General features: G+C 33.8%; 97 protein-coding genes, 3 tRNA genes and 2 riboswitches (1 of these 102 only partly in view). Of the genes, 49 read left to right on the plus strand and 51 right to left on the minus strand.

What is annotated here, in order from left to right:
* The first annotated feature begins 1 nt into the window (after nucleotide 1).
* Nucleotides 2–565: an aminoacyl-tRNA hydrolase gene (gene pth / locus EG348_RS08320; RefSeq protein WP_072407177.1), complete on the plus strand. Its 564-nt coding sequence runs from the start codon at nucleotides 2–4 to the stop codon at nucleotides 563–565.
* A gap of 107 nt (nucleotides 566–672) precedes the next feature.
* Here the strand turns inward: pth and EG348_RS08325 are convergent, their stop codons facing one another.
* From EG348_RS08325 to EG348_RS08370, 10 genes are all read right to left on the minus strand, one after another.
* The gene (locus EG348_RS08325) at nucleotides 673–1,308 is read right to left on the minus strand and encodes a carbonic anhydrase (RefSeq protein ID WP_123982395.1); all 636 of its coding nucleotides are present in this window, start codon (nucleotides 1,306–1,308) and stop codon (nucleotides 673–675) included.
* A 62-nt stretch (nucleotides 1,309–1,370) separates the two neighbouring features.
* Nucleotides 1,371–2,963, minus strand: coding sequence for a SulP family inorganic anion transporter (locus EG348_RS08330; protein ID WP_123982397.1), 1,593 nt, complete (start codon nucleotides 2,961–2,963; stop codon nucleotides 1,371–1,373).
* 140 nt (nucleotides 2,964–3,103) lie between these two features.
* On the minus strand, nucleotides 3,104–3,403 hold the full coding sequence (locus EG348_RS08335) for a hypothetical protein (RefSeq protein WP_123982399.1): 300 nt from the start codon (nucleotides 3,401–3,403) through the stop codon (nucleotides 3,104–3,106).
* A gap of 23 nt (nucleotides 3,404–3,426) precedes the next feature.
* A complete protein-coding gene (locus EG348_RS08340; protein ID WP_123982401.1) occupies nucleotides 3,427–4,095 on the minus strand; it encodes a carbonic anhydrase in 669 nt (222 codons plus the stop codon).
* 354 nt (nucleotides 4,096–4,449) lie between these two features.
* Nucleotides 4,450–9,048 (minus strand): T9SS type A sorting domain-containing protein, encoded by a 4,599-nt coding sequence (locus EG348_RS08345; RefSeq protein ID WP_123982403.1) that lies wholly within the window; start codon nucleotides 9,046–9,048, stop codon nucleotides 4,450–4,452.
* Nucleotides 9,049–9,500: 452 nt separating this feature from the next.
* Nucleotides 9,501–10,055 (minus strand): serine acetyltransferase, encoded by a 555-nt coding sequence (locus EG348_RS08350; protein ID WP_123982405.1) that lies wholly within the window; start codon nucleotides 10,053–10,055, stop codon nucleotides 9,501–9,503.
* Between the two features lie 10 nt (nucleotides 10,056–10,065).
* A complete protein-coding gene (locus tag EG348_RS08355; RefSeq protein WP_123982407.1) occupies nucleotides 10,066–11,217 on the minus strand; it encodes a glycosyltransferase in 1,152 nt (383 codons plus the stop codon).
* Nucleotides 11,218–11,781 carry a DapH/DapD/GlmU-related protein gene (locus tag EG348_RS08360; RefSeq protein WP_123982409.1) on the minus strand — a complete coding sequence of 188 codons (564 nt, stop codon included), beginning with the start codon at nucleotides 11,779–11,781 and terminating at the stop codon, nucleotides 11,218–11,220.
* Nucleotides 11,778–12,935: a glycosyltransferase gene (locus tag EG348_RS08365; protein ID WP_123982411.1), complete on the minus strand. Its 1,158-nt coding sequence runs from the start codon at nucleotides 12,933–12,935 to the stop codon at nucleotides 11,778–11,780. Before EG348_RS08365 ends, EG348_RS08360 begins: the two co-directional genes overlap by 4 nt.
* Nucleotides 12,936–13,775, minus strand: coding sequence for a glycosyltransferase family 2 protein (locus tag EG348_RS08370; protein WP_123982412.1), 840 nt, complete (start codon nucleotides 13,773–13,775; stop codon nucleotides 12,936–12,938).
* 98 nt (nucleotides 13,776–13,873) lie between these two features.
* Between EG348_RS08370 and EG348_RS08375 the strand changes: the two genes are divergently transcribed.
* From EG348_RS08375 to EG348_RS08415, 9 genes are all read left to right on the plus strand, one after another.
* Nucleotides 13,874–14,644: an O-methyltransferase gene (locus EG348_RS08375; protein WP_123982414.1), complete on the plus strand. Its 771-nt coding sequence runs from the start codon at nucleotides 13,874–13,876 to the stop codon at nucleotides 14,642–14,644.
* A gap of 26 nt (nucleotides 14,645–14,670) precedes the next feature.
* A complete protein-coding gene (locus EG348_RS08380) occupies nucleotides 14,671–16,104 on the plus strand; it encodes an MBOAT family O-acyltransferase (RefSeq protein WP_123982416.1) in 1,434 nt (477 codons plus the stop codon).
* A 1-nt stretch (nucleotide 16,105) separates the two neighbouring features.
* Nucleotides 16,106–17,074: a hypothetical protein gene (locus EG348_RS08385; RefSeq protein ID WP_123982418.1), complete on the plus strand. Its 969-nt coding sequence runs from the start codon at nucleotides 16,106–16,108 to the stop codon at nucleotides 17,072–17,074.
* A gap of 81 nt (nucleotides 17,075–17,155) precedes the next feature.
* Nucleotides 17,156–18,880, plus strand: coding sequence for an HAD-IIIC family phosphatase (locus EG348_RS08390; protein ID WP_228414850.1), 1,725 nt, complete (start codon nucleotides 17,156–17,158; stop codon nucleotides 18,878–18,880).
* A 5-nt stretch (nucleotides 18,881–18,885) separates the two neighbouring features.
* On the plus strand, nucleotides 18,886–19,122 hold the full coding sequence (locus EG348_RS08395; RefSeq protein ID WP_123982420.1) for an acyl carrier protein: 237 nt from the start codon (nucleotides 18,886–18,888) through the stop codon (nucleotides 19,120–19,122).
* Nucleotides 19,122–19,520: a MaoC/PaaZ C-terminal domain-containing protein gene (locus EG348_RS08400; RefSeq protein ID WP_123982422.1), complete on the plus strand. Its 399-nt coding sequence runs from the start codon at nucleotides 19,122–19,124 to the stop codon at nucleotides 19,518–19,520. The genes EG348_RS08395 and EG348_RS08400 overlap by 1 nt, the downstream gene beginning before the upstream one ends.
* The gene (locus EG348_RS08405) at nucleotides 19,517–20,230 is read left to right on the plus strand and encodes an SDR family NAD(P)-dependent oxidoreductase (RefSeq protein ID WP_164463265.1); all 714 of its coding nucleotides are present in this window, start codon (nucleotides 19,517–19,519) and stop codon (nucleotides 20,228–20,230) included. Before EG348_RS08400 ends, EG348_RS08405 begins: the two co-directional genes overlap by 4 nt.
* 29 nt (nucleotides 20,231–20,259) lie before the next feature.
* Complete coding sequence (locus EG348_RS08410) at nucleotides 20,260–21,678, plus strand: MBOAT family O-acyltransferase (RefSeq protein ID WP_123982426.1); 1,419 nt, start codon at nucleotides 20,260–20,262, stop codon at nucleotides 21,676–21,678.
* 1 nt (nucleotide 21,679) lies between these two features.
* The gene (locus EG348_RS08415; RefSeq protein ID WP_228414851.1) at nucleotides 21,680–22,609 is read left to right on the plus strand and encodes a hypothetical protein; all 930 of its coding nucleotides are present in this window, start codon (nucleotides 21,680–21,682) and stop codon (nucleotides 22,607–22,609) included.
* On the opposite strand, the gene EG348_RS08420 is transcribed toward EG348_RS08415, so the two are convergent.
* The 22 genes from EG348_RS08420 to EG348_RS08525 all read right to left on the minus strand — a co-directional run bounded on the left by EG348_RS08420 (nucleotide 22,606) and on the right by EG348_RS08525 (nucleotide 44,234).
* Entirely contained in the window at nucleotides 22,606–23,544 is a 939-nt protein-coding gene (locus EG348_RS08420; protein ID WP_123982430.1) for a glycosyltransferase family 2 protein, read from the minus strand. The two genes, EG348_RS08415 and EG348_RS08420, sit on opposite strands and share 4 nt — an antisense overlap.
* A gap of 3 nt (nucleotides 23,545–23,547) precedes the next feature.
* Nucleotides 23,548–24,483 carry a glycosyltransferase family 2 protein gene (locus tag EG348_RS08425; RefSeq protein ID WP_228414852.1) on the minus strand — a complete coding sequence of 312 codons (936 nt, stop codon included), beginning with the start codon at nucleotides 24,481–24,483 and terminating at the stop codon, nucleotides 23,548–23,550.
* Complete coding sequence (gene asnB, locus EG348_RS08430) at nucleotides 24,483–26,279, minus strand: asparagine synthase (glutamine-hydrolyzing) (protein WP_123982434.1); 1,797 nt, start codon at nucleotides 26,277–26,279, stop codon at nucleotides 24,483–24,485. The genes EG348_RS08425 and asnB overlap by 1 nt, the downstream gene beginning before the upstream one ends.
* Nucleotides 26,280–26,284: 5 nt before the next feature.
* Complete coding sequence (locus tag EG348_RS08435; RefSeq protein WP_123982435.1) at nucleotides 26,285–27,862, minus strand: hypothetical protein; 1,578 nt, start codon at nucleotides 27,860–27,862, stop codon at nucleotides 26,285–26,287.
* Between the two features lie 4 nt (nucleotides 27,863–27,866).
* Nucleotides 27,867–28,652 carry a class I SAM-dependent methyltransferase gene (locus tag EG348_RS08440; protein WP_123982437.1) on the minus strand — a complete coding sequence of 262 codons (786 nt, stop codon included), beginning with the start codon at nucleotides 28,650–28,652 and terminating at the stop codon, nucleotides 27,867–27,869.
* Nucleotides 28,653–28,663: 11 nt separating this feature from the next.
* The gene (rffA, locus tag EG348_RS08445; protein ID WP_123982440.1) at nucleotides 28,664–29,788 is read right to left on the minus strand and encodes a dTDP-4-amino-4,6-dideoxygalactose transaminase; all 1,125 of its coding nucleotides are present in this window, start codon (nucleotides 29,786–29,788) and stop codon (nucleotides 28,664–28,666) included.
* Complete coding sequence (locus EG348_RS08450; RefSeq protein ID WP_164463266.1) at nucleotides 29,785–30,471, minus strand: GNAT family N-acetyltransferase; 687 nt, start codon at nucleotides 30,469–30,471, stop codon at nucleotides 29,785–29,787. Before EG348_RS08450 ends, rffA begins: the two co-directional genes overlap by 4 nt.
* On the minus strand, nucleotides 30,461–31,378 hold the full coding sequence (locus EG348_RS08455; RefSeq protein WP_123982452.1) for a glycosyltransferase family 2 protein: 918 nt from the start codon (nucleotides 31,376–31,378) through the stop codon (nucleotides 30,461–30,463). The genes EG348_RS08450 and EG348_RS08455 overlap by 11 nt, the downstream gene beginning before the upstream one ends.
* 79 nt (nucleotides 31,379–31,457) lie before the next feature.
* Entirely contained in the window at nucleotides 31,458–32,381 is a 924-nt protein-coding gene (locus EG348_RS08460) for a glycosyltransferase family 2 protein (RefSeq protein WP_123982454.1), read from the minus strand.
* Between the two features lie 19 nt (nucleotides 32,382–32,400).
* Nucleotides 32,401–33,069, minus strand: coding sequence for an NAD-dependent epimerase/dehydratase family protein (locus EG348_RS08465; protein ID WP_123982456.1), 669 nt, complete (start codon nucleotides 33,067–33,069; stop codon nucleotides 32,401–32,403).
* Between the two features lie 5 nt (nucleotides 33,070–33,074).
* Entirely contained in the window at nucleotides 33,075–33,950 is an 876-nt protein-coding gene (locus EG348_RS08470) for a glycosyltransferase (protein WP_123982458.1), read from the minus strand.
* A gap of 1 nt (nucleotide 33,951) precedes the next feature.
* Nucleotides 33,952–34,773, minus strand: coding sequence for a glycosyltransferase family 2 protein (locus tag EG348_RS08475; protein ID WP_123982460.1), 822 nt, complete (start codon nucleotides 34,771–34,773; stop codon nucleotides 33,952–33,954).
* A 2-nt stretch (nucleotides 34,774–34,775) separates the two neighbouring features.
* On the minus strand, nucleotides 34,776–35,672 hold the full coding sequence (locus EG348_RS08480; RefSeq protein ID WP_164463267.1) for a glycosyltransferase family 2 protein: 897 nt from the start codon (nucleotides 35,670–35,672) through the stop codon (nucleotides 34,776–34,778).
* A gap of 18 nt (nucleotides 35,673–35,690) precedes the next feature.
* Nucleotides 35,691–36,791, minus strand: a complete 1,101-nt coding sequence (locus tag EG348_RS08485) for a DegT/DnrJ/EryC1/StrS family aminotransferase (protein WP_123982464.1) — start codon at nucleotides 36,789–36,791, stop codon at nucleotides 35,691–35,693.
* Complete coding sequence (locus tag EG348_RS08490) at nucleotides 36,784–37,245, minus strand: acyltransferase (RefSeq protein ID WP_123982466.1); 462 nt, start codon at nucleotides 37,243–37,245, stop codon at nucleotides 36,784–36,786. Before EG348_RS08490 ends, EG348_RS08485 begins: the two co-directional genes overlap by 8 nt.
* The gene (locus tag EG348_RS08495; protein ID WP_123982468.1) at nucleotides 37,242–37,640 is read right to left on the minus strand and encodes a sugar 3,4-ketoisomerase; all 399 of its coding nucleotides are present in this window, start codon (nucleotides 37,638–37,640) and stop codon (nucleotides 37,242–37,244) included. Before EG348_RS08495 ends, EG348_RS08490 begins: the two co-directional genes overlap by 4 nt.
* An 18-nt stretch (nucleotides 37,641–37,658) precedes the next feature.
* Nucleotides 37,659–38,639 carry a hypothetical protein gene (locus EG348_RS08500; protein ID WP_123982470.1) on the minus strand — a complete coding sequence of 327 codons (981 nt, stop codon included), beginning with the start codon at nucleotides 38,637–38,639 and terminating at the stop codon, nucleotides 37,659–37,661.
* Between the two features lie 32 nt (nucleotides 38,640–38,671).
* Nucleotides 38,672–39,922 (minus strand): polysaccharide ABC transporter ATP-binding protein, encoded by a 1,251-nt coding sequence (locus EG348_RS08505; protein WP_123982473.1) that lies wholly within the window; start codon nucleotides 39,920–39,922, stop codon nucleotides 38,672–38,674.
* A 19-nt stretch (nucleotides 39,923–39,941) separates the two neighbouring features.
* On the minus strand, nucleotides 39,942–40,790 hold the full coding sequence (locus tag EG348_RS08510) for an ABC transporter permease (RefSeq protein ID WP_123982476.1): 849 nt from the start codon (nucleotides 40,788–40,790) through the stop codon (nucleotides 39,942–39,944).
* A gap of 175 nt (nucleotides 40,791–40,965) precedes the next feature.
* Nucleotides 40,966–41,826, minus strand: coding sequence for a glucose-1-phosphate thymidylyltransferase RfbA (gene rfbA / locus EG348_RS08515; RefSeq protein ID WP_123982478.1), 861 nt, complete (start codon nucleotides 41,824–41,826; stop codon nucleotides 40,966–40,968).
* Between the two features lie 10 nt (nucleotides 41,827–41,836).
* Complete coding sequence (gene rfbB / locus EG348_RS08520) at nucleotides 41,837–42,916, minus strand: dTDP-glucose 4,6-dehydratase (protein ID WP_123982480.1); 1,080 nt, start codon at nucleotides 42,914–42,916, stop codon at nucleotides 41,837–41,839.
* A 4-nt stretch (nucleotides 42,917–42,920) separates the two neighbouring features.
* Nucleotides 42,921–44,234 carry a UDP-glucose dehydrogenase family protein gene (locus tag EG348_RS08525; protein ID WP_123982483.1) on the minus strand — a complete coding sequence of 438 codons (1,314 nt, stop codon included), beginning with the start codon at nucleotides 44,232–44,234 and terminating at the stop codon, nucleotides 42,921–42,923.
* A 217-nt stretch (nucleotides 44,235–44,451) separates the two neighbouring features.
* Here EG348_RS08525 and rimP point away from each other — a divergent pair, with 217 nt between their 5' ends.
* The 11 genes from rimP (at nucleotide 44,452) to pckA (ending at nucleotide 63,865) form a co-directional block, all read left to right on the plus strand.
* Nucleotides 44,452–44,919, plus strand: a complete 468-nt coding sequence (gene rimP, locus EG348_RS08530) for a ribosome assembly cofactor RimP (RefSeq protein ID WP_123982485.1) — start codon at nucleotides 44,452–44,454, stop codon at nucleotides 44,917–44,919.
* Nucleotides 44,920–44,935: 16 nt separating this feature from the next.
* The gene (nusA, locus tag EG348_RS08535; RefSeq protein WP_072407266.1) at nucleotides 44,936–46,171 is read left to right on the plus strand and encodes a transcription termination factor NusA; all 1,236 of its coding nucleotides are present in this window, start codon (nucleotides 44,936–44,938) and stop codon (nucleotides 46,169–46,171) included.
* Nucleotides 46,172–46,250: 79 nt separating this feature from the next.
* A complete protein-coding gene (infB, locus tag EG348_RS08540; RefSeq protein ID WP_123982487.1) occupies nucleotides 46,251–49,253 on the plus strand; it encodes a translation initiation factor IF-2 in 3,003 nt (1,000 codons plus the stop codon).
* A gap of 1,074 nt (nucleotides 49,254–50,327) precedes the next feature.
* On the plus strand, nucleotides 50,328–53,126 hold the full coding sequence (locus EG348_RS08545) for a SusC/RagA family TonB-linked outer membrane protein (RefSeq protein WP_123982489.1): 2,799 nt from the start codon (nucleotides 50,328–50,330) through the stop codon (nucleotides 53,124–53,126).
* Between the two features lie 12 nt (nucleotides 53,127–53,138).
* Nucleotides 53,139–54,578 (plus strand): RagB/SusD family nutrient uptake outer membrane protein, encoded by a 1,440-nt coding sequence (locus EG348_RS08550; RefSeq protein WP_123982491.1) that lies wholly within the window; start codon nucleotides 53,139–53,141, stop codon nucleotides 54,576–54,578.
* A gap of 137 nt (nucleotides 54,579–54,715) precedes the next feature.
* Complete coding sequence (locus tag EG348_RS08555) at nucleotides 54,716–56,653, plus strand: putative porin (protein ID WP_123982493.1); 1,938 nt, start codon at nucleotides 54,716–54,718, stop codon at nucleotides 56,651–56,653.
* A 15-nt stretch (nucleotides 56,654–56,668) separates the two neighbouring features.
* Complete coding sequence (gene bshC, locus EG348_RS08560) at nucleotides 56,669–58,255, plus strand: bacillithiol biosynthesis cysteine-adding enzyme BshC (protein WP_123982495.1); 1,587 nt, start codon at nucleotides 56,669–56,671, stop codon at nucleotides 58,253–58,255.
* A gap of 38 nt (nucleotides 58,256–58,293) precedes the next feature.
* Nucleotides 58,294–60,252, plus strand: a complete 1,959-nt coding sequence (locus EG348_RS08565; protein WP_123982497.1) for a LysM peptidoglycan-binding domain-containing protein — start codon at nucleotides 58,294–58,296, stop codon at nucleotides 60,250–60,252.
* Nucleotides 60,253–60,322: 70 nt separating this feature from the next.
* The gene (gene fabD, locus EG348_RS08570; RefSeq protein WP_123982499.1) at nucleotides 60,323–61,198 is read left to right on the plus strand and encodes an ACP S-malonyltransferase; all 876 of its coding nucleotides are present in this window, start codon (nucleotides 60,323–60,325) and stop codon (nucleotides 61,196–61,198) included.
* A 14-nt stretch (nucleotides 61,199–61,212) separates the two neighbouring features.
* Nucleotides 61,213–62,118 (plus strand): GYDIA family GHMP kinase, encoded by a 906-nt coding sequence (locus EG348_RS08575; protein WP_123982501.1) that lies wholly within the window; start codon nucleotides 61,213–61,215, stop codon nucleotides 62,116–62,118.
* A gap of 127 nt (nucleotides 62,119–62,245) precedes the next feature.
* Nucleotides 62,246–63,865, plus strand: a complete 1,620-nt coding sequence (gene pckA / locus EG348_RS08580) for a phosphoenolpyruvate carboxykinase (ATP) (protein ID WP_123982503.1) — start codon at nucleotides 62,246–62,248, stop codon at nucleotides 63,863–63,865.
* 170 nt (nucleotides 63,866–64,035) lie between these two features.
* Here pckA and EG348_RS08585 read toward each other — a convergent pair whose 3' ends face one another.
* Nucleotides 64,036–64,443, minus strand: coding sequence for a type II 3-dehydroquinate dehydratase (locus tag EG348_RS08585; RefSeq protein ID WP_123982505.1), 408 nt, complete (start codon nucleotides 64,441–64,443; stop codon nucleotides 64,036–64,038).
* 242 nt (nucleotides 64,444–64,685) lie between these two features.
* A riboswitch (SAM riboswitch) is annotated at nucleotides 64,686–64,782 on the plus strand.
* A gap of 83 nt (nucleotides 64,783–64,865) precedes the next feature.
* On the opposite strand from EG348_RS08585, the gene EG348_RS08590 reads away from it, so the two are divergent.
* Together EG348_RS08590 and EG348_RS08595 are read left to right on the plus strand one after the other, a co-directional pair.
* A complete protein-coding gene (locus EG348_RS08590; protein ID WP_123982507.1) occupies nucleotides 64,866–67,775 on the plus strand; it encodes a SusC/RagA family TonB-linked outer membrane protein in 2,910 nt (969 codons plus the stop codon).
* A gap of 18 nt (nucleotides 67,776–67,793) precedes the next feature.
* Nucleotides 67,794–69,287, plus strand: a complete 1,494-nt coding sequence (locus tag EG348_RS08595; RefSeq protein ID WP_123982509.1) for a RagB/SusD family nutrient uptake outer membrane protein — start codon at nucleotides 67,794–67,796, stop codon at nucleotides 69,285–69,287.
* A gap of 52 nt (nucleotides 69,288–69,339) precedes the next feature.
* Here EG348_RS08595 and EG348_RS08600 read toward each other — a convergent pair whose 3' ends face one another.
* Nucleotides 69,340–70,698 (minus strand): glycosyltransferase family 39 protein, encoded by a 1,359-nt coding sequence (locus tag EG348_RS08600; protein WP_164463268.1) that lies wholly within the window; start codon nucleotides 70,696–70,698, stop codon nucleotides 69,340–69,342.
* Between the two features lie 70 nt (nucleotides 70,699–70,768).
* On the opposite strand from EG348_RS08600, the gene EG348_RS08605 reads away from it, so the two are divergent.
* The 17 genes from EG348_RS08605 (at nucleotide 70,769) to EG348_RS08685 (ending at nucleotide 92,646) form a co-directional block, all read left to right on the plus strand.
* The gene (locus EG348_RS08605) at nucleotides 70,769–71,092 is read left to right on the plus strand and encodes a DUF6660 family protein (RefSeq protein WP_123982513.1); all 324 of its coding nucleotides are present in this window, start codon (nucleotides 70,769–70,771) and stop codon (nucleotides 71,090–71,092) included.
* A 244-nt stretch (nucleotides 71,093–71,336) separates the two neighbouring features.
* Nucleotides 71,337–75,701 carry a CusA/CzcA family heavy metal efflux RND transporter gene (locus tag EG348_RS08610; RefSeq protein ID WP_123982515.1) on the plus strand — a complete coding sequence of 1,455 codons (4,365 nt, stop codon included), beginning with the start codon at nucleotides 71,337–71,339 and terminating at the stop codon, nucleotides 75,699–75,701.
* 1 nt (nucleotide 75,702) lies between these two features.
* Nucleotides 75,703–76,926: an efflux RND transporter periplasmic adaptor subunit gene (locus EG348_RS08615; protein ID WP_123982516.1), complete on the plus strand. Its 1,224-nt coding sequence runs from the start codon at nucleotides 75,703–75,705 to the stop codon at nucleotides 76,924–76,926.
* 11 nt (nucleotides 76,927–76,937) lie between these two features.
* On the plus strand, nucleotides 76,938–77,357 hold the full coding sequence (locus EG348_RS08620) for a Fur family transcriptional regulator (RefSeq protein WP_123982518.1): 420 nt from the start codon (nucleotides 76,938–76,940) through the stop codon (nucleotides 77,355–77,357).
* A gap of 45 nt (nucleotides 77,358–77,402) precedes the next feature.
* Nucleotides 77,403–79,355, plus strand: coding sequence for a heavy metal translocating P-type ATPase (locus tag EG348_RS08625; RefSeq protein WP_123982520.1), 1,953 nt, complete (start codon nucleotides 77,403–77,405; stop codon nucleotides 79,353–79,355).
* A 364-nt stretch (nucleotides 79,356–79,719) separates the two neighbouring features.
* Complete coding sequence (locus EG348_RS08630) at nucleotides 79,720–80,082, plus strand: hypothetical protein (protein ID WP_164463269.1); 363 nt, start codon at nucleotides 79,720–79,722, stop codon at nucleotides 80,080–80,082.
* Between the two features lie 211 nt (nucleotides 80,083–80,293).
* Nucleotides 80,294–80,569 carry a YHS domain-containing protein gene (locus EG348_RS08635; RefSeq protein ID WP_123982522.1) on the plus strand — a complete coding sequence of 92 codons (276 nt, stop codon included), beginning with the start codon at nucleotides 80,294–80,296 and terminating at the stop codon, nucleotides 80,567–80,569.
* Nucleotides 80,556–81,239, plus strand: a complete 684-nt coding sequence (locus tag EG348_RS08640) for an SCO family protein (protein ID WP_123982524.1) — start codon at nucleotides 80,556–80,558, stop codon at nucleotides 81,237–81,239. Before EG348_RS08635 ends, EG348_RS08640 begins: the two co-directional genes overlap by 14 nt.
* A 109-nt stretch (nucleotides 81,240–81,348) precedes the next feature.
* Nucleotides 81,349–82,023 (plus strand): superoxide dismutase, encoded by a 675-nt coding sequence (locus EG348_RS08645; RefSeq protein WP_072407306.1) that lies wholly within the window; start codon nucleotides 81,349–81,351, stop codon nucleotides 82,021–82,023.
* Nucleotides 82,024–82,026: 3 nt separating this feature from the next.
* A complete protein-coding gene (locus EG348_RS08650) occupies nucleotides 82,027–82,401 on the plus strand; it encodes a hypothetical protein (RefSeq protein ID WP_123982526.1) in 375 nt (124 codons plus the stop codon).
* A 173-nt stretch (nucleotides 82,402–82,574) separates the two neighbouring features.
* On the plus strand, nucleotides 82,575–83,402 hold the full coding sequence (locus tag EG348_RS08655; RefSeq protein WP_123982528.1) for an MbnP family protein: 828 nt from the start codon (nucleotides 82,575–82,577) through the stop codon (nucleotides 83,400–83,402).
* A complete protein-coding gene (locus tag EG348_RS08660; RefSeq protein ID WP_123982530.1) occupies nucleotides 83,395–84,438 on the plus strand; it encodes a cytochrome-c peroxidase in 1,044 nt (347 codons plus the stop codon). The genes EG348_RS08655 and EG348_RS08660 overlap by 8 nt, the downstream gene beginning before the upstream one ends.
* A gap of 2 nt (nucleotides 84,439–84,440) precedes the next feature.
* Entirely contained in the window at nucleotides 84,441–85,382 is a 942-nt protein-coding gene (locus EG348_RS08665) for a transporter (protein WP_123982532.1), read from the plus strand.
* 278 nt (nucleotides 85,383–85,660) lie between these two features.
* A riboswitch (cobalamin riboswitch) is annotated at nucleotides 85,661–85,848 on the plus strand.
* A 110-nt stretch (nucleotides 85,849–85,958) separates the two neighbouring features.
* Nucleotides 85,959–87,980 carry a TonB-dependent receptor plug domain-containing protein gene (locus EG348_RS08670; RefSeq protein WP_123982535.1) on the plus strand — a complete coding sequence of 674 codons (2,022 nt, stop codon included), beginning with the start codon at nucleotides 85,959–85,961 and terminating at the stop codon, nucleotides 87,978–87,980.
* Nucleotides 87,977–89,110 carry a YncE family protein gene (locus EG348_RS08675; protein ID WP_123982537.1) on the plus strand — a complete coding sequence of 378 codons (1,134 nt, stop codon included), beginning with the start codon at nucleotides 87,977–87,979 and terminating at the stop codon, nucleotides 89,108–89,110. The genes EG348_RS08670 and EG348_RS08675 overlap by 4 nt, the downstream gene beginning before the upstream one ends.
* A 12-nt stretch (nucleotides 89,111–89,122) precedes the next feature.
* Complete coding sequence (locus EG348_RS08680; protein ID WP_123982539.1) at nucleotides 89,123–90,331, plus strand: cell surface protein; 1,209 nt, start codon at nucleotides 89,123–89,125, stop codon at nucleotides 90,329–90,331.
* Nucleotides 90,332–90,366: 35 nt separating this feature from the next.
* A complete protein-coding gene (locus EG348_RS08685; protein ID WP_123982541.1) occupies nucleotides 90,367–92,646 on the plus strand; it encodes a DUF5074 domain-containing protein in 2,280 nt (759 codons plus the stop codon).
* A gap of 248 nt (nucleotides 92,647–92,894) precedes the next feature.
* On the opposite strand, the gene EG348_RS08690 is transcribed toward EG348_RS08685, so the two are convergent.
* From EG348_RS08690 to EG348_RS08725, 8 genes are all read right to left on the minus strand, one after another.
* On the minus strand, nucleotides 92,895–94,106 hold the full coding sequence (locus EG348_RS08690; RefSeq protein WP_123982543.1) for an MFS transporter: 1,212 nt from the start codon (nucleotides 94,104–94,106) through the stop codon (nucleotides 92,895–92,897).
* A gap of 69 nt (nucleotides 94,107–94,175) precedes the next feature.
* Nucleotides 94,176–94,832, minus strand: a complete 657-nt coding sequence (locus EG348_RS08695) for a FadR/GntR family transcriptional regulator (RefSeq protein ID WP_123982545.1) — start codon at nucleotides 94,830–94,832, stop codon at nucleotides 94,176–94,178.
* Nucleotides 94,833–94,959: 127 nt separating this feature from the next.
* Nucleotides 94,960–95,031, minus strand: a tRNA-Glu gene (locus EG348_RS08700).
* 96 nt (nucleotides 95,032–95,127) lie between these two features.
* Nucleotides 95,128–95,199, minus strand: a tRNA-Glu gene (locus EG348_RS08705).
* Between the two features lie 11 nt (nucleotides 95,200–95,210).
* On the minus strand, nucleotides 95,211–95,465 hold the full coding sequence (gene rpsT / locus EG348_RS08710) for a 30S ribosomal protein S20 (protein WP_073297050.1): 255 nt from the start codon (nucleotides 95,463–95,465) through the stop codon (nucleotides 95,211–95,213).
* Between the two features lie 76 nt (nucleotides 95,466–95,541).
* The gene (locus EG348_RS08715) at nucleotides 95,542–95,862 is read right to left on the minus strand and encodes a hypothetical protein (RefSeq protein ID WP_123982547.1); all 321 of its coding nucleotides are present in this window, start codon (nucleotides 95,860–95,862) and stop codon (nucleotides 95,542–95,544) included.
* A gap of 217 nt (nucleotides 95,863–96,079) precedes the next feature.
* A tRNA-Glu gene (locus EG348_RS08720) sits at nucleotides 96,080–96,151 on the minus strand.
* Nucleotides 96,152–96,207: 56 nt separating this feature from the next.
* Nucleotides 96,208–97,500: an N-acetylmuramoyl-L-alanine amidase gene (locus EG348_RS08725; RefSeq protein ID WP_123982549.1), complete on the minus strand. Its 1,293-nt coding sequence runs from the start codon at nucleotides 97,498–97,500 to the stop codon at nucleotides 96,208–96,210.
* Between the two features lie 66 nt (nucleotides 97,501–97,566).
* Between EG348_RS08725 and EG348_RS08730 the strand changes: the two genes are divergently transcribed.
* The 3 genes from EG348_RS08730 to EG348_RS08740 all read left to right on the plus strand — a co-directional run bounded on the left by EG348_RS08730 (nucleotide 97,567) and on the right by EG348_RS08740 (nucleotide 101,137).
* The gene (locus tag EG348_RS08730; protein WP_123982550.1) at nucleotides 97,567–100,158 is read left to right on the plus strand and encodes a putative LPS assembly protein LptD; all 2,592 of its coding nucleotides are present in this window, start codon (nucleotides 97,567–97,569) and stop codon (nucleotides 100,156–100,158) included.
* Nucleotides 100,159–100,301: 143 nt separating this feature from the next.
* Nucleotides 100,302–100,682: a RidA family protein gene (locus tag EG348_RS08735; RefSeq protein WP_054512082.1), complete on the plus strand. Its 381-nt coding sequence runs from the start codon at nucleotides 100,302–100,304 to the stop codon at nucleotides 100,680–100,682.
* The gene (locus EG348_RS08740; RefSeq protein ID WP_123982551.1) at nucleotides 100,682–101,137 is read left to right on the plus strand and encodes a hypothetical protein; all 456 of its coding nucleotides are present in this window, start codon (nucleotides 100,682–100,684) and stop codon (nucleotides 101,135–101,137) included. The genes EG348_RS08735 and EG348_RS08740 overlap by 1 nt, the downstream gene beginning before the upstream one ends.
* 68 nt (nucleotides 101,138–101,205) lie before the next feature.
* On the opposite strand, the gene EG348_RS08745 is transcribed toward EG348_RS08740, so the two are convergent.
* A complete protein-coding gene (locus EG348_RS08745; protein ID WP_123982552.1) occupies nucleotides 101,206–102,750 on the minus strand; it encodes a trypsin-like peptidase domain-containing protein in 1,545 nt (514 codons plus the stop codon).
* A 364-nt stretch (nucleotides 102,751–103,114) separates the two neighbouring features.
* On the opposite strand from EG348_RS08745, the gene EG348_RS08750 reads away from it, so the two are divergent.
* Both EG348_RS08750 and EG348_RS08755 read left to right on the plus strand, forming a co-directional pair.
* Nucleotides 103,115–104,494 carry a rhodanese-related sulfurtransferase gene (locus EG348_RS08750; RefSeq protein ID WP_123982553.1) on the plus strand — a complete coding sequence of 460 codons (1,380 nt, stop codon included), beginning with the start codon at nucleotides 103,115–103,117 and terminating at the stop codon, nucleotides 104,492–104,494.
* Nucleotides 104,495–104,499: 5 nt separating this feature from the next.
* Entirely contained in the window at nucleotides 104,500–105,075 is a 576-nt protein-coding gene (locus tag EG348_RS08755; RefSeq protein WP_123982554.1) for a 5-formyltetrahydrofolate cyclo-ligase, read from the plus strand.
* Here EG348_RS08755 and EG348_RS08760 read toward each other — a convergent pair.
* Both EG348_RS08760 and EG348_RS08765 read right to left on the minus strand, forming a co-directional pair.
* Nucleotides 105,024–105,611: a hypothetical protein gene (locus tag EG348_RS08760; RefSeq protein WP_123982555.1), complete on the minus strand. Its 588-nt coding sequence runs from the start codon at nucleotides 105,609–105,611 to the stop codon at nucleotides 105,024–105,026. The genes EG348_RS08755 and EG348_RS08760 overlap by 52 nt on opposite strands.
* Nucleotides 105,595–106,758 carry a hypothetical protein gene (locus EG348_RS08765; RefSeq protein ID WP_123982556.1) on the minus strand — a complete coding sequence of 388 codons (1,164 nt, stop codon included), beginning with the start codon at nucleotides 106,756–106,758 and terminating at the stop codon, nucleotides 105,595–105,597. Before EG348_RS08765 ends, EG348_RS08760 begins: the two co-directional genes overlap by 17 nt.
* 182 nt (nucleotides 106,759–106,940) lie before the next feature.
* Here EG348_RS08765 and EG348_RS08770 point away from each other — a divergent pair, with 182 nt between their 5' ends.
* A complete protein-coding gene (locus EG348_RS08770; RefSeq protein WP_066752945.1) occupies nucleotides 106,941–107,279 on the plus strand; it encodes a hypothetical protein in 339 nt (112 codons plus the stop codon).
* Nucleotides 107,280–107,423: 144 nt separating this feature from the next.
* On the opposite strand, the gene EG348_RS08775 is transcribed toward EG348_RS08770, so the two are convergent.
* From EG348_RS08775 to EG348_RS08785, 3 genes are all read right to left on the minus strand, one after another.
* Complete coding sequence (locus tag EG348_RS08775) at nucleotides 107,424–108,188, minus strand: TrmH family RNA methyltransferase (protein WP_123982557.1); 765 nt, start codon at nucleotides 108,186–108,188, stop codon at nucleotides 107,424–107,426.
* Between the two features lie 2 nt (nucleotides 108,189–108,190).
* A complete protein-coding gene (gene rmuC / locus EG348_RS08780; RefSeq protein ID WP_410494139.1) occupies nucleotides 108,191–109,690 on the minus strand; it encodes a DNA recombination protein RmuC in 1,500 nt (499 codons plus the stop codon).
* Between the two features lie 62 nt (nucleotides 109,691–109,752).
* A complete protein-coding gene (locus tag EG348_RS08785) occupies nucleotides 109,753–110,508 on the minus strand; it encodes a DUF5995 family protein (protein ID WP_123982558.1) in 756 nt (251 codons plus the stop codon).
* A 163-nt stretch (nucleotides 110,509–110,671) separates the two neighbouring features.
* On the opposite strand from EG348_RS08785, the gene EG348_RS21650 reads away from it, so the two are divergent.
* Nucleotides 110,672–110,839 (plus strand): bacteriocin-like protein, encoded by a 168-nt coding sequence (locus EG348_RS21650; protein WP_164463270.1) that lies wholly within the window; start codon nucleotides 110,672–110,674, stop codon nucleotides 110,837–110,839.
* A 68-nt stretch (nucleotides 110,840–110,907) separates the two neighbouring features.
* Here the strand turns inward: EG348_RS21650 and EG348_RS08790 are convergent, their stop codons facing one another.
* The 3 genes from EG348_RS08790 to EG348_RS08800 form a co-directional block, all read right to left on the minus strand.
* Complete coding sequence (locus EG348_RS08790) at nucleotides 110,908–111,249, minus strand: YciI family protein (protein ID WP_228414853.1); 342 nt, start codon at nucleotides 111,247–111,249, stop codon at nucleotides 110,908–110,910.
* 133 nt (nucleotides 111,250–111,382) lie between these two features.
* The gene (gene pncB / locus EG348_RS08795) at nucleotides 111,383–112,561 is read right to left on the minus strand and encodes a nicotinate phosphoribosyltransferase (RefSeq protein WP_123982559.1); all 1,179 of its coding nucleotides are present in this window, start codon (nucleotides 112,559–112,561) and stop codon (nucleotides 111,383–111,385) included.
* A 93-nt stretch (nucleotides 112,562–112,654) separates the two neighbouring features.
* The gene (locus EG348_RS08800) at nucleotides 112,655–113,131 is read right to left on the minus strand and encodes a Dps family protein (protein WP_123982560.1); all 477 of its coding nucleotides are present in this window, start codon (nucleotides 113,129–113,131) and stop codon (nucleotides 112,655–112,657) included.
* Between the two features lie 142 nt (nucleotides 113,132–113,273).
* Here EG348_RS08800 and EG348_RS08805 point away from each other — a divergent pair, with 142 nt between their 5' ends.
* A complete protein-coding gene (locus EG348_RS08805; protein ID WP_123982561.1) occupies nucleotides 113,274–114,638 on the plus strand; it encodes a hypothetical protein in 1,365 nt (454 codons plus the stop codon).
* 28 nt (nucleotides 114,639–114,666) lie between these two features.
* Nucleotides 114,667–115,343, plus strand: partial view of a hypothetical protein gene (locus EG348_RS08810; protein WP_123982563.1) — the beginning only. 907 nt of this gene lie beyond the right edge of the window; the window shows 677 of its 1,584 coding nt (coding positions 1–677); its start codon is at nucleotides 114,667–114,669; its stop codon lies beyond the right edge, outside the window.

Here is a 115,343-nt window from a genome sequence, read left to right on the forward strand (position 1 = left end):
AATGAAATATTTAATCGTAGGTCTTGGAAATAAAGGCCCTGAATATGAAAATACACGTCACAATATAGGATTTAAAGTAGCCGAAAAAATAGCCGAAACATTGGAGGCTTCATTCAAAACTACCAACTTCGGATGGCTGGCTGAAGGTAAATATAAAGGCAGAAAAGTATTGGTTTTAAAGCCGGATACTTATATGAACCTTTCCGGAAACGCCGTAAAATTTTGGATGCAGAAAGAAAATATTCCTTTAGAAAATGTAATGATCGTCACAGATGATCTTGTGCTGCCTTTCGGGACATTAAGAATGAAGATGAAAGGCTCAGACGCAGGTCATAACGGGCTTAAAAACATCAACGAAGTTCTGCAGACACAAAATTACGCAAGACTTCGTTTTGGAATCTCTGCTGAGTTTTCAGAAGGGAGACAGGTAGATTACGTTCTCGGAACATGGAATGAAGAAGAAGCCGAAAAACTTCCCGAAAGAATAGAAAAATTCTCTAAAGCCTGTCTGTCATTTGTTTTCGCAGGAATTAATAATACAATGTCTGCTTTTAACGGAAAATGATTTTCTAATTAAAGCCTGAAAATAATAAAAGACCACCGAAATATCGGCGGTCTTTTTCAAAATATAATCTAAAAATTAACTAACTATATAATAGTGAATTAAGTCTCCTATAACCAAGTTACAACTCCGGTTTCAACATCATAGTTGGCCCCAACTATTTTGATTTTACCTTCTTCCTCAAGTCTTGCAAGGGTTGAACTTTGCTTACGGATATCTTCAATCGCGCTTTTTACATTTTGCTGATTCAATCTTTCCAAAAGTGCGCTGTTTTTTGATGAACGATCTTCACCTTCTTCGATGATTTCATTGATGATTGGATCAAAATGATTGATTAAATGATTTAAGTTATCCATTCCTAATCCTTCAATTTGTGCTGCATCAAGACCGCCTTTTAAAGCGCCACATTTTGTGTGTCCTAAAACTACAACAAGCTTAGAACCTGCTACGTTACAGCCAAATTCCATTGAACCTAAAATGTCCTGATTCACAAAATTACCCGCAATTCTAATACTGAAAACATCTCCCAGTCCCTGATCGAAGATAAGTTCCGCAGAAGTACGGCTGTCGATACAGCTTAAAACAACTGCAAAAGGCCATTGCCCTTCACGCGTAGCATTTACCTGCTCCAAAAGATCTCTGTTGGCCTTCAGATTGTTTACAAATCTTTGGTTTCCTTCTTTTAGAAAATTTAATGCTTTTTCAGGAGTAATGGTTGACTGAGTTTCGGATGTATGTGCTTTCATATGATATGTTTATTTGAATTTTATTTTAAAGTTAAAAAAAATATATTTGTTGATAAATGAGCTTACATTGCTCTTCTATGTGTAATTAAGATGTGAGAATCTTCATTGGTCTCATAATCTTTGTAAGAAGTTTTAAAGCCTAAAAGTTCTACATTAATGTCTTCTTCTTTCGCCCTGATATTCGCGAAATCTTGAATCATTTCCAGTACATCTGTCGCAATATATGAAGTTCCTCGGGCATCGATGATCACTGTAGAATTAGGTTTAATATTTCTTAAAGTCTTTTTAATAGCTGCTTTATTTAAAAATGAAACTTCCTCAGCCAATTTGATGTTAATTCCGTCTGCATCGTTCAGTTTTTCTCTGCTCAGATAGTAAGCTCTCTTCATATTTCCTTGTAAAATATAGAAAACTGAGATTGCTAAACCAATTCCGACACCTTTTAATAGATCGGTCGCAACAACAGCCACAACAGTCGCCACAAAAGGGATAAACTGGAACTTTCCTAAATGCCAGAAATGCTTAAATGTTGCCGGTTTTGCAAGTTTATAACCAACTAAAAGTAATACCGCAGCCAATGTAGCCAATGGAATTAAATTTAAAATCATCGGAATCGAAAGTACACAAATTAATAACAGAACTCCATGAATGATCGCTGAAAGTTTTGATGTTGCACCCGCATTTGCATTCGCAGAACTTCTTACTACAACCGAAGTCATCGGAAGCCCGCCAATGAATGAACTTATCAGGTTTCCGATTCCCTGAGCTTTCAATTCAAGGTTGGTATCTGTAATTCTTCTTTGTTGGTCTAATCTGTCGGATGCTTCAATACAAAGTAACGTTTCAATAGAAGCTACAATAGCAATCGTTGCTCCTACGATCCATACTTTTGGATTGGTAAATCCCTTAAGGTCAGGCGTTACAATCAAATTTTTAAAATCATCAAGAGACTGAGGAATTGGTAAAACAACTAAATGTTGAGGAGCAATCGCCAATGAACTTCCTGTCATTTTGAAAAATTCGTTCAGTAAAATACCTGCAACTACGGCAACCAAAGCTCCCGGAAGCATTTTCATTCTTTTCAACGCTGGAATTTTATCCCAGGCCAAAAGAATTCCTATAGAAACTAATGTTACAACAATAGCTCCCAGATGAATAGCTCCGAAAAGTTCTGTAAAGTAGCCGAAGTTGAGTCCGTTATCAAAAATAGATTCATGACCTTCATAGTCTTTATCAAATCCCAATGCATGCGGAATTTGTTTTAAAATAATGATGATCCCGATTGCGGCAAGCATTCCTTCAATAACGTTATTGGGAAAGTAATTTGAAATACTTCCTGCTCTTACGAATCCTAAAATTAACTGAATAATTCCCGCGATCATTCCTGCGCAAAGGAAAAGTTCAAATGCACCCAGATCCGTAATGGCCGTTAATACAATGGCTGTAAGACCTGCAGCAGGACCGGAGACCGAAATATTCGAGTTACTTATCGTTCCTACTACTAAACCACCCACGATACCAGCGATAATACCGGATAAGGGCGGAGCTCCTGATGCTAATGCAATTCCTAAACATAGCGGAAGTGCAACTAAAAATACAACGAGTCCTGAAGGGAAATTCTCCTTAATTCCTCCTATTAATGATGTGTTTTTCATGATATGAAAATGCTGTGATATAACTGCTCGGCTGTGAATGACCAGTTATAAAGATTGGAAATTTAATTTTTAAAGCACGTGTTTATTCTATACCAAAAATTGATATGAATACTATTAAAAAATCTAGCTATACTTAAAAATTAAGCTTCCGGAGGCGGAGAAAATATGGTGAGTAAGGGCGACATGTGAAAGTCGTCATCTATCAGTACAAAAGATCTGCCTGAAAGATCAGGCTCAAAAAACTTTACATAATCGAATACATTTAAAGTCTTTGGAAGTGTTTTTTCGTAAACAGTAAAAGAGGTGGGATGAGAATGGGGCTCTTCTTCATTGATGATAATATTGGTTCTCTGTAATTCCCAACCGAATACTGCAGCAATGCTTGGCAGCGCTGTAAAGTTCAGGAAAAACGTTAAAACAATAATACTCCAGAATTTCATCCCTAAAATTTTAAAAAGTTTATTTAACTTTTCTTTTTACTCATTACCCAATCAGAACTTGTAAGGTTGTAGATTTTTTGGATGTCCTTTAATGTTTTTTCAAAGTCGATCTCCAAATCAATGATCTTACCTGTTCTAAGGTCGAAAACCCAGCCGTGAACCACAGGATACTCTTCTAAGATGTATCTTTCCTGTACACAGGCCATTTTGATCACGTTGATGCACTGCTCCTGAACATTAAGTTCTACAAGTCTGTCATAACGTTTACCTTCATCTGTGATAGAATCTAGCTCAGCTTGATGCAATCTGTAAACATCACGAATATTTCTTAGCCAAGGATTCAATAATCCTAAATCCTGAGGAGTCATCGCTGCTTTTACACCACCACAGTTGTAATGTCCGCAAACGATAATGTGTTTTACTTTCAAATGTTCTACAGCGTATTGAATTACTGCTGTTGAGCTCATGTCTAAAGTATTAACTACATTGGCAATGTTTCTTGTTACGAAAACTTCGCCCGGCTGCGTTCCCATTAATTCTTCTGCTGTTACTCTGCTGTCTGAACATCCAATATACAGGAAGTCCGGATTTTGAGTTTTTGCTAATTCTTCGAAGAACGTTGGGTCATTGGCAACTTTTGATTCTACCCATTTTTTATTGTTTTCGAAAATAACTTCGTACGATTGTGACATAAATTAAAATTTTATAAAAGGTTTAATTATTTATTTCGTTTAAATTATTTTCAAATTCAATAGATTAAATCAATAACTATGCAAAAATATAATTTTTGTCTAAATAGCAATCACTTTTAACAAAGTTTAATATTAAAATATGCTTAAAATCATGTGGAATACCTGTAATAGATGGGTTTTCCTTTGTTTTAGAGCAATATTTTATGTTTTTAATAATTCAAACTATCAAAAAACTGAAGATAAAAATACAAACTATTAAGAAAAAAAAGAAATTTGAAAATTAAAATATTATTAAATATCACAAAAAAACCGCCTCAAGACTGAGACGATTAAAAAAAATCAGAATATCAATTATTATTCTTTAATAATTTTCACAATAGTTTCGGAGTTGTTGATTCTTACTAAATAAGCTCCTTGTGTAAGAGAAGAAAGATCGGTCTGTTCATTCTCAAACTTACCCGATTTTACAAGCTGTCCGGACATGTTATAGATTTGATAAAAGTAATCTTTAGCTTTATCATTTCCTTTGATGTACAGAATGCTCTTCACAGGATTCGGGAAAAACTCAAGTTTGTTTTGAGCCACTTTTTCCTCGATGATAGATTTTGCTAAAACGGTTTTAGCTTCTCCAGATGTAGCATCTGTTACCTGTAATCTTGGAATTGGGCCTAATTCATTGCCATTCTCGTCATATTTTACCTTAACACAACGACAGCTTTGAGCAAAATATGGGTCAGCATTACTGCTAAACGGAGTAAGATAATTTCCATTGTTCTGGATTTCTACTCTTAAAGCTCTTCCTGTATAATTTGAGTTAAGGGCTCCTAACCAAAAACCACCATACGTGTAATCAATGATATTGAAATCCGGCGCAGCAGGAGAGGCCTCGATTGTATTTCTGCCACCTCTTACTCCAGAATTTACAAAACTTCCGATATTATATGAAGGATTGGCAAATAAGTAACCAATTGCAGCAGAACTATATGGTGTTCTGTTGATTCTTGTTCCTCCATAATTGTTAGGAATACTGATTCCCGTTGTTGGCTTATAAAAAGGAGATGAACCTACACTTGTATTGGCAACACCTGTTAAGTCTGGAATTCTCCATCCTTCCGGACAAGGGTCAAAAGGTGATTTTTTTCCTCCTCTTCCCCATCTTTCCGGAGCTAAATTTGGTTCGCTGGCCAACCAGTCAGCACCATTGGTATGATTAAGATCTGCTGATTTGGTTGTCATTGTTGGAACCATGAAGATCATTGGGTTTTTCACAGAATATGATAAAACTTTGCTGATCTTATCTGAAGTTTTATCTGTAGCCAACACATTAGACTGAACCGAATAATCAGGATATTTTTTAAGATATGCATCTGAATAATACGTTGCAGAAGCTAGAGTAGTGTAAGTCATCGTACCATTCGCCTGCGCTGTTCCTAAATAAACCGGAGCTGAATTTCTATTTGCATTTACAAAAACCGGCAGTGGATCTTTTCTTCCCCATTGGAAGTGTAATCCGGCTGTTGAAGTTGTTTTATTGGCTTCATCAATGGCTTGATTTGCTCCCAAATCTCTATCCATTATTTCAGTTTTTATTACTTCGCCAGGCTTAATGTAATTGATATAATTTACAGCTGCTTGATTAGGTAATTCTGTTGTATAAACAACAGATGTGATCGGTGTGTTTGTCACCCAGATATGCCAGCTCCAATAAATTGGATTCGTGATACTTCCATTATGTAAAGTAACGACAGCATTACCAGACTGGTTCGGAGCGATCTTAACAGTGATATTTGTATTTGAAATAGCTGATAATGAACCCGGAGCTGTATTTGAAAGTGAAATATTGCTGATCAAACTTGTGTTGGTTGACCACAATACATTAGCTTTCAGATTATTGAAATTTGCTGCATTTAAAATATCAGTATTATTCAACAATTTACTCTGCGCAGAGAATGCTTTACTGATAGGAATCTGAATTGTAGATTCAACCGTATTTTTAACGATAGAATAGGAGTTTGGATTGTTCAATCCTTCTGCATATTCAACATCATCATTGAAGAACTCTGTAGGGAAGTCATATTGATTTACAACGTATAAAGGATCTTTGATACATCTACATCCATTCGCTCCAGAGGTTGCACCACCACCTACAGGATAATATTGATATCTTCCTGTGATTGCCGGTAAAGAAGAATCCGGTGTATCCGGCTGATCTCTGTCCGGAATCATACGGAAACTTCTAGCCGAAACGGCAGGAGTAGTATCGAACCATTTTGCCATGGTTGCAGTCCATAAATACGTTTCATGCTGATCTGAATATTGACCTTCATGATATCCTCTTACAAGAATTCCGGTTCCTGGGAAAATTCCCATGTTGTTTCCGCCGACATTGCTTAGATCTACCCCAACATTATTGTAAATCTTAAACCCTTTCATATAACTTGGAGTATTGCTGTCATTAGGTTTAATGATGTGATATTTGTTGGCTTCAAAAACATTTTTACCAATGTTGTTTTTAATTCCGAATGGACTAAAATCCACTCTCAAATCATCAATATAACTTGTATTTCCTAAGTTTGCGACAAGCATTGAAGGTATTCTCCATCCGTTAGGACATGGATCAAATGATGATTTATCTCTATAAGGATTTGCATTATTGTCATCGTTGTAATTGCTTACGGAATTAAGCATTCCTCTTGAATTATCTGACCATAGATTTAATTCTGATAATTTATCTGAAGAAAGCGATGATGAGTTTCCGAACCAGTTTACCTGTAAATTAGCATTGTTATTGTAAAGTGCCTGCGCAGAGTTGTCATCTTTGTTTACATAAATTAAGCTTAAAGGATTTTTAACAGACAAACGAATATTGTTTGATACAGTTGCATTCGACAACAATACTGTTTTGATTAAATTATCAATTTTTGTTGCTCCGTTAGCCATATTTCTTGATTGCCTATGTCTCACTCTTCCGACAGATCCTGAAGCTTCATAGAAATCATTTCCTTTGTAAACTAATGGTGGAATAGGGTCTTTTCTTCCCCATTGATAAAGTAATCCTCCATTTTTATTAAATTCGGTTCCCGTAATGGTGTTGCTTAAAGCGCCAAGGTTTCTGTCCATCCATCCCCAATCTGAACTTGGAATTGGTTCTATAGTTCCGTCGCTTTTTTGTCTTTTAATGCCATCAAAACTTTTGTAAGTTGATCCGTTTCTAGGATTGTCTGTTACCCAAACGTGCCAAGACCAGAAAACTTCTCCGTTTACTTTGTAAGCAATTACGGCGTTTCCTTCTTTAGTTTTGTTGATCGGAACTTTGATTTTAGCATCTTCGCCTGAACCTACAATTTCTAAGCTATAGTTGGTTCCTGATTTTATCAAACCTTGGATATCTTCCCAATACACATCAGCAGTTATGGTACCTGTAGGAATCGGGCTTCCTCCCATGCGAGAATCGGAATTCCACATTTTATAAGCTTTTTTCACAGGAATATATAATCCGTCACTGTCCTGATTAGGCTCGAAAATATAACTGTTAGGTGCTTTTGCCCAATCTAATGCATTGTTGTCCGGAAGCGCTCCCGCATTGATGGCGAAACATTGCGTAGAACATTCGGAAGCATCATTATTATATGAATTTGTATTTCCAAAAACACCTGTATACTTGATGAATTTTGAAATTTCTCTTTCAATATCTTGTAATGATCTTTTGGTCTGATAAGAAGTTGAAACATCATTTCTCAGTGCACCAACACCATACAATGTTAATTCTGTAGTGTTAGATATTGACAGGTTTTCAGAACCAGGGCCTCTTCTTGCAACATTGTTTGTGTATCCAAAGTAAGGAGCTCCGTAATTGCTTGTGCTGTTTGGTGTTAGGTCAATAAATGTACCGTCACTTTTATAAGCTCGTAAACCTGTTGCAATACTTGAAACAATAACTACAGGTTCCTGATCCGGGATAAATTCAGATAAATTTTTATAAATTCTGTTGTATAAATTAAAATATCTGCTTTCTAAATAAGCCGGATTTTTAAAATTATGATATCCGGGTCCGTCAGCATCTCCCGGCCACTGACTGAATTTCATGTAAAATCCATTAGCTGAAAATTTACCTGCAAACATGTATACTGGATCATCATAGCTGTACAGATAAGGAATCGGGTGTCCCGCTGCTTCATTGTAAATAAATTCCGGAGTTGTTCCTAACGTATTAGTAATAGCTCCTGTATTTACCAATTTTACAGCTTTTGCGCCACTAGCTTCCGTTATTACATCTGAAGGATTGGTCGGGGCAAAAACTACATCGTCTTTTTTATTATTCATTAAGACATTGCTGAGTTTATTCCAAGAATAAGCAGATGTTACTCTGTCTTTTAAACCTGTAACTTTTCCGTTGGCATCTGTAATTAAGGTACCCTCTTTTTTAGGTGTTAAAAGCATGGTGTACTCATTTTCATCCAGATCACAATTCACAGCAGCATAATCTGCGGCTTTGTAATGCGTTACGGCTTTGTTCCAGGCTACAGTTGTGAAATTGCTTGCCGAATCTGAACTTAACTCAACTTTTAAATTGTAAGTCGGGTTTACAGATGCGGGTAATTCTAAAGTAGCTTTCAGCGTTTCATTATACTGATTGTAGGAGTATAATGTTTTACACCAGCCGGTAATCCATTCTCCCTGAGCATTCTGATACTTAATGGAGAGCAGGATGTTGCTGTTTGTGAATGGTTTGTTGAGCATTCCGCTCATTACAACCAGTCCTTTTTCATTCACATTCTGTGAAATGACGATCAGAGGATCCAGATCAAAAGTACTCGGTGGAGTAGGTGTTTTGAATTTGGAGCCAATGGGTTTCTCATTTGGCTTAGGGACGGATGTCGTCCTCGAATAAGCATGAGAAGATGCAATACAGAGTACTGCAGCAAAAATCTGTAGTGTCGATTTTTTTTTCATACGTATAAAATTAAAAAGTGTTTTTTTTCGAAATATTTAAGACAACGTTTAATAAATATTTAATATCAATTGAACAGACAGAATATTCTCATTCCCTATGTGGGCGATAAAATAAATTCCATCTTTGATTGTATTAAAGATTTACAGTTTTTGCGTTGAAGTAAGCTTAAGTTTTAAAAGTATTTTCCGGTGAAATTAAGATTTCAGAGAAAATGTAGATTGATACAATATCGAAAATTGTCTCAAGTTTGAACGTAATTTTTTTTCCATGGTTGGTGTATTTAATGTTTTTTTTGCGTGTGTTTTTTTATTGTATGTAATTTAAAATACAAATTCAGTGATTTGAGTTAAAATTACTTTTCACAAAAATGAACAAAAAAATAACTTCCCGCAATAGAGAAGTAAATTTTTATTGAAAAAGTTATATGAATTTATAAATCTATATGATTTTTCTATACTTTATTATTGATGTAACCCATTGTAGATTTTCTAGTTGAGTAAATTTTTCCAGGATTTCCAACTACTACGGAATCAGCAGGAACATCAAAATTAACATAGGCATTTGGAGCAATCAAAACATTCCTCCCGACCGTTACTCCGCCTACAATCACAGCATTTGTACCAATCCAGACTTCATCTTCAATGGTAGGAAAACCTACGAATCTTCCACGGTTTTGCTGTCCGATGGTTACCCCTTGTGCGATGTTGCAGTTCTTACCGATTTTAGCTTTAGGGTTGATCACCAGACTTCCCCAATGTCCTATATAAAATCCTTCCCCAATTTCGGTTTCAGGATAGATCTGATAACCATATTTTATTTGATAATGCCTTAAAACAATTCTCCAAAATACTCCCAAAACAGGTTTATTCATATGTTTTTGAGTTTTTCTCAAAATATAAATAAAATGAAGGTTCGGATTAATGCATTTTGCCCAAATTTCGAATCTGGAGAGCCATTTTCCACTTTCGCGGTAAAAATCTTTTTGTATGATGGAATAATTCGGCATAGTTTAATATTTATACTTCATCAATTATTTCTTGAAGTTTTTGTACAGATTTTTCTAAAACGAAAGGCAGATCTGTATTATTTATTTGTTTCTTATATTCTTCAGCAAGGGCTTTATTGGTAAGAAACTTTTTCATTCCCTCATAAATCCCGTCTTCAGAATTTGGAGTTATTGTTCCTAATTTCCCATCCTGTAACAGATCTTTAATTCCTGAAATATCTGTTGCGGAAATCGGTTTATTAAGAATAAGCGCTTCTGCAATGATGGTAGGAAATCCTTCGTGGCGAGAAGACATGATATAAAAATCTGCCTTTTTCAAATATGGATAAGGATTACTTTTAAAGCCTAACATTTTTGCTGTTTTCTGCAGTCCTAATTGATCAAGTAAGGCTTGAATATTATTTAAATCATATCCGTCACCAATAATCAAAAGCTGATGTAGAAAACCTTCGTCTATCAATCTTTTATGAACTTGCAAAAGCCTGTCATAGCCTTTTTGAGGGTAAACAGTTCCTACGCTTACAAAAGTAGGGATATTATTGTCAAAAGGGTAGTCATCAACAACTGCATTTGCTTTTTTCAGTGTATCTTCTTTATCTATAGGGTTGAAAATTTTGATGACAGATTGCTTTTCAGCTTCATTTTGGGCAAGCTTGTGCATTTCTTCTTCCAATTTGTTGGAAATGACCAATATTTTGTCAAACTTGAAAAATTCTCTTATAACGTCAGAAGTATATTCTTTCAGATTAAAAATATCATTCTGAACCCAGATTATTTTTTTTGAATCTTTTTGAGAGCTGGATAATATTTCTCTGTACATGCCGTGGATAGCAGCCAGTTCTACATCATATTGTTTGTTTTTTAAAACAAATTTATAAAGCAGGGAAGGAAACCATAAAAACATCTTCTGATACAAAACTCTAACAGCTTTTACAGGAATATCCTGAGGTCTGTTGGTTGTGATCATTTCTCCTTTCAGTAAATAATAAATATTTACCCAAGAAGGTACTTCCTGAATGTAGATTCCGGAGTAAAGGTTGATCAATAAATCAACTTCATACTTGTCGGGCGAGATGTTTTTCAGAAAAGTGACTAGCACTTTTTCTGCACCGCCATGACGAAGAGAGCCTATTCGAATGAGGATTTTCTTTTTTTTCAACATTTATTTTCTTACTGGTTTATAGGTATGAGGGAGGTTTTTAATAAGGTATTCTTCCAGTTTTGCTCGGTCTGCTTCCAGCTCGAGAGGATAAACAGTCGTGTTTGCTAATAATTTTTCACCATACTGTTCGATTGTACAAATGAATTTTGCAGGTGCTCCGGCATAAATTGTATTGTCGGGAACAGAACTGCTTACAACACTCAGGGAACCAACAATACAGTTGCTGCCAATGGAAACTCCGGGTAGCAGAACAGCGCCTTTTCCGATAAAAGTATTATTGCCGATTTTTATTCTGCCAAAGGTTCTTCCGTCTTTGTATTTTTCAATTCTTTTTGTTACTCGTCCGTCTCCTCCGTGATTGATAAAGGATACGCCTTCGGCGATGGTTACATTATCTCCCATTTCAATAAGAAAAGGTTCTGATCCAAAATTGGGAATACCTTGTACATATAGGTTATCACCAACTTTTAAACCTTGATTGATAGCAACTTTAATGACAACATTTTTAATCATATCTTGATACAGGGAACGTATTTTTAGTATGATTCTGTATAATAACATCATTTTTGTGTTAGTTTTAAAATTATATTTTCTACTGAGTCAAATATTTTCTGATTATCAAACAGGTCTTCAATAGATTCAAGATTTCTTTTAATATTGGAAACAAGTTCGGGTTCTGTTAAGAATTTTTTCATCGATTCATACATTTCATCTACTTCATAGTCGATGAGGTATCCTGTTTTTTCATGATCGATCATTTCGGGGATTCCACCTACATTGGTTGCAATGATTGGTTTTTGAAGGATCAGAGTATCCGCAATAATTAATGGCCATCCTTCTGATTCTGAGGGTAGAATGTAGAAGTCGGCATTCTTTACGTAAGGATAAGGGTTCATCATGGAGCCTAATAGTTGAAAACTGTTGGTAACGCCCAGATTTTCAGCTTGCTTTTTTAAGTTATCCATTTCTTCACCATCTCCGATTACAATAATGTGATGATCAAATCCGTCTTTTAATAATTTTGCATGAGCTTCAGCTAACTTATGAAAGCCTTTTCTGGTGTGTAATCTGGCGACAGACACAAAAACGGGAATATTGGGTAATTCCGGTTGGTATGCTTTTGCTTTCTGCTTTAATTCGTCAATAGGAATTGCATTCAGAATAACTTGGTTTTCCGGTAATTTTATATCAGGATAAGTTTCAACAAAAATATCTCTTGTCTGCTGAGAACCGAAAATAAAATAATCAAACTGAGGAATTTGCCTTAAAATATCCGGTAACAAAGGTTTCATTTTCGGAACGGTAACATCAGAATGAAACCAGCCAATTTTTTTTGAATTTTTATTACTTGAATTTAAAACTGATGAAAACGCAGCATAAGTAGGTGCAATTTCTACATCATACTGTTCGTTTAAAATAGCATCTGCTATTTTCGGGCTTTTTTCTGCCTGTTTTAGTTTTAACCTTCTCTTTGCAAGCTGGACTTTTTGAATTACAGAATTTTTAGAAAAATCTTCTTTTCCTTCTGTGAGGTATACTTTTCTAATGTTTTTTGGGAACTCATTCCTTAATTCACCCTGATTCATGTTTAAGCATATGGTCATATCAAACTTGTTGCTGTCAAGATTGTTTAGCATGCTTAGTATTACCTTTTCTACCCCTCCCATTTCCATGGAACGGTGCCTGAAAAGGACTTTTATTTTTTTATTCACCATCATTTAACTAAAGACTTGTTGTAAAAATATTTTTAGTTTTCCTTTTATTCTGTATATAATAGAATTCTGATATTCCAATAAACTATAAATCTCGGTAGAACTGCTGTATTCTTTCGGAATGGGTCTGCCATTTATAGTTTTAAGATTTCTGCGTTTCATAGCATTAAAAATCACTTTCGCAAAATACTCACGGGACGCAGGTCTGTTGTCATTCTGAGAAATTCCTCCGGAATGTGTTCTGTAAAAGTAGTTTGCTTCATCAATGAACTTAACTTTTCCTTTTTCGTACATTTTTAAATACAGATCCTGATCTTCTGCAATTTTCATTACAGTATTCATTTTCTCGGTCTGATTATAAATATCCTTTCTGAAATTTACAAAATGAACGATTCGTACAGGGCAATTAAAAAAATACGGATCATTATTCTGAACCTGTTTTGCTAATTTAGGAACTTCTATCGGTTCAAGATTCTCATCACATTTCATATATTTTGAATAGGTGAGAACTACCGCTTTATCTTTTTTGAAAATATTGATACTCGAAAGCAGTGCATTAGGAACAACAGCGTCATCAGGATCTACAAATCCGCAGATGTCACCGTTTGCCAATTCAATTAACTTACTTTTTGTAATGCCAACACCACTGTTTTCTTCATTTTGATATATTTTAAAACGAGTGTCTTCTCCGATTATCTTTTTTATAATCTCCAAAGAATCATCCGTCGAAGTATCATCAAGAATAATAGCTTCCCAATTATCATAAGTTTGAGTAATAATGGAGTCATAGCATTTTTTGAAAAATCTCCCATTATTGTAATTGGCAATCAGGATAGAAAACTTCATCGAGAAACAGTATTTTTTTGAATTAATAAATTTTTCACAAAGATAAAAATTAAAAATTACAGAAAAATCTTTATTTTTGTTGCTTAAACTTTAACACAGTGAATGAAATACTAAGAGTTCTCAAAACATTTCTGGCTTATCTTAAAAGGCCCGATCTTTATCCCGAATTAGGAAGAAAAATTGTTAAAAATACCGTAAACAGGGGTAATGCCTTCAAAGGAAAAGACAAAACCAATTTATGGGCTGCGTCCAAATCCATCTCTCAACAGGAAGTAATTTCCCAACTTTTTGGGTTTGAGATGAGTTCTTTCAAAACAGATTTCCAGGAGGTTTTAAGAAATTCTGAGCAAAGAGAAAAAGATTGTCCTATTAAAATGGGAGGTGCAGGCGCACTGGAATTGATCTATTTTGCATGTGAATTTACAAAAGCTCAGCATGTTATCGAAACAGGTGTTGCATATGGCTGGTCTTCATTAGCCGCATTATTGTCACTTGAAAAAAGAAATGGAACGTTGTACAGCTCTGATATGCCTTATCTGGCACAGGACGGAGATCAGTACGTTGGATGCGTTGTTCCCGAAAATCTTAAAAAAAACTGGAAACTATTCCGTTTTGCAGATAAAGAATCTTTACCGAAGATCTTTGCAGAAAGTGCTTCTTTTGATGTTCTGCATTATGACTCAGACAAGAGCTATAATGGTAGAATGTGGGCTTATGACGAGATGTATAAGCGTCTTAGAAAAGGAGGTGTATTTATAAGTGATGATATTGGTGACAATTCTGCTTATCAGGATTTCTGCGAAAAAAATAACATAGATACTAAAGTTGTAGAATTCGAAGGAAAATATGTAGGGATTTTTATTAAGTAACTTTTATTTACGTTAAAAAAAACTCTATGCTTTTTAACTCTATTGCCTTTTTAATTTTTCTACCTATTGTCTTTATTTTATACTGGCGTGTATTCAATAAAAACTATAAATACCAGAATATGCTTTTGCTGGCGGCTAGTTTTTATTTTTACGGCTGCTGGGATTGGCGTTTTCTATTTCTTTTGATATTTTCTATAGGGTTAGATTATTTTTCAGGAATTCAAATTGAAAACAGCAAAACAAAAAAAATGGCAACTTTCTGGTTGACATTAAGTATTGCGATCAATCTTGGTTTTCTTGGATTTTTTAAATATTACAATTTCTTCATAGAAAATTTTGCCGAATTATTAAGTTCATTCGGATTTGGCGTAAATATGTGGGTATTGAAAGTTATTTTACCGGTTGGTATTTCTTTTTACACATTCCACGGTTTGTCTTATGTGATAGATGTCTACAAAAAACGAATTCCGGCAGAAAGAAACTATGTAGATTATGCATTATTTGTAAGCTATTTTCCTTTATTGGTGGCGGGGCCTATTGAACGAGCAACGCATCTTCTTCCTCAAATTCAGAGAAAAAGATCTTTTGATTACGAAACGGCAAAAGACGGAATGGCTCAGATCCTGTGGGGATTTTTCAAGAAAATGGTGATTGCAGACAATTGTGCGCCAATTGTTAACGAGATATTTAATAATTATCATACCGAAAGTGCCAGCAACTTAGTTTTAGGAGCTGTACTTTTTGCTTTCCAGATTTATGGAGATTTTTCAGGATATTCTGATATTGCATTAGGTACCTCAAGATTATTTGGACTGGAATTACTTAAAAACTTTTCGTTTCCGTATTTTTCAAGAGATATTGCCGAGTTTTGGAGAAGGTGGCATATTTCGCTTTCTTCTTGGTTCAGAGACTATCTTTATATTCCTTTAGGTGGAAGTAAGGGCGGATTGTGGATGAAAATCAGGAATACGTTTATTATTTTTCTGGTGAGTGGTTTCTGGCATGGAGCGAATTGGACGTTTATTATTTGGGGCGGGTTGAATGCTTTATTTTTCCTTCCTTTGTTAATAGCTGAAAAAAACAGGCATAATTTGGAAGTAGTGGCAATGGGGAAAATTATTCCGTCTTTCAGGGAAGTTTTTAGCATTTTAATGACATTTACGCTTACCTGTTTTGCGTGGATCTTCTTCCGATCAGAAAGTGTTTCCGATGCCATTGGATATATTAAAGGGATATTCAGCGAAAGTCTTTTTTCGTTTCCAACGCAATTTAGACTCGTTTTGTCAGGGCTTATCGTTTTTATGCTTGTGATTGAGTGGTGGAACAGAACACATGATTACGGACTGAAGATTCAGGATCGAAAGCCATGGGTACAAAGTATTATTTATATTATAGTGGCGTTCTTGATATTGAATTTCGCCAATTTCGGCAGTAATGAATTTATTTATTTTCAGTTTTAAAATGAAAAAATTTCTTTCAAGATTAATTTTATTTATAGTCATAATGTTTATTATCGGCTTGATAAAACTTGCTCTTAGCCCAAATTCGAATTATTCATACGCTTTTTTAAATGCAAAACTGGAGTTTCTTGAAAAACATCCTGAATACAATATGTATTTCATCGGAAGTTCTAAAATAAACGATCAGATAGATTGTAAAGTTATTGATCAGAATATTAAAGGAGTAAAATCTTATAATTTAGGAGCCAATGCAGGTTTTGATCTTGAAAACTTTCAGACTTTAGATTTTATCTTGAATAATAAGAATTTTAAGCCTAAATATATCGTTGTTGAATTACAGGATAAAATAAAGGTTACCAAAACCAACATTAAAACAGAAAGAAGTTTCGGAGCTTTTAATTATGACAACACAGCTTTTGCAGTAAAATATCATAAAGAGAATAAAGATTATAAGCAAATTGGTCTTTCACTGGTTTCTTTTGTTTTAAATGTTTTTCATTTTAATAAATATTTTGATGAAAAAGATATTCAGAAAGCAGATAACAATTTTGTGAGTAAAAATCAAGGCTTTTCTCCTTTAGAATTTAGTGTTGTGCCGAGAACGGAAGAAAATAAGCTTAGGGCTATTATTAAAGACAGGCTTGAACGTTATCATGCGGATCATAATAAATATCAGCCGAATAAGGCTTTGGTTAATAAAATAAATGAACTTGCAGAAAGATGTAAGAAGAAAAATATACAGTTAATTATGTTGGTTCCCGGACCGGCAGAGCCTGATGCGAAAAAACTTGAAGTATATCAAAATGTATTAAAAGTTCCTTTAGTAAGTCTTGTAAACCCGGATGAATATACAGAATTTTATCTTTATGAAAACAGATGGGATACAGGACATCTTAACAGTAAAGGATCAAAAATTTTGTCCGAAAAAACAGCTCTGCATTTGGAAAAGATTTTAGATAAAAAACAGTAAATATTACATTTAATTAAAGCATAAACAGAAGGTTGTAAATAAATTATATAAATTGTATTTTGCACTCCTCAAATGAAACCTATGATGAAAACGTTTACACAATTAAAGAGAAATGTAAATAAGAAACCGGAGGGGCTTAAAAAAATAAAAGTGGCGTTGTTGGGAGATACGGCAACTCAGTTTTTAAATATAGCTTTGAAAGGTACTGCTATTGATGAAGGCTTTGATTTGGAGGTTTTTGAGGCGGATTTCGGACAGATTTCCCGTCAGATTTTAGATCCTACTTCAGAATATTATGACTTTAATGCTGATTATACGATCATTTTTGAGTCTTCGCATAAATTACTAAGTCAATATTACAAATCTTATGATTCTCAGCTGAATTTTGCTCAGGATAAGATTAATTATATAGAAGAATTATACAATACAATTCAAAACAGAACAAAGAGCAAAGTTGTTTATTGCAATTTCGCGGGTATTGATAATCAAATTTTTGGAAATTTTGCCAATAAAGTAGAATCATCTTTTGTTTTCCAACAAAATAAACTTAATTATCTATTATCAGAATTAGCGGTTAAAAAGAATAATCTTTTCATTGCAGATTTACTTTCCATTCAAAATAAATGGGGAAGGAACTTTATGTTTTCTCCGAATATTTATGTGAATACAGAAATGGTATTGTCTTTAGATGTATTGCCAATTGTATCACATCACATGGTGAGTATTTTATCTTCTGTGGAAGGTAAATTTAAGAAATGCCTGATTTTGGATCTTGATAATACGACATGGGGAGGAATTATTGGCGATGATGGTCTTGAAAAAATCCAGATCGGAAGTTTAGGAATCGGAAAAGCATTTACAGAACTTCAGCAATGGGTTAAAGCTTTACAAAAAAGAGGAGTTATTATAGCAGTCTGCAGTAAAAATGATGAGGATAAAGCAAAAGAACCTTTTGAAAAACATCCCGATATGATCCTTAAAATGGATGATATTGCTGTTTTTGTTGCCAATTGGGACAATAAGGCAGATAACATCAGAAAAATTCAGAGTATATTAAATATTGGATTTGATTCTATGGTTTTTCTGGATGACAATCCTTTTGAGAGAAATATTGTAAGAGAAAATCTCCCTGATGTTTGCGTTCCCGAATTACCGGAAGATCCGGCAGAATATCTGGAGTATTTGTATGGTTTAAATCTTTTTGAAACCGCAAGTTTCTCTGAAAATGATGCCGAAAGAACCAAACAATATCAAATTGAAGCAGAAAGAGCAATTGCTTTAGACAGTTTTACCAACGTAGAAGACTTTCTTAAAAGTATGAATATGATGTCTGATGTTCAGGCATTCAATAACTTTTCAAAGCCAAGGGTTTCTCAATTAACGCAGCGTTCTAATCAGTTCAATTTAAGGACAGTAAGATATACGGAGCAGGACGTTGAGGATCTTATGAATTCAGAGAATCATCATACCATTTCTTTTACTTTGGTAGATAAATATGGAGATAACGGATTGATTTGTGTGATTGTCCTAGAAAAAAAGGATGTAGAAACTCTTTTTATTGAAACATGGCTGATGAGCTGTAGAGTTTTAAAGAGAGGAATGGAAGAGTTTACATTAAATACGATAGTAGAAATTGCTAAAAAGAACGGTTTTAAATATGTTGTGGGAGAATATTTACCAACAGCTAAAAACCAAATGGTAAAAGATCATTACGAAAGATTAGGATTTGAAGAACAGGAAGACAAATGGGTTCTGAATGTTGATGATTATCAATCTAAACAAGTATACATTATTAATAAAAATTAGAAAAAATGAATAAAGACGAAATTTTAGGAAAACTTACCACCATTTTCCATGAAGAATTAGATAATGATGATATTGTTTTAAGTTTTGAAACAACAGCTGACGATATTGAAGAATGGGATTCTCTTTCTCATATCCAACTCATTGTAGCGGTGGAAAAGGCTTTTAAAGTGCGTTTTACTTCTTCTGAGATCCAAAGCTGGAATAATGTCGGAGAAATGATCGATTGTATAATCGCTAAATAATGATACTTCAGCTCGATACCATATTTCAGCATCAGTTTAAGGTTGATGATTCTGTTTATGATGGGTTCATTAATACTTTTGATGATCAAAATTCTCTGCATATCAATGATGAATTTGCCCAAAACAAAGGCTTCAAATCAAAAGTAATGCACGGAAATATTTTGAACGGATTTTTATCATATTTTATTGGTGAATTGTTACCAACAGAAGATGTGATGATCCTTTCACAGGCTATTAATTTTAAAAATCCGGTTTATCTCAATGATATTTTAAATTTTGAAGCTGTGGTTTCTGAACAGTCGGAAGCGGTGCAGGTAAATACATTCAAATTTAAATTTGTAAATGCAGAACTTAAAACGGTGGCTTCAGGAAAAATACAAATAAAAGAATTGACGTGAATAAAGTTGTCTTAACCGGTGGTTCATCCGGAATTGGTAAAGAGATCAACCTTTTTCTTTTGGAGAAGGGTTATGAAGTATTATTTACCTATTGCCATTCTGCAGATGCTGCAAAAGAGATAGAAAAGAATTTTGCCAATGCGAAAGCATTTCAGATAGATTTTACATCAAATGACCAGATGGATTCTTTTTTTGAAGAAATTGAAGCTTTCAGCCCGGATATTCTCATCAATAATTATTATAACGGAACTTTTATCGATACGTATTTCCATAAAACAGAAGCAGAAAAAATTCTTAATGACTTTAAGAATAATGTGATGCCAACATTACAGGTTACTCAAAAATGCATTACTATTTTTCGCAAGAAAAAGTTGGGAAGAATTATCAATATTCTTTCTTCATCAATGACTTCGCCTGCAATGGGAACTTCTGTCTATAACTCCAATAAAGCTTATTTGTTGCAAATGAATAAAAGCTGGGCAATAGAAAACGTCAAATTCGGGATTACGTGTAATTCTGTTTCTCCATCTTTTATTCCTACAGATTTCCATAAAAATATGGATGAAAGATTGAAAGAAACAATACTTTCCGGCTATCCGTTGAAAGAGAAATTGGAAGGAAGCGATATTTCCGGAGTTATTAATCTTTGTATCAACGGAGGAAAGCATTTTAACGGAAATCATATATTTCTGGACGCTTCACATTATTAATCAGCTAATTGAATTCTAAATAAAGATTAATGCAGTTTACTTCTTTTGCTTTTATATTTTTCTTTGCAGCGGTTTTCGCACTTTATTGGCTTGTATTCCAGAAAAATCTGAAATTCCAAAACATTGTATTGCTTTTGGCAAGCTATGTTTTTTATGCCTTTTGGGACTGGAAATTTCTGACCTTGCTTATTGGCAGCTCTGCAATAACCTATTTTTTAGGACTAAAAATATCTGAAAGCGAGACTCTTAAAAAGAAAAAATTGTGGGTGAATTTAGGGTTGATCTTTTCCATTGGAACATTATTTTATTTTAAATATTTCAATTTCTTTGTTGATTCCTTTGCCGATCTTTTCGGAATTAAAAATACCCTTACATTATCGATAATAATGCCTCTCGGAATAAGCTTTTATACTTTCAGGATGATTAGTTATCTGCTTGATATTAAAAATAATAAATTAAAAGCCGAAACGGATGCATTGGTGTTTTTCAATTATATCGCATTCTTTCCAAGTATGACATCTGGACCGATCGATAAAGGTGGATTATTGCTTCCTCAGTTGAAAAAAGAACGAATTTTCACCGTTGAAAATGGTTCTGATGCGGCAAGACAGATTCTTTTAGGAGCGTTTAAAAAATTGGTTGTGGCCAATAGTATTACGCCCATTACACAGAATATATTTCAAAATTATGAGCACCTTTCCGGAGCTACGATTGCGTTTGGAGTATTTCTCTTCCTTTTTGAGATCTATGCAGATTTCTCTGGATATTCTGATATGGCGGTTGGTTTCGCAAGATTGTTAGGGTTTAAAGTAACTAAAAACTTCGCATTCCCTCTTTTTGCTCAGAATATTGCAGAATTTTGGAGAAGATGGCATATTTCATTGACTTCATGGCTCACCGAATATGTGTTTACGCCTTTAGTAATACAGCTGAGAGATTACGAAAAAAAAGGATTAATCATTGCAATTATTTTAAATTTTATTTTAATAGGAGCGTGGCACGGTCCAAGATTTACATTTGTTTTATTTGGCTTGCTTCATGGTCTTTATTACATTCCTTTAATTCTGACCAATAAATTAAACAAGAAGAAAAAGTTTTCTAAAAGTATTCCGACCCTTCAGGAATTGGGTAATATTTTGCTGACGATGGTAATGGTTTGTTTTGCTTTTGTACTTTTTGTAGCACCAAACCTTACGGAAGCTTTCGGAATGTATTCAAAAATATTCAGTCTGTCTTTATTTTCGATCCCGCAATTTATTAAAATTAAAATTTTAGCTTTGATAGGAATTTTACTTTTAATAGATTGGTTGAATAAAGATCAGGAACATGGTCTTGAGATCAGTAGATACAAGCCGTTGGTCAGAAGAGGTATTTATGTTTTCCTAATTTTTATGATCATGTATTTTGGTGTTTTTGGCAACGGTAATTTCATCTATGAACAGTTCTAATATGAAAAAGTTTTTATTCAAAATATCGTTTTACATTTTTGGAATTATTGCTGTATTATTGTTTCTGGGAACCTATGCAGATGGTAATACTGATGATAATTATATGCATTTCACAGGTCCCAAACCTTCTAATATGATCTTAGGTGATTCCCGTGGCGTACAGGCTGTTGTTCCGGATATTCTTGACCAGAAATTTAAGGATAGAAAATTCAGCAATTTTGCTTTCAATATCGCAGATTCTCCGTATGGGAAAGTATATTTTGAAGCGATCAAAAAGAAAATTGATCCAGATACAAAAAACGGAATTTTTATCCTGACGGTAGATCCTTGGAATTTATCCATTAATAAAGATATTAAAACAGAGAAAGAATATGCAGAGAATAATTCTGCATTAGCAGATATGCATTTTTATGATGTGAATCCTAATTATGAATATCTTTTCAAACATTTTTCAAAAACCTGGTTTTATATTTATAGAGATAGGGAAGAGGTTGGGAAATCAAATACTTTTTTGCATAAAAACGGTTGGATGGAAGTTACCGTGAATGTGCATCCTGATTCAATAGGGAAAAGAGAAGTTAAAAAAGTAAAAGAATATGGAGACTTTGCAAAAACCCAAAAAATGTCTCAATATAGATTAGAAGCTTTTGAAAATACTATTAAATATCTTAAAAATAAAGGCTCAGTCTATATTGTGAGAATTCCCGGTTCTAAAAGAATTATGGACATTGAAAATTCTTATTCTCCGGATTTTAGTAAAAGAATAGATGATATTGCTAAAAAAAATAATGTAAAATTCTTTGATTTTTCGCCAAAATACAACGATTATATTTATACAGACGGAAACCATATGTATAAAGAATCCGGAAAAGTTTTTACTTCCCAGATAGCAGATTCTATCAGTCTTAATACGTCAATACGAAAAAATTAGAATAAATCTTTTCTAAAATTGATATTAAATAATCCCGAACGGATACTTGGATAATCAGTGATCATATATTTCATGATCATTCCCCATTTCTTGAAAGTTGGAGCGACGGCGATCTCAAAACTACGGTGCATTCTTCTGATATGTGTTTTTACATCTTCAGGAATGGTTTCTTCATTTTCAGACCACTTATTTACTTCTCTCCAAAGTAAAACTCTTGTTGTAGCGGGATTTATCTTCCCAGAATCTACTTTAGTTATTCTATTATCTTCATGCACTCCTCTTACCGCTACGGCTTTATCTAAAATGCCGGGATAAAGATTAAGGTAGTAAGACAATCGGAATAAAAATTCGGTGTCCTGATGAAGCCTTAAATGCTTTTTAAAGAATGGGCTCATTTTATTTAATGATTCTCTTCGGATGGTAAGAGCATCCAAACTAAAAAGTCCGAAAGCTCCTCTCATATGGATCTGTCCTGGGAATACATCTTTAGGATGATGTTTTTTATAGACGGTAGTTAATCTATCTTCAAAAAGATTATAATATTGTTCTTTTGCTTTTTCAGAATAATAATGTACTCCAATTGCTCCGTAAACTCCTTCTACATCAGGATTTTTGAAAAGTTCTTTTTCTGCATCAAACCTGTTGGGAAGAAAATAGTCATCGGCATCCAAAAATGCTATAATGTCTCCTGTTGCTCTTTCCAATCCAAGGTTTCTTGTTGCTCCGGCTCCATGGTTGCCTTTGTCTGGGTGTTGATAAAGCTTTACTCGGTCATATTTTTCAGTCAATTGCTGGCAAACCTGTAGAGCATTGTCCGGAGATTTATCTTCAATTAAAATCACCTCATAAACTTCTTCAAACTGAAGAGCAGATTCTACAGCTTGTGTCACATATTTTTCGGCATTATAAACGGGAACAATTACAGATATTTTCATTTTTTATCGATTGAGGTAAGTAAAACGGTATTGTGTTTTTAATATTTTGGGGTTTTTCAGCGCTTCAAAAAAGGTAAGAACGTATTTTTGGATTCCTGATTTTAATGATAAATCAAATGATTTGTAGCTTAAATACATTCTTTTTTTATACTCTGAAGATAATTGATCTGAAACGGCCCAGTCGTACAACGATTTCCATAGAAGAAGCTGTCTTTGATTGTATTGCGGAGAAAATTTCACAATTTTTGTAATTCTGTTATTATCATGAATTCCTCTTATGGCAATTGCTTGATCAATAACTCCTGATTTTAGATAAGAATAATAAGCCAGTTTAATAATAAAATCTGAATCTTGATGTACACGGAGATTTTCGTTAAATCGAAGATTATTCTTTACAATAGCAGATTTTCTGATTGTAAGAGCATTTAAATGGAAAAATGTACCGAAAACTTTAGATGTTAATCCAAGCAGACCTTTAAAAACATCTTTTCCTTCTGCCGGAAAGTTGACAGTTGTAAGTGAAATATTTTTAAACTTATTTTGAAACTCTTCTCTTCCTTTTTCTGATAGATATTCTACTCCGATTGCTCCGAAAACACCTTCAATTTTAAGATCTTTAAAAATTTCTTTTTCAGCGTCAAATCTATTAGGCAGATAATAATCATCAGAATCCAGAAAGGCAATAAATTCAGATTGAGCTTTTTCCAACCCTAAATTCCTGGAGGCTCCGGCTCCATGATTTTCTTTATCAGGATGTTGATATAATTTAATTTTTGAATTTCCGGAAGCCAGTTTCTCGCAAATTTCCAGTGAATTGTCGGTTGATTTGTCTTCAATTAATACAATTTCCTTTACTTCATGAAGTTGTAAAGCAGAATCTACCGCTTTTTCAAGAAATTCTGAAGCATTATAAACGGGTATGATAACAGAGACTTCCATTATAAAACAGATTGATTATTATGTGCCCAAAGAGCCAATTGTAGTAAATTCCAATGCTTTTGACCTTTATCTAAAAATTTTTGAGTGGCTTTAAAATCAATATAATTAAAAACTTTCTGATTGGGATCTTTAAGCAGATCATTGGAAAGATTGATGAGATTGTCTTCTTCAAACCAATTTTCCACACTCATTCCAAAGCCCTGTTTATTACGATTTCTGATGGTTTCTGTCCAGTAAGAACCCATTGCCTCACGAAGAATGATCTTATCATTTTCGTTGTTTAATTTTAACTGCTCCGGAAGCTGAATACAAAATTCTGCAAAATCGATATCTAAAAACGGAGTTCTTACTTCCAGTGAATTGGCCATTGCCATTCTATCGGATTTCACCATCATATTTCCCGGAACATATTTTTCTAAATCCACCCTCATAATATCATTTAATGAATCAGGATTTGGAGTGAAACTGTAAGGCTGGTGGAAGTTTTCAAATATTCCGAGTAAGTTTCTTTCTTCTTTATTGAATGAATTTCTCACAGAATTTTGATGGAAATCCAAAATATTCGGATGTTCAAGATTTTTCTGTGAAATAAATGAGATCTGTTTTAAATTTTGATATAGTTTTAAACCAAATTTTGCTGCAATATTGGTGTAACTGAAATGATTTCTTAATTGATTTTCAGTTCTGTAGAAGTTGTATCCACCAAATAATTCATCACCAACATCACCTGACAGAACTACGGTAAGGTTTTCTCGGGCACTTTTACATATTTCATAATGCGGAAGGAAAGATCTGTCCGCAAATGGCTCGTCCAAAAATGGAGTTACATGTAATAAAGATGTTGCCAGATCCTTCTTTTTCTCGTGAATCTCAATATGATTGGTATTATATTTTTCAGCGATTTCTTTGGCATATTTTAGCTCACTTGCTTCATGGTCATATCCAAAACTTAATGTTGTCTGTTTGGGTAAAAATTCATTCACCAAAGCTACAATTGAAGATGAGTCTAATCCGCCACTTAAAAAACTTCCGACTTCTACATCTGCGATAAGCTGTTTTTTTACAGCATTTTTTAAGAGATAAATAAACTCTTCTTTTGCGTCAGACAAGCTTATAGATCTGTCTTTAGCGGGCAGACTATAGTAACGTGAAATGGTAACTTTTCCGTCTTTCCAGATTAATTGATGAGCTGGAGGTAAAGTGTGAATATTTTTATAAATACTTTGATAAGTATTTACGTATCCGTATTGTAAATAGTGGGAGAGAGCATCATTGTTTACCTGAGGTTGGACTAATCCTGAAGCCAGAATTGCTTTGATCTCGGATGCAAATATGAACTCGTTATTTTTTCCGATAGCATAGAAAAATGGTTTTTCTCCAAAACGGTCTCTTGCGGAGAAAAGCTCCTTTTTTTCATTGTCCCAAATTGCAAAGGCAAACATACCTGGAAGGTCGTGGATAAGATTTTCCTGCTTTCTCTGATACATGGCAAGAATTACTTCTGTATCAGAACTTCCATGATACGGATATTCCTGATATTGATCTTTTATTGCCTGATAGCCATAAATCTCACCATTCAGAACGATACATTCGTTTTTTGTATTGGAAAACATAGGTTGTTTTCCGTTCTCAGAAAGGTCTATAATAGAAAGTCTTCTATGACCCAAGGCCGCGTTTTCGTAAAACTCATAATGTGAAGAATCCGGACCACGGTGAGCCATGGCATCTGTCATTTTTTTAATTTCTTCCTGATAATTTCTTGCATTATTGGCTATTATTCCGGCTATTCCACACATTTGTTTTATTTTTTTTGATAATCTGAGGGGAGATACAATGTAAATCTTCCTGTTTTTACTACTTTATATTTTTCCGGATGACTTACAAACTTTAATGGTACGATTTCTTTAGGAGAAAAAGGATAATCATTGCTTTCAATGTAAATATAATCATCTGGAGTTTTATGCTCTTTTTCCATGATAAATTTAATATAATCTTTTAAGGTAAAATAATAATAAATTGGTGGTTTTGCATTTAGGATATACAAATATCCTATCAAATGATTACTTGAGTAAATGATGTTCTTTTGATCTTCAAGATAAGGTCTAAGGTCTTCAATATCTTTTTTTCTTCCTTTGTCTAAATATAAATCATATCCATTTATTTTAACTTTTTCGGTTTGTTCTGTAAATACGAAATCTTTCCAGCCTTTGTCATGTAAGAGATTTGGGAAGGTCAGACACTGATAAACAAAAATCAATATAAAGATCAAAAAAAACCGGATGTTATACAGAGATAGCAGGACGATTATCAGAGCGATGTAATAATAGATGTTATACAAAAAACCTCTCACTTCAAAATAAGCACCCGAACCAAAAGACAGTCCGAAAGGAATCAGTGCAAATACAATAAGCATTGTTTTCTTTTCCACGTTGATATCTTCCAAAAAGTAACGGTAGATAAGAAGTGCCAAAAGAACATAATTAATATAAATCAATGGGAAAAAGAAAACTGAAATAATAAAAATTACTGCAAGAACAAGCAGAATGTAATTCAGGTGTTGAATTTTATTTTTTGAAAATTTATGAATATAAGAAATTAATATCCCCGCAGGAATAAAAATGAATCCTGTGACTTTTAAAATCCAGAAAACAAAAAACCTTTTTGGATGCTGTTTTGTATGAAATTGTTTATAATATTTTATCCATTCAAATTGGGAAATAAATTTTGATAAACTTTCAATACAGGTGAAGTAAAAAATAATCCCCAATAATCCACCACCAATAATGTATATAATTGGTTTTTTATCTTTCTTCCAAAAGTTGAAAAGCAAGAAAGCTGCAATAGGTATGATTACTAGAGTATGAGGAATGCCATTAAATAATAATATTCCCAAACAAAATCCTGAGATAATTAACGGAAATAATTTATTGTAAATCAAATAAATAAAGATCATTGATAACGAGATGTTAATCAAAACTGTATTTCCGATGTACTGATGCAAAACAATATTACTGATTCCCCAAGTCAGAAAATTGAGGGTAATTCCCAGGAAGCCAAGTAGAAAGGCATTTACTTTAAGCTTGTAATATTTACTTACAAAAAAATAGAGCAGAAATGTGGATGCATTTAATAATCCATATGTTATTGCTCTGAACAAATAAATATTTTCTGTGTAAATAAATCTGAAAATTCTATAGAAATTGGTAGCATCAATTGTAGGCAATGTCTCGTGATCCCTGTAAAAAAACAAATAAAAAGCTTCATCATTGAAAATGAAACCTTTATTGAGATTAGAGTAAACAATATATCCTGTAAAAAATGCACCGATAACAAAAATCCAGCTTAATACATTCTCATATTTGTGTTGAATTTTTTCCATTAAACTATTTTTTTTGTGCCCAAATGCTGAATCCCGAGGCCATATTTTTACTCATTGGGTAATATTGTAAGATTACATCCAAAAATTTGATAGGGAATGTAACGATCATGAAAAGTAAATAAAGGAAAGTGTGAAGAGGTTTTATCCCGAAAGAGAAGACCAACGCAAACCATTCCTGGACCACCCAAAGCATTCCTGAAGTGGGACCAACTGGTTTTAAATTTAATATTTCAAAATCTTTTAACTGGTGTTTCATTCCTTCATAGGTAAACCTTTGAAAATCATACGGCGATGCGTGAAATGGCTGCATGAAAGGGATAAAACAGTAAATTTTCCCGCCCGGTTTTAAAATCCTATGGATTTCTGAAATTACCTGCTGAGGATTTGGAACGTGCTCCAAAACCGCAATATTGATGATGTAATCTACAGAATTATCTTTAAAAGGAATTTTTTCGATGTCACAAATTACATCCACATTTTCATAAGGAAGTAAATCCACATTTAACAGATCATCTCCAAAATCGGAATTTCCGCTTCCCAGATTTAGGGCAACTACATTTTTCCCTTTGATTTCATTACGAATGATACGTTTTGCATCAAAAAAGGGCTGCGGATAAACAGGACTGATAATTTCAATTAGTGCACTGTATACTTTATTGAATTTCTTTATTTTATATTTGATTTTATCAAGAAAATCGGTTACGACTTCTTCCTGTACGGGAATGAAAATATATTTTCCATTTTTTACTTGATATTCATCTTTAAATATTTCAGAATTTATGTTTTTCATGGAGAATATATTTAAAATTCGTTGATCGTGTTAATTACTCTTTGTTGCTCTTCTTCATTTAATTCAAAATATAAAGGCAGCCTTAGAAGGCAATCCTCAAATTTATCGGAATTAGGAAGATCTCTGCTATCATGTTTTTGAGTATAAAACTCACTTTTGTGCAATGATAAGTAGTGAAATACGGCCAAAATATTGTTCTCCTTGAGCTTTTTAATAAGTTCGGTTCTGAAATCAATATTTTTGCAAACAATATAAAACATATGAGCATTATTTGTAGCATATTTCGGGATGACAGGTAATGAAATATTTTCATTATCCTCTAAGCCTTCATGATATTTTTTCCAGATTTCGAGTCTCTTTTTCTGAATACTTTCGATGTTTTCTAATTGAGCCCAAAGAAAGGCTGATATAATTTCACTTGGTAAGAACGAAGAACCCGTATCTACCCAGCCATATTTATTGATCTCACCCCTGAAAAACATGGAACGGTTGGTTCCTTTTTCCCAAATAATTTCGGCTCTGTTGATGAATTGTTCATCATTGATTGTCAACATTCCGCCTTCTCCAGCGATGATATTTTTGGTTTCATGAAAAGAAAAAGCTCCCAAATGGCCGATACTTCCTAACGCTTTTTGTGTCCCATCTTTAAAAACGTAATAGCTGTCGATCGCTTGTGCTGCATCTTCGATCAGGATTAGGTTATATTTCTCCGTGATCTCAAGAATTTTTTCCATATCGCAGGCGATTCCTGCATAATGTACAACTACAATTGCTTTGGTCTTATCCGTTATTAATTCTTCGATTTTGTCTGCATCAATATTAGGATTATCACTGTAAGAATCTGCGAATACAATTTTTGCATTTTGTCTTACAAATGGTAATGCTGAGGAGACAAACGTGTAGCTTGGAACAATTACTTCATCGTCTGGTTTGATGTCAGCAAGTATTGCACACATTTCCAGAGCATCTGTACACGAGGTGGTAAGCAGCGTTTTTTTGAAACCGTATTTATCCTCAAAAAACTTTTGACATTTTTGAGTGAAAATACCATTCCCGGAAATTTTTCCGGAAGCAACTGCTTCTTCAATATATTTTGTTTCTTTTCCTGTTAAATAAGGTTTGTTAAAAGGGGTCATTTTTTCCAATAGTGTTTTATGATAATTTCATCTTTTATTTCGTAGCCCTGCTTTTTATAAAAAGAGCAAGCCTGAATATTTTCTTTTTGTGTCGGAATTTCCAGATGGGTAATTCCATTTTTTATGCAAAAATTCTCTGCTTTCTGTAGCAGTTTTTTTCCAAATCCTTTTCCTTGAAAATCGGGATGAGTGGCAATTAAACCAATCTTTCCAAGATGATCATATTTTTGAAGAGTTACAAAGCCAATAGCTTTTCCGTTATCTTCAATGTAAAATATTTTCAAGGCAAATTTTTTATTAAGGCTGTTGATTACCCACATGTCGTAAAGTTCCTTGAACTTTACTTCTCCAAATTTTTCATCTAATAAAAATCGACTTTTTTTTCCACTTTCGTATGCCAATTCTTTGAAAAAATCTTCATCTTTTTCGCTGTCGTCTGAATCTTTAATGATTTCTGATTCTGGCTGATCATGAATGCCAAGTTGTTTTATAAAATTAACCTTTGTTTCTTTAAAGGAGAGATCAAATCCATTAAGATCAATATCAAAATCGGATAATTGTTTTACAACAATAAGATCGTAGTCTTCTGTAAGGTTTATATTTTTTTCTTCTTGATTAATCGTAATATCACCAATTTTCTTCTTGAAGAAATCGCTATCCCATTGCAAAAAATTAATTTTCATAAGCTTCATCGATTATAAAAACAGGTCTGTTTTTGGTTTGGTTAAATGTTTTTCCAAGATAAATACCAACAATGCCAATACAACTGATAATCACTCCTGATAAAAACCATATAGAAAGAATCAGTGAACTAAAACCAGGCTCTGTAATTTTCCCCTGAAAAAAACTTATCATAAAATATCCGCCGACAAGCACTGCCAATAATGAAATAACCCCTCCAAAGCCTACAAAAATCTTTAAAGGTTTATCTGAAAAAGAAAGGATCACATTAAATGCCAGTGAGAAAAGTCTTGAGAGATTATATGAAGATTCTCCTTCTTCCCGAGAACTATGTTCCACGGAAACGGCAGTAGTTTTAAATCCTACCCAATTTACAAATAAAGGAAAAAATTTGATATTATCGTTGATTGTCAAAATAGACTGAATCACTTTTTTATGATAAATACCGAAATTAGCGATCTCGTTATTTATCTGAATACCTGCGAGATAATTAAATACTTTGTAAAATAATCTAGAGCTTAATCTTTTGAAAAAAGAATCAATTCTGAGCTCTCTTCTTGCCAAAACTACATCAAAACCTTCGAGTGCTTTTTGGTATAATTTTTCAATTTCTTTAGGTTGATCCTGCATGTCGCAATCCATTACGACAATCCATTCTCCTTTAGCTTTTGAAAGTCCAGCAATAATGGTTGCATGCTGACCAAAGTTTCGGCTAAGCCTGTAAATCTTTAAATTTTTATTTTCTTCAGAAAGGTTTTTCATAACTTCCCAAGAATTATCGGGACTTCTGTCGTCAACAAGAATGATCTCGTAATCCTGCCCAATTTTACCAGCTAATTTGGCGATTTCAGAGACCAAAATAGGAAGTATTTTTTCAGCACGATAAACAGGACTTACAATACTAATCATGAATTATGGGAGTAATAAATTTTGTCAAATATATAAATAAACATTCTAGTTTTTTTGAATTATAAAAATAATCCATTTTTTATGAGATATTAAGGAAACAACTTCTTTCATTTATTATTTTTTCTTTAATTTTTAAAAGCTCAGTAGTGTTTTTATTGATGTTTTTATAACTTTCGTATAGTTTTTTAGCTTTATCTATATTTCCGGTAAGTGAGTTTTTGAGAATACTTTGTAGCAGAGCTTTCTTTTCTTGCTGTAAAGAGTTTGTGAGATTAGGATTCAGGATTTTTGTTTCGATGCTTAAATCCTTGTATTTATTATAATCTACTTTATCCAAAAACTGTTTGCCATCGTGTACAACTTTACTGGCTGGTACAAGAATCATTTTCTTTTTATGATATTTAAGTCTGTTTACATACTCATTATCTTCACCATAATGAAAGAAAAATGGGTTGAAACCACCAACTATGCGTATCGTTTCTTTAGGTAAAAACCAATGGGCAGCATTTATAAAATCCAGTTCGTAATATGATTTTAGTGTTTGAAAATACAAATCGGAAATCAGCCTGGTTTTATCAGAATTAAAAGAAATGTATTTATCTAAGAAGATATCGAGTTTTTTTTCTGTTCCGTCAATATGCATCGGACTTATGATCCCAATTTCTTCCTTATTTGTATAATTATTATAGACCTCCAACAGTTTTTCAAGACTATCGGAATAAAGCCAGGCATCCTGATTCATCAGGTAAAAGAAATCTGCTCCCAGTTTATATGCTTTTTCTATCCCAATGTTATTGGCTTTTCCGAAGCCTAAATTTTCTTGTGACTGGATAAAATCTACTTCGGGAAAGTTATTTTTTACATATTCTTGCGTACCATCTGTGGAACCATTATCGATGACAATACAATTGACAGGAACCGAAGATTGTCTTAAGCTTGTAAAACATCTTTCCGCCCATTTCATGGCGTTGTAAGTAACAATTATAAAATAAATCTTGGGCATTTGTGTTAAAATTTAGTTTTTAGATATATTTTTCTGTCAGGCTAATTATATAATCTTCGGAGGTTTTTTTTGAGAAAAAGTTATTAATATTTTCGTCAAAAGTTACCTTATAAAAATCTCCTTCGTTCACTTCATCATAGTTTGCTTTTTTATCCATTTTTATCTGGATCGCATTAATGATTTCAGTAAGATCATAATAATAGGGATAAGCAAAATTAATTGTTTTATTCTTTAGCTGAGCGCAATTCATATCTAAAAAGAGCGCAATATCATCAATATCTATTAATAATCTTCGGGCTTTGGTGTGCAGTACAAATTTATTATTGTTCGAGATCTGTGCTTTCAGATAATTAAAAAGAGTATTTGGGTTTCCTCCTTTTCCAACAATATTTCCCACTCTTAAGATGAGATAATTTTTAGAGTATTTTTGTATGTAATTTTCAATTTCCTTTTTGTGAAGTACGTAATGGCTGTTTTGTTTTGATTGGTCATTAATGCTTAATGTAGAGAAATAAATAAGCTTGCTGTCGCGATTACTTTCTAACGTATTTTTTAAGAGCGTAAATTCTCTTTCAAACTCAGATTTTCGTGTTTCGAGGGAGTTTGAAACACCGGAAGCAAAGAATACTATATCCTCTGAATCTATGTTTTTTAATGAGTTTGCGATAAGTCCGTTTCCTATAATCATTCGGTTTATTTTGTAGATTTTAGCTTTTTATTGATCTCTGAAGCATATTTTATATAGCTATAATATTTCTTTGCGATTATAATATGATCTTTAAAATTAATTCTATTTAACGGATAAAATTTTAATGTGAAAAGTATATTTTCTTTATTAATAAGATAATATTCAAAATATTTGTACAGAAAACCTAAAAAGTTGTTTTTTTCGGTTTCGGAATCATTTTTTTTATTAAAATTAAAATTTAAGTTTTGCTTAATTTTTATGTTCGTATCGAACCATTCTTTAGTTAGATTTCCTTTTGAAAAATGCTCGATCAGAATATCATCAATAATATAATTTTGGAATTTTTTGGAACATCTTAAACTAAAATCTAAATCATATCCATGAAAACCGAGTAAATTTTCATTGAATTTAATGTCTAAATAATTCTTTTTTTTGATAGCCATAAAAACACCGTCAACTGCAAATACTTCACTCATATTTTGTTGTGTAGTTTTTAGATGAACAGATTGGTTGTTTTCTTTGCTGCCTTGTAAAATATTTATAAAATTATACTTTTCTGCAACTGTCCAGCTTGCAGGTGCTGCAGGAACGTATGAAGAGCCAGCTAATCCTATAATTCCAACATTTTCTTTATTGAGATGAGTAATCAATTTTTCACCCCAGGCTTGCGTGTGAAAAATCAGATCTTCATGAATAAACAGAAGATTATCATACTGTGATTTCTCTGCTCCCAGATTGTAAGCTTTTGTGATGCTCATTATATTTGGGTTCCACATTTGTATAATTTCATACACGATACCATCACCAATCGTCTCGCTAATATTTTTAACGAGCTGATCATAATAGGGTTGCTGATATGATGAAATTATAATGGAGAGCATTTTAAGGCGTTTTATTAATTAATTTAAACAAAAATTTATTAATTGTATTTTTATTAACGATCTGATTATAAAAGTTTAGGCTTCTTCTGATGTTTTTTTGCTGTATAAAATTGTCAATAGCATTCATATCTTTCGGAAGATACTTTTCTAAGTGTTTTTTATATATATAATTTAATGAAAAGTCTTTTTTAGCTTTATCTTGATTGATTTCAACATCCATAGACTCATCTTTTCTTCTATAGAAAAAACCTAAGTAATCTAAACATAGAACCGTCTTTTTTTCGTCTAAAATAGACAGCCAAAAGTCCCAATCTTCTTTTCCGTAGATTAAATTTGAATCATAACCTTTCGTCATTTTCCAATCTTCTTTTTTAAAAAAAGCCGAACAGAAAATAAGGTTTTCTAATAATAAATGGTCATAATTATAAGGAGCTAATTTCCAAGATTCTTCTGTTGTACCAAAAAAATTTGCTTTGCAATAAATAACAGTGTAGTCATCGTTAAATTTTTCTTCGGCCAGTTCAAGATATTGGTCCCCAATTCGGTCATCGCAATCCAGAGGTAGGATCCATTCTCCGTTAGCAATTTCTATTCCAGCATTTCTAGCGGACGAAAGCCCTCCGTTTGTTTTATAGAGATATTTGAAACGACTGTCTCTTTCGGTCCATTTTTTTGTAACTTCTTCTGTGTTATCAGGAGAACCGTCATTCACAATAATACATTCCCAGCCCTGATACGTCTGTTCAAGAACTGTCTGCAGGCATTCATCAAGATATTCTGCCTGATTGTAGCATGGAACGATTATGGAAATTCTTGGATTCATTTTTAAATGATTTTACTTAAAAATTTATACAAAGGAGCCGGTATTTTATATTGTACAGCTAATTTTAGCTTTCTTCTTTTGTAAGGATATTCCTTGAATTGGGTCAATAAAAAATCTGATAACTTATTGCTTTCATATAGCTTACCTATTTTATAATTGATGATTCCTTTGATGTCACCATTTTTATCAAAAATCATTTGAAGATATAAACATTCTTCATCTATTCTTTCTTTTCTTGCAGAAGAAATATTAGAATCATGCAGTCTGTAATAGGCAAGTTTTCGCGGAACATATGCGGTAGAGTATAAAGCATTGATTTTTAACCATCGATAATAATCTTCAATTAAAAGATCAGATTTATATTTTCCGGTTTTTATTAACGCTTCTTTTTTCATTAAAACGGTTAGTGCTGCAATTCTGTTTCCAATAAGAAGATCTTTCTTAAAAGTCTCAGGTGGCACACTTCCTAATTTATCATAATCGGCTATATCTGGTAAAATATTTGAGTTGTCGTCAATAGCATAAGTATCACTAAACACCATTCCATAGTCTTCACCTAAGCTTTCAAGTTTTTCTACACATTCCTGTATAGAGTCGGGGTGAAGAAAGTCGTCTGCCGCAATAATTTTCACATATTTTCCTTCTATAAGCTCGATACATTCATTAAGAACAGTGGCAAGGCCAGTATTTTTTTGATGAAAATTAGTAATCGCAGGATAATTATTTTCTGAAAGCCAGTTTTCAAAAACCTGAACAGAATTATCGGGTGAAGCATCATCAGCAACAATTAGTTGAATGTTCGGATAGGTCTGTGCTTTAACACTATCAAGACATTCTTTGATATATTTTCCTTGATTGTAACTGCAAACTACGATACTTACTAAATCTTTTTTTTCCAAAATAATATGATATTATTTCTAATATTTATTTAAAGTTTGTATAACTGTCGATACTTCATCATCCGTCATTACAGGCGATATTGGTAAGCTTAAAACTTCGGTATGAATTTGTTCTGTAATTGGTAACTGGAGGTCTTTTAAATAAGAGTAAGCTTCCTGATGATGGGGTGGAATGGGATAGTGGATCAATGTCTGAATTCCTTTTTCTTCTAGATGTTTCTGCAGCTGATCTCTATTTTCTGTTCTGATGACAAAAACATGATATACATGGCTGTTTTCTTCTGTTTTGTGATGAGGAAGAACAATCTTAGGATTTACTATTTCTGTTAGATATCTTTCTGCAATTTCTTTTCGTCTTTTATTTTCTGTATCTAAATATTTCAATTTTACAGATAACACAGCAGCCTGGATCTCATCCAGACGAGAATTGTAGCCTTGATATTGATTCACATATTTTTTCTGCGAACCATAATTTGCTAGTGCTCTGATACATGTTGCCAGTCTATCATCTTTACATGTAACAGCTCCGGCATCTCCTAGAGCTCCCAAATTTTTCCCGGGATAAAAACTAAATCCAGCAGCATCTCCCAGACTTCCTGATTTTTTATTGTTCCAGACAGCACCTATTGTTTGGGCGTTGTCTTCAATTATTTTTAAATTATATTTTTCAGCAATACGTTCTATTTCTTCTGAGAATACAATGCTTCCATATAAATGAACAAGAAGTATGGCTTTGGTTTTAGCAGTTACTTTTTCTTCAATTTTAGAGATGTCAATATTGTATGTATTGATGTCTGGTTCTACTAAAACAGGTACTAATTTGTTATCTGTAATAGCAAGAATTGATGCAATGTAAGTATTGGCCGGAACCAAAATCTCATCTCCTTCTTTCATGATACCCAACTCTATGTATGCTCTGAAAATTAATCTCAAAGCATCAAGACCATTGGCTACACCAATAGCATGAGGAACATTGCAGTATTTTGAAAGTTCTTGTTCGAAAGTTTTTACCTTATCCCCCAGCAAATACCATCCGGAACGGAAGGCTTGTAATAATGCATCTTCAATTTCCTGTTGATGGGTAAGATTTATTTTTTGTAGGTCGAGGAATTTAATCATTCGTGTTTTTCTTTAAAAATTTTGCTGGATTTCCAACCCAGATTTCGTTGGCAGGTACGTTTTTGGTAACTACACTCCCGGCGCCGATAAGTGCATTTTCTCCAATAGTAATTCCTGCTAATATTGTTGCATTTGCGCCAATAGAAGCTCCTTTTTTAATTAAAGTTTCTTCCAGTTTAAAATCTTTATTTTTAGATTTTGGAAATAAATCATTCGTAAAAGTAGCATTGGGACCAATAAAAACATCATCCTGAATGGTGATTCCGTCCCATATTTGTACTCCCGGTTTTATGGTAACATTATTTCCTATAATTACTTTATTTTCGATAAGTACCTGACAGTTGATATTACAGTTCTCACCTATCTGTGCATCTTTTAGAATCACACAAAACTGCCATACGTTGGTACCTTCACCTACATTTTGAGATTGCACATCAGCTAAAGAGTGAATCATTTCTTGTAATTTTTAAATTCTTCAAAATCTCTGAAATAATCTGCCTCGTCATAAATTTCGGACGCTAAACATAATAATACCGCACTATGGCTGAATTTAATATCTCTCCAGATCAGTTTAGGAATATACAAGCCTTTCGAAGGCGAGTCTAGGATAAAAGTATCTTTATTACCCTGAAGATCAAGAGTGTTAAACTCGATAGTTCCTGAAACTGCGAATATTACCTGTTGAAGTTCTTTATGGGCATGACCTCCTCTGATGACATCTTGAGGAGTATAATAGGTCCAATAGACTCTTTTTATATCAAAAGGAGTGTCTTTTTGCGTTTCGGCAACAGTGATATATCCCAAATCTTGAGAGCCTATTTTAGAAAAATTTATGATATGAGGAGGCATGATAATATCTTTATTTTTTTATTCTGATTCTTTTTTTGTTCCTTCAACACCATAAGAATTTTGTATTTTCTTTCCCTGTTCATCTAAAGAATAAATAACTTCTTTTTGATTTTCTTTGATTATACTCACTTCAAATGGAACAATATTTACAACGTCAATATGATCTGGGAGACCAAGTTGAAGTGTATAACCTTCGATGAATTTTTCATTTAAATAATCTACACTAATGTTTATGGTTGGATTGAAAGTATCAATAGACACCCTATTTAAGGTGGTTCCTACTAATTTAGTAGTGATAGGACCTAATCCTTTTCTAAAAAGTTTATGTTCCTGAGCAAATCTAAACACATTTTCTTCTAATGTAATTGGATTATGATAGGGTATTTTCTCTAAAACACTCAATAAGTGTTTGGTGTTATAGATCGTGCCATCTACAGAAAAAGGATAAGACCAATGGGTGATATTTTTATCAGTATAATAGTCCCATTCATAATATCCATTTTTTTTATGGATATAATCAGGAAAACCTTCAATATTATCACCAACATACATTCTATAGGAAGCTGTTTCTGGATTATTTTTGAAAACTGATAGAATTTCATCGTTTAAAATAACGTCTTCATAAAAAACCCCATCATCAGTATTAAACATTATTAACTCATGCTTGGAATCTCTTAATAATTTTTGAAGTAATCCTTTAAAATTATCACTTTTTTTATTTTTTAAGTTTTTTTCAAGGAAAAATTTGTAATTCTTTTTACTAGTAAAAGTTTTAAAAAAAGAAGAATCAAACCATACTTCTTTTCTTTCAACAAAACTTATATTAGGGTAATTTTTGTACTTTTCAATTAATTTTTTGTATCCTAACTGATGATTACCTGTAGTGTGATATAGAATTACGGTCTCATAATCTTTTATCTTTATTCTTTTCAAAATAGTATTTAAAAGATAATCGACCTGCATGGCTCGATTATATGAAAATATGATATTTAAAAGCATAATTTGTTTTATTTAGAATATGAAACACTTTATTATATTTTTTTTATTTGAGAATTAATATTTGAGTAAATCACTCCTGGTGATTTTCTAATTTCTCCAAATTGATTTTTTATTCCGTTAATCTCAAAACCGAATGATTCAGTTTTAAATGCAATTTCAGAACGGTCAATACCCCAAAACATGTCAAAATAATAAGAATCTTCATTTAGTATATTAGGTGGTATCTCAAAACTTAAAATATAGTCTCCTGGTTCTCCATTTTCACTTACAATGAATCCGTTACTCATTACGGTAATTTCATGAGAATTCCTTAAATAAAAAGAAAGGTCTAGCATAGAATTTTGAATTCTACTAGTAAAATGAACTTCTACTGTAGCTCCAGAGTTAATATTTAGGATATTTCCATTTACAGGAGTCATTGAATATGATTTTACAATAATCTTGTCATTTCCAATCTTGAAATTATCTTTTAAAACATCATAGCCGGAGATGTGGCCACTTCTTTTTTGATATTCTATGATGCATTTATCCTTATTGCCTTGCATTAAAACAGACCCTTTATCTAATAGTATTGCTGTATTGCAAAGTTCATTGACAGCGGCCATGTTGTGACTCACAAAAAGCACTGTTCTACCTTCTCCTTTACTTACATCACCCATTTTACCAAGACATTTTTTTTGAAATTCCGAATCTCCTACCGCAAGAACTTCATCTACAATAAGAATTTCAGATTCCAAATGGGCGGCAACGGCAAATGCTAAACGTACATACATCCCTGACGAATATCTTTTTACGGGAGTATCGATGTATCTTTCTACACCGGAAAAGTCAACAATTTCGTCAAATTTTCTGGTGATTTCTTTACGGGTCATACCAAGGATTGCTCCATTTAAAAATACATTTTCTCTTCCTGTCATTTCAGGGTGAAACCCAGTTCCAACTTCTAATAAAGAGGCAATTCTGCCTTGTGTATAGATTTTTCCTGTAGTTGGTTTTGTTACTTTGCTTAATAGTTTTAATAAAGTAGATTTTCCGGCACCGTTTCTTCCAATGATTCCTACAGCATCTCCCTGTTCGATTTCAAAATTAATGTCACGAAGGGACCAAACATATTCAGATTCACCTTTTGAGGCTCTGTCATTAGCTTCGCCTATTTTTAAATACGGGTCTTCTTTACCTCTTACTTTGTGCCAAAATCTGTTCAGGTCATGAGAGAGAGTACCTGTTCCCACTTGTCCCAGACGATATTGTTTTGATATATTTTCTGCTTTTAAAGCCAGCATATTTTTTCAGTTTAAATAATTATACAGTATCCATAAATGTTTTCTCTACCTTGTTGAAAACCACAACTCCAATTGCTAGAAGGGCAAAAATGATGATTGTGCTTATTCCCAACATTACTGGTGAAAAATCTCCAACACCCAGCCAGCCGTATTTGAAACACTCAAAAATACCGGTTAATGGATTGTAATAAGCCAGCTTTTTGAAATATCCGGGAAGTGAAGACACGGGATAGATTACCGGAGTAGCATACATATATAAACTTATACCAAAACCTAGTAACATAACAAGGTCTTTATATTTTGTAGTAAGTGAAGAAAATATCATTCCAACGCCTAGAGCAAAGATTGCCATAAGAACAACTAAAAAAGGTGTTGCTAGGATCCATATATTAGGCTGAATTTCTCCTTTAGAAAAATAATATGCCCAAACAAGTATGAATAAAAGGAACTGAACACCAAGACGCATCAAATTCGAAATTACAATTGAAATAGGAGTAACAAGCCTTGGAAAATAAACCTTTCCGAAAATGGCAGCGTTTCCTGAAAATGTGTTTGAAGTACCAATTAATGCTCCTGAAAAGTAGTTCCAAAGGGTAACACCTGCAAGATAAAATAACAATGGTGGTGCTCCGTCTGTTGGTAAATTGGCTAATTTTCCAAAGACGATTAAGTAAGTAATTGTAGTAAAAATGGGGTTAATAAAGAACCAGATAGGCCCTAAAATAGTTTGTTTGAAACTTGATATAAAGTCTCTCTTTACAAACATGTAAATAAGATCTTTATATCTCCACACTTCTTTGAGCTTTAGATCAAACAAAGTATGGTTGGCTTCAATGGTTTCTGTCCACTTTTGTTGTGGTTCATTCATCTGTGTAAAAATTTATGCAAATTTATAATAATTAATTTATCCGAATTTTTTTAGATTATGAATTATTCTTCATATTGACCTAAAAATAACAACTAATGTATTGAAAAATATCGTTATGAGCAAAAACTATCGACTATAAAGTCAATAGTTTTCTTAATTATTAATATTATTCGGATTATTTTACAAGTTGCTTAAGATACTCGCCATATCCGCTTTTACCGTATTTTATGGCAGTTTCTAATAATTTTTCTTCGTTGATAAATTTATTTCTGAAAGCAATTTCTTCGATACAACCAATCTTGAAGCCTTGTCTTTTTTCGATAACGCTTACAAATTCTGATGCATCATGAAGAGAATCGAATGTCCCTGTGTCCAACCAAGCGGTTCCTCTGTCAAGAACACCTACTTCAAGCTTATTTTTGCTTAAATAAACATTATTTACATCCGTTATTTCAAGCTCTCCTCTTGGGGAAGGCTGTATGTTTTTAGCAATTTCTACAACTTCATTATCATAAAAATAAAGGCCGGGAACGGCGTAATTTGATTTTGGAGACGTAGGTTTTTCTTCTATTGAAACGGCTTTGAAATCATTATCAAATTCTACAACACCATATCTTTCCGGATCGGCAACATGATAAGCGAATACAACACCACCGTCAGGGTTGGTTTTATTTTTTAATAAAGTTCCCATTTCAGAACCGTAGAAAATATTATCACCTAAAACTAAGGCTGCGGAATCATCACCGATAAATTTATCACCTAAAATAAAAGCCTGCGCTAAGCCATCCGGACTAGGCTGTACAATATATTCTATGTTACAACCAATTTGTGAACCATCACCTAAAAGTTTGATAAATCCTGCTTGATCGTGTGGAGTTGTAATAATTAAAATGTCTTTAATTCCCGCCAATAACAATGTTGAAAGAGGGTAGTAGATCATTGGTTTGTCATAAACAGGCATCAATTGCTTGCTTACGGCGATTGTAAGAGGGTAAAGTCTTGTTCCGGAACCACCGGCTAATATTATTCCTTTCATTTTGTGTGTTTTAATTGTATTGATTATCGTAATATTTCTGATAATCGCCACTTGTTACATTCTCCAACCATTCTTTGTTTTCAAGATACCAGTCGATAGTTTTTCCTAAACCTTCCTCGAAAGTTACTGAGGGCTTCCATCCAAGATCTTTACTAAGTTTAGTAGCATCGATAGCATAACGTTTGTCGTGCCCCGGTCTGTCTTTTACGAAAGTGATTAATTTTTCAGAATGACCTTCAGGCTTTCCTAATTTAGCATCCATTTGCTTAATTAATTCTTTCACCAAGTCGATATTCTGCCACTCGTTGAAACCTCCGATATTGTAAGTTTCTCCGGTTTTAGCTTCATTAAAAATTTGATGAATACCTTTTGCGTGATCAATCACATATAACCAGTCTCTCGTATATTTTCCGTCACCGTAGATTGGTAAAGGTCTTTCATTAATGATATTTGAAATGCAAAGTGGAATTAACTTTTCAGGAAAATGGTTCGGACCATAATTGTTTGAGCAATTTGATACGATGAAAGGCATTCCGTATGTATTTCCATACGCTCTAACCAAATGGTCAGAAGCAGCTTTCGAAGCTGAATATGGAGACTGTGGATCGTAAGCTGTTGTTTCTAAGAAAAATCCTGTCTCTCCTAAACTTCCGTAAACTTCATCGGTTGAAACATGATAAAATAAGTTTTGTCTTTTTTCATCAGGGAATCTTCCGTGAGTATGATCAGGGTTTAATGTCCAAAATTCTTTACAAAGATTAAGAAGATTTGCTGTTCCGTTTACATTCGTATTAATAAATGCCATTGGATCTGTAATACTTCTGTCAACGTGGCTTTCTGCAGCCAAATGAACTACAGCATCAGGATTGTATTTTTCAAATACTTTTCTTAATTCTTCCGGCTTTGTGATATCTGCTTTTTCGAAAACGTAATTGGGTTCGTTTTCGATATCTTTTAAATTTTCCAGATTTCCGGCATAAGTAAGCGCATCAAGATTGATGATGGTTGTATTCGGATTGTTTTTCACAAATTCTCTTACAACGTGTGATCCGATGAATCCTGCTCCTCCGGTAATAATTATGTTTTTCATCTGTTTATTTTGAAATTGTCTTTCTTCCTATACTCTTATAATAGAATCCATTTTGTTCCGGAACTTCCAGCGGATACATATTTCTTCCGTCAAAAATAACTTTATTTTTCATTTTTTTTGCCATCAGTTCAAAATTTGGATTTTTGAACTCAGGCCATTCTGTGGCGATAAATAAAGCATCAACATCTTCCAATGCATCATACATTCCTTTTGCGTATTGTATTTTGTCGCCAAGTATTTTTTTAACGTTATTTTCTGCAACAGCATCATAGGCAACAATTTTCGCGCCTTTTTTTAGTAAAATATCAATATTGTCTAAAGAAGAAGCCTCACGAATGTCGTCTGTATTGGCTTTGAAAGCTAATCCCCACATGGCGATTGTTTTTCCTTCAACGCTTCCACCGAAATATTTTTCAATTTCTGAAACTAAAATTACTTTTTGAGCAATATTTACATTTTCAGTCGCTTCCAGAATTTGAAAGTTGAAATCTTCCTGTTTTCCGGATCTTATTAAAGCTTTTACATCTTTAGGGAAGCAGCTTCCTCCGTATCCGATTCCTGGGAATAGGAATCTGTGACCGATTCTGTCATCACTACCCATTCCTAGTCTTACTTTATCAACGTCTGCGCCTACTTTTTCACAATAGTTTGCAATTTCGTTCATGAAAGTAATTTTTACGGCTAAGAATGAATTGGCGGCATATTTTGTCAGTTCAGATGATTTCTCATCCATAAATATAATAGGAATACCTGTATTGGTAAATGGCTGATAAATTTTAGCCATAATATCTTTCGCCTTTTCAGAACTTGATCCTACAACTACTCTCGCAGGATTCATTGAGTCTTCAACAGCAAAACCTTCTCTTAAAAATTCAGGATTAGAAACTACGTCAAAAGGGATGTTTGTTTTTGAGGCAATTACTTCGCTTACTCGGTCTGCAGTACCAACAGGAACAGTACTTTTGTTGACAACAACTTTATATTCTGTCATTAATTCACCGATGTCGTTTGCAACTTTCAAAACGTAAGAAAGGTCTGCCGAGCCATCCTCTCCGGGTGGAGTAGGTAAGGCCAGATATACAACTTCGCTTTTATCTAAAGCATCTTTTAAATTTGTAGTGAAAAATAATCTTTCAGATTGGATGTTTCTAAGAAACATTTCTTCAAGGTTCGGCTCATAGATGGGAACTACGCCGTTTTTCATACCTTCTACTTTTTTTTCATCAATATCTACACAGTATACTGAATTGCCAAGTTCTGCTAGGGTAGTTCCTGTAACTAATCCTACATAGCCTGTACCTACAATCGTTATATTCAAAATGTATGTTTTTAAAAATTCATGACAAAAATAGTAAAAATACTTTCATCACGTCTTTTAATTTAATGTAAATCTATGTTAAGTTACCTGCTTGATTATAAGAGATTTTGCTTTTTTAGAAAATAATTGTATATTTGCATTGGATTTACGGAAAAAAATGAGAAGGCTTCGGAAGAAAGCCTTTTTTCGTACAGGTAAACCAAGGTTAATATTATTTATGGAGTTTAGAAAAAAAATTGAAGAATTATTAAATGAATTCCTTGACACCAGAAAAGATTTATTTCTTATTGATTTAAAATTTTCGGCAGGGGATGATATTACGGTGATTTTGGATGGAGACAACGGAGTTACGTTGCAAGACTGTCTTGATGCTAGTCGTGCAATAGAATTCAATATGGATCGCGAAGAACATGATTTCAGCTTACAGGTGATGTCTGCGGGATTAAGCGAGCCTTTGGCGACTCCAAGACAATTCAATAAAAATCTAGGAAGAGATATTGAAGTTTTACTTACAGATTCTTCTGAGATTGAAGGTGAGCTGTCTAAAGTAGATGACGAAAAGATCACTCTTGTTTTGCGTTACCGAAAACCGAAAGAAGTAGGTAAAGGTAAAGTAGATGTGGAGGAGGAAAAAGAAATTCCTTACTCTGAGATTAAAAAAGCATTAGTAGCAATTAAATTTTAAAAAGAAAAAAGAATAAATGGATAATATAGCGTTGATTGAATCCTTTGGTGATTTTAAAGACGAAAAGGGGATCAGTAAAATTGATCTTATGGCGATTATTGAAGATTCACTGAAAACTCTTTTGAGAAAAAGATTTGATTCAGATGATCATTTTGATGTAATTGTGAACCCGGATAAAGGAGATTTTCAGATATTTTTAAATAAAACGATTGTAGAGGATGAAATGTCGGAAGACGATGATTTGGAAATCGAAATCTCTGAAGCGAAGAAAATAGACCCTACTTTCGAAGTGGGCGAGGATTTCACAATGGAAATTCCTGTTGCTCAGTTAGGAAGAAGAAATATCCTTACTTTGAAGCAGATTTTAGCGACTAAATTGCAGGAGCACAACAACGCAATGTTGTACGAGCAGTTTAGAGACAGAATCGGTGAGATCGTAATTGGAGAAATTCACCACATCCGTCACAAACATGTGATCTTGTTGGATGATGAAGAGAATGAATTTATTTTGCCAAAAGAAAATCAGATCAGTTCCGATTTCTTTAAAAAAGGTGAAAATATCAGAGCTATTGTTGAATCAGTAGATTTTAAAGGTTCTAAACCTCAGATTATTATTTCCAGAACTGCACCTAAATTTCTTGAGAAGTTATTAGAGCTGGAAATTCCTGAAATCCAAGATGGTACTATTATATTGAAAAAGGTAGTAAGAATTCCTGGTGAAAAGGCGAAGATCGCAGTAGATGCTTATGATGACAGAATAGATCCGGTTGGTGCCTGTGTAGGTGTGAAAGGATCAAGAATTCACGGAGTTGTAAGAGAGTTGAGAAATGAAAACATCGATGTTATTCAGTGGTCTAAAAACCCTGAGATTTTAGTGAAGAGAGCTTTAGGAAATGTTACCATCAATAAAATTGATATCAACGAGGAAACCAATTATGCTTTGGTTTATACTCCTGTTGAAGAGATTTCTAAAGTTATCGGTAAACAAGGACAGAATATCAGACTGGCTTCTTGGTTAACGGGATATGAAATTGATGTATTTAGAGAGTCTAGCGAAGATGATGATGTTGAATTGAGAGAATTTAATGACGATATCGAACAGTGGATTCTGGATGAATTTAAGAAAGTAGGTCTTACTACTGCGAAATCAGTATTAGATAAAGATACGGAGAGTCTTATCAAAATGGTTGACTTGGAAGAGGAAACGATTGAAGATGTAAAACGTATTCTAAGAGAAGAATTTGAAAGTTAAGATTTTTAAATAAATTTTAATAATCAGTAAAAAGAAATACTTTAATTTTAAGAATTAAAAAAAATAGTAAATATAATAGATGCCAAAAATAAGATTAAATAAAGCGGTTAAGGAATTCAATATTTCGATGTCCAGATTAGTAGAATTTTTACAGGCTAAGGGTATCGAGGTTGAAAGCAATCCTAACGCTCAATTAGAAGAAGCGGCATATTCTGCATTGGAAGCTGAGTTTGCCAAAGATGGCGAGCAACGTAAAGCTTCCCATGAGGTGGTGATCACAAAAGTTCCGGAAGAGAAACTGGAAATTGAAGAAAAGAGAACCCCTGAAGTAATAAGAGCTAAAGCTAATAAACCGGAAACTAAAATTTTAGGTAAGATAGACTTGGAGCCTAAAAAGCCTGAAGTTGAAGAAACTCCTGTTGCCGCTGCAGCAGTAGCACCGGTAGTGGTAGAAGAAAAGAAAGTAGAAGAAGTAGTTGTACCACCAACACCAACCCCAACGCCGGAACCAGAAGTGAAGGCAGCTCCTGAAAAAGAAAAACAGGAATTCAAAGTTCTGGATAAAATAGACTTGTCTCAGATAGAATCTAGAAATAGACCTGTAAAAAAAGATAAACCTAAAGTGGAAGATAAAAAAGCGGAGGAAAAACCAGTTGAGCCTGTGAAGCAAGCTCCGAAACCCGTTGTAGAGCCCGTAGCTAAACCTGTTGAGGTAAAAGCTGAGCCTAAAAAAGTTGAAGCTGAGCAACCTCAAGAGTCTCAAAAAATTGAAACGGTTTATCAAAAACTTGATGGACCTAAAATTGTTGGTGAAAAAATTGACTTAAGCCAGTTTGCGCCAAAACCAAATGCTGGGGCTAAAAAGAAAAGAAAAAGGATTGAAAAACCGGGAGGCCCTAATCAGCCAAACACAGGAAACAACCAGCAAGGAGGAAATAATAACAACCAAGGTGGCCCTCAAGGAAACCGTCCGCCAGGACAAGGTGGGCCTCAAGGAAACCGTCCTCCAGGACAGGGTGGTCAAGGAAACCGTCCGCCAGGACAAGGTGGTCAAGGAGGTCCTCGTTTTGGAAATAACCAAGGTAACCGTCCACCAGGACAAGGTGGTGGTTTCAAAAAAGGTCCGGGTGCTGGAAATAACAACAGACCTGGTCAAAGAACGATGCCTGTTGAATTAACCGACGAGCAAGTTAAAAACCAGATCAAGGAAACCCTTGAAAAATTAACCAATAAAGGAGGTAAATCTAAATCTGCTAAACACAGAAAAGATAAAAGAACCTACCGTAGAGAGCAGGATGAGCGTCAGCAGGAAGCAGATGCAAGAGATACTTCACTAAAAGTTACAGAATTTATCACTGTCGGAGAATTGGCAAGTTTGATGGATGTAAGTGCAACAGAAGTAATTTCTGCATGTTTCTCTCTAGGAGTAATGGTAACAATGAACCAAAGACTTGAAGCTGATACTTTATTATTAGTTGCAGACGAATTTGGTTATAAAATAGAATTCTCAGATGCTGACCTTGAAGAGGTAGAATCTGAAGAAGATATGGATACTGAGGAGGATCTTTCTCCAAGAGCTCCAATCGTTACAGTAATGGGTCACGTTGACCACGGTAAAACGTCATTACTTGACTACATCAGAAAAACAAACGTTATCGCTGGTGAATCAGGAGGAATTACACAGCATATTGGTGCTTATAACGTGAAATTGGAAAATGGTCAGAGAATTACATTCTTAGATACACCAGGTCACGAAGCCTTTACAGCGATGAGAGCCAGAGGTGCTCAGGTTACAGATATTGCAATTATTGTAATTGCGGCAGATGATGATGTAATGCCTCAAACGAGAGAAGCAATTTCTCACGCACAGGCTGCAGGTGTACCAATGATTATTGCATTGAATAAAGTGGATAGACCGAGCGCAAATCCTGATAACATTCGTCAACAACTTTCTGGAATGAATATTTTAGTTGAAGAATGGGGAGGAAATGTTCAGGCACAAGAGATTTCTGCGAAATTTGGTAATAACATGGATGTTTTATTAGAAAAAGTATTACTTCAGGCGGAAATGCTTGATTTAAAGGCTAATCCTGATAGAAATGCTCAAGGTGTTGTTATTGAAGCTTCATTAGATAAAGGAAGAGGATATGTTGCTACCATTTTAGTACAAACAGGTACTTTAAAAGTTGGTGATTATGTTGTTGCAGGTAAAAACCACGGTAAGGTAAAAGCAATGCTTGACGAAAGAGGTAGAAACCTTAAGGAAGCAGGTCCATCTATTCCGGTAACTATTTTAGGATTAGACGGAGCTCCAACAGCTGGTGATAAGTTTAAAGTATATGAAGATGAAGGTGAAGCTAAAACTATTGCTAACAAGAGAGAGCAGCTTCAAAGAGAACTTTCTATCAGAACTAAGAAACATACAACACTTGAAGAACTTGGTAGAAGAATTGCTCTAGGTGAATTCAAGGAATTGAATATTATCTTGAAAGGTGACGTTGATGGTTCAGTTGAAGCATTATCAGATCAATTACAGAGATTATCTACAGCTGAGATCAATGTAAACATTCTTCATAAAGGTGTTGGACAGATCACTGAATCTGATGTTAACCTAGCAACTGCTTCAGATGCAATTATTATCGGATTTAATGTAAGAGCCGGTGGTAACGCTAAAGAATTGGCAGATAGAGAAGAGATTGAGATCAGAACATATTCTGTAATCTATGCTGCTATTGACGAAGTTAAAGAGGCAATGGAAGGTATGCTTTCTCCTGAGATTAAAGAGCAGGTAATTGGTAATGTTGAGATTAGAGAAGTCTTCAAGATTTCTAAAGTTGGAACAATTGCTGGTTGTATGGTTCTTTCAGGAAAAGTTACGAGACAGTCTAAAGTAAGAGTACTTCGTGATGGTATTGTGAAATTCGATGGCGAGCTTGAAAGCTTAAAGCGTTTTAAAGATGATGTAAAAGAAGTAACTAAAGGTTACGAATGCGGATTGAACTTAAAAGGTTACAATGACATCGAAAACGGTGATATTCTTGAGGTTTACGAAGAAGTAGCTGTTAAGAAGAAATTGAAATAATTCAATATTTTTGAATAAATAAAAACCACTTTGAAAAAAGTGGTTTTTTTAATTATTATGTCTTGTCCTGAAAAAACGAAACAGGATTAAACAAATAGAAACATATTATAAAAACAGTAGAGATTTTTAAGTCTTTACTGTTTTTTCTTTATAACCCTAGCTTATTACTTAATTAGCCTTATTTTGTTTCTTTTAGACTTCTATAATAATTTTATTGGTAATCAGATAATTGATAGGAAAAGCTATGCTTTGCTATTCTTTTCCTCTGTAAGAACTGATAATTAGGATAGTGATTTTTTGTGTCACTATTTCAACACTAGGTATTTTTTATAAAGTACTTTTCTTAATTATTACTTAAAAAAATACTGAGTTGATGAGGTCTTGCTACTTGCCAATTTTATTGATTTTAAGAATGTTTTTAATTAACTCTTTCTTGTTTGGAGAAATTATTCTAATTGCTTTCTTCTTAAGTAGATAAAGCTTTTTTTGAAGCACTTTCTGTAATGCTTAAAGTAAAAAATATTTTATAATTATAAGATTTTGAATAATTAAAGTTTGTTACATTTTCGCAAGAGCGTAAAAAATTTAAAACGAAAATTTTTCGTTTTAAAACGTGAAATTTATTGTGTATTTATGGGCTAAAAGTTTTTAAAATGCTGTTAGAAAACAGATGATATTGCTTTTAAATTGGATTTTGAAGTAGTAAGAACTATATTTTAAGTAACTCATGTATTTAAGTATATGCCGATTAAATTAAGGAAATGATTAAAATAACTCTACTTTTTTGTATTAATAAAATTCAAATTTTTAAAAATAGATTTTTTATTTTATTAATTTGTAATGGTTCTAAATAACAACCCCTTGATTTGTTGAATATTTGTTAAAAATATCAATTTTAGCTAAAAAAAATAATTTTAATAAATAATAACAATGTATTATTATTAAGTTTCTTTTGTTTTATACTATAATTAACGAATTTTATAAAAAAATATACTACAGATGTAGTTAAAAAACTTGCAAGTGTTAATATTTATTAACATATTTGCCCATTAAAATATATTAAAATTTGTTAATATGAATGTTAAACTACGTGTATTAAGTGCGGGAGCTTTGTTTTTCTTAGGACAAACTGTCTTTGCACAAACAACAAAGAGAGATACTACAACAAAAGTAAAAGAAATTGAAGAAGTTGTTCTAGTTGGTGTACAAAAGAAGAAAAAAGATGAGGTGACTCAGGCTGTTTCTGTCGTTGGCGGTGACGAACTTGCTAGAATGTCTGCTTCAAGTACCGGGATTTCTAATATGTTGCAGGGGAAAATGTCAGGTTTACAAGTTTCCACTAACTCTGGTAAGCCAGGAGAGCCAGGATCTATTAGAATTAGAGGAGCTATCAATGTTTCTTCTACTTTAGGAGCTTCAGATCCACTTTTTGTAGTTGATGGAGTCTATATGACTCAGCGTCAGTTTAACTCAATTCCACCATCTGATATAGAAAGTGTTACTGAGTTGAAAGATGCTGCTTCAACTGCTGTGTATGGAGCAAGAGCTGCAAATGGAGTTATTGTTATCACTACTAAAAGAGGAAAGTCTGGGAAGCCTTCTATAGCGTATGAAACTAGATTTGGGTTTGCATATAAGCCTAAAGATGTGAATTTTACGATGATGGATACATCTCAGAAAATACAATTTGAAAATGAGATGTCTAATTTGGGAATAAATCCAAATCCTGTGTATAGTGCACAAGAAACTGCTGATTTATTGTCAAAAAACCATGATTGGTCTAAGGATATATTAAGAAATTCAAGCATACAATATCATAATTTATCAGTAAGAGGAGGAAGTGATAAAAATTCTTATTATATATCTTTAGGTTATGATTCAGACTCTGGAATCTTACAAGAGCTTGAAGGATTTAAAAGATATAATGGTAGATTCAACTTTGACCAACAGCTTACGGATAAAATCAAAATGGGTTTTGATTTTGGCATCGTAAATGTTAAAACACAAGATCAAAGATTCTCTTATAATGCATTGAGTCCATTCTATTCAGTATATAGTCTAAATCCTTATGAAACTGTATATGACGCTGATGGAAGTTTTAATCCAACAACTAATTCAATTAATCCAATTGATCTTAGAAGAAATGAAGTAACCACGGATTGGAGAACTAGAATTAATGCACAGGTATTTGGAACTTATGAGTTTTTTAAAGGATTGACATTTAAATCGACTTTTGGTAACATTTATGATCTTAGAAAAAATAAATACGTTGTAAAAAAAGGGTCTGACATTGGCGCTGTTTATGGCACACCTGACGGTAGTATTAGAGATCTTAGATCAGATTTCTGGACGTATGTATTCAATAACAGATTCGATTTCAATAAAACATTTGGTAAGCATAAAGTAGGTGCAGTTGCTGCATTCGAATATAGCCAAGAAAATTTTGGAAGTTTAAATGCTACTAAGAGAGTTATGTTAGGTTCAGATATTACTGATATTGGTTCTGCTGCAACTCCATTTGCAATTACTGGTGCTACTACTTCAACTAGATATGTAAGTTTATTAGGAGTTGTTGATTATAGCTACGCAGGTAAATATATCTTATCTGGATCAATTAGAAGAGACGGAAACTCTAGATTGGGACAAGATAACAAATATGGTAACTTTTGGTCAGCATCAGCTGCTTGGAATTTAGCAAAAGAATCATTCTTTGATGTTCCTTTCTTCAATGACATTAAATTTAGATATAGTATTGGTACAACAGGAAATGTAGCTGCACTTGCAGATTACCAAAATCTTATCTCTGTCGTATCTGGTGATTATGGTACTGATCCTACATCTGGTCCTGCAAATAGTGTAGGAAATAAGGATCTAAAATGGGAATCTAAAGAATCTCAAAACTTAGGAGTTGATATTGCTATGTTTAAGAACAGAATCAAACTAAGTGCAGAAGTATTTAAGGATAATAGAAAGGATTTCCTTTATGCTATTCCTAGTACACAATATGAAGGTGGAGGTTATCTTTTCTCAAGTATAACTAATGCGGGAAATATTGAAATTAAAGGTCTAGAATCTGAGTTAAGTATTGATGTTATCAAAAGCCAGGATTTCGATTGGACAGTTAGAGGGAATATTTCAATGTTGAAATATCAAGTAAAAAGTTTGTATGGTACTAATACTCAGTTAAACCTAGATGGTTATACATTTATGAGTGTTGGAATGGAGCCAACTATTTTCAAAATGGTTAAAAGTGCTGGTGTAGATGCACAAACAGGAGAAGCATTGTACTATAAACTAGATGGATCTGTTACGAATGTATATAGCTCTAGTGATGCTCAATTCTTACATGGAAAATCTACATTACCAAGTGCTTATGGTGGATTTGGAACAACATTTAGATATAAAGGCTTTGATTTAAATGCTGATTTCTCTTTCCAAACTGGTGGGTATAGCTATAATATCATGGCTCAAAACTTAGTTGATTTTTCAGCTTATAGTCAGAACTTGAGTACTGATGCATTTAATTATTGGAGAAATTCAGGAGATACTAATGTAGGACCTGCTCCAACGGTTAATGGTATAGAAACTACTGATGCTTTCCTTCAAAAAACAGATTTTATCAGATTTAGATCATTAGAACTTGGATATACATTTGATAAGAAATTTTTAGGTACGTATATTCCTGTAAATAGTATTAGAGTATATGGTTCAGGACAGAATTTAGCTCTTTGGACTAACTTCACAGGAGATCCCGAAGTTGCTGTTGCTTCTGAAACTCAAGTTAATAATGGAGCATTTGTTCCAGGTGCTATTAACTTATATAATTACCCAACTACTAGAACATTCCTTATAGGATTGCAAGTTAATTTTTAATTTTATTTTATTATGAAAAGACATATAGTAAAAATAGTTTTATTTGCTGCACTAGCTTTTACTGCATCATCATGTACAGATGATTTATCAGTATTGCCAAATGATAGATTAGTTGTAGACAATTATTATACAACTGAAAGTGATTTTAGAAAAGGGGTTGATTATGCTTATGATGCATTCAAAGCTGCAGGTTATTATTCTGGAGATAATGCACAAACAATAATTCCGGATATCCTTTCTGATAATTTAATTCAAAACCCTCAAGGAAGAAGATCAAACAACTCTGCTTTTATTTTTGATATTGCAGCAAACGTTGGAGATGTAACTTCTGTTTATGGTGCCGGTTATGCTGTTGCAGCTAGAGCTAATGCTGTGCTTGATAAAATCACTAATTTATCGCCAGGAGCTTTTAGAACTAATATTGAAGCAGAAGCAAGAGGAATTCGTGCGATCGCTCATTTTGATATTGTAAGAAGATACTGTAAAATACCAACACAGTCTGCTGATGCTCCAGGATCGTTAGGTATTGCATATGTAGAAAAATTTGATCCATTTCTTGTTACTTCAAGGGATTTGAATGTTTCTCAAGTTTATGATAAAATAATTGCAGATTTATTATTTGCAGAGCAGAATATTACTCAAACAGCTAACGTAGGTAAACTTACTAAAGCTGCAGTACAAGGGATGTTATCTAGAGTTTATTTATATAAAGGAGACTATGATAATGTTATCTTATGGGGACAGAAGTCATTGGCTTCAAGCCCAAGCGTTGGAACTATAGCTAATTTTAAAAACATCTGGGCTGATTCTTCTAGTGATGGTGTTTTGTTTAAAGTACTAAATTCAGGTATCGAAAATGTTAAAACAGGATCTAGTTATAATCAAACTGTAGGAGGACAAATTAAGTCAGAATATGTTGTAGATTATGATTTATACACTAAATTTATAGCTACGGATATCAGAAAAAGCTCTTATATTGTAACATCTCCTTTTACAGGAAAGACCTATAATAATGTAATTAAATACAAGCAAGCCACTGGTAAGCCTATTGAAGCTGTAGATATCAAGTATTTAAGAACTGCTGAAGTTCTTTTGAATGTTGCTGAAGCAATGTTTAAAAAAGGAAATGAGGTTGGAGCGCTTGGTCTTTTAAATACTTTAAGAGCTCAAAGATACACTGGATTCGTTTCTGGTACTGAAACAGGAACAAATCTTTGGAATGCTATTATGCTGGAAAGAAGATTGGAATTAGCATTTGAAACAGACAGATTCTTTACTCTAAAAAGATTAGGTCTTCCAATTCAAAGATCTAGTTTTGGACCTGAATCAAATGGTACTGGAAATCCTGCAACTGTACTTACACTTCCGGTTTCTAGCCATAAGTGGCAGTTACCAATTCCACAAGGAGCGATTGATATTAATCCTCAAATTCAACAAAATCCTGGTTATTAATCAAACAATAATCATATAATTTAAACCCTGCTCTAAGCAGGGTTTTTTATTTCCTTTTATTTCTTATTTTTGCTGTACAAAATTTGATATGGCAACTTCATGTTACATGTGACTTTTTGAACAATATAAACGAACATATGAAGTACATACTTTTTATAATAATATTTTTTGGTTTTATTTCTAAAGCTCAGGTGGTTAATAAAACAGATTCTAATAAACTTAAAGAAAATCCGGCGGATACTTTGGTTGTGGACTCTGGAAAAAAGGATTCCTTGAAAATATTTAAGCCAACTATCAATGATTATCAATATCAGACACAGTTTTCTGAAAAAAAGGTGTTTGATACAGTTATGACCTTTGATAAGACGTATATTTTTTCACAATATAATAACAAGGATAATTTTGGAAGAGTGCAAGTCGCTAACATTGGGGCTGGTTTTAATCCGTTGTCTTATGAAGTGAATGCTGAACAGAACCTATCTTTATTACCAGAGAATAAATCATACGGAATTATAGGGATCAATGATGTTAAGTATTACGATGTAAAAACGCCTACCGCTACATTTGTCTATCATAATGCAATGAAGAATGGAGCCGCTCTGAAATCAACTTATACTCAAAACATAGGTAAAAGATTCAATTTTGCTTTAGAGTATATGGGATTACGCTCGCAGGGAATGTACCGAAACTTCTTGGCTGCAAATAACAACACTTTGTTTTCCGGGCACTACGTTTCTAAAAGCGGAAATTATGAACTATTTGCACACTATTTACACCAAAATGTAAACAATCAGGAAAATGGAGGGATCATAGAAGATGATCTTTTCCAAAGTGGAGACAGTGATTATAGAAACAGACAAAATGCTCAGGTTAACTTAGCGTCTTCAAGTTCGCAATATTCATATAGAAGATACTATTTAAGCCATCAGTTTTCGCCTTTCAACTCAGAGAAATACCCTTTTAGGATTAGACATACAATCTTTCATCAAGGAAACAAGTATTACTATGCTCAGGGAGCTTTAGAGCCTTATTGGTACGATGCGCCACAGGAAATTGTTACAGGTTTTCCTCTTTCAACAAAAAAATATTCGGATAATTTAAGCAATACGGTTAGTTTGGTTTGGGATAATGAAAAATTCAAGCTTGATGCCGGCGTTCGTTACCAAATGTTGAAATTTGGAGCAACTCCCATCACGTTACCGATTTTAGAAATACCAAATGAAATCAAGGAAAATAGAATTGGAGCGGTCGGAAATCTTCAGGTGAAACTTTTAAATAAAATACAGTTGAATTCATTCCTGGAATTTTCAAATGGAAGTCAATTCGGAACTTATTTAAAGACAACAAATAATCTTAAGTTTGAACCGATAAAAGACTATTTCGTAAATGCTAAGGTTAACTTCCAAAGCGTTTATCCTTCATTCAATTATCTTTTAAATACTTCGAATTATAATAATTTTAATTATTATCTTCAAAATGCAAAAAATCAGTCAATAACTGAAATTGGAGGAAATGTAAATTTAAAATGGTTCAAAACAGAACTATTTGTAAACTATTTCAGAATTGATAATTATACGTATTTCGATCAGTTTGCAGCGCCAAAACAGAGTGATAGTTCACTAAATATTTCTCAAATAGGAGGTGATGCAACATTCAACTACGGTCGTTTTTATCTCAACACAAGATTACAGTTCCAAAATGCATTAACAAATAAAGAATTGTTGCCGATGCCAAGTTTTATCGGTAGAGCGAATTTCTTTTATCAGTCTAAAGCTTTCAAAGATGCTGCGGAAATTCAGGCCGGGATAAAAGTATATTACTTCTCAAAATTTGCGTCAAGAGATTATTTCCCGATACTTAACGAATATCTTTTACCCAACTCAAGTTCATTTTCAATTGGCGGACAGCCGATCGCTGATGTTTATTTTAACATGAAGGTTAAAAAAATGTTTTTCTTTATTGAAGGTCAGCAGATCGGGACGCTTATTTCACATAATAAAGCCTACGCATTTCCACATTATCCGGTCTATGATTTTAGACTGAATATTGGAATTGTTTGGTATTTGTTCAACTAATATTATACATCAAAGTTGAAAACAATTAATAAAATATCATTTAACGATATAGAAAGCATTCCTCAATTGATCAAAGATTTTTTGAATCATAAAATTGAAGGTTTCGAAGAAAGTACATTTTCTTTAGATAATTTTAAAAATCAGATTCATCTAAAACAGGATTCTTTTTCGCAAGATCAGAGAGCGGTTTTATTTAATGCACTTACAGACCAGCTAAAAGATCTTAAACTTTCATCAAAGCAAAAGGAAAATTTAGATAATTTAAAACAGGCTAATACATTTACGATTACTACAGGCCATCAGTTGAATTTATTCTCTGGACCTGTTTTCTTTGTGTATAAAATTTTACAGACGATTAAAACCTGTTCTTATTTAAAAGAAAACTTCCCTGATTTTAATTTCGTTCCTGTGTATTGGATGGCTTCTGAAGATCATGATTTTGCAGAGATCAACCATTTTAAAACGGACAATAATTATTATGAAATTAATGAAAAGTCAGGCGGTCCGGTTGGAAGAATCACAATCAACGATACATTTTTCATTTCGGAATTTGAAAAAGAATTTAAAGACTCTGTTTTTGGAACTGAATTAATTTTAATGCTGAAAGAAGCTTATAAAGTTGGGAATACCTTGACTCAAGCTATTCAGACTTTAGTTAACAGACTTTTTTCAGATCTTGGTTTGTTGATTATTGATGGAGATTCTAAAGAGCTTAAAACTCAGATAAAAGATATTTTTAAGGATGAATTGCTTAATTTCAGTCTGCATGAAACATCAAAAGATAAAGTTGATTTTCTAACTGAAAAATATGGTAAAGTTCAAGTGAATCCTCGCGAAATCAATTTGTTTTATTTTTCAGAAACGAGAGACAGAATTGATTTTGACGGTCAAAAATATATTGTTGTTGATAAAAATATTCAATTTACTCAGGAGGAAATCTTGAAAGAATTGGAAAATCATCCTGAAAAATTCAGTCCGAATGCTTTGATGCGTCCGGTTTATCAGGAAAAAGTTTTGCCCAATCTGGCCTACATCGGAGGAAATGCCGAAATCATGTATTGGCTGGAATTGAAAGATTATTTCACAAAAATCAATATTCCGTTTCCTGTTTTGATTCCAAGAAATTCAATGTTATTTTTAAAGGAAAAAACGGTGGGGAAAGTTGAAAAATTAGATTTGAAAATTGAAGATTTTTTCCAGAACTTTACTACAATTACAAATAATAAGATTTTAGATAATAATCAGATTTTAGAGTTGTTAGAAAAAAAGGAAAATATTTTAGCAAATAACTTTTGTGAATTAAAATCAATCGCCGAAACCACTGAAAAGTCTTTTGGAAACATGGTTAAAGCAGAGGAAACAAGACAGTTGAAATCTTTTGCGAGAATGAAAAAACGCCTTCTTCATGCTGAAAAAATAAAGCAAAGCGAATTGTTGGAAAGATTGGAAAATCTATTTTTAGATGTACATCCTTCTAAGACTTGGCAGGAAAGGGTTTATAATTTTAGTGTATTTTTCGCAGATTATGGATATTCGTGGCTTGAAACTTGTTTGGAAGAAATGGTGGTTCAAGATTCAAAATTAATAATTGTTGCCATTTAATTTTAAAGAAGTATTTTTGTAAATTATAATTATCGACTATGATAAAGAGGTTTTTTATTCTATCCAGTTTATGTATGTTTTTGGGCATGTCTGCTCAGAAATCTCACACCGTTGTAAAAGGCGACAATCCTTATAATATTGCGAAAAAATACGGAATAACTGTAGATGAATTGCTAAAACTAAATCCAAAGTTTAAAGACGGCAAATTAGCGATCGGAGACATTCTTACGGTTAAATCTGATAAAACTGCTGCAACTTCAGTTTCTAAAACAACTGTGGCTGTTGTAGAAAAAGCTAAACCTAACTCTCAGACTGGCAGAATTATTTTGCAGCCTAAACAAACGGTTTACGGAATCACAAAACAATACCGCATCTCTGAAACTGATTTGAGAAAATTAAATCCTGAATTGGATTCTCACATGAAGATCGGGGATGAGATCACATTACCTCTTGACAGCATCAAAAAATATGGTGGTGAGCAGGCGCAAGCTGCCATTACAACTCATGCAGATGTAAAACCTGTTGAGAAAATTACAGCTGTGGATACTTCTGATGTTCCTGCTGAGAATAATATTTTATATGTTGTTCAGGCAAAAGATAATTATTACAGAATTTCAAAACAGTTTAATGTCACTAAAGAGGAACTTTTTGCTTTAAATCCAGGATTGGAAGAGAAAGGTTTGAAACCTGGTGAGTCTATTAAAATTAAAAAATCAAATACATCAGTTGCTGAACCGGTAGCGAATACAAAAGCTACAATTGATTCAGGAAGCGAAAAATCTTCTTCAAATTCATCAAATACAAGCACTGCTTCTGAGGATGAATACGCAACATATACAGTTGTGCAGGGAGATACTGTTTTCTCTATTGTAAATAAATTCGGAGTATCGATTGACGAACTTATTGCTCTAAATCCAGATTTATCTCACGGATTAAAAACAGGAATGGTTTTAAAGATCAAAAAACTGGATCCTGCTTACATCAAGAAAAACGGTGATGCTTTGAGCGTAGTTTTGATGCTTCCTTTCGGATACAGCACGAACGAAACTCAATACAGAACAATGGCTTTGGATTTCTTAACAGGAGCAAAATTGGCTATTGAAAGAAATGCGAGAAACGGTCAGAAATTGGATATAAAAATCGTTGATTCAGGAAATGAAGCATCGTTTAAAAATTCAATGACTCAAATCAATCCTAATAATACGGATTTAATTATCGGTCCATTCTTTAAATCTAACGTTGTAGATGTTTTAGATTTTACTAAAAATCAAAAGATCCCGGTTGTTGCACCATTTGCCAACTCTCCGGAACTTTATAATTACAGCAATTTAATTATTGTTGAAACCAATGATCAGACGTACGCAGATAAAATTGTTGAGGAAGTAAAAGGTGTATATTCTGACCAAAAAATTTATGTAGTTGCAGATGCTAAAAAAGACAATGCGAATTACATTAAAGCAGGTTTGGAAAAAGCTGTTAAAAATCCTAATGTGATCATTGTAAATTCTCCAGCAGATATTCAGCTTGATCAAAATATGATGACTGGGCAATCTGCTCCGGTTATTGCCATTTTAGCTAATGATAATGATGCTTTGGGTGATGCTTTTGCAAATAAAGTAATTGCTTTGTCTAAAGAAGTTCAAGGCGTTAAAGCTTTCAGTATGTACTATTCTCCAATTTTTGAAAAGAAAGTGGATGATCTTAGCCAGGCTAATTTGGTGTATTTAATGGATAGAAAAATCAATGCTGATGGTGGGTTTGAAAAAGAAATCCTTGCAGCATATAAAAGTAAATATTGTAAAACTCCTCCTAAATATGCGATCGTAGGTTTTGATGTTGTAAACGACATGTTAACCAGAGAAAACAAAAAAGGTGAGATTTTCAAGCAAATGAATAAAGTTCAGACTCAGTTGGCTACCAAATTTGAGTTTGTAAAATCTAAAGCAAACGGAGCTTATGTAAATACAGGTTATCGTGTGATTAGATTGGTTCCATAAATGATTTGAATCAGTTTAAAGAAAAAAGTTAACATTATATTTATATTTGCATAATATTTTAAATCAATACATGAAAGCACTTGTATTTCCTGGGCAGGGTTCTCAGTTCGTAGGAATGGGAAAAGAATTGTACGATTCTAGAAAAGATATAAAAGATCTGATGGAATCTGCCAACGAAATTTTAGGGTTCGATATCCTTTCCATTATGTTTAATGGAGCAGATGAAGATCTTAAGAAAACTGAGGTTACTCAACCTTCAATTTTTATTCATTCAGTAGCTGCTTTGAAAGCAGTAAATGGTCTTGGAGCCGAAATGGTTGCAGGGCATTCTTTAGGAGAATTTTCAGCATTAGTTGCCAACGGAGTTTTATCTTTTGACGATGGTCTGAAATTAGTTTCTGAAAGAGCAAAAGCAATGCAGGACGCTTGCAACGCAAATCCTAGTTCTATGGCAGCAATTTTAGGATTGGAAGATGCTAAAGTTGAAGAAATCTGCGCACAAATCAGCGGAATTGTTGTTCCTGCAAATTACAACTGTCCCGGACAATTGGTAATTTCGGGTGAAACTGCAGCTGTTGAAGAAGCTTGTGCAAAACTAAAAGAAGCAGGAGCAAAAAGAGCTTTATTGTTACCTGTGAATGGTGCATTCCATTCTCCATTGATGCAGCCTGCACAAGAAAGATTGGCAGCAGCAATCGAGAAAACAAAATTCAGAAATGCAACAATTCCTGTTTATCAGAATATCACAACGACAGCGGTAACAAACCCTGACGAGATCAAACAAAATTTGATTGCACAACTGACAGGTCCTGTAAAATGGACGCAGTCAGTTCAAAATATGATTAAAGACGGTGCAACTAACTTCATTGAAGTTGGACCTGGAAAAACACTTCAAGGATTGATCAAGAAAATTGACAATTCTGTAGATGTTGCTTCTGCAATTTAATCTAATAAAAAATCATGGGCGAGATATTTTCACCGGGAAAGCTAATGCTTACTTCAGAATATTTCGCAATGGACGGAGCTCTTGTCTTAGCGGTACCAACCAAGCTAGGACAAGAGTTTTTCTTTGATGAAAACGAAGACGGGAAATCTATGATTCTCTGGGAAGCATATCATCAAAACAAATTATGGTTAAAGGCTGTCATTGATTACGAAAATTGGCAGATCATAGAAACCAACATCATTTCAAGTGCTGAATTTATCCTTAAAACCTTAAAAAACGTTCAGAGTCTTTCTGAAACCAAATTCAAAAGCACAAATTCTTATCATTTAAAAACCAATCTTCAGTTTCCTGCCGATTATGGTCTTGGAAGTAGTTCTACTTTGATGAATAATCTTGGAGAGTGGGCTGAAATTGATTCTTTTCATTTAAATTCCATCAGTTTGGGAGGAAGCGGTTACGATATTGCGGTCGCAAAAGAGAAATCTGCTGTGCTTTTTCAAAGCAAACCTGAGATCAAATATGAAAGGGTGAATTTTAATCCTTCTTTTAAAAATGAATTAATTTTTATTCACTTAAATCAAAAGCAGGATAGCCGCGAGGGAATCAATTTTTACAAGTCAAAAACGAAGTCTCAAAAACTGGTCGATGAATTTTCGAATCTTACAAAGAATATTTTACTATGTAACGAATTGGAAAATTTTTCCGAACTAATGTTGGTTCATGAGCAAAAAATCTCAAATTTCCTTGAAATTCCCACAGTTAAACAAAAGTTTTTTACTGATTGTCCTGTTTTCGTTAAAAGTTTAGGTGCTTGGGGTGGAGATTTTGTCATGAGTGCCAAATTTGATGGCTTTAAGGACTATTTTTGGGGAAAAGGTTTTACTACTATTTTTGAATGGTCTGGTATAATTGATTTATAATCAATATTTTACAAAATTCCATTTTTATTTGCCATTCTGACTTATATCATTATATTTAAACCACCTTTAACAATTAATTAATATTAATTTTGTTGAACCCAATAAAGAAATAGAAAATATAAGTAAAATGAAACACGCTAAAATCATCCAAGATTTAGAAAAATTAGGGATTAAAGGAGACTATGAAATTCAATATAATCCTTCTTATGAAGAGTTGTATCAAGCAGAAATCTCTCCTGAAAATCAAGGCTTTGAGAAAGCTGAGCTTACAGAATCTGGTGCGGTATCAGTAAAAACAGGAATTTTCACAGGTCGTTCTCCTAAAGATAGATACATTGTACAGGATGATGTTACAAAAGACACGATTTTCTGGGATGGTAAAGTTAATTTGCCAACTTCTCCGGAAATTTTCCAGTCTTGTAAGGAATTAGTGTTGAACCAACTTTCAACTTCTAAGAAAATTTATGTTGTAGATGCTTTCTGTGGAACGAATGCAGATACAAGACTTAAAGTAAGATTCATCGTTGAAGTTGCATGGCAGGCGCATTTCGTTACTAATATGTTTATCCGTCCTTCTCACTACGAGTTGGAAAACTTCGGAGAGCCGGATTTCACTGTAATCAACGGTTCTAAAACTACAAACCCGAACTGGGAAGCTCAAGGGTTAAATTCTGAAAACTTCGTAATGTTCAACCTTACTGAAAAGCTTCAGATCATCGGAGGAACTTGGTACGGTGGAGAAATGAAAAAAGGAATGTTTGCAATGATGAATTATTACCTTCCATTGAAAGGTATGGCATCAATGCACTGTTCTGCAAACGTAGGTGAAGAGGGAGATGTTGCTCTTTTCTTCGGACTTTCGGGAACAGGAAAAACGACTTTATCAGCAGATCCAAAAAGATATTTGATCGGTGATGATGAACATGGTTGGGATAACAATGGTGTATTTAACTACGAAGGTGGTTGTTATGCAAAAGTGATCGACCTTTCTGAAGAAAAAGAACCGGATATTTTCAGAGCGATCAAAAGAGATGCGCTTCTTGAAAACGTTGTCGTTAACAACGGAGTTTCTGATTATACAGACGGATCAATCACTGAAAACACAAGAGTTTCTTATCCGATTTATCATATCAATAAAATTGTTTTGCCTTCAAAAGCAGGTCACGCAAGCAAGATTGTTTATCTTTCAGCTGATGCGTTCGGAGTATTGCCTCCGGTATCTGTTTTGGATGAAAACCAGGCACAATATCACTTCCTTTGCGGTTATACTTCAAAATTAGCCGGAACTGAAAGAGGAATTACTGAACCTGAACCATCTTTTTCACCAGCATTTGGTGAAGCGTTCTTAACATTACACCCAACAATGTATTCAAAAACATTGATCGGAAAAATGAAAGAACACGGTGCAAAAGCATATTTGGTTAATACAGGTTGGAACGGTACTGGAAAGAGAATTTCTTTAAAAGATACAAGAGCAATTATTGATGCAATTATTGATGGTTCTATCGAAGATGCGCCAAAAACTAGAATTCCTATCATGAATTTGGAAGTTCCTACGGAGTTACCAAACGTTTCAGAAGGTATTTTAGATCCTAGAAATACTTATAACGATGCTTCCGAATGGGAAGAAAAAGCAAAAGATCTTGCTGCAAAATATATCAAAAACTTTGATCAGTATTGTAATACAGAAGAAGGGGAAAAGCTTATCGCTTCCGGACCTCAATTACAGCAACAGACAACAAACTAAAAATAGAAATCCTCATCAATGCGATGAGGATTTTTTTTGTATATATATTTAGATGCTTCGACTCCGCTCAGCATGATATTCCTAATACTAATCGTTTTATTACAACATACTTTATTAGCGATGTCATGCTGAGCGGAGTCGAAGCATCTCTTATTTTGAATTTTAATAAATTATTTAAAACTCAAAATCGCCAATCTATATCCATCCATTCCAAAACCGGACAAAACCGCATCAGTATTTGCAGCCGTCACAGACTTCTGGCGAAATTCTTCTCTTTTATAAATATTACTAATGTGAACTTCCACTTTTTGCTTCTGAATATTCTTTAAACAATCAGCAATCGCGTAAGAATAATGCGTAAAAGCTCCCGGATTGATCACCAGCGCATCAAAATCATCTTCCTGAAGTCTGTTAATCAACTCACCTTCAATGTTTGATTGGTAATATTGTATTTCATGAGAAGAAAATTCAGACTTTACATTTTCCAAATAATCTTCCATAGAAACTGTTCCGTATATTTCTGGTTCTCTTGTACCTAAAAGATTCAAATTAGGACCATTGACAATTAAAATTTTCATTCTATAAAATTAAAAACTTTTTTCAATTAAGACTGAAATTTTTCATTTTTAGTGAAAATCCACTTTTACATTATTTTTAATGATATTTCTCATATTTGAAAATTTAACATTTTGTATAACTGTCTATTTTAGTGATTTTTAAGTTTAAATTAACTTAATTTTCATAAAATTATAATTAAAAAACTTAAAGTCTACTTGTTTTGTAGACTAATTGTTTTTAGATTTGCAGTCATATTTCGATCGGCTTATAAAGAAAGATGGAGGGAACTGACCCTATGAAATCTTAACAACCTGCAGAAAGCAAGGTGTTACATTCAGCCTTTAAAGGAACAATAAGCATTTGGTTAATCGTATTTATCGATGCCCTTTGCTAACTTTTCTGCAAAGGGTTAATTTTTAATATTTGATAAATAAAATTGATTATGATTAGCAAAAAATTAATTAATTCTAAAATTTGGATTCCGCCAGTTGCTGTGTTTTTCTTAGGAATTGCAAGTGTACATGGGCAGGACACAAAAAAAGATACTCTTCGCGAAAAAGAAATAGATGAAGTAGTCGTGGTAGCTTACGGAAAAGCTAAAAAAACAAGTTATACAGGTTCGGTAGCAACGATTTCGAGTGAAAAGATCAATAACAGGCCAGTTACCAATATTACAAAAGCTTTGGAAGGACAAGTTCCGGGGCTTCAGGCAGTAAGTTCCTCAGGACAGCCAGGTTCAACAGCTTCGATCAGAATTCGTGGAATTGGTTCAGTGAGCGCTTCAAGCAATCCGTTGTTTGTCGTTGACGGAATTCCTTTTGACGGAAATATCAATTCCATCAGCCCAAACGATATAGAATCGATCAGTGTTTTGAAAGATGCAACGGCTAGTTCATTATACGGTTCAAGAGGAGCTAATGGAATTATTATCATCACAACAAAATCAGGTAAAAAAGGAGAGGCTCGAGTGAATTTTAATATCAGTCAGGGTTTTTCAAGCAGAGCAGTAAAAGATTATGAGCAGGTAAGCACCGATCAATATTACGAATTGTATTGGGAAGCATTGAGAAATGGTTATAAATCAAGTCAAGTTTCTTCTCAGCAGGCTGCGCAGATGGCAACTGATAATTTGGTGAATGCTTTGGGAATTAATCCTTATGGAGCAGGTTACCCAAGCCCTGTAGGAACAGACGGGAAACTTTTAACAGGTGCAACAACTTTATGGAATGACAACTGGAAAGATATTTTGCAAAGAACAGCTTCAAGAAATCAGGTTGACTTAGATTTCAGTGGAGGAAATGAAAAGAGTAATTATTTTTTCTCTTTAGGATATTTGGATGATAAAGGAATTGCGATAGAATCTGGTTTTAAAAAATACAGTGCAAGATTAAAAATCAATTCTGAAGTTAAAAAATGGTTGAATGTCGGAGCGAATTTAGCCTACACGAACAGTCTTCAGGAGGCACCGCCTTCGTCAGATTCAAGAACAGATAACGTGATCAATGCGGCGAGAGTGATTCCGTCTTTTTATCCTTATTATGAAAGAAATGCTGACGGAAGTTATAAATTGGATTCCAACGGAAATTACATTTATGATTTCGGGAAATACAGACCAACAAGCGCTTTGCAGAATGAAAATGCAGCCGCTACGTTGCCTTTAGATAAAAATGAAAACAGAGAAGATAACTTTTCAGGAAAAGGTTTTGCAGAATTTACTTTCTTGCCGGAACTGAAATTCAGAACAAGCTTTTCTGTTGATTTAGTGAATTACAACGGTCATTATTATACCAATCCATTGTTGGGAGAAGGTGCGGAAATTGGAGGTTCGGTAACGAAAACCAACTCGAGAACGCTTTCTTATACGACAAGTAATATTTTGACTTACGATAAAAAATTCGGACAGCACCACATCAATATTTTGGGTGGTCAGGAATTTTATCATTATGAATATCAGACGATTTCTGGAAGCAGAAGCCAGTTTTCACTTCCTTACTACTATGAACCGGATGCAGCAGCGTTGTTAGGTGGTTTCAGTGGAAACAGCGATAAGTTGGGATTATTAAGCTTCTTAGGAAAAGCAGAATATGATTATCAGAATAAATACTTCCTTTCCGGATCAGTAAGATCTGATGGATCTTCAAGATTTTCTCCTGAAAACAGATGGGGAACGTTCTGGTCAGTCGGTGGTTCTTGGAAAGCTTCGAATGAAGATTTTATTAAAAATTTAAATTTCTTCAATCAATTAACGCTTCGTGCGAGTTATGGAGGGCAAGGAAACGATAAATTAAGTACGTATTATGCTTACCAAAGTTTATATACTTTTTACAATAATTTGGGTGAAGGTGGAACGGTAGCTAGTAAATTACCAACTCCGGATTTAAAGTGGGAAACCAACCTTAATTTAAATGTAGGTTTGGAATTCGCGATTTTGAAAAACAGAATTAAAGGTAACGTAGAATATTTCCAACGCCAAAGTAAAGATCTTTTATTTGGAATGCCTTTGGCGCCGTCATTAGGTTTTACCGAGTATCAGGCAAATATTGGCGAATTGAAAAATACTGGTTTTGAGTTTTCATTATTCACAACTCCGATCAAAACAAAAGATTTTGAATGGAATGTTGATCTTAATTTAAGCACTTTAAATAATAAAATCACAAAACTTCCGAAAGGTTCAATTGTAAGTGGAACAAAACTGTTACAGGTCGGAGGTTCAATCTACGATTTCTTCATTCCTGAATGGGTTGGGGTAGATCCTAGTAACGGAAATCCACTTTGGAAAACAATTACGACCGATGCCAACGGAAATACGGTAGAAGGAACAACTTCAGAATATGCAAAAGCTACAAAAACATTGCAAGGATCATCACTTCCTAAAGTTATGGGAGGTTTGACGACAAGTTTAGCATATAAAAACTTCGATTTCTCAACATTGGTGACTTTCAGTATCGGAGGAAAGATTTTAGATACCGATTACACGATGTTAATGCATAACGGAAGTTCGGCAGGACGAGCTTGGAGTGCTGAAATGCTGAACAGATGGACTCCTGAAAATACAATTACAGACGTTCCGAAATTAAGTACAACAACCAATAACTGGACTTCAACTTCATCAAGATTTTTATACTCAGGAACGTATGCGAGAATCAAAAATGTGAGCTTAGGTTACACGCTTCCATCAGATTATTTTGGAAAATTAGGGTTGAAAAAATTCAGAATTTATGTTCAGGCAGAAAACCTTTTAACATTCTACAAACATAAAGGAATGGATCCGGAACAGACATTAGACGGAACAACCTACTATAGATATCCTGCGATGAGAACGATAACTTTTGGTTTACAGGCAACTCTTTAAACATTTAAAATTAAGATAATGAAAAATTTAAAATATCTATCTTTTGCTTTAATCACTTTATTTTCATTCATAAGCTGTGAAAGCGATCTGGAAACTGCTCCGACCAATCAAGCCGATGAAGCGGAGGTTTTCAAAACTGCAGAAAGTGCAGAAACAGTAATCAACGGAACTTGGGCAAAATTCAACGATGACGGAACAACCTATGCAAACATTGGTTATTCAACAGTGTTGAGAACAAGTGATGCAATGGGAAGCGACGTTGCGGTTTTGACCAATAAATATGGCTTTCCCGGAGCTTACGCCTTTACAGATTTGGTGAATAATACCGGAAGCCGACCTCTTTATATCTGGAATTCGTTGTATTCTGTGATCAATAATATGAACAATGTGATCGCGAGAATTGATGCTGCAGAAGGAACTCAGGATAAGAAAAATCAGGTGAAAGGTCAGGCAAAAGCGTTGAGAGCATTTTGTTATTTTAACTTGGCGAGTTTTTATCAGTTCAGTTATTTTAAAGATAAAAATGCTTTAACGGCTCCGATTTATACCGAACCGACAACGACAAGCTCAGTTGGAAAGAAAAAAGCAAGTCTTGAAGAAATTTATGCGTTGATTAAAAGTGATTTGACAGATGCAGACAATTTACTTCAAAATTATACAAGAAATAATAAAGATAAAATTGATAGATCTGTTGTAAATGGTTTGTTGGCAAGAGTTTATTTAAATACAGGAGATTGGACGAAAGCTGTAGCTTCTGCAAAAATTGCCAGAAACGGATATGCTTTAATGACTGCCGAAAAATATAAAGACGGCTTCAACGACATCAGCAACGGAGAATGGATTTGGGGGCACGGACAAACGCAGGAGCAATCTGGTGAAAGTTATGCTTTCCACTTTTTGGATGTTTCGTCTTCGGGAAGTTATTATTACAGCTTCATGGCAGATCCTTATTTCAAAGATTTGTTTGATACAAATGATATCCGTTATTCTCTGTTCTCATGGGACGGAAATCCTGGAAGAGAAGGACTTTTGAGATATGCAAAGTTTAAATTTAAAGCTAATTTAATTGCAGATATCGTTTTCATGAGAGCTGCCGAAATGTATTTAATTGAAGCTGAAGCTGAAGCCAGAAACGGAAATGTTACCAATGCCGTAGCAGTTTTAAATCAATTAAAAGCGGCAAGAAATGCCAATGTTTATAGCGGATCTTTGGCACAAAATGATGTGATTAAAGAAGTTTTAATTGAAAGAAGAAAAGAATTATTCGGAGAAGGATTTTCGTTATCTGATATCATCAGAACGCAGGGAACTGTTGCGAGAAAAGCTTATACAAATTCAAACGGACAGGCCATTCAGGTACAAATTACAACGCCGGATGGGGTCGTGAAAACCGTCAACGGAAGAGGTCATACGATTTTTGCTCTCCCTGATCAAACGCCGTTTGTTGCGAATAGCAGATATTATTTGTTTTCAATTCCTCAAAAGGAGATTGAGAATAATCCCAACCTTTAAATATTAGATTAGATTTTTTTAAGAGCCATTACTTTATGTGATTGCTCTTTTTTTATCTCATTAATTCAAATTTGGGATACAGTAAAATCCCATATTCATTAAACAGATGAGTTTTTTCATTTTCTGCGTCACTGTTAGATGTTTCAATATAATAGAGTTTTTTTTCTCCTTTTTTAATTAAACTGATATTTTCTTGTGAAAGATGATTAACAAGTTTAATCTTTTTAAAATCAAAATCTCCCATTGAAACCAATTGTTCGTAAAAATTTCCCACATGAATAATCGAGTTTTCAGGACCCGATTTTATTTTCTGAATGACTATTTTACAGTATTTTAATTCCTGATCTTCATAATTTTCATTCATCAAAATCGAACCTTTTATCTTAAAATTTTTAGCATTAACACTAATAAGAAAAGGTGAAATAATCAATGAAAACAAGGCGAATTTCATCAGTTTGTCAGAAATGATCCTTTGTAAAATAATTAAAATAAAAGGAATAGATGGAATTAAATATCCCGATTCTAAAGGATATTTAACAAAGAAAATAAGATTGATGAAAATCATTAAAGAACAAAAGACAATAAAATGATCTTTCAATAAAAACTGAATGTTTTTAAACTTATCTGTGAAAAATTGTATCGCTAATGAAGTCAGAATTCCCAAAGTACCAATCGCGCCATAAACATATAATATGCTCAAACTGAAAAAACTGAATAGAGAAACGCTTTCTGTTCCATAACTATGAAGAAAATCACCTCTATACCTTAAAATGACGGGTAGGAAAAATATAATCGCAGACAAAACTAAAAGTACTGAAAATATAATAGTCTCTTTCAGATTTTTACCCAATTGAAAATATGCTAAAAAAGTAAATGCAGGCAGAAAAATAGCGTTATTTAATCTGCAGCTTATCATTAAACCAAAGAAAATAATTGCTGCCCATTTCTTTTTAATCAACAAAAAATAAAGACTTCCCAGCATAAAAAATAACGACCAGTTGTAGTCCATCACAACCGTACTGTTCAGATAAACAATAGGAACAAAAGATAAAACAATAGCCATTAAAAAAGAAAGAGAAATTTTAAAATATTCTAATATTCTATAGAAAAATAAACAGGCACCTATTGTAAATATGATGGATAAAGAATTCAAATACCAATAAGGTTGTTGATGAAATAAAGAAAATACAAATTCTGGAAAAGGGTAACCAGGAAAACGCGAAACATTGTAAACATGATATTCACTTAACATTTTACCGGAATAAACTTCCCGCCAGCCATCAAGATCCTGACCCAAACTATTAAATATGAAAGGTATTCTTGATAATAGGATTATCATGGCAATAATAACTTCTTTATTATTTATTGGGGGTTTGGTGGTTATTAATTTGTTATTGGTGATATCAGTCATTTTTAATTGAAGAACCTCAAAAATATAAAAATACAATTTGATTTTACAAAAAAACTCTACCTTTGTCATAATGAACCTATTCAGATTGATTTTAGCGATGTATTTCGTGGTGTTATCAGTAATGCCATGTGAAGATATACATAAACAATCTGGGGCAAACAAAACAGAATTATCGTTCAGTCTCGACGAATCTCATTCAAAAGACAAAGGAGATATCTGTTCACCATTATGTGTTTGCAATTGCTGCCAGATCACTGTTACAGCTTTTAAAATGGATGTTTCAATGAATATTCCTCAAAAGATTCAAGCCTATTTTTCCAAGAAAATTCTATTCCAGAAAAACAATTTTGCCTATCAGGTATACGACCATATCTGGCAACCTCCTAAGATTTAATGTATTGATTTTAAATATTCCATGAAACTTTGCAATATCGTTGCAGAGGTATTCATGATATTTTTGCATCTCATTTTTAATGAAATGTAAAATATTCTCAATTAAAATTAACAGATTGTCTGTCTTTGCATCTTTGCTAAGTAGAACGCCTTTGCGAACTTAAAAACGTTTAGTATTTAAAAAAACTTAGCGTCCTTTGCATTATAAAAGACAAAACAGACAATCACAAATTAAATCTCAATTTGTGTTAGATAAAATCATAAAATTTAGTATCAAAAACAAGATTATCATTGGAATTATGACCTTGTTGCTGATCATTTGGGGAGTTTGGAGTGCTACCAGATTGCCCATCGATGCTGTTCCTGATATCACTAATAATCAGGTTCAGATTATTACGGTTTGTCCTACGTTGGCGGGACAGGAAGTAGAACAATTGGTCACCTTTCCTATTGAACAAAGTATTGCAACCGTTCCCGATATAGAAGAAACCCGAAGTATTTCAAGATTCGGATTATCGGTAATCACCGTTGTTTTCAAGGATAAAGTAGACATTTATTTTGCCAGGCAATTAATTAATGAAAGATTAAAACAAGCAGAAGAAAATATTCCTAAAGGAATTGGAACTCCCGAATTAGCGCCTGTAAGCACAGGATTGGGTGAAGTCTACCAATATATTTTGCATCCTAAAAAAGGAAGTGAAAAAAAATACAATGCGAAAGATCTGCGTACGATGCAGGACTGGATTGTTTCCCGACAATTGTACGGAACAGAAGGTGTTGCTGAGGTCAATAGCTTTGGAGGCGAGCTGAAACAATATGAAGTGGCAGTCAATCCTAATCGTCTAAAAGCAATGGGAGTAAGCGTTGCCGATATTTTTACAGCCCTAGAAAAAAACAATCAGAATACAGGCGGAGCGTATATTGACAAAAAACCAAATGCCTATTTCATCCGTGGAATTGGCTTGGCAACTTCGATTGATGATGTTAAAAATATTGCCGTCAAAAATACGGGCAGCATTCCTGTTTTTGTGAAAGATGTTGCAGATGTTCGTTTTGGCCACGCAACCCGTTACGGTGCAATGACGTACAACGGACAAACCGATGCCGTGGGCGGAGTTGTTATGATGTTGAAAGGAGCTAATAGCAATGATGTTGTCAACAGAATTAAAGAAAAAATTCCGACCATTCAAAAATCGTTGCCGGCAGATATTATAATTGAGCCTTTTTTAGACAGAACAGATTTGGTGGATCGAGCCATAAGTACGGTAGAAAAGAATTTGATCGAAGGAGCACTAATCGTGATCTTCGTTTTAGTCTTATTCCTCGGAAATTTCAGAGCGGGATTAATTGTAGCATCTGCAATTCCTTTGTCACTATTATTCGCTTTAGGAATGATGAATGTGTTCGGAGTAAGTGCCAATTTAATGAGTCTTGGAGCGATCGATTTCGGTTTAATTGTAGATGGAGCGGTAATTATCGTTGAAGCTACTTTACATCATTTAGGGTTAAGAAAATCGGTTCAAAGATTAACACAAAGCGAAATGGACGAGGAAGTTTTTCTGTCTGCTTCAAAAATCCGTGGAAGTGCCGCTTTTGGAGAAATTATCATCTTAATTGTTTATATTCCGATTCTTACGCTAGTCGGAATTGAAGGGAAAATGTTCTCACCAATGGCTAAAACAGTAGGTTTTGCGATTTTAGGAGCGTTGATTCTTTCATTGACCTATATTCCGATGATGTGTGCGCTTTTTCTTTCTAAGAAAACGGCTCACAAAGAAAATTTTTCGGATAAAATGATGAATTGGCTACAAAAGATTTATCAACCTTTGTTACAGAAAGCCATTAAAATTAAATATGTAATCGTTGGAATTACGGTTGTTTTATTTTCAATTTCATTATTGGTTTTCAGCAGAATGGGTGGTGAATTTATCCCACAACTCGAAGAAGGAGATTTTGCGTTTCACTGTATTTTACCGCAGGGAAGTTCATTAAGCCAGAGTATCGAAACTTCGATGCAGGCTTCTAGAGTTATTAAGCAATTTGATGAGGTGAAAATGGTAGTCGGAAAAACAGGTTCTGCCGAAGTCCCAACAGATCCGATGCCGCCTGAAGCGACAGATTTAATCATTGTATTAAAACATCAAAAAGAATGGAAATCTAAAAAGTCATATACGGAATTGGCCGATGAGATCACCGAAAAATTGGAAGTGATTCCTGGAGTTTTCTTTGAAGCGAATCAGCCGATTCAAATGCGTTTTAATGAATTAATGACAGGAATCCGACAAGATGTAGCCGTGAAGATCTTTGGTGAAAATATGGATACGCTGTCTATTTATGCGGATAAAGTAAGCAAAGTCATTCAAAATGTTGAAGGGGCAACGTCTCCACAAGTCGAAAGAGTGGGCGGTCTCCCGCAAATCAACGTTACCTACGACAGAACAAGAATTGCCAATTACGGATTGAATGTAGAAGATGTCAACAATGTTTTAAGTACCGCATTTGCAGGAAAAACTGCAGGTCAGATCTTTGAAAATGAAAGACGTTTTGATCTTGTGGTAAGATTAGACAGTTTGTACCGTACAGATATTGAGGATGTAAGTAATTTGATGGTTCCGACAAATACCGGAACTCAGGTTCCGTTGTCACAAGTCGCGAATATTGAATATAAACTTGGACCAGCGCAGATCAGCCGTGAAGCAGGAAAACGTAGAATTGTCATTGGTTTTAATGTTAAAGGAAGAGATGTGGAAAGTGTTGTGAAAGATATTCAGAAAAAATTAGAAAAAGATGTAAAACTTCCATCTGGCTATTACTTCACCTATGGCGGACAGTTTGAAAATTTAAAAGAAGCCAGTCAACGATTGATGATCGCCGTTCCTGTGTCGCTACTTTTGATCTTTATGCTACTATATTTTACATTTCACTCATTTAAACAGGCAACGTTAATATTTACAGCGATTCCGATGAGTGCGATCGGAGGTATTTTTGCGCTTTTATTGAGAGGAATGCCTTTCAGTATCAGTGCTGGAGTTGGTTTCATTGCATTGTTCGGAGTTGCAGTTCTTAATGGAATTGTGTTAATCGGAACATTCAATCAATTAGAAAAAGATGGAGTTACCGATGTATTGAAAAGAGTAATTGAAGGAACAAAAACCAGATTAAGACCAGTTTTAATGACAGCAACCGTTGCCTCTTTCGGATTCTTACCGATGGCGATAAGTACAAGCGCGGGAGCAGAAGTTCAGAAACCATTGGCCACGGTTGTTATTGGAGGATTACTCTCCGCAACTTTCCTGACTTTATTCGTATTGCCGATGTTGTATATCATTTTTAATTCTAAAATTAATCTTAAAGATAAATTGTTGAAAAAGCCTTTAACATTAATCATTTTAATAGGAACTTTATTTTTAGGTCAAAATTTGAAGGCACAAAGTTCAAGAGAAATTTCTTTGAATCAGGCGATAGAATTGTTACAGCAAAATAATCCTTCCATCAAAGCAAAAGATCTCAATATTCAGTCTTCCGAAGCCTTGAAGCCAACAGCAAAGGAACTTCCTAAACTGGATTTTAGTGCGCAACTCGGACAATATAACAGCCCAAAATTTGATCAGTCTTTTGCCATCTCACAAACTATTCCGTTTCCGACTTTATTTAAAGCCAGAAAAGAATTAATTCAGGAAGAAATTAAAACTAAAAAGATTGAAAGGCAAGTCACAGAAAATGAATTGATAAAGCAAGTCAGATCTTATTTTTATCAGATCGAATATTTGCAGTACAATCAAACAAAATTGCAATATCTCGACAGCTTGTATGGCGATTTCATAAGAATTGCAACGGTGAGATTCAAAGCAGGAGATATTAAAAAGATCGAAATTAATACTGCCGAAACGCAGAAAGGAGAGATTAATCTTTTGTTTCAGCAGAATAAGGTGTATTTAAATAATGCTTATAAAAATTTAAAGGTTTTGTTGAATACGGACGAAGATATTTCGATTCCTGATTCTCAAAAATATGAACCGTTAAAAGTAGAATATCTTCTAGACAGCGAAACGATAGAAAATCATCCGTCGATCCAGATTTTTAAGCAGAATATGGAAGTGCTGGAAAAGAATAAAAATGTTGAAAAAGCACAAGGATTACCCGATTTTAGTATTGGATATACCAATCAGTCGTTGATAGGTTTTCATACCTTAAACGGACAGGAAAAGTATTACGGGGCGGAAAACAGATTCAATTCTGTAAGTGTTGGAGTTGCAATTCCGTTAACTTTTGGAGCAACCAAAGCAAGGATTAAATCTTTGGAATGTCAAAAGCAGATGGAAGAAAATAATGCGAAGTTCCAACAGCAGCAACTGGATGCTCAACTAAGAAATTCGTTCAGCCAGTATCAGCAAGATGTTCAACAGTATGAGTATTATCTGAATCAAGCTGTTCCTAATGCGAAAAGTATTGTAAAAGCAGCTCAGTTAGGCTATAAAACAGGAGAGATTTCATATGTAGAATATTTGTTTGCCCTTCAAACAGCAACCGATATCGAACTTAAATATCTGCAATCTATTCAGCAGGTCAATCAAACTGTGGTCAACATTAATTCTTTAATCAACAAATAAAATGAAATTAAAATTTAATATCATCATAATAATTCTTCTGTCATTATTTCTAGCGAGTTGTGGAAAAGCTGAAAAAACAGAAGAGGCAAAGGAGAAAACCGAAGAACATTCAGAACATGAAAGTTCGGACTTTGCAGAGCTGACGCAAGAGCAAATGGATGCAGTCGGTATTACGTTAGGGCAAATTGAAATGAAAGAGCTCACATCGATCGTTAAAGCCAACGGTGCGTTGAGTGTGCCCAATAACAACAAAGCCAGCGCGACTTCTTTATACGGTGGAGTGATTAAAACTTTGAATGTTCAGGTCGGAGATTATGTGAAAAAAGGTCAGGTGATCGCGACGATTGCCAATCCGGAGTTTATTCAATTGCAGGAAGATTATTTGACAACGGGAAGTCGCATTACTTTTGCAGAACAGGAATACAGAAGGCAGAAAGAACTTTTTGATAACGATGCCGGAGCGAAAAAAAATCTACAAAATGCAGATGCCGAATTAAAAACATTAAGAACGAAAAGAGCTTCTTTACAAAGACAGATTCAGATGATGGGGATCAGTCCTGGAAATGTTTCCAACAAAAATTTAAGATCCGGACTTGCCGTTACCGCGCCAATTAGCGGAACGATCAGCAATATTTTGTTGCAGATCGGAAGTTATATTGATGTTTCCTCGCCTGTCGCAGAAATTGTTGATAATAGCTCTTTACATCTTGATTTGCAGGTTTTTGAAAAAGATTTACCATTGATAAAAGTCGGGCAGAAGATTCATTTTACATTGACGAATAGCCCTGTTGCCGAGTACGATGCTGAGGTGTACAGTATTGGAACAGCTTTTGAAAATCAAAGTAAGACGATTCCGATTCATTGTAAAGTGAAAGGAAATAAAAATGGCTTGATCGATGGGATGAACGCGACAGCTGTCGTAAGTTTAAATAATCAATTAATGCCTGCTGTTCCCAATACCGCCATCACAAGCGCTGACGGAAAAGATTATATTTTTCTTGTAAATGATAAAAAATCGGAAGATCATAAAGATGAAAAAACTCAGGAAAAACACAACGAAAAAACCGTTAACTTTGAGAAAGTAGAAGTAGTAAAAGGAACTTCAGAAATGGGTTACACAGCAATTACGCCTGTGAAATCGATTCCTGAAAGTGCGAAAATTGCTACAAAAGGAGCGTTTTTCATTAATGCTAAACTGACAAATTCCGGAGAGCACGAACATTAATAATTGAAATCATGAAAAAAGACATCGAAAATAAATTGATCGACAAAAACACAAAACCCACAAGCATGAGGATTTTGGTGTATGATTTTTTGAGTTCTCAGGAAACTGCTTTATCACTGTCGGAAATTGAAAATTATTTTGAAAATGCCGACCGAACCACAATTTATCGAACATTAAAAACCTTTGAAGAAAAGGGAATTGTTCATAGTATTCAGGAAAATACAACGACAAAATACAAGCTTTGTCATGATGGTTGCGACGAGACAACACATAAAGACTGGCATCTGCATTTTTACTGTAAAATATGCAAACAGACGACTTGTAAAGAGGATATTTCAATCCCTGAAAATATTCAGACCAATTTCAGGATCGATGAAATAAGGCTTTTTGCCAAAGGAATTTGCGAGAATTGTCTTGAAAGTTTGCAATAGTATTGCATTAAGTTTACATCTAATTTTGATTAAAATTATTCAGTTATGGAAGAATGTTGCAGTACAAAACCTAAAAAAGAACATAATCACAATCATGAAGGTCACGATCACGACCATTCTCATGATATGGGAGATCAATCTACGTTTCAGATGTTTATTCCTGCGATCATTTCTTTTTCTTTATTATTAATAGGAATAGCTTTAGATTATTATATAAAACCCGATTGGTTTTCGGGCTGGATTCGCTTGGTTTGGTATTTAATTGCTTACGTTCCTGTCGGACTTCCTGTTTTAAAAGAAGCGTATGAAAGCATTACTAAAGGTGATGTGTTTTCAGAGTTTTTTTTAATGGGAATAGCGACGGTGGGAGCTTTTTCAATCGGAGAGTATCCTGAAGGGGTCGCTGTAATGCTTTTTTATTCTGTAGGTGAAGTTTTTCAGGCAATGGCAGTCACCAGAGCAAAACGTAATATTAAATCTTTGCTTGATCAGCGTCCGGATGAGGTTACGATCTTAAAAGAAGGAAAACCTGAAATGGTAAAAGCAGAAAAAGTAAATATCGGTGAAATTATTCAGTTGAAATCCGGGGAAAAACTAGGATTGGACGGCGAACTGATTTCAGATAAAGCTTCGTTTAATACAGCTGCGCTTACGGGAGAAAGTAAACCGGACACAAAAATAAAAGGCGAAACGGTACTGGCAGGAATGATCAATCTAAATACAGTAAGTCAGGTAAAAGTAACGACAGCCTATAAAGACAGTAAGCTAAGTAAAATTCTAGAAATGGTTCAGAATGCGACAGCTCAAAAGGCTCCGACAGAACTTTTCATCAGAAAATTTGCGAAAATTTATACTCCGATTGTTGTATTTCTTGCGATTGGAATTACTTTGTTGCCTTACTTTTTTGTAGCCGATTATCAGTTTAGAGATTGGTTGTATAGAGCGTTGATCTTCCTTGTAATCTCTTGTCCGTGTGCTTTGGTGATTTCAATTCCGTTAGGATATTTCGGAGGAATTGGAGCAGGAAGTAGAAACGGAATTTTATTTAAAGGAAGTAATTTCTTAGATGTTCTCGCAAATGTTCAAAATGTGGTGATGGATAAAACCGGTACCATGACGGAAGGAGTTTTCAAAGTTCAGGAAGTTAATTTTAAGACTGAGTTCAATAAAGATGAAATTTTAAAATTTGTCAATGCGCTAGAAAGTCAAAGTACACATCCTGTTGCAACAGCGATTCATGATTTTGTAGGAGAAATTGATCATTCTATTCAATTAGAAAATGTGGAAGAAATTGCAGGTCATGGTTTAAAAGCAACCATCAACGGAAAAGAATTATTGGTTGGGAATTTCAAATTAATGGATAAGTTCAATATCAAATATGAAATCAAACCTGAAAATATAGTCTACACGTTGATTGCCATTGCTTACGATAAACAATTTGTAGGGTATCTTACGATTGCAGATAGTATCAAGGAAGATGCTCAATTAACGATCAATAAATTAAAAGCATTGAATGTACAAACCACCATGTTGAGTGGCGACAAAACTTCCGTTGTAAAATATGTGGCCAATCAATTGGGAATTCAAAATGCCTACGGAGATTTACTTCCCGAAGATAAAGTAAATAAAGTCAAAGAGATCAAAGCCAAAAATCAAACAGTAGCTTTTGTGGGTGATGGAGTAAATGATGCTCCGGTTGTGGCTCTAAGCGATGTCGGTATCGCCATGGGCGGATTAGGAAGTGATGCAACGATCGAAACTGCCGATGTAGTAATCCAGGATGATATGCCGAGCAAAATCCCAATGGCGATCAATATCGGAAAGCAGACGAAAAAAATAGTATGGCAGAATATCATTCTTGCATTTGCAGTAAAAGCTGTTGTTTTAATATTGGGAGCAGGAGGTTTGGCAACCATGTGGGAAGCTGTTTTTGCCGATGTTGGAGTTGCTTTATTGGCTATTTTAAATGCTGTTAGAATTCAGAAAATGAAGTTTTGATGAGGTTGGAAGAAGGAAGATGGATGCATGAAGGTTATCGACATTTAAGTATTATCAGATAAAAACAGGTTAAATTATCAATAGGAACGGGCTTTAGCCCGTTTTTTTTATTAAAACTATTCTATTGGCTTTAGCCAAAACTTAATGTACCTTCTCAGATAATACGGATTAGCGAAGATGATTGCGCATATTTTCTTTTATAAAAATTAAAACACAATCATCTGTGTAAATTTATGTAATCTGTGGAAAAATAAAATCCAAAGCCTTTTACCAACAAACAATCACCAACCAGAAAAATGACTTTCATCATAAATCAATTAGAAAAACAAATTTCAGTAGTATATTTGTAGAACAGAATTGAGCATTGAAGTTTTTCATTTCCATATTTGTTATTTTCACCATTGCATTACGACCAGTTTTGCCATTGATAAATTATGCGGTAAACTATGATTACATCGTCAAAAATCTTTGCGAAAACAGAAATGTGCCCCAATCTACCTGTAAAGGGAAATGCTACGTCGAAAAAGAATTAGCAAAAACAGAAAAACAATCCAACAATTCTCAAAATATTAAAATTGCGGGATTAGATGTTTTCTTATCTAACGAAATATTTTCATTTTCAAATAAAAACTTATCAGATATTTCAATAAAAAATCCTGATTCGGACTATCATAATTTTCATATTTCAGAATATTCTTCCCGAATATTTCGTCCTCCTTTAGCTTAAATCTTATTTTTAAACTAAATTTATAGTTAACTTTTCAACCGTTGAGGTTTAATTAAGTTTTTAAAAGTGTTAAGAAAGACTCCGTATTAAGTTGAGTGCTTAAAAAATCAATATGATTTTCTTAATGTTTCAAACTCGAATTACTATTAAATTTAGTTTAAATCTCAATCAACTTCATTCAATACTAACATTAATTTCAATTTAATTTAAAATGAAATCAAAAATTATTTTAACAGCATTATTGTCTGTTTCACTAATTGCTTGTGCCCAGGAAACGCCTAAAGTAAAGCATAAAAAGAGTACTACTTCTTCAAAATCAGATACAAAAAAAGTGAAATTTGCCAACGTTGAAGACCCAATCTGTCATATGCCAACAGAAGCAAATATGAAAGATACAGCAGTCTATAAAAATAAAACGTACGGTTTTTGCAGTGTCTACTGTAAGGACGAGTTCAAAAAAAATCCTGAGAAGTATGCCCAGAAATAATAATACAAATAAAGGGACAAAAAGCAAAGTGATTATTCCAATTGCTGTGATTGCTTTACTTTTCTTGGGTATTGGGATCGGGATGAGTTATTTTAAAAAGAACTTATATACCGTGATGAAGGTTCCGGATTTTGAATTGACTGATCAAAACAACAAGAAAATCACCAATAAAGATATGCTTGGAAAAGTCTATTTAGTAGAATTTTTCTTCAGCAGATGTCCAACGATTTGTCCTGTGATGAACAGCAATATGAGAGCAATCGAAGATGAAATCAATAATCCTGAATTTGGAATCATTTCCATAAGCATAGATCCTGAAAATGATACTCCTGAATTACTGAAGCAACATGCTAAAAGAATTGGAGTAAAATCTCCTAACTGGCATTTCTTAACAGGGAATAGAGATTATATCGGAAAACTTGCAGATCAGTTTGATATTTATGTTGGTGACAAAGAAGATGAAGGAGAAAATCTTAACCACAGTGGAATGATTGCTCTCGTGGACAAAGAAGGGAGTATCCGTTGCAGATATAATAAGGATAATATGCCGATTTTATATTATTCTGGTTTAAATTATGAAGATGCAGAAGGAAAGATCCCAAAATTGACAGGTAAATATCATCCCGACAGAGAACTATTGATCGAGGATATTAAGAAATTGTTGAAATAAGGGCGGGAAGCTAGATGATGGAAGAGGGAAGTTATTAAAAGCATAGTCGTAAACTTCCAGCCTCCAGCTACCAACTTCCAGCCAAATATAAACCATAAAACAAAACGTTATGAAGATTATGAAAATAGCTGCTCTAAGTGCAGTTTTTGCAGCGCAATTTGCGTTCGCACAGTTTAAGCAGACACCTTTACCATATGCATACAATGCGTTGGAAGGTTCTATTGATGCGCAAACGATGGAGATCCATTATTCAAAGCATGCGGCTGCGTATGTTGCTAATTTGAATAAAGCAATTGCGGGAACCCCACAGGAAAAACAAACCTTATTTCAGATTCTTTCTCAGGTTTCTAAATCGACTCCTGCAGTAAGAAACAACGCGGGTGGACACTATAACCACGAGCTTTTCTGGACGATGCTTACGCCTGAAAAAAATACGCAACCTTCAGCAAAATTAGCGAAAGCAATTACGGAAAGCTTCGGAAGTATGGATGCTTTCAAAGAAAAAATGGGCAAAGCAGGAGCAGATCGTTTCGGTTCCGGATGGGCTTGGCTTTCTGTTGATAAAAACGGAAAATTATTCGTTTCTTCAACGCCAAATCAGGATAATCCTTTGATGGATGTTGTAGAAGAAAAAGGAACTCCGATCTTAGGAATTGATGTTTGGGAACATGCTTATTATTTGAAATATCAAAACAAAAGAGCAGATTATCTTGCAGCGATCTGGAATGTGCTAAACTGGAAATCAGTGAGCCAAAGATATGAAGATGCAGTAAGCAAGAAATAATTCATGAACTTAATTTGCAGCATATTTCTCACTTTATTTGTGGTATTCAGACCTCTGGTACCATTGGTGGAGTATGCTGTAAATTATGATTATATCGCGAATGTTCTGTGTATCAACAAAAGCAAACCCGAGCTTCACTGTAACGGAAAATGTTACCTGAGCAAAGAGCTTGCAAAAACCAATAATACCGATTCTTCGCCTTTAAACAAAACAAAAAATTCAGGACAGAAATTATTGGATATTTATATTCTTCCTGACATTGCAGAAATTCAAAATACAGAGAAAATATCTCTCTTTAATTTCAAATTTTCTTATAAAACAGAATATTCTTTTCTGTTTTTATATTCTATTTTCAGACCTCCGGTTTTTAGTGTATAATCTTATCTATTTGGGCGATCCCCTTTCCCTGGCTTTTCTACCCGCTCGGGTCGGGCTGTCCACTCATATCTTTTTTTAGATCCTTCCTTACGTCAGAATCTAAAAAAAGGATAACCGCTTCCATCCCTATCGCGATGGGCGTATCAACATATTATAACACTAAAAAATCAACAATGAAAATTTATAAATTTTTATCATTATTCTGTATTGCCATTACTGTATTCACCTTAACTTCTTGTCGAAATAATGACGACGATGATTCAACCAATGAAACTCCGGGAAATCTTCAGATAAAATTTGAAAACGGGTTTAATAATCTGGGAGATATTGTTTTAAATCAAACCACGCAAACTTCTTCGCAAGGACAAAAACATCAGTTTTCTGCGCTAAAATATGTGGTGAGCAACATCAGTTTATTCGATGAAAACGGAAACGAATTTAAATATAATGAAAATAATCCTGATAAAGGTGCTTTTATCGTAGACCAAGCCGACGCGGTAGCCGGAATTATTTATCTTAACCTAAATGGAGTTCCAAAAAACAATTATAAAAAAATAAAATTCGGATTGGGAATCAGTCAAAAAGCTTATCTGTTGGGACAAGACGGACAGGCAGAATTCTGGAATAAAGCCAAGCAGAAAGGAATGTCATGGTCTTGGGCAGCCGGCTATGTTTTCGTAAAACTGGAAGGGAAATACGGAACAAGTTCTCCTGTTACAGAGTTTATGAACCACACCGGAAACATGGGAAATACAACAGCAAATAATACACCCGATCTTTACCGAGAAGTTACGTTGAATCTTCCGACTACAGCAAGAGTTACGAGTAAAATTACGCCGTCCATTCATATTCTGGCAGATCTTAATCAATATCTGAGTGGAGAAACTCCGCTTACTTTGACTTCTACCAATGACATGATGATGGGCTCTAGTCAGCATTTGGTGAGCGTAACAAACAATTTAACGAAGATGTTTAAAGTAGATCACGTTCACAATGATTAAAATAATTAAAACGGGGATTATTCTTTTCTCTTTTCTAAATATTGTGTCGTGTTCTGATGAGGTAATTGAGCCGTTGGAAAAAGACGAAGCCTACAACTTGGAGTTTCCTTCCTATTTTTCTGAATTGACTTTTGATCAATCAGGAAATCCAATTACGAAAAAAGGAGTAGAGCTGGGACGAAAATTATTCTATGAAGGCAGACTTTCACGAAACAATACCATTTCATGTGGCTTCTGTCATATTCAGGAAAATGCATTTACCCATCACGGTCACACAGTAAGTCATGGTGTTGATGATCGAATTGGAATCAGAAATGCTCCGGCGATTCAGAATATGGCATTTTTAAAACGATATATGTGGGACGGAGTCATTCATAATCTCAACGAACAACCCATTATTCCCATCACAGATGCGAATGAAATGGATAGTTCGATGCCTGAAGTAATTTCAAAATTAAGCGCAGATTCTAAGTATAAAAAACTTTTCAAATCAGCGTATGGCGATGAAAGTATCACAGGGGAAAGGGTGTTAAAAGCGTTGTCACAATTTATGGCGACGATGATTTCTGCAGATTCAAAGTATGACAGATTTAAGCAAGGAAAAGAAAATTTCACCTCAGAAGAAACTCAGGGAATGAATTTATTTCAGCAGAAATGTGCTTCCTGCCACAGTGGAGAATTATTTACAGATGAAAGTTTCAGAAATACAGGAATGTATTACAATACGCAATTCAAAGATGCCGGACGATATCGAGTGACGCTTGATCAAAATGATTGGATGAAATTCCGTGTTCCAAGTTTGCGAAATATTGAATATACTGCCCCGTACATGCATGACGGAAGATTTTACACACTAAATGCAGTACTTAATTTCTATTCAGATAATGTGGAAGATAATCCTAATCTTGATCCTCAATTAAAACAAAACGGACATGTCGGAATTGCGATGAACGATCAGGAAAAGATTTTTATTATCGCCTTTTTGAAAACACTGTCTGATAAAAACTTCATTTCAAATCCAAAATTTGCTGAGTAAACATGAAAAGAATAATTTTAATAATAAGCTTGATTTTATGTAATTTATTTCAGGCTAAAACAATCGGTGATAGTCTTTATATTCCTACTGATTTTAATGAAATGGTTTTTGATGATTGCGATGCCTGCGGATGCGCTGCAGGAAACGGTTCTTCTGGTTTTGAGTCTTTATTAAATCCACAATTTATAGGGATTAAATATTTTGCACAACATTATAAAGCGAAAGAGAATCTATTTGTAAAGGATTTATCGCAAGATCAATATTTCAATACCATTCAACTTTGGGGGAAAATTCCTTTAACTAAAAAGCTAAGTGTGTATGCGAGTTTACCATTTCATTTTCATGAAAAGAAAACAATGCAGGGTGATATAAAGATTAATGGAATTGGAGATTTAAATCTAATGGGAATTTATCAGTTGATCAATTCAAAAGATAATATTCATCAATTAAATGGAGGAATTGGAGTAAAAGTTCCGCTGGGAAAATTTGATGAAAAAGGAATCACAGGAGTTAATCCAAGTTTTCAGTTAGGAACAGGAAGCTGGGATTATCAGATGGTTTTGAATTACAAATTTCAGAAAAATAAAGTTGCTGTTCTTTTAAACACAGATTATACCATTAAAACAGAGAACAAAAAGCATTATGATTTTGGAAACCAATGGAATTATTCTGCTACTGGATTCTATCAATTTATCGCCAATGAAAAAGTAATTTTTTCAGGAAAAGCAGGAATGCAGGGAGAAGTTTATGATCGAAATAAACAGTTTCGTGAAGATTTACCCAATACCGCAGGAAGTGCTTTGTATGGAAAATTGGGTTTTGAAGCCTCTTATAAAAAGTTTAGTCTTGGAAGTGAAGTCATGCTTCCTGCGTATTCTAATTTGGTAGGAGGTGATATTGAAGCAAAATCCCGATTGAGTGTTTTTATCAATTTTGGGATTTAAATAAATAATGGTGGCTTCGAGAGCCTCAGCCACCAACTGTGTACTCAATTTATAAAACCCCGGTGACTGAGGTTCTCGAAGTCACCGGGGTTTATCGTTAAAAAAATCCATAAGCTTCATCAAATCAATTTTAATTGATTTCTTTTTTGCTCCTTAAAAATATTCACAACTGAAAATTAAACTTTGCGTTAAAAAAATTCCGTTATTAAAATTAAAAATTGTTTTAATTAATTGAATATCATGCAATTAATTAAAATATTGTATCTGCCAATAATTTTCTATCTTTGCCGAAATCTGGTGAGCCATAAAAAGCGCTTAAAAGGGAATTCGGTGTAAATCCGGAACAGACCCGCTGCTGTAAGCTCCACAAAAAAGTTTTTGAAAATTATATCCACTGTTTTTTATAATGGGAAGGATTTCAAAAATGGAGTAAGTCAGAAGACCTGCCAGAAGATTTAACGTTTGACGCTTTCGTGGAATAAAGCTTAGGACAACAATGATTCTGTGCAGTTATATTGCTGTGCTTTTCATTGCTGCATTCTTATATCCATTAGCGTTATTATTTTCAAAGAGCTAATGGTATCAAAATTTACTTCCGGATTTTATAAAGTTATTATCACAATTTTTGTGCTAACGGCTCAATTATACTTTTCTCAAACCAAGAAAGACAGTATAAAAGAGAAATCGATCAAGGCTGTCAATATTTACAAAAAGAATTTTAAAGAAATTCTTCCAGCGCAAACGCTTTCGGGAGAACAATTGGAAAGACTAAACAGCCAGTCGGTTGCTGATGCATTGCGTTATTTTTCCGGAGTTCAGATTAAAGATTACGGTGGAATTGGAGGAATGAAAACCATCAATATCCGAAGTTTGGGAAGTCAGCATGTCGGAGTTTTTTATGATGGAATTCAATTGGGAAATGCACAAAATGGCTTAGTAGATCTGGGACGATTTTCTTTAGATGATATTGAAGAAATTTCACTGTATAACGGACAAAAAAGCGAAATTTTTCAACCTGCGAAAGATTTCGGGTCATCAGGATCTATTTATCTTCAGCCGAAAACGCCAAGTTTTAAAGGAAATCAAAAAACAAATTTAGTTATTAGACTAAAAAATAGTTCTATAGAGCTTTTTAATCCTTCATTTCGTTTAGAGCAGAAAATTTCGGATAAGGTTTCTGCAAGTTTTAGTTCAGAATTTATACAGAGTGATGGTGTTTATAAATACAGATACTCGAGAAAATATCCTGACGGAGCCATTGCTTATGACACGATTTTTAAAAGATTTGATTCTGATATCAGAGCAAAACGTTTTGAAACAAGCATTAATGGAATTGTAAATAACGGAAGCTGGAATGTAAGAGGTTACGGCTATTTATCAAACCGAGGGATTCCCGGAGCTATTGTCAACAACCGTTTTGATGCTAGAGGGCAAAGAATGGTTGATGAAAATTATTTTGTTCAGGCTAATTTCAGAAAAAAGATCTTTCCCAAATTTGAAACACAGTTAAAAGCTAAATTTGCCTACGATTATACTCAATATGTAGATACGGTTTCTTCGATTAAGATTCAGAATCAATATATCCAGAGGGAGTTATATCTTTCTTCGTCAAATCTGTATTCCATTACTCCAAATTGGGATGTGAGTGCAAGTGTAGACTTTCAGTATAATACGCTGGATGCTGATATGAAACTATTTTCTTATCCTACCCGTTATACTTCGCTTGTGGCTTTTGCGACGACTTATCAATGGAACAGATTCAAATTTTTAGGAAGTGTTTTGGGAACTTTTATCCATGAAGAAGTAGAGCTTAATACCAAATCTCCTGACAAGACAGAATGGACACCGGCTGCATTTTTAAGCTATCAGCCTTTTGATTCTAAAGATTTTACGGTACGAGGTTTCTATAAACGTATTTTCAGGATGCCAACTTTCAATGATCTGTATTACACTTTAATTGGAAGTTCTTCTTTAAGACCCGAATTTACAGAGCAGTACGATCTTGGCTTCACCTATCAGAAATTCTACGACAATAATAATTTCTTTAAAGGCTTTTATGTAAAAGTGGACGGTTATTTCAATCAGGTTAAGGATAAAATTATTGCTTCTCCTAATGGAAGTATGTTCCGATGGACGATGCAGAATCTTGATTATGTTGAAATTTTGGGTGCAGATGTCAATATTCAGGCAGAACTGCAGGTCGGAAAAGTAAAAATAAAACCATTATTAAGCTATACTTATCAAAGTGCAAGAGATTTTTCTGACAGGGAAGAATCTTTCTTTGGAAATCAGATTCCTTACACACCTTGGCACAGCGGAACATTTACTTTAATGGCGGATTATAAAGATTGGGCTTTTAATTACAGTTTTATATATGTTGGAGAGCGTTACGATATTAATCAGAACAATATTGCTTTTAATCATATACAGCCTTGGTATACGCACGATTTATCGATACAGAAAAAATTCAATTGGAAATCTCATCAATTTAAAGCAAGTTTTGAAGTGAATAATGTTTTGAACCAATACTACGAAGTTGTCCTAAGTTACCCGATGCCGGGGAGATTTTTTAAACTTATTCTTAGTTATACATTATGAAAAAATTAAACTTTTCTCTGCTGTTGTTTGTATTTGTCTTTCTGGTTTCATGCCGTACAGACGAATACATCATCCGTGAAGAGCAGGAAAATCTGGCTCAGCCCGAAAATACTGTGATCAAAGGTTTTTATCTTTTGAATGAAGGAAATATGGGAACCAATAAAGCCACGCTCGATTTCTTTGATTATACAACAGGAACTTATCGCAGGAATATTTATGGAGAGATCAATCCTACCGTCATAAAGGAATTGGGAGATGTTGGAAATGATATTCAGATCTATGGCGGTAAAATGTATGCGGTGATCAATGTTTCCAATAAAATTGAGGTGCTGGATGCGAAAACCGCAAAGCGTATCAAAACCATTCAATTAGAAAATTGCAGATATATCACTTTTAAAAACGGAAAAGCCTACGCATCAAGTTACGCCGGCCCTGTTTCCCTTGATCCGAATGCGCCTTTGGGTAAAGTAGCGGAGATCGATACGGTTTCTCTTTCCATCCAAAGAGAAGTGACGGTTGGATATCAGCCTGAAGAAATGGAAATTATAGGAAATCAACTTTATGTAGCCAATTCCGGAGGGTATAAGTATCCAAATTACGACAGAACCGTTTCTGTGGTTAATCTTTCGACATTTAAAGAGACGAAGAAAATAGATGTTGCGATTAATCTTCATCATATCAAAAAAGATAATTACGGTGATTTGTATGTGACTTCAAGAGGTGATTATTATACAATTCCGTCGAGTCTGTATTTGGTTGATCCGATTACGGGAGCTGTGAAGAAAGATTTTCATATCGGAATAAGTGAGATGACGATCGTTAATGACAAACTCTATTATTACGGAAACGAATTCAATTACAACACCCATACCTACAAAAAATCTTTCGGAATTATTGATGTTAAAACAGAGCAGATTATTTCCAATAAAGTGATCGATCAGGAATATGTAGATTTAATCAAAACACCTTACGGAATTGCCGTAAACCCAATCACAGAAGACATTTACATTACAGACGCAAGAAATTATGTTTCCACAGGATTTGTGTATTGTTTCGATAAAAACGGCCATTTCAAATGGAAAACCGAAGGCGGAAATATCCCCGCACATTTCACTTTTTTATATAAATAAATTACCCAAAATATGGATAAAAATATTTTAAAAATTTTAAAAACCACATTCTTTGCTTTTCTTCTTATAGGCATTATAGGTTGTAAAAGCGATAATGATGAAGAAGTAAACAATGACAATTCTTCTTTTGAAGGGCTGAAGGAAAACTACACGATTGATCGTTTCAAAGTTTTAAACATTGCCCCGAAATTGAACGGAAAACTAACATGGAGTATCAATGATTCTATTATTTCTGAAAATTCTGAATTGGATTTTATCAGTCCTGTTGTAAAAATTTATCCTTTAAAATTAAAAGTTGAAAACAACGGAACGGTAAAAACATACACTTCTTCAATATCTGTAAACCACGAAGCAGGAACTTACAGCAAATATATTTCTAATGTATTTGATTTTCGTCCGGCGGTAGGGCAGTTTATCAACGAAATTCCGGAATATCTCTCGGGAAATACCGCAAATGATATGATCGAAAAAGCCAAAGAATCTTTAGTTGGAGGAAATTCTACCATGATCACACTCGGCGGTTACGGAGGATATGTTGTTTTTGGTTTCGATCATACAATTCCGAATATGAACGGAAGAGATTTTAAGGTTCTTGGAAATGCTTTCTTCGGAAATGAAGCCAATCAGCCTCGTTCAGGCTCTTGCGAACCGGGAATTATCATGGTGGCCTACGACAGAAACAAAAACGGAAAACCCGATGACAACGAATGGTACGAGATCGCCGGAAGCGAATATTTTAAAAATACAACTGCTAAAAACTATAGTATCACTTATTTCAAACCCAACGAAAATAAGCCACCTGTTCCCGGAACTGAATTTTGGCAGACTGATGTTGAGTACATTAAATGGCAGGACACTCTTGGGAATGTAGGATTTAAAACAAGAAACACCTTCCATGCACAAAGTTATTATCCTTTGTGGATCAATGATACTTCTTACAGTTTTACAGGAACCAGACTTCAGAGTAATTTTTACGATCAAAGCGGAACAGGAGCTTACTGGGTAGGGAAGTCTTATGATTACGGTTATGCAGATAATGCTCCGAATAATGATGAAGCATCCAATATTGATATTTCCTGGGCAGTTGACCAAAACGGAAATTATGTAAAACTTCCAGGGATAGATTTTGTGAAAGTGTATACAGGTACCAATCAGGAAGCAGGCTGGCTTGGAGAAGTTTCTACAGAGGTTGCGGGAGCTTATGATTTACATTTAAATTAAAAAATTTAACAATAAAATATTTAAACTAATTAAAAATGAAAAAGTTTTATCTTTTAACGATACTTTTTCTGTTTGCATTTTTTACAAATGCTCAGATAAAAGTACAGGGAGTGCCCCGAAATGATATTCAGCAGAATATTACGACTCAAAATCAGACAAACAATACGACTTTAACATTTGCTGATGTTCAATATTGGGTAGGAACAGGAACAAACCAAGCCGCGTTTGTTGTACAATGGAACGACAGTAAAAATCCAGATGCATTAGTTTGGGGATTTAGATGGAACGGAAATGCGACAGGTGAAGACATGCTGAAGGCTATTGCAAAAGCAGATCACAGATTCTATTCTTTGCTGTATCAGGGAACACAGTTCGGTTCGGCGGTTGGCGGACTTGGTTTTGATCTAAATGGAGCAAACACAAACGCTCTTTATAAAAACGCAAATGTTACCTATCCTTATTACCCTGTAGACGGAATTGTAAACACTACAGCCTACGATTTTGATGATTATACTGCCGCAGATGCTGCAGATCACTGGTCTTCAGGATGGACAACCAACGGATATTGGTCGTATTGGGTAAAAGATCCTACTGATGCAGATTTCGGATACTCAGGAGTTGGAGCTTCAACCCGTGCTTTAGTAAACGGATCTTGGGATGTGTGGAATTTTAATGCAGGATTTTCAGATTTCCCTATTTCTTCGACAATGACTGCGGTTTCACCTTATATTTCTTCAACTAACTTCACCAACGGATATTTTATCGTGAATGAAGAATGGTTTGGTCACACCAATGGTTCTGTAAATTTTGTTGATAACAACGGAAACGTTAATTACCGTGTGTACAGCAATGCGAATAACAATCAGGCTTTTGGAGCAACGACGCAGTACGGAACAATTTACGGAGATAAATTTTACTTTATTTCAAAACAGGCTGCTGACGGTGGAGATACTCAATACACACCTGGAGGAAGATTAGTTGTTGCGAATGCTTCAACAATGCAGAAGATTGCTGGATTTAATAATATCGGCGGTGGAGATGGAAGATCTTTTGTTGGTGTGAATGAGCATAAAGGTTATATCGGAGCTTCAAACGGAATTTATACATTTAATATTGATAATTTATCGGTTGGAAATTTAATTCCTACAACCGGAGGAGGAAGCCAATACGCGGGACAGATCGGAAACATGATCCGTAGTTCACAATATGTTTTTGCGGTAAAGCAGGCTGCAGGAATTTTAGTGATCAATCCTAATACAGATACGGTTGTTACTACCATTGCAGGTTCTTTCCATTCTATTGTTCAGGCTAAAGACGGAAGTATCTGGACGGTACAGGATCAGAAAGTGGTAAATATCAACCCTGTGACTTTTGCAAAAACTGAATACGCAATCCCAACAACAAAATATATCGGATCTTGGGGAGCTTGGAATGCAGGAAGCTTTACGGCAAGTAATCAACAAAATGCTTTATACTGGATCAATTCTATCAACAGTTTCGCTTCAGGAACTCAGATCGTGAAATTTGATGTTAATACAAAAACATTTAACGAAAATTTCGCTGCAATTCCTGGACAAACAGGAACTTACAAACAGATTCCTTATGGAGCGGCTTTGCGTGTAAATCCTGTTACAGACGAGATTATTTTAAATACTACGGAAAGCGGTTACGGTGCTCATTACCAGAAAAACTGGATCCATACATTTAACAATACAGGAACTTTAACCAATACAAAAGTATTAAACGATTACTACTGGTTCCCTGCGATCACGGTTTTCCCGGATACTACGAATCCTGTGGTGAGCAATACGTTCCCTTCTCTGGTTTCTGTGAACAGTGCGACTACAATTGATCTGAAAACTGTAATTTCTGATGGTGATAACTTAGCTGCGGCTATCGTTAAATCTATCAAATCAAACAGTAATGCAGCTGTAGTTTCTGCGGTAATCAATGCTAATGAAGAGTTGGTTCTTACACCTCAAGGTTCAGGAACGGCTGATATTGTGTTAAGTTTTAATTCAAATGGTAAAGTTGTTGAAAAAACGCTTGTCGTGAATGCTACTAATTCTACTTTGGCGACTGCTGAGGTGAAAAAGCTTCAATTCGGAATTTATCCAAATCCTACAACAGATGTTTTAAATATTAAAACTCAGGATAAAGTTATGAATGCTGTGATTTTTGATCTTTCAGGTAAGATGATTAATGCGCAGATTAATAATGGACAAATTAATGTAAGTTCTCTTACAAAAGGAATGTACATCTTGAAAGTAGTAACTGATAAAGCAGTTTATCAACAAAAATTTATTAAAAACTAAATGGAGATTATAAAGATTTCTATTATTTAATAATTAGATAACGAAACCCTTTACTATTGCAGTAAAGGGTTTTTATTTTTAGCTTAAATTTTTATTTTTCTAAATTAAAGAACGAAGAAATATCTATCTTCTTTGTCATTCCGTAGGAATCTAGACAGAGCTTGTGAAAATTATTATGTTAATTACTTTGTTGAGATTCCTACGGAATGACAAACTAGCTGAATAATAAAAAAATTAAAGATTAAAACTTATTTACTCTTCTTCGTTCCTTGAATATTCGGTAAAAGAGCTGTGATAATACCCATCAAAGGTAAAAATGCACAGATCTTAAATACATACTCAATGCTTGTATCATCGGCAACTGCACCTAAAACAGCAGAGCCAATTCCGCCCATTCCGAACATGAATCCGAAGAATAATCCGGCAACCAAACCAATTTTATCAGGCATAAGATCTGTTGCGTAGACCAAAATAGCAGAAAATGCGGAAGCAATGATTAATCCGATGATAACGGCAAACGCGATCGTCCAAACTAATGAAAGATAAGGAAGACAAAGTGTAAATGGAGCAGCTCCTAAAATAGAGACCCAGATAATTTTCTTTCTGCCATATTTATCACCCAATTTTCCGCCTAAAATTGTTCCGACTGCAACTGCTGCAAGAAACATGAACAGGTACAATTGAGAATCTTTTACAGAAATATGAAATTTATCGATCAAAAAGAAGGTGAAATAATTCGTCATTGAAGCCAGATAAATGTATTTTGAAAATACTAAAGCCAATAAAATACTCACAGAAAAGATTACTTTTTTTCTTGATAACTGAATATTAACGACCAAATCTTTGTGTTTTGCTGTTTTTTTGAAGGCTAATCTTTCAGCATACCAGTTTCCGATTCTCCATAACAGGATAATTCCGATAAAAGCGGCGATAGCAAATAATCCAACATATCCTTGACCTAAAGGAAGTACAATAAGCGCAACCAACAACGGCCCGATCGCACTTCCGGAATTACCACCTACCTGAAAAATAGATTGAGCAAGTCCCTTTTGTCCACCGGAAGCAAGTTGAGCAACCCTTGAAGCCTCTGGGTGAAATATCGATGAGCCCATTCCGATCAAAGCAACTGAAATTAAAATAACATAATATTGATGAGCCGATGCTAAAAGTAAAAGTCCAGCCATTGATAATCCCATTCCGATGGCTAAAGATCTTGGATTTGGCTTTTTATCGGTATAAATTCCGACAAATGGCTGTAATATTGAAGCTGTAAGTTGAAATACCAAAGTAATAATACCTATCTGAGAAAAAGATAAGCTAAACTCGCCTTTAAGAATCGGATATAATGATGGAATCGTAGATTGGATCAGGTCATTCAAAAAATGCGAAAAACTGATCATAAATAAGATTGGATAAACAATTTTGTTGCTATCAATTGTTTTGGTCTGTATGTTATCCATAGAGTAGTGATTTTTAATTCATCTTGTCATCTGATGAATTTTGTTATTATTTTTATTGTTTTTTATTTCTTAATACTTTTTTTCAACGATCCTTTGCGCAATTTGCGCGGCTTTTTCGGGATCTTTGTTTTCAATACTGTTATAAAGTTCGGTATGTATCTTCTGTGAGATCTTAAAAGAAGCGGTGTTGTTATTATGATTAATTTCGAAAGTTCTTAGAATATTCTTACTTGCAATTTTATAAATTTCCTTTAAAAGGGTATTACCGCAAGCTTCAGCGATCGAAACGTGAAAGTTTATATCTGCCAGATAACATTCTTGTGCCTTGTTTTCTTCAGCAAGTTGTCCTCTGAGATCAAGGTAAGTTTTAATAGTTATTAATTCTTTTTCTGTACGATTGATGGCTGCCTTTGCTGCAATTTTTGAGTCCAGCAGAGATCTTACTTCAAGAACTTCCTCAATTTCTGCTTTACTCATTTGAATATCTAATGACTCCTGAATGTTTTTAGAAACCACAAAAGTTCCCACACCCTGTTGAACGCTCAATACTCCTTTAATAGATAAAATTTTTATAGCCTCGCGTATGCTTGATCGTCCTACACCGTAGATTTTCATCAGTTCTGGTTCGATGGGTAATTTTTCACCTACTGGAAATGTATCATTAATTATTCCTTCGATAAGGTTTTCTGCTACTTCCTGAGCTAATGTTTTTCTTTGAATTTGCATATTATATACGTCTTATCATCTGATGATTGCAAAGGTAAGCTTTTTATGAATAAGATAGAATAAATTATGTAATAATAGTTTATAGGTAAAAGCAAAAAAGAGACTTTAAAAAATAAAGTCTCTTTTGTAGCCCGTAGGGGAGTCGAACCCCTCTTACCAGAATGAAAATCTGAGGTCCTAACCGATAGACGAACGGGCCATCTACCAAACTGTAATTAGATTACAGGGTTAGTATTTTGTTTTTATAAGTTTCAACTCTTATTTTAATTACCCGGTTAGTAGTAATTAAGTTTTGTAGCCCGTAGGGGAGTCGAACCCCTCTTACCAGAATGAAAATCTGAGGTCCTAACCGATAGACGAACGGGCCAACTATTCTTATTAAGCTAGTTTATTAACGTGCTTAGTTAATTTGCTTTTCAAGTTAGCTGCTTTGTTTTTGTGGATAATATTTTTCTTAGCTAATTTATCCAATAAAGAGATAACTTTTGGCAATTGCTCAGTAGCAGCAGCTTTGTCTTCTTCATTTCTTAAAACCTTCAAAGCTGTTCTAGCAGTCTTGTGATAGTATCTGTTACGAACTTTTCTAACTTCGTTTTGTCTTATTCTTTTTAATGCTGATTTATGATTTGCCATATCGTTTAAATGTGAGTGCAAAAATAAAAACTTTTTTGATACCTGCCAAATTATTTTTGACTTTTTTTGAAAAATTTTAATTTTCTTCTGAAAGGTACTTTTTAAGCTTATCTATTGCTTGTTCTATTTTAAAATTTTCTTGTTCTTTATCTATTCTTTTGATAATATTTTCCAACATTATCATTGCGTTGTTCCATTCTCCGGTGGTGTTGGTGAAGGTTAGTCCGTCAATTGTAACTTCCATCGCTCCTCTTTCTCCACTCTTGTAAAGTCTGAAACTTATTTTATCATCCTTGCCTATTATCCCATCTTCATTGATTTTTAAATCGTAACTTTTTGGGTTAGAGTGGATTTTATTAAAAAGCAACTTGGCTTCTTGTATTTTTAAATCCGGCATGATATAAAATTATTTGTAAATCTTTCCGGAAATACATCCTTCGGACTTAATAAATTAGTATTCATCATTTTGCTTTTTCTTAACTTTAAGATCATAGAACATTAGGGATTTAATGTTTTTCACCTATTTTCTCTTATTTAAGAATAAATGCGGTTGCAAAATTAAATAAAATTTTTCAATTTTCTGTAATTTTTGCATATCAGAATACTTTTTTCTGTAGTCTATAGGAGAATCGAACTCCTGTTGCAAGGATGAAAACCTTGAGTCCTAACCACTAGACGAATAGACCAAATTTTGAGGTTGCAAAAGTAGAAATTAACTTTTAAACTTCAAAATTATTTTTTACTATTTATAAACTTTTTGAATGACCGTATTTTTAACTCCTTTAGCTTCAATATCTTTCTGAAGTTTCACAGCATCCTCTAAACTGAAAAGTTTTCCGTAAGTGTAGTAAAAAGTACCGTCTTCCTTGTTTCTTTCAACATCTTTTAGAGTTTGTATGATAAATGAGTTACCATTTAATTTTTCACCTACATAGACTTCAATAGTGTAATAACCTGTGCTTAATTTTTGGTTTGGCATAAATCCAACGGCAAATGCATTTCTGAACCCTGCATCTTTAGCCGTTCTAAGGTTAATATCTTTCACAGAAGCCATATTGGTTACTCCGTAATAGTATTTGTATAGCCCATTCTCTTTGATAGGAAGAATATAATTTAATCCTTTTAAAGCAGGGTCTCCGTCTTTATATTTGGTAGGAGAGCTCATTAATAATATTCTGAAATCGTTCTTTAGTGCAACTTCGGCAGGTTTTTCCGGTTCAGGTTTTTTTGTGGTTGAACTGTATGCTCCTCCGGATTTTCTATCAATCGCTTTTTTATAATCAATGATAGCATTATAAATACTTTGTGCAATTTCATCCTGACCTTTTTCTGATGCCAGATAATGACTTTCTTCTGCATGATTGATGAATCCTGTTTCAATAAGAACCGACGGCATTGCATTCATACGAAGAACGTGTAAGTTTTTTTGGAAAACACCTCTTGAGAATCTTTTATCTTTTTCAACAAAATTTCCTTCTACCAATCCGCCTAAAAGAAGACTGGATTCTAAATATTTACTTTGCTGAAGTTTTAAGGCAATTAATGATTCGGGAGAACTTGCATCATAAGAACCAAACGTCTGTTTATCTTTTTCGTCAAGGAAAATCACATCATTCTCTCTTTTTGCAACTTCTAGGTTGGTATCGTTCTGATCTGGACCTTGTACATAAGTTTCGGTTCCGTAAGCTCCGGATCTTTGTGCGGAATTACAGTGTACTGATACGAAAAGATCTGCTTTGCTCCTGTTTGCAAGGTTGGTTCTGTCCGATAAAGAAGGATATTCATCATATTTACGAGTGTAAATTACTTTAAAGTCCTTATTTCTCTCCAGCATATTACCAATTTTTAACACAACGGCTAGGGTAACATCCTTTTCAGCGATTCTTCCAATGTCTGCGTAGTTTCTATTGGCTCCATGGTCACTTCCCCCGTGTCCGGCATCTAAAACGATGGTAAATTTCTTCTGCGAAAAAATAAAATTACAGACCAGTATTAGGAGAAATGATAAAATTATTTTAAAATTTTGTTTGTGCATCTTACAGTTTTAAAAATTATATTAATTTTGAGCCTGAATTATATACATTATAAATATATACAAAAATTGGTCAAAACCGTCTTCAAAAATATATTACAAATTTCAATTATCCTAATTTTTAACAGTTTTTTAGCACAGCAAACGTCTGAAAAATTGCCTAAAAATGCGGTTAATGATACTATTTCCAAAAAGGATACCATTGTTGTAAAAAAAGAGTCTTTAGATGATATTCTTCAGACTAAGGCAGATAATATCCGTAGAGACTTCCCTAAAAAGATGATTTACCTGAACAAAAATGCTCAGGTGAAGTATCAGGATATGCAGATTGATGCAGATTATATCTCCATAGATGAACAAAAAAGTTTAATGTATGCGAGAGGAAAACAGGATTCTTTAGGAAAAATCATCGAGCCGGTTATTACAACACAGGCAGGGAAAAAATACGAGACCGATCAGTTTCAGTATAACACCAAAACAAAGCAGGCAATCGCTTTTAATGCCCGAACTGAAGAAAGTGAAGGGGTAATTATTGCTCAAAAGACAAAGAAGTACAACGATTCTGTATTTGCAATGAGAAATGCGTTGTATACTACTGATGAATATTTTATCAAGAAAAAAGATACTGCGGCGGATTATCACATGCTTGCTTCCAATATTAAATTAATTAAAACTAAAGAGAAATCTCAGATCATAACGGGACCCATTCAATTATATATTGAGAGAGTTCCGACACCTTTGATCATGCCATTTGCGATCTTACCTTTTTCTGATAAAAGATCTGCAGGTATTTTGATCCCGAGTTTTGGAGAAAGGCAGGATGTAGGTTTCTTTTTAAACGGATTAGGTTATTATCAGCCGATTGGAGAGCATTTTGACCTTAAAGTTTTGGCTGATATTTATACAAAAGGAAGCTGGAATTTAAGACCAGAAATGAACTATCTGAAAAAATACCGCTACTCCGGAAACTTCTCCGCAGATGTCGGAACAATGGTAAGAGGGATCAAAGGTCTTGATGATTATAATAAAAACAGTACCTATAGAATTGCATGGAGACATACGCAGGATACAAAAGCGAATCCTTTTCTAACGTTCTCTGCTTCAGTGGATATCGTAAGTACCAAATTTTATAACAATACGCTGAATAACAACTATATTCTAAATCAGAATGTATTAAATACTCAACAAAACTCAACCGTAACAATCACGAAAAGGTTCTTGAAATTACCTATCACGATCACAGGAACAACTTCTTACTCTCAGAATTTTGCAACAGGGCAGGCTGATCTTCGTTTGCCTCAAATGAATGTTGCGATCAATCAGTTTTATTTATTTAAATCTAAAACAGGGGTAAGATCCGGTTTATTAGAAAATATCACGGTAAATACCGGAATTAATTTAACAAATTTTGTGAGAACCGAGGAAGGCGAGCTTTTCAAAAAAGAAATGTGGGACAAAATGGAAACCGGGCTTAAAAATAACATCGCCTTAGGAACCAACACCACGATTGCAAAATATTTCACATTCAGTTTAGGAGCTAATATTGATAATGCTTTAACGACAAAAACGATCAATAAATTTTATGATCCTATCGCAAATAAAGACGTTACTGAAACTAATAAAGGAATTACGGGATATTCTACATTCTCATCAACAGCAAGTATTCAGACGACGCTTTACGGAATGCTGAAATTCAAAAAAGGATCTGCGATAGAAGCTGTAAGACATATGATGACACCGAGTATCGGGTTTACTTATTCTCCTGATTTTGGAGGTTCAGGTTTCGGATATTATAAAAACTATTATAACGCAACAGGAGCTTTAACTCCATATTCAATTTTTGAGGGAGGTATCGTTGGAAGTCCTTCAAGCGGATTGGTTGGCGCTTTAGGATTCAATATCGGTAACAATATCGAGATGAAGGTTAAATCTAAAAGCGACTCTACCGGAGTGAAAAAGATAAAAATATTTGAATCTTTAAACCTTTCTGGAAGTTATAATTTCGCTGCGAATGATCACCCATGGTCAATCTTTACGATCAACGGACAATCTTCTTTCTTCAATAATAAATTGAACGTTAATACGAGCTTATCTTTAGATCCATATAAAATTGTCTATCTTCCGGGACAAGACACCGGCGGTATCAGAACAGAAGAATTTGGTCACTTTAGTGTACAAGGATTTAATGTTCAGCTATCTTATCCTTTAAGCAGTGAAATTTTTGGAGAAAAAACTGATTACGCTAAAAAATATAAATCAAAGGGTGAGATAAGAAACGAAAATTATTATTTTGATGATGATAATTATGCTCGTTTCGATCAGGCATGGACTTTGAATGTAAATGCAAACTATGCCTATACAAAAAGTGCTGGTAATAGAATTCCGACAAGAATGGCTTCAGTAGGACTTGATGGGAGTGTAAAATTAACTCCTTTCTGGAATATCAACGGAAGTACTCACTACGACATGGTAACGAAAGAATTGGCATATACGAGAATAGGTTTCTCAAGAGATCAGCGAAGTTTTACCATTAATTTTAACTGGGTTCCTTTCGGACAGTATAAAGTGTATGACTTCTTTATTGGTATAAAAGCTAATATTTTAAGTGATGCGCTGAAATATAAAGACAGAAGTTTCACACAGCCAAACTCACCTTTCTAAATATCATATTGATATTTGAATATAAATTTTATATTTGCACCCAAAATAAATTCTAATGAAATCACTGTTGACTCAATTTTCTAAATAGACGAATACAGGAAGTAGTGATTGCATATGATCTTAGTAAAAATAAGTAACTACATATGAAAAAAGTAATCAACACAGTGAATGCACCTGCAGCTATCGGACCTTACTCTCAAGCAAATCTTGCAAACGGAGTACTATATATTTCTGGTCAGATCCCTGTAGATCCTGCAACTGGTAAATTGGTAGAAGGAATTGAAAAAGAAACGCACCAAGTAATGAAAAACCTTGAAGCAATTCTTACTGAAGCTGGAATGACATTTAAAAATGTTGTGAAAGCAAGCATTTTCCTTAAAAGTATGGATGATTTCGCGGTGATGAATGATATTTATGCATCATATTTAGATGCAGAGAGCTTTCCGGCTCGTGAAACTGTACAGGTTTCTTGCCTGCCTAAAAATGTTGATATTGAAATTTCTATGATCGCACACCAGGATTAATGAGCTTTATAAGAAATACATTTGCGGTTTTGATGGGGCTTGCTATCGCGGGGCTTATTATCACTCTTGGTATAAGGGCTTTTCCGCAGTGGGTTACTTTTGAAGCGTTTGCTCCGTTTGAGCATTGGCAGAGGTTTCTTTACAGTATGAAAGATGATGAGGCTTTCTTTGGCTTCCTTTTGTTTATTTCCGGTTTAGGAAGTACTTTTGGAGGGGTAGCAACGGCAATCATTGTGAAGTATGCTAAAGTGGCTTATGCTATTCTTATTGGCTTTATCATGTTGTTTATCGCCATGTTGGATGTTATTATTTTTCCTTATCATCCTACGTTTTATAAAATATCTATTTTCCTTACGTTTTTTCCTTTCGCATGGATCGGAGGCAAGATTGTAGAAGTTATTTATGAACGGAAGAAGAAAAAAAGGATCGCCGATAAAATGAACAATAAATCATAAATAAAAAAACCGCTACAAATTCTGTAGCGGTTTTTCTTTGATATGAAAATGTTTAGTTTTAATTTTTATTAAGGCATTTTAAAACCTTTAGTGTAAATTCTTCCGTATTCATCCACAAATTTCACCTGTACGTTTCCTTGATATTTATCTAATACTTTTTCAACGTCTTTTTGTGAGTTTACAGGCTTACCGTTGATTTCTACTACAATGTAATTGTCTACGATTCCGATCTTGGCCATTTCGCTGCCTTCTGATACGTTTTTAGCAACAACACCGCTCGTCAATCCGTAATCAGTTTTGAATCTTTCGCTTAATGGCTCAAAATCTGCTCCGATTTTTTCTCCTATACTTAAATCAGCTTTTGTTCTTGTAGAAGTTCCTCCTTTTTGATCTTTCAAGGTTACGGTTGTCATATTTTCTTTACCGTTTCTTAGATAAGCAACCTGTACTTTATCACCCGGACGTTTGCTTCCGATAGCGATAGATAAATCAGCGAAATCTGTAACAGCAGAGTTATCAATCTTAGTAATAACGTCACCAATTTTCAGACCTGCATCTTCTGCGCCGCTGCTGTCTCCGAATCCTGTAACGTAAACTCCTGAACCAGACTTGATGTTAGTCTTTTTCTGTTTGTTATAAGCCTGAACCTGCATATCATCAGAAAGATCTAGAGACTGTACCCCAAGGAATCCTCTTTGTACGATTCCGAATTTCTTGATGTCTTCAACAATTTTTCTAGCTAAATTGGACGGAACAGCAAATCCGTATCCTTGATAATATCCTGTCGTAGACTGAATCGCAGAGTTGATACCGATAAGTTCTCCATTTGTATTAACTAACGCTCCTCCTGAGTTTCCAGGGTTAATGGCAGCATCGGTTTGGATAAAACTTTCAATTGGATTGGCTGCTTTCCCCTGACCTCCTAAAATTCCGATTCCTCTTCCTTTGGCAGAAATAATACCTGCTGTAACGGTTGAGTTTAATCCAAGCGGATTACCTACAGCAAGAGCCCATTGTCCAACTTCAATATTGTCAGAGTTAGCAAAATTTAGATAAGGTAATCCCTTTTCTTCAATTTTTAATAATGAAATATCTGTATTCGGATCTGTTCCTACTAATGTTGCGATATAAGATTTTTTGTTGCTTAATACAACTTCTAATTTATTAGCGCCTGCTACAACGTGGTTGTTGGAAATAATATATCCGTCCGGCGAAATAATTACCCCTGAACCCATTCCTGAAGGCATATTGTCAGGTGCTTGTTGTTGGGGCTTTTGTCTTTGTTGTCCTCTTCCGCCTCCTCCGAAAGGATCACCGAAGAAGAAATCGAACAGGTCTTGTTCTGATGCTCTTCCACCACCAGAAGATGCTCTACTTTGATAATTTTTAATGGTTACTACAGCAGGAACCGTAGTTTTTGCAGCTTTTACAAAATCGTCACCTACAGCGGCAGTATTCATGCCGGCAAACGAAACATTTGAGGCAGATTTAAAATAGCCCTGGTCTTCATTATTAGAATTGTGACCGAAATATTGTATTGTGCCAACGGTAGTAGCTCCTGAGATAACTCCTACTACAGCAAATGGTAATAGTTTTTTTAAAGTACTCTTCATTGTATATCTTCTTTTAATTTTATGTTTTACAGTAAACAAATTTAATGCTAAATAGGTGTGCGATTATCATGATAAGTTTCAATTTTAACTAAAATTTAACAGGAATAGCAAATATTTATACATTATGTCATAATTATGAAGCCCAATTAACAAAACTTAAAATTATATTAAAGGACAATCTGACACAGTATAGATGTCATTATGGTCATAAAGGTTAAATTTTGAATTAAGTTTTATATGAAAACAAGCATTCTTGTCAAGGTTTTAAAACTAAAAGCTAACAGTCAAAAATTGCCAACTAGCAACCAATTCAAAAAATTCTTATCTTTGCGAAAAAAATTTTCTCACTTAAAACGTTTATAGCATGCAACTGTATAACACCTTAAGCGCAGAAGAAAGAGCTCAACTTATTGATGAAGCTGGTAAGGAACGTCTTACATTGTCTTTCTATGCGTATGCCAAAATTGAAGATCCCAAAAAATTTCGCGACGAATTATTTATAACCTGGAACGCACTTGATGCATTGGGCCGTATTTATGTTGCTCATGAAGGTATTAATGCTCAGATGAGTGTGCCTGCGGATCAATTTGAAGCATTTCGTGATACGTTGGAAGTATATGAGTTCATGAAAGGAATTCGTTTAAATGTAGCGGTTGAGCAAGACGATCATTCTTTTTTAAAATTGACGATAAAAGTTAGACATAAAATTGTCGCTGACGGTTTGAATGATGAAACTTTTGATGTTACCAATAAAGGAATTCACTTAAAAGCACAGGAATTTAATAATTTGCTTGAAGATCCGAATACAATTGTTGTAGATTTTAGAAATCACTACGAAAGTGAAGTTGGTCATTTTGAAGGGGCAATTACTCCTGATGTAGAAAACTTCAGAGAAAGTTTACCGATTATCAACGAACAGTTACAGGATTTTAAAGAAGATAAAAACCTTTTGATGTATTGTACAGGTGGAATTCGTTGTGAAAAAGCCAGTGCTTACTTCAAACATCAAGGTTTTAAAAATGTTTTCCAATTAGAAGGCGGGATTATTGAATATACGCGCCAAATCAAGGAAGAAAATATTGAAAGTAAATTCATTGGTAAGAACTTTGTTTTTGATCACCGATTAGGAGAAAGAATTACAGATGATATTATTGCGCAATGTCACCAATGTGGTAAACCTTGCGACAACCATACCAATTGTGCCAATGATGCCTGTCATTTATTGTTTATTCAATGTGATGAGTGTAAAGCAGCGATGGAAAATACATGTTCCACAGAATGTTTGGAAATCATACATTTGCCTAGGGAAGAACAGGTTGCGCTAAGAAAAGGATTACAGGTTGGCAATAAAGTTTTCAGAAAAGGAAAATCTGAAGCTTTGAAATTTAAAAATTCCGGAGATCTGTCAACTCAAACTTTAGCGAAAGCTGCAGCAGTTGAAACTAAAGATATTCGTAAGAAAATAAAGGTCAAAAAAGTGTTGATTGGTAAGGCAGAACATTATTATACAAAATCAAAAATTGCACAGTTTTTAATTGAAAACAAAGAACTTTCAGTAGGCGATAAAGTATTGATTTCAGGGCCAACAACTGGTGATCAGGAAATTACAATTACTGAGATTTTTGTCAATGGAGGTTCTTGTGAAACGGCAAAAATTGGAGATCAAATTACTTTTGAACTTCCGTTTAGAGTTCGTTTGTCAGACAAATTATATAAAATTCTAGAACCTTTTGAAAAAGCTTAATTAGGATGCTAAAAGCTGAGCTTAGAAAAAAATATATGCAAAAAAGAAAAGCCTTGTCTTCTGATGAGGCTTTCTTGTTATCTGAAAAGATTTTTGAAAATTTCATCAATTATTTTAAACCTGTTTCGGGTCAAAAAGTTCATATTTTTATTCCAATTGAAAAGTTTAAAGAAATTGAGACTCAAATATTCATTGATTATTTTTTAAGTCGAAATATCAGCGTTTTTGTTCCTAAAATTGTGGATACAAAATTAATTTCTGTTGAAATTTTTAAGGATACACAGTTTGAAATTAATAACTGGGATATTTCAGAGCCCGTTTCTAATGAAGATTCCGGAGTTTTAGATTTTAACTATGTCATTACTCCTTTGTTGTATTGTGATCAAAAAGGCAATAGAGTAGGCTATGGTAAAGGTTTTTATGACGGATTCTTCGAAAATCTGTCTTCCGAAACAAAAAAAATCGGAGTTAATTATTTTAACCCCGATCAATTGATCGATGATGTCTGGGAAAATGATATTCCTCTAGACTATTTGGTTACTCCAACCGATGTGCTGTCTTTCTTCAAAGGAGAAGAGTAGAAGTTAAGGAAGTAGAATTTAAATTCTTTTTTAAATTTCACCGGGGCAGATTGCAGAATGTATTGTGCATTCTTTTCGAAAGTCCCTAATGATCTGTTTTTGTCGTCAAAATATTCTACACTAAATTTCGCAAAGTCCAGTGTATCTTGCTTATAATAATCCTTATAAACGGATAAATTATTCACTTTTACGCTTTTTACCTTTAAGCTATCCAGTTCACGAAACAGCTTTTTGAACGTCATACTGTCCGGCTTGTGGAAATAGCTTCCCATTTGAGAATAAATAACCGTGTCGATTTCAGTATTCTTGTTTCCGGATAAATATAGTGTGGACAGATCTAAAAGTTCTTGTACCTTTTGTTTGGTAATGAAGTTAATAGCTTGTGCACTATCCATTTGTACTGCTGGATAGCTTTTTTTATTATTACTTTTTCTAAGGGTTTCTAGATCACTTACCTCTGAGGTATTTTTATTGTTGCAAGAAGCTAAAGTAAGAAGCATGATTGCAAAAATTAAAAAATTATTTATTCTTTTCATCTGTACTTGCAATTTTAAATTTAATAGATACTATTTTCCCCTTATCTTTTTTCATTTCGATTACACTTAGGTTTTTAAGGGAGGTTGTTGGGGTTGTTACTAAGGTAATATATTTTTGTTTATCTAAAGTTTCAATGCCGTACGTAGCATTATCGTATACCTGATAAATAGTAGCATTATTGCTGATTAAGTTTTCTAATTGCTTACGTTTCTGTTTAAGAAGCTCAGGGTTGCCATTAGCATCTTTTACGGAGAAATAATTTACTGCCATTTTATAATCATCTGGCTTTAGCTCTATCATTTCTTCCTCAGGAGCATTTTCTAAGCTTCTGTTGACCGTTAAATATTCGTAGAAAGGCGCTCTTATCTCCATTTTCAGGATTTTATCCTTCGTTGAGTATTTAAAACAATCTCCAGGTTTTATCCTGTAAAGAATTGGAGACTCGTTTTCCTTAATGACTTTTATTTCTAACGTATTAATAACTGATGTTCCTCTGTCTGCATCCGTAAAACAATATTTATATTCTTTTAGAAAAATTTCATCTTTAAAACCTAAAAGTCCTGTTGCTAAAATCAAAATTGATGTTACAAACGCCCATACATTCTTTTTAAAGAAGTTTTTCTTAGGTTTTACAGCTGCAGAACTTTGTTGAGCTATTAAATCATTGTTTTGATTAACTGTTTGATTTTCAGTATTTGATTTTTGTAAATCAACATTTTCTGTTGGTGTTTTAACTGTTTTTTCAGGCTGGATATCAGTTTTTGGAAAAATAGGTGAATCTTCCACTATTTTTTCTAGATCTTCCATATCTTCATCACTCAGTTCTTGGTCTTGAAGGAGTAATTCTCCGGCAAAAAGATGTTGCTTTTTGAATTCATACCAAGAGTCGTAACCCGTATAAATACTCAATAAATTGAGCATATCTATTCTGGGTAATTTTGTAACTGGCGAATTTTTGAAATAGGTGTAAAAAGATTTTTCGCTAATGTTTCCTTTAGCCTTTTTACGAAGATCTTCCTGAAAATATATAATATCTATACCCTTCCATTTTGAAATATCATCATAGGAAGGGGTGTATTCTTTCAAATATTGAGCTTGGACATCCTTTTTTAGCTGCTCAAAATGTAATAGATCTAAATCTGTCAATTTTTTAAATATAATTAAATTACTGATTATCAGTTAAGTTTATTTGTAAAACTATTTTACAAAGGTATTACAATTATTTTTCATAAACAACTTTTCTATCTGCTATACCTTTGTCTTGTTCAAATAACAGAACGAGAAAAAATTTTAGAAAACAATATTAACAAAATTAAATTTAATTTATTATGAAAAAGTCATTATTCGTAGCTGCTATCGCTGCAATCTCTCTAGTTGCTTGTAAAAAAACTGAAGCTACTTCTACTGAAGGTACTGCTGATTCTGCTGCTGTAGCTACTACTGATTCAGCTGCTGTTGTTGCTGATTCTGCTGCAACTGTTGTTGATTCTGCTGCTTCTGCTACTGTAGGTGCTGCTAAAGATGCTGCTGCTGCTACTACTGCTGCTGGTGCTGATGCTGCTAAGAAAACAGCTGAAGGTGCTGCTGATGCTGCTAAAGGTGCTGCTGATGCTGCTAAAGGTGCTGCTAAAGACGCAAAAGAAGCTGTTGACGCTGCTAAAAAATAATTTTAGTACTCAACTAAAAATAAAAGAACCGGTTCACCTAGTGAATCGGTTTTTTTATGCGTTATATTGTATGAGTAATAAACAATTGGCAATAAATGATAGTTGAATCAAGAAACTATTAACCAGTAACCCAAGAACAAATAATTATCCCTTCTTCTGTTTTAGTGTTTCGTAGCAGGTAATCGCTACAGCATTACTTAAATTCAGAGAATCAATACTTCCGGACATTGGAATCAAGGTATTTTTTCCTTTTCCAATCCAGAAATCACTTAACCCAGAATGTTCTGTTCCGAATAATACCGCAGATTTTTGCTTAAAATCTCTTTTGTAAAGGTCTTCCGCTGTCTCATCCATGATCGTTGTATAAATATTGAAGCTGTTTTTCCGAAGAAATTCTAATGTTTCCTCATTTTCAGCTTGAAAAATTTCCATTCCAAAAAGACATCCAACACTTGAGCGAATCACATTTGGATTATAAAAATCTGTTTTACCATCTGCTACAATTAGAGCATCAATTCCAAAAGCTTCACAGCTTCTCAAAATCGCACCCAAGTTTCCAGGCTTTTCTACACCTTCAACAATAATTACTGTTGAATTTTCCTTTGGTTTGAATGTATTTAAATGATTCTCTTTGGCTTTATAAACTCCAATAATTCCTTCAGAACTACCTCTGTAAGCTATTTTTTCATAGACTTTATCATTAACAAAGTGAATTTTTCCTTCCGGAGTTTGTCCTTTAAAAATGGTTTCACAAATGAAAAACTCCACTGCTTCAAAATCAAATTTCAGAGCTCTTTCATTTTCCTGCTGACCTTCCACTACAAAAACACCTGATTTTTTTCTGAATCGGTTGTCTGTGATTAGTTTAGTGATGTTTTTTATTTTTTCGTTTTGAAAACTTTCAATCATTTTTATGATTCTAGAAGGTTATTAGAATTATCGATCATGCTTTGTGGAAGATCTTTTTTGTTTTTAATTCCTAAAGATTTTAATTTTTGAGTCTGGATAACCAAGTTGTCATTTCCAGTAGAAAGTTGTTTGTAAGCTTCATTGTAAACATTTTTAGCTTGATCCAAATTCTTTCCTACTTTTTCTAAATTATCTACGAAACCAACAAATTTATCATACAATTTTGCTCCTCTTTCCGCAATTTCCATGGAATTTCTGTTTTGATACTCCCGTTTCCAAAGATCGGCGATCAGTTTTAATGATGTTATTAAATTACTCGGATTTAATAATAAAACTCTTCGTTCATAAGCGTAATTCCAAAGGTTTTGGTCTGCCTGCATTGCGGCAATATAAGCTGGTTCACTTGGAATAAACATCATCACGAAATCCAAAGATTTCCCGTAATCGTCGTAAGCTTTTTGGCTTAATTGCGTAATATGAGTTTTTATAGAAGATAAATGTTGATTAAGCTTAATTAAATAAATATCCTGATCGGTTTCATCAACCAATTCGGTGAAAGCTGTTAAAGAGACTTTAGAATCAATGATCACATTTCTTTCATCTGGATATTTTATAACAGCATCAGGACGCATTTTCTTCCCTGAAAATTCTGAAAATAAAGCTTTATTGTCTTCATCCCGAAGTTCATGTTCAAGAAAATATTCTCTTCCTTTTACCAAACCTGACTTTTCAAGGATGCTTTCAAGAATCATTTCGCCCCAGTTTCCTTGGGTTTTGCTTTCGCCTTTTAATGCTCTTGTCAGTTTTTTTGCATCTTCAGAGATTTGTTGATTCAGCTCGGCCAATTCTTTCACTTTTTCGGCAAGAGAAAAACGTTCTTTATTTTCCTTTTCATAAGCTTCATTTACTCTGTTTTTAAGATCAGCAATCTTTTCCTGGAAAGGGTCTAAGATTAATTTAAGGTTATTCTGATTAAGCGTTGTGAATTTTTCTGTTTTCTCTTCTAAAATTTTATTCGCTAAATTTTCAAACTGTAATTTTGATTCTTCCTGAATTTTAGTGATTTCGCCTTTTTGTGTTTCAAGAGACTTTTGCATACTTTCATTGATAGCTGTAAGCTCAGAATTTTTAGCAAATAGCGTCTGTTTTTCGTTTAGAAGATTCTCGATTTGAGAAGTTTGTTTTGTGTTAAACTGTTTTTGCTCGAGAAACTGAGAATTCAAAGATGAATGTTCGGCTGAGATTTTTGCAAACTCATTTTTCAGATCATTTAATAAATCTGTCTGCTGTTGATTCAGTTCTTTTTCTTTATTAATATTCTGGCTTAATTCCTGAATTTTAAGATTAGAATTTTCCAGATCCGAATTGTTTTTGATCTGTAAATTATTCAGTTCATCGTAAGAACTTCTTGAAACCATCGATGATTTCAACGCAAAATATAAAATTACTGCACCAAGAATTCCCCCGGCAATAAATCCAATAATTAAATAGGTCATCTCCATGCTACAAAATTACAAAAAGAAAAACGGATTTTCTTTACGGGAAACCCTCAAAAATTAATTGTTTAAATATTTTTTGTTGAAGATAAAATCTCAATATTTTTCACAATATCATTGCTCTCACATTTTTTCAGTTCTTTGGTTAATGCGGGAGTAAGAAGTTTAGGATTGATAATCTGTGAAGCCACTTTTGTAGCGGCGTAATCTACAATATCAATAACAGATTCTCTCAAGAACTGAGGTGTATTTGAAGCAATAACAGCGGTTGCCCAAGAAGTTTCTCTTGCTTTAGAGATCGCAAAATCTAAAACAACATTATCTTTCCCGTTTGAAATTTTATCAATTAAATCAACAGGATAACAGATTTTATTTAATGAATCCTGAACTTTTTGATTTATGGATGCGATGACATTATTAATATTTTCAAAATCTTTTTTAAGTGGATTTATTTTTCTGTAGGGCATTACCGAAGAAGCGGAAATTCCCAAATCCAAATTGATGTGAGCATTCATTCCCAGAAAAATATGCTGTAAAATCAGAAGGTTTTTGTTTTTTGCAGCTTCAAAAGCAATATACCATGATTGCGTACACTTTTTCCCTTTACTGTAATTGTCCCAGGCCTCAAGATATCTTTGTGCAAAAGCCAGATCCAGAAGAGTCATTCTTGGATTGTCTTCAAATTTTTTCTGTTGGATTCCTTTTAAAACCTGCGCGGTCATTATTCTGTAAGTGCAGGCAAAATATCCCACAGGGCTTTGGTTTTCCTTGCTCCAAGTGATAATTTCGTCTAATTTTTTAAGGACTTCTTCTATGGTTTTCATGTTTTTTTTGTTTTAAATAAATATAAGAAAAATATGTAATTCATTGAATTGATTTGGTTTATAAAAAATAATTTGTATATTTAAATCTCCTTTTTGGGAATAAAATATAGAGCTATCCGAAAATCTTATAGAGTAGGAAATTAAAACTAAACAAAAAATAATTATGAAAAATTTAAAAAATTTAAACAGAAAACAGTTAAAAAATGTTTTAGGAGGAGCTGCATTAGCTTGTGAAACACCTGTTGATGGAGGTTGTAGTGCAGGTTATACGTTCTGTAGTAACCCTTATTGTTGTTATCCACCAAGAAAGCCATTTATCTGTTTCGATTAATCAGAAATAACAAAGGCTGTCCTAAAAGACAGCCTTTGTTTTTATTGTACAAATCTTAAAGATAGATTCTAAGGATTTTCTTTCGAAATCTCTTCGTGATGCTTTAAATATAAAGGCAGAGCCGCCGATCCATACCAAGGAAAAATTTCATAGCTAAAAACTTCTGCTTGTACTGCTGGATCTGTTTTTACCCATTGATCGGCTTCTTCTTTAGATTTTGTATTGAAAATGAACATTCCGCGGTAGTTTTCTTTATTTTTTTCAAGAAAAGGTCCGGCAACGATAATTTTTCCTTCGTCTGCAAGTTTACCGATGTTGGTCATGTGACCCTTCATTAAATCTGCCATTTTAGCTTTATCTTCAATTTTTGCAGAACCGGTTGTCAACATTACGATGGTATAAGCTTTCATTCCATATTTGTCTGCGCCAAGAGATGTAGCTAATTCCTAGTTGAATTTTGGCTTTTCTGTTTTCTTTTCTTGAGCGAAAGAGAAAGTTGCCGCGAAAAGAGAGAGGGATAAATAAATTTTTAGTCGCATCTATTTAGTCTTTAATTCTTAAAAACTCTTTGGCCAATTCGATCATTTTTGGATCTCCGGTGTATTTTCCGTGTTCGTCGGATAATTTTACGGTAGGAATCCATTCTTTGTTAGGAGCCTGAACTCCAATTAATTTCATCACAATATTCATTGGTTTTAAGCCTACATCATTGGTGAGATTGGTTCCTATTCCGAAAGAAACTCCGATTTTGCCTTTGCAGTATTTGGTTATTTCTTCAACTTTTTCAAGATTTAAAGCATCAGAGAAAATGATATATTTAAATAAAGGATTGATCCCATTTTTCTCATAGTGAGCAATTGTTTTGTCTGCAAATTCTAAGGCATCACCGCTGTCATGACGTACACCGTCGAACAATTTTGCAAATTTTTTGTCGAACTGACGGAAGAAAACATCCGTTGTGTATGTGTCAGAAAGAGCAACTCCCAAATCACCTCTGTAAACATCAACCCAGTGTTCAAGGGCTAATTCGTTGGCCATTTTGAAACCGTATTCCGCACCGTGAAACATAAACCACTCATGAGCGTGAGTTCCGATAGGTTTTACATTGTATTTCATCGCAAAATGAACATTTGAACTTCCTATAAATGTAGAATCTTTCTTCTGGTTTAACGCTTCCATTACGAGATTCTGCACTTTGTAAGAATGTCTTCTTCTGGTACCGAATTCCGCGAAATTAACGCCGAGTTTTGTAAGGGATTCTGCTTTTTCAACAGTTTTACTCATTACCACTTCGTTAGAATCTCTTTCCATGTGATTCATTTCGTAATGTAATTCGCTTATTAAAGCTAATAAAGGCACTTCCCAAAGGATTGTTCTGTACCAAAGTCCTTCAACAGTAACGCTAAGATTTGTTCCATCTTGGTGAATTTTAACTTCAGAAGGATCGTAATGATAACCTTCAAGAAAATCTAAATAGGGAAGGTCTAAGTAAGGGCATGTTCTTGCCAAAAACTTTTTCTCGTCTTTGGTTAGTTTTAATTCTGCCATTTTTGTCACTGCTTCTCTTAAAGCTGCGTCAAAACCTTCCGGAAATAAGTGTTTTCCTCTGTTGATGAATTCGTATTTTACAATAGAGCTTGGGAATAATTTTACCACTGCATTTTGCATGGTCACTTTATAGAAATCGTTATCTAGAATAGAGTTTAATCGAATGTCGTGCATATATGTGTAATTTTAACGCAAATTTAATAATTAAAAATAAAAATCGTCTAAATGTAAGACGATTTTTTTAAATATTTAGATGATTTTGTCTGTTTACTTCCCTAAATAAGAGTTGTACATCCAAACTTCTTTTTCCTGCTCTGTAATGTAGTCGCTCATTTGTGAGTTGGTACCTTCATCTCCAGCTGTGTCGGTGATGTCTAAAAGTTCTCTCTGAAGATCGATAACCACTTTGAATGAACTCAAAATATTCTCTACACTTTTGTTTCCGTCACTGACTTCTTTTGTTTCTTTAATAGTAGCCACTTTTAAATAATCTGAATAATTATGTGCCGGAGTTGCCCCTAAAGTCAGAATTCTTTCTGCTATTTCATCAATTTTTAATACTAAGCTGTTGTATAGCTCTTCAAATTTTGGATGAAGGGTGAAAAACTGATCACCTTTGATGTTCCAATGAGAACCTCTTGTGTTTTGATAAAATATTGAATAATTAGCTAAAAGTACATTTAATTTCTCGGAAATGTTTTTACAGTCGGCTTCCTGAAGTCCGATAATACTTGCATTTTTCATACGTTTATTTTTTATATCTACAAAGTTAGGAAATATTGTGCCGAACTAATTTTATAGTCAATAGAAGATAACTATAAGAGGATTTTTAAAAATAATTAGGATAAGTTTCCTTAATATTGCGGGTAAAACACTATCAATTATAATGAAATATAAAATTTTAGCTGTACTCATAATAATTATTTACTTTTTGCAATCTTTTTTTCTTCCTACTGGCGGAATAGGAGCAGATAGTTTATCTTATTTTGGCATTGCGTCGGATTTACCCGATTTAAAAACAAATCTTTTTCCTTTAGGATATCCGATTTTGCTGGAGATGTGTCATTTTTTTATAAAAGATTATTTTTGGGCTTCAAAAATTTTAAATTTTGTTTTTATTACAGGCATTTTATCTTTTTCATATTATAAAAGATTCTACTTTAGAGAAACGGTTCTGCTGCTTGCGGGAAAGACGGCTTTTTTTGTGTTTTGCGGAGTAATTTCCGAAGGTCCTTTTATATTTTTTCTGTACTTTCTTTTTTATTTTTTACATCAGATATTTTCCGGAAATAAGCTTTACGCCAATGCGTTTTGGGCTTCTTTGATGATGATCTGCATGTTCACGATGAGATATTCAGGAATATATATTTATCTGTCAGTTTTAATATTCCTTTTTTTTGCATTTTTAAAGCTGAGAAAAGAAATATTTTTCAAGCCTTTATTATTGACTGTATTTCTTTCTGGACTGGGAATTGGAGGGTATTTATTATTTAATTATTTGTATTTTGGAAGTTTTACGGGTGAAGATTTGAGGGGAACTGCAGGAGAATTGCTCCCGATGGATATTTTACGTGACCTTTTGGGTGTTTCTAATGTAATAGACCCTTATATTGGAATAAAACCGGCTTCCTACAGTATGGCAAGTATTGGTTTTCAGTTCTTGGTTTTGGGAATAGATATTCTAATGTTTCGTTATTTTCTTACCTATTATAGAAAAGCGAAAGAGACATCATTATATTATTTCCATATTTTGATTTGGATAATGGCAGGTACTTATGCTATATTTTTATTGATTTCGGGATGGCTTCAAAATATTGAAGAAATGAACACGAGGATGCTGGCCGCCGCAAATTTCTGTTTATTCTTTTCATTTCTTATTCTATATTTTCAAAAAGAAAGTTCTGATAAGCTGATTTGGAGAGTTGGATGTTTCTTTTTAGCATTTCTTTCGTTATACAATATAAAGAATCCGGATAATTATTTGAAAAATAAAAATCAAATACTTTCGCAAGTTTCAAAATTCAAAGGTAAAAAGTACATTTACAATGATGAAAGGGCTGTGAAAAATATTACCATGTATCATATTCCTCTTATTAATAAATCTTTCAGTTATCAACACACCAATAAGCAAAAAGGGGAATTGAAACAATCTCTTGTGGGAAGTATTGATCCACAGATAAAGTGGATAAAATTTGATAACGTGAAAAATAAAAGTCAGGTTTTATATACCTCTCAACTTATTTTAGATTAATAAACTTTAAAGTGAAAGTTTAATTACAATGAAGAACTTTGTTATTTCTGCTTCTGTTTTCTTCGGAATTTGCATAATCTATTTTTTAATAATGATTTCCAAAACGGAAGGCAATTTTACCTATATATTAGATGATGCGTATATTCATTTGGCGATGGCGAAGAATTTTGCGCTTCACGGAGTTTGGGGAATGACGAAATATTCTTTTTCATCTTCATCTTCGTCACCAATTTTCACTTTTATTTTAAGTGTTTTGATTTATGTTTTCGGGAATAATGAACTAAACCCTTTAATTTTCAACATTGTAATTTCTTCTTTAATTATTTTTTTTCTTAATAAATATTACAAATCTGTTTTTGATAAAAATAATCATATCATCATTGCAACTTTGTTTACATTTTTGTTTGCAGTTTTACATTTACAGATTTTCACAGGAATGGAACATGTTTTACAGGTTCTTATCGTTGTAGTGAATGTTTTTTATTTTCAAAAATGGATTAAAAGTGATTTTAAAGATCAACTTTCATCGTATTGGTTTTATTTTACCATTTTACTATTAGGATTAGTGAGGTTTGAAAGTATGTTTTATTTCGCTTCAATAGCTTTTGTTTTTTTCTTGATTAAAAGATTCAAAGAAGCTTTTCTTGTATTAATTTTAGGATTTGTCCCAATTTTGATTTTCGGATACTTTAATTATCATCAAGA

The organism is Chryseobacterium sp. G0201 (assembly GCF_003815655.1).
Classification (GTDB): Bacteria; Bacteroidota; Bacteroidia; order Flavobacteriales; family Weeksellaceae; genus Chryseobacterium.

Bases quoted from the DNA above. Each gene is read 5' to 3' on its own strand.
- EG348_RS08555 (WP_123982493.1), top strand. From the start codon at position 54,716: ATGAAGTACATACTTTTTATAATAATATTTTTTGGTTTTATTTCTAAA.
- EG348_RS08785 (WP_123982558.1), bottom strand. From the start codon at position 110,508: ATGAAAACCATAGAAGAAGTCCTTAAAAAATTAGACGAAATTATCACT.
- EG348_RS08365 (WP_123982411.1), bottom strand. From the start codon at position 12,935: ATGATGGTGAATAAAAAAATAAAAGTCCTTTTCAGGCACCGTTCCATG.
- pckA (WP_123982503.1), top strand. From the start codon at position 62,246: ATGAAACACGCTAAAATCATCCAAGATTTAGAAAAATTAGGGATTAAA.
- EG348_RS08435 (WP_123982435.1), bottom strand. From the start codon at position 27,862: ATGGAAAAAATTCAACACAAATATGAGAATGTATTAAGCTGGATTTTT.
- EG348_RS08690 (WP_123982543.1), bottom strand. From the start codon at position 94,106: ATGGATAACATACAGACCAAAACAATTGATAGCAACAAAATTGTTTAT.
- infB (WP_123982487.1), top strand. From the start codon at position 46,251: ATGCCAAAAATAAGATTAAATAAAGCGGTTAAGGAATTCAATATTTCG.
- EG348_RS08620 (WP_123982518.1), top strand. From the start codon at position 76,938: ATGAAAAAAGACATCGAAAATAAATTGATCGACAAAAACACAAAACCC.
- EG348_RS08490 (WP_123982466.1), bottom strand. From the start codon at position 37,245: ATGATTCACTCTTTAGCTGATGTGCAATCTCAAAATGTAGGTGAAGGT.
- EG348_RS08800 (WP_123982560.1), bottom strand. From the start codon at position 113,131: ATGAAAAATGCAAGTATTATCGGACTTCAGGAAGCCGACTGTAAAAAC.
- EG348_RS08770 (WP_066752945.1), top strand. From the start codon at position 106,941: ATGAAAAAGTCATTATTCGTAGCTGCTATCGCTGCAATCTCTCTAGTT.
- EG348_RS08745 (WP_123982552.1), bottom strand. From the start codon at position 102,750: ATGAAGAGTACTTTAAAAAAACTATTACCATTTGCTGTAGTAGGAGTT.
- EG348_RS08500 (WP_123982470.1), bottom strand. From the start codon at position 38,639: ATGCTTTTAAATATCATATTTTCATATAATCGAGCCATGCAGGTCGAT.
- rimP (WP_123982485.1), top strand. From the start codon at position 44,452: ATGGAGTTTAGAAAAAAAATTGAAGAATTATTAAATGAATTCCTTGAC.
- EG348_RS08805 (WP_123982561.1), top strand. From the start codon at position 113,274: ATGAAATATAAAATTTTAGCTGTACTCATAATAATTATTTACTTTTTG.
- EG348_RS08640 (WP_123982524.1), top strand. From the start codon at position 80,556: ATGCCCAGAAATAATAATACAAATAAAGGGACAAAAAGCAAAGTGATT.
- EG348_RS08725 (WP_123982549.1), bottom strand. From the start codon at position 97,500: ATGCACAAACAAAATTTTAAAATAATTTTATCATTTCTCCTAATACTG.
- EG348_RS08390 (WP_228414850.1), top strand. From the start codon at position 17,156: ATGATGAAAACGTTTACACAATTAAAGAGAAATGTAAATAAGAAACCG.
- EG348_RS08470 (WP_123982458.1), bottom strand. From the start codon at position 33,950: ATGCTCTCCATTATAATTTCATCATATCAGCAACCCTATTATGATCAG.
- EG348_RS08665 (WP_123982532.1), top strand. From the start codon at position 84,441: ATGAAAAGAATAATTTTAATAATAAGCTTGATTTTATGTAATTTATTT.
- EG348_RS08330 (WP_123982397.1), bottom strand. From the start codon at position 2,963: ATGAAAAACACATCATTAATAGGAGGAATTAAGGAGAATTTCCCTTCA.
- EG348_RS08760 (WP_123982555.1), bottom strand. From the start codon at position 105,611: ATGAAAAGAATAAATAATTTTTTAATTTTTGCAATCATGCTTCTTACT.
- EG348_RS08505 (WP_123982473.1), bottom strand. From the start codon at position 39,922: ATGCTGGCTTTAAAAGCAGAAAATATATCAAAACAATATCGTCTGGGA.
- EG348_RS21650 (WP_164463270.1), top strand. From the start codon at position 110,672: ATGAAAAATTTAAAAAATTTAAACAGAAAACAGTTAAAAAATGTTTTA.
- asnB (WP_123982434.1), bottom strand. From the start codon at position 26,279: ATGTGTGGAATAGCCGGAATAATAGCCAATAATGCAAGAAATTATCAG.
- EG348_RS08575 (WP_123982501.1), top strand. From the start codon at position 61,213: ATGGGCGAGATATTTTCACCGGGAAAGCTAATGCTTACTTCAGAATAT.
- EG348_RS08740 (WP_123982551.1), top strand. From the start codon at position 100,682: ATGAGCTTTATAAGAAATACATTTGCGGTTTTGATGGGGCTTGCTATC.
- EG348_RS08655 (WP_123982528.1), top strand. From the start codon at position 82,575: ATGAAAATTTATAAATTTTTATCATTATTCTGTATTGCCATTACTGTA.
- EG348_RS08675 (WP_123982537.1), top strand. From the start codon at position 87,977: ATGAAAAAATTAAACTTTTCTCTGCTGTTGTTTGTATTTGTCTTTCTG.
- EG348_RS08565 (WP_123982497.1), top strand. From the start codon at position 58,294: ATGATAAAGAGGTTTTTTATTCTATCCAGTTTATGTATGTTTTTGGGC.
- rmuC (WP_410494139.1), bottom strand. From the start codon at position 109,690: ATGGAGATGACCTATTTAATTATTGGATTTATTGCCGGGGGAATTCTT.
- EG348_RS08370 (WP_123982412.1), bottom strand. From the start codon at position 13,775: ATGAAGTTTTCTATCCTGATTGCCAATTACAATAATGGGAGATTTTTC.
- EG348_RS08775 (WP_123982557.1), bottom strand. From the start codon at position 108,188: ATGATTGAAAGTTTTCAAAACGAAAAAATAAAAAACATCACTAAACTA.
- EG348_RS08735 (WP_054512082.1), top strand. From the start codon at position 100,302: ATGAAAAAAGTAATCAACACAGTGAATGCACCTGCAGCTATCGGACCT.
- EG348_RS08465 (WP_123982456.1), bottom strand. From the start codon at position 33,069: ATGATTATAGGAAACGGACTTATCGCAAACTCATTAAAAAACATAGAT.
- EG348_RS08605 (WP_123982513.1), top strand. From the start codon at position 70,769: ATGAACCTATTCAGATTGATTTTAGCGATGTATTTCGTGGTGTTATCA.
- nusA (WP_072407266.1), top strand. From the start codon at position 44,936: ATGGATAATATAGCGTTGATTGAATCCTTTGGTGATTTTAAAGACGAA.
- fabD (WP_123982499.1), top strand. From the start codon at position 60,323: ATGAAAGCACTTGTATTTCCTGGGCAGGGTTCTCAGTTCGTAGGAATG.
- EG348_RS08420 (WP_123982430.1), bottom strand. From the start codon at position 23,544: ATGAAAATATCTGTAATTGTTCCCGTTTATAATGCCGAAAAATATGTG.
- EG348_RS08460 (WP_123982454.1), bottom strand. From the start codon at position 32,381: ATGCCCAAGATTTATTTTATAATTGTTACTTACAACGCCATGAAATGG.
- EG348_RS08670 (WP_123982535.1), top strand. From the start codon at position 85,959: ATGGTATCAAAATTTACTTCCGGATTTTATAAAGTTATTATCACAATT.
- EG348_RS08645 (WP_072407306.1), top strand. From the start codon at position 81,349: ATGAAGATTATGAAAATAGCTGCTCTAAGTGCAGTTTTTGCAGCGCAA.
- EG348_RS08790 (WP_228414853.1), bottom strand. From the start codon at position 111,249: ATGAAAGCTTATACCATCGTAATGTTGACAACCGGTTCTGCAAAAATT.
- EG348_RS08415 (WP_228414851.1), top strand. From the start codon at position 21,680: ATGAAAAAGTTTTTATTCAAAATATCGTTTTACATTTTTGGAATTATT.
- EG348_RS08450 (WP_164463266.1), bottom strand. From the start codon at position 30,471: ATGAAAATTAATTTTTTGCAATGGGATAGCGATTTCTTCAAGAAGAAA.
- EG348_RS08495 (WP_123982468.1), bottom strand. From the start codon at position 37,640: ATGCCTCCTCATATCATAAATTTTTCTAAAATAGGCTCTCAAGATTTG.
- EG348_RS08755 (WP_123982554.1), top strand. From the start codon at position 104,500: ATGCTAAAAGCTGAGCTTAGAAAAAAATATATGCAAAAAAGAAAAGCC.
- EG348_RS08355 (WP_123982407.1), bottom strand. From the start codon at position 11,217: ATGTTGAAAAAAAAGAAAATCCTCATTCGAATAGGCTCTCTTCGTCAT.
- EG348_RS08485 (WP_123982464.1), bottom strand. From the start codon at position 36,791: ATGATTAAATTCCTCGACCTACAAAAAATAAATCTTACCCATCAACAG.
- EG348_RS08475 (WP_123982460.1), bottom strand. From the start codon at position 34,773: ATGAATCCAAGAATTTCCATAATCGTTCCATGCTACAATCAGGCAGAA.
- EG348_RS08340 (WP_123982401.1), bottom strand. From the start codon at position 4,095: ATGTCACAATCGTACGAAGTTATTTTCGAAAACAATAAAAAATGGGTA.
- rffA (WP_123982440.1), bottom strand. From the start codon at position 29,788: ATGACCCCTTTTAACAAACCTTATTTAACAGGAAAAGAAACAAAATAT.
- EG348_RS08440 (WP_123982437.1), bottom strand. From the start codon at position 28,652: ATGAAAAACATAAATTCTGAAATATTTAAAGATGAATATCAAGTAAAA.
- EG348_RS08715 (WP_123982547.1), bottom strand. From the start codon at position 95,862: ATGCCGGATTTAAAAATACAAGAAGCCAAGTTGCTTTTTAATAAAATC.
- EG348_RS08455 (WP_123982452.1), bottom strand. From the start codon at position 31,378: ATGATTAGTATTGTAAGTCCTGTTTATCGTGCTGAAAAAATACTTCCT.
- EG348_RS08680 (WP_123982539.1), top strand. From the start codon at position 89,123: ATGGATAAAAATATTTTAAAAATTTTAAAAACCACATTCTTTGCTTTT.
- EG348_RS08345 (WP_123982403.1), bottom strand. From the start codon at position 9,048: ATGAAAAAAAAATCGACACTACAGATTTTTGCTGCAGTACTCTGTATT.
- EG348_RS08750 (WP_123982553.1), top strand. From the start codon at position 103,115: ATGCAACTGTATAACACCTTAAGCGCAGAAGAAAGAGCTCAACTTATT.
- EG348_RS08385 (WP_123982418.1), top strand. From the start codon at position 16,106: ATGAAAAAATTTCTTTCAAGATTAATTTTATTTATAGTCATAATGTTT.
- EG348_RS08635 (WP_123982522.1), top strand. From the start codon at position 80,294: ATGAAATCAAAAATTATTTTAACAGCATTATTGTCTGTTTCACTAATT.
- EG348_RS08595 (WP_123982509.1), top strand. From the start codon at position 67,794: ATGAAAAATTTAAAATATCTATCTTTTGCTTTAATCACTTTATTTTCA.
- EG348_RS08545 (WP_123982489.1), top strand. From the start codon at position 50,328: ATGAATGTTAAACTACGTGTATTAAGTGCGGGAGCTTTGTTTTTCTTA.
- EG348_RS08510 (WP_123982476.1), bottom strand. From the start codon at position 40,790: ATGAATGAACCACAACAAAAGTGGACAGAAACCATTGAAGCCAACCAT.
- EG348_RS08360 (WP_123982409.1), bottom strand. From the start codon at position 11,781: ATGATGTTATTATACAGAATCATACTAAAAATACGTTCCCTGTATCAA.
- rfbB (WP_123982480.1), bottom strand. From the start codon at position 42,916: ATGAAAAACATAATTATTACCGGAGGAGCAGGATTCATCGGATCACAC.
- EG348_RS08590 (WP_123982507.1), top strand. From the start codon at position 64,866: ATGATTAGCAAAAAATTAATTAATTCTAAAATTTGGATTCCGCCAGTT.
- EG348_RS08395 (WP_123982420.1), top strand. From the start codon at position 18,886: ATGAATAAAGACGAAATTTTAGGAAAACTTACCACCATTTTCCATGAA.
- EG348_RS08650 (WP_123982526.1), top strand. From the start codon at position 82,027: ATGAACTTAATTTGCAGCATATTTCTCACTTTATTTGTGGTATTCAGA.
- rfbA (WP_123982478.1), bottom strand. From the start codon at position 41,826: ATGAAAGGAATAATATTAGCCGGTGGTTCCGGAACAAGACTTTACCCT.
- EG348_RS08550 (WP_123982491.1), top strand. From the start codon at position 53,139: ATGAAAAGACATATAGTAAAAATAGTTTTATTTGCTGCACTAGCTTTT.
- EG348_RS08615 (WP_123982516.1), top strand. From the start codon at position 75,703: ATGAAATTAAAATTTAATATCATCATAATAATTCTTCTGTCATTATTT.
- EG348_RS08400 (WP_123982422.1), top strand. From the start codon at position 19,122: ATGATACTTCAGCTCGATACCATATTTCAGCATCAGTTTAAGGTTGAT.
- EG348_RS08685 (WP_123982541.1), top strand. From the start codon at position 90,367: ATGAAAAAGTTTTATCTTTTAACGATACTTTTTCTGTTTGCATTTTTT.
- EG348_RS08425 (WP_228414852.1), bottom strand. From the start codon at position 24,483: ATGGAAGTCTCTGTTATCATACCCGTTTATAATGCTTCAGAATTTCTT.
- EG348_RS08410 (WP_123982426.1), top strand. From the start codon at position 20,260: ATGCAGTTTACTTCTTTTGCTTTTATATTTTTCTTTGCAGCGGTTTTC.
- EG348_RS08585 (WP_123982505.1), bottom strand. From the start codon at position 64,443: ATGAAAATTTTAATTGTCAATGGTCCTAATTTGAATCTTTTAGGTACA.
- EG348_RS08600 (WP_164463268.1), bottom strand. From the start codon at position 70,698: ATGACTGATATCACCAATAACAAATTAATAACCACCAAACCCCCAATA.
- pncB (WP_123982559.1), bottom strand. From the start codon at position 112,561: ATGCACGACATTCGATTAAACTCTATTCTAGATAACGATTTCTATAAA.
- EG348_RS08695 (WP_123982545.1), bottom strand. From the start codon at position 94,832: ATGCAAATTCAAAGAAAAACATTAGCTCAGGAAGTAGCAGAAAACCTT.
- rpsT (WP_073297050.1), bottom strand. From the start codon at position 95,465: ATGGCAAATCATAAATCAGCATTAAAAAGAATAAGACAAAACGAAGTT.
- EG348_RS08380 (WP_123982416.1), top strand. From the start codon at position 14,671: ATGCTTTTTAACTCTATTGCCTTTTTAATTTTTCTACCTATTGTCTTT.
- EG348_RS08625 (WP_123982520.1), top strand. From the start codon at position 77,403: ATGGAAGAATGTTGCAGTACAAAACCTAAAAAAGAACATAATCACAAT.
- EG348_RS08350 (WP_123982405.1), bottom strand. From the start codon at position 10,055: ATGCCGAATTATTCCATCATACAAAAAGATTTTTACCGCGAAAGTGGA.
- EG348_RS08660 (WP_123982530.1), top strand. From the start codon at position 83,395: ATGATTAAAATAATTAAAACGGGGATTATTCTTTTCTCTTTTCTAAAT.
- EG348_RS08335 (WP_123982399.1), bottom strand. From the start codon at position 3,403: ATGAAATTCTGGAGTATTATTGTTTTAACGTTTTTCCTGAACTTTACA.
- pth (WP_072407177.1), top strand. From the start codon at position 2: ATGAAATATTTAATCGTAGGTCTTGGAAATAAAGGCCCTGAATATGAA.
- EG348_RS08325 (WP_123982395.1), bottom strand. From the start codon at position 1,308: ATGAAAGCACATACATCCGAAACTCAGTCAACCATTACTCCTGAAAAA.